Annotated in this window: 100 protein-coding genes, 1 tRNA gene and 2 pseudogenes; 57 read left to right on the top strand and 46 right to left on the bottom strand. The window is 61.2% G+C overall.

What is annotated here, in order from left to right; genetic code table 11:
• Positions 1 to 229: 229 nt before the first annotated feature.
• From ACI2KG_RS07900 to ACI2KG_RS07890, 3 genes are all read right to left on the bottom strand, one after another.
• Positions 230 to 2650: a TonB-dependent siderophore receptor gene (locus ACI2KG_RS07900; protein WP_404661481.1), complete on the bottom strand. Its 2421-nt coding sequence runs from the start codon at positions 2648 to 2650 to the stop codon at positions 230 to 232.
• Between the two features lie 121 nt (positions 2651 to 2771).
• A complete protein-coding gene (locus tag ACI2KG_RS07895; protein ID WP_404661480.1) occupies positions 2772 to 3740 on the bottom strand; it encodes a FecR family protein in 969 nt (322 codons plus the stop codon).
• Positions 3741 to 3795: 55 nt separating this feature from the next.
• A complete protein-coding gene (locus ACI2KG_RS07890) occupies positions 3796 to 4293 on the bottom strand; it encodes an RNA polymerase sigma factor (RefSeq protein WP_404661479.1) in 498 nt (165 codons plus the stop codon).
• A gap of 644 nt (positions 4294 to 4937) precedes the next feature.
• Here ACI2KG_RS07890 and kdpF point away from each other — a divergent pair.
• From kdpF to ACI2KG_RS07860, 6 genes are all read left to right on the top strand, one after another.
• Complete coding sequence (gene kdpF / locus ACI2KG_RS07885; RefSeq protein ID WP_003251485.1) at positions 4938 to 5027, top strand: K(+)-transporting ATPase subunit F; 90 nt, start codon at positions 4938 to 4940, stop codon at positions 5025 to 5027.
• A 9-nt stretch (positions 5028 to 5036) separates the two neighbouring features.
• Positions 5037 to 6731: a potassium-transporting ATPase subunit KdpA gene (gene kdpA, locus ACI2KG_RS07880; RefSeq protein WP_404661478.1), complete on the top strand. Its 1695-nt coding sequence runs from the start codon at positions 5037 to 5039 to the stop codon at positions 6729 to 6731.
• A gap of 9 nt (positions 6732 to 6740) precedes the next feature.
• Positions 6741 to 8795 (top strand): potassium-transporting ATPase subunit KdpB, encoded by a 2055-nt coding sequence (kdpB, locus tag ACI2KG_RS07875; RefSeq protein ID WP_404661477.1) that lies wholly within the window; start codon positions 6741 to 6743, stop codon positions 8793 to 8795.
• A gap of 10 nt (positions 8796 to 8805) precedes the next feature.
• Positions 8806 to 9363 (top strand): potassium-transporting ATPase subunit KdpC, encoded by a 558-nt coding sequence (gene kdpC, locus ACI2KG_RS07870; RefSeq protein WP_404661476.1) that lies wholly within the window; start codon positions 8806 to 8808, stop codon positions 9361 to 9363.
• A gap of 163 nt (positions 9364 to 9526) precedes the next feature.
• Complete coding sequence (locus tag ACI2KG_RS07865; RefSeq protein ID WP_404661475.1) at positions 9527 to 12181, top strand: DUF4118 domain-containing protein; 2655 nt, start codon at positions 9527 to 9529, stop codon at positions 12179 to 12181.
• The gene (locus tag ACI2KG_RS07860; RefSeq protein ID WP_404661474.1) at positions 12178 to 12873 is read left to right on the top strand and encodes a response regulator; all 696 of its coding nucleotides are present in this window, start codon (positions 12178 to 12180) and stop codon (positions 12871 to 12873) included. Before ACI2KG_RS07865 ends, ACI2KG_RS07860 begins: the two co-directional genes overlap by 4 nt.
• 186 nt (positions 12874 to 13059) lie before the next feature.
• Here ACI2KG_RS07860 and ACI2KG_RS07855 read toward each other — a convergent pair whose 3' ends face one another.
• The 5 genes from ACI2KG_RS07855 to ACI2KG_RS07835 all read right to left on the bottom strand — a co-directional run bounded on the left by ACI2KG_RS07855 (position 13060) and on the right by ACI2KG_RS07835 (position 22314).
• A complete protein-coding gene (locus tag ACI2KG_RS07855) occupies positions 13060 to 13830 on the bottom strand; it encodes a DUF6708 domain-containing protein (RefSeq protein WP_404661473.1) in 771 nt (256 codons plus the stop codon).
• On the bottom strand, positions 13827 to 17012 hold the full coding sequence (locus tag ACI2KG_RS07850) for a T6SS effector BTH_I2691 family protein (protein ID WP_404661471.1): 3186 nt from the start codon (positions 17010 to 17012) through the stop codon (positions 13827 to 13829). Before ACI2KG_RS07850 ends, ACI2KG_RS07855 begins: the two co-directional genes overlap by 4 nt.
• Positions 17009 to 17968 (bottom strand): hypothetical protein, encoded by a 960-nt coding sequence (locus tag ACI2KG_RS07845; protein ID WP_404661470.1) that lies wholly within the window; start codon positions 17966 to 17968, stop codon positions 17009 to 17011. Before ACI2KG_RS07845 ends, ACI2KG_RS07850 begins: the two co-directional genes overlap by 4 nt.
• Before the next feature lie 115 nt (positions 17969 to 18083).
• On the bottom strand, positions 18084 to 18989 hold the full coding sequence (locus ACI2KG_RS07840) for a LysR family transcriptional regulator (protein ID WP_404661469.1): 906 nt from the start codon (positions 18987 to 18989) through the stop codon (positions 18084 to 18086).
• Between the two features lie 397 nt (positions 18990 to 19386).
• Positions 19387 to 22314 (bottom strand): aminotransferase, encoded by a 2928-nt coding sequence (locus ACI2KG_RS07835; protein ID WP_404661468.1) that lies wholly within the window; start codon positions 22312 to 22314, stop codon positions 19387 to 19389.
• A gap of 177 nt (positions 22315 to 22491) precedes the next feature.
• Here ACI2KG_RS07835 and ACI2KG_RS07830 point away from each other — a divergent pair, with 177 nt between their 5' ends.
• The gene (locus tag ACI2KG_RS07830) at positions 22492 to 23655 is read left to right on the top strand and encodes an ATP-binding protein (RefSeq protein WP_404661467.1); all 1164 of its coding nucleotides are present in this window, start codon (positions 22492 to 22494) and stop codon (positions 23653 to 23655) included.
• 149 nt (positions 23656 to 23804) lie between these two features.
• Here the strand turns inward: ACI2KG_RS07830 and ACI2KG_RS07825 are convergent, their stop codons facing one another.
• The 9 genes and pseudogenes from ACI2KG_RS07825 to gloB form a co-directional block, all read right to left on the bottom strand.
• Positions 23805 to 24014, bottom strand: a complete 210-nt coding sequence (locus ACI2KG_RS07825; RefSeq protein ID WP_404661466.1) for a hypothetical protein — start codon at positions 24012 to 24014, stop codon at positions 23805 to 23807.
• A 133-nt stretch (positions 24015 to 24147) separates the two neighbouring features.
• Positions 24148 to 24324 (bottom strand): annotated as a pseudogene (locus ACI2KG_RS07820) (DUF3077 domain-containing protein); the annotation flags it as partial.
• Positions 24325 to 25173: 849 nt separating this feature from the next.
• Positions 25174 to 26781 (bottom strand): ABC transporter ATP-binding protein, encoded by a 1608-nt coding sequence (locus tag ACI2KG_RS07815; protein WP_404661465.1) that lies wholly within the window; start codon positions 26779 to 26781, stop codon positions 25174 to 25176.
• Between the two features lies 1 nt (position 26782).
• Positions 26783 to 27802, bottom strand: coding sequence for an ABC transporter permease (locus ACI2KG_RS07810; RefSeq protein ID WP_404661463.1), 1020 nt, complete (start codon positions 27800 to 27802; stop codon positions 26783 to 26785).
• A 1-nt stretch (position 27803) separates the two neighbouring features.
• Positions 27804 to 28877 carry a microcin C ABC transporter permease YejB gene (locus ACI2KG_RS07805; RefSeq protein WP_404661462.1) on the bottom strand — a complete coding sequence of 358 codons (1074 nt, stop codon included), beginning with the start codon at positions 28875 to 28877 and terminating at the stop codon, positions 27804 to 27806.
• Between the two features lies 1 nt (position 28878).
• Positions 28879 to 30714: an extracellular solute-binding protein gene (locus ACI2KG_RS07800; RefSeq protein ID WP_404661461.1), complete on the bottom strand. Its 1836-nt coding sequence runs from the start codon at positions 30712 to 30714 to the stop codon at positions 28879 to 28881.
• Positions 30711 to 32540 (bottom strand): extracellular solute-binding protein, encoded by a 1830-nt coding sequence (locus ACI2KG_RS07795; RefSeq protein ID WP_404661459.1) that lies wholly within the window; start codon positions 32538 to 32540, stop codon positions 30711 to 30713. Before ACI2KG_RS07795 ends, ACI2KG_RS07800 begins: the two co-directional genes overlap by 4 nt.
• A gap of 219 nt (positions 32541 to 32759) precedes the next feature.
• Positions 32760 to 34193, bottom strand: a complete 1434-nt coding sequence (locus tag ACI2KG_RS07790; RefSeq protein ID WP_400619876.1) for a transglycosylase SLT domain-containing protein — start codon at positions 34191 to 34193, stop codon at positions 32760 to 32762.
• Positions 34194 to 34293: 100 nt separating this feature from the next.
• Positions 34294 to 35073, bottom strand: a complete 780-nt coding sequence (gene gloB, locus ACI2KG_RS07785; protein WP_404661458.1) for a hydroxyacylglutathione hydrolase — start codon at positions 35071 to 35073, stop codon at positions 34294 to 34296.
• Between the two features lie 85 nt (positions 35074 to 35158).
• Here gloB and ACI2KG_RS07780 point away from each other — a divergent pair, with 85 nt between their 5' ends.
• From ACI2KG_RS07780 to ACI2KG_RS07765, 4 genes are all read left to right on the top strand, one after another.
• Positions 35159 to 35932: a class I SAM-dependent methyltransferase gene (locus ACI2KG_RS07780; RefSeq protein WP_400619882.1), complete on the top strand. Its 774-nt coding sequence runs from the start codon at positions 35159 to 35161 to the stop codon at positions 35930 to 35932.
• Positions 35933 to 35947: 15 nt separating this feature from the next.
• The gene (rnhA, locus tag ACI2KG_RS07775; RefSeq protein ID WP_400619885.1) at positions 35948 to 36394 is read left to right on the top strand and encodes a ribonuclease HI; all 447 of its coding nucleotides are present in this window, start codon (positions 35948 to 35950) and stop codon (positions 36392 to 36394) included.
• Positions 36395 to 36537: 143 nt separating this feature from the next.
• A complete protein-coding gene (dnaQ, locus tag ACI2KG_RS07770; protein WP_404661457.1) occupies positions 36538 to 37296 on the top strand; it encodes a DNA polymerase III subunit epsilon in 759 nt (252 codons plus the stop codon).
• Between the two features lie 174 nt (positions 37297 to 37470).
• A complete protein-coding gene (locus tag ACI2KG_RS07765) occupies positions 37471 to 39720 on the top strand; it encodes an Orn/Lys/Arg decarboxylase N-terminal domain-containing protein (RefSeq protein ID WP_404661530.1) in 2250 nt (749 codons plus the stop codon).
• On the opposite strand, the gene ACI2KG_RS07760 is transcribed toward ACI2KG_RS07765, so the two are convergent.
• Complete coding sequence (locus tag ACI2KG_RS07760) at positions 39704 to 39922, bottom strand: hypothetical protein (protein WP_003251457.1); 219 nt, start codon at positions 39920 to 39922, stop codon at positions 39704 to 39706. The genes ACI2KG_RS07765 and ACI2KG_RS07760 overlap by 17 nt on opposite strands.
• 157 nt (positions 39923 to 40079) lie before the next feature.
• Here ACI2KG_RS07760 and chrR point away from each other — a divergent pair, with 157 nt between their 5' ends.
• Positions 40080 to 40640 (top strand): class I chromate reductase ChrR, encoded by a 561-nt coding sequence (gene chrR, locus ACI2KG_RS07755; RefSeq protein ID WP_400619892.1) that lies wholly within the window; start codon positions 40080 to 40082, stop codon positions 40638 to 40640.
• A 181-nt stretch (positions 40641 to 40821) separates the two neighbouring features.
• On the opposite strand, the gene ACI2KG_RS07750 is transcribed toward chrR, so the two are convergent.
• Positions 40822 to 42894: a TonB-dependent receptor family protein gene (locus tag ACI2KG_RS07750; protein ID WP_404661456.1), complete on the bottom strand. Its 2073-nt coding sequence runs from the start codon at positions 42892 to 42894 to the stop codon at positions 40822 to 40824.
• Between the two features lie 220 nt (positions 42895 to 43114).
• Between ACI2KG_RS07750 and ACI2KG_RS07745 the strand changes: the two genes are divergently transcribed.
• From ACI2KG_RS07745 to ACI2KG_RS07735, 3 genes are read left to right on the top strand one after another with little or no spacing between them, the layout of a single operon-like run.
• Positions 43115 to 43363 (top strand): helix-turn-helix transcriptional regulator, encoded by a 249-nt coding sequence (locus ACI2KG_RS07745; protein ID WP_346643309.1) that lies wholly within the window; start codon positions 43115 to 43117, stop codon positions 43361 to 43363.
• 11 nt (positions 43364 to 43374) lie between these two features.
• On the top strand, positions 43375 to 43722 hold the full coding sequence (locus ACI2KG_RS07740) for a head completion/stabilization protein (RefSeq protein ID WP_404661455.1): 348 nt from the start codon (positions 43375 to 43377) through the stop codon (positions 43720 to 43722).
• The gene (locus ACI2KG_RS07735; RefSeq protein ID WP_404661454.1) at positions 43715 to 44077 is read left to right on the top strand and encodes a hypothetical protein; all 363 of its coding nucleotides are present in this window, start codon (positions 43715 to 43717) and stop codon (positions 44075 to 44077) included. Before ACI2KG_RS07740 ends, ACI2KG_RS07735 begins: the two co-directional genes overlap by 8 nt.
• On the opposite strand, the gene ACI2KG_RS07730 is transcribed toward ACI2KG_RS07735, so the two are convergent.
• Positions 44074 to 44454 (bottom strand): helix-turn-helix domain-containing protein, encoded by a 381-nt coding sequence (locus tag ACI2KG_RS07730; protein WP_404661453.1) that lies wholly within the window; start codon positions 44452 to 44454, stop codon positions 44074 to 44076. The genes ACI2KG_RS07735 and ACI2KG_RS07730 overlap by 4 nt on opposite strands.
• Before the next feature lie 200 nt (positions 44455 to 44654).
• On the opposite strand from ACI2KG_RS07730, the gene ACI2KG_RS07725 reads away from it, so the two are divergent.
• Positions 44655 to 44906, top strand: coding sequence for an ogr/Delta-like zinc finger family protein (locus ACI2KG_RS07725; RefSeq protein WP_404661452.1), 252 nt, complete (start codon positions 44655 to 44657; stop codon positions 44904 to 44906).
• Between the two features lie 92 nt (positions 44907 to 44998).
• Here the strand turns inward: ACI2KG_RS07725 and nuoN are convergent, their stop codons facing one another.
• The 16 genes from nuoN to ACI2KG_RS07645 all read right to left on the bottom strand — a co-directional run bounded on the left by nuoN (position 44999) and on the right by ACI2KG_RS07645 (position 64793).
• Positions 44999 to 46468, bottom strand: a complete 1470-nt coding sequence (nuoN, locus tag ACI2KG_RS07720; protein ID WP_400619910.1) for an NADH-quinone oxidoreductase subunit NuoN — start codon at positions 46466 to 46468, stop codon at positions 44999 to 45001.
• 7 nt (positions 46469 to 46475) lie between these two features.
• A complete protein-coding gene (nuoM, locus tag ACI2KG_RS07715; protein WP_404661450.1) occupies positions 46476 to 48008 on the bottom strand; it encodes an NADH-quinone oxidoreductase subunit M in 1533 nt (510 codons plus the stop codon).
• Positions 48009 to 48048: 40 nt separating this feature from the next.
• Positions 48049 to 49902, bottom strand: coding sequence for an NADH-quinone oxidoreductase subunit L (nuoL, locus tag ACI2KG_RS07710; RefSeq protein ID WP_201199667.1), 1854 nt, complete (start codon positions 49900 to 49902; stop codon positions 48049 to 48051).
• A complete protein-coding gene (gene nuoK / locus ACI2KG_RS07705) occupies positions 49899 to 50207 on the bottom strand; it encodes an NADH-quinone oxidoreductase subunit NuoK (RefSeq protein WP_003251446.1) in 309 nt (102 codons plus the stop codon). Before nuoK ends, nuoL begins: the two co-directional genes overlap by 4 nt.
• A gap of 3 nt (positions 50208 to 50210) precedes the next feature.
• Positions 50211 to 50711 (bottom strand): NADH-quinone oxidoreductase subunit J, encoded by a 501-nt coding sequence (nuoJ, locus tag ACI2KG_RS07700; RefSeq protein ID WP_012273298.1) that lies wholly within the window; start codon positions 50709 to 50711, stop codon positions 50211 to 50213.
• A 10-nt stretch (positions 50712 to 50721) separates the two neighbouring features.
• Positions 50722 to 51270, bottom strand: coding sequence for an NADH-quinone oxidoreductase subunit NuoI (nuoI, locus tag ACI2KG_RS07695; protein WP_003251442.1), 549 nt, complete (start codon positions 51268 to 51270; stop codon positions 50722 to 50724).
• A gap of 11 nt (positions 51271 to 51281) precedes the next feature.
• Positions 51282 to 52289 carry an NADH-quinone oxidoreductase subunit NuoH gene (nuoH, locus tag ACI2KG_RS07690; RefSeq protein WP_016488222.1) on the bottom strand — a complete coding sequence of 336 codons (1008 nt, stop codon included), beginning with the start codon at positions 52287 to 52289 and terminating at the stop codon, positions 51282 to 51284.
• Entirely contained in the window at positions 52286 to 55000 is a 2715-nt protein-coding gene (gene nuoG, locus ACI2KG_RS07685; RefSeq protein ID WP_404661449.1) for an NADH-quinone oxidoreductase subunit NuoG, read from the bottom strand. The genes nuoH and nuoG overlap by 4 nt, the downstream gene beginning before the upstream one ends.
• Before the next feature lie 132 nt (positions 55001 to 55132).
• The gene (gene nuoF, locus ACI2KG_RS07680) at positions 55133 to 56497 is read right to left on the bottom strand and encodes an NADH-quinone oxidoreductase subunit NuoF (protein ID WP_400619925.1); all 1365 of its coding nucleotides are present in this window, start codon (positions 56495 to 56497) and stop codon (positions 55133 to 55135) included.
• Entirely contained in the window at positions 56494 to 56991 is a 498-nt protein-coding gene (gene nuoE, locus ACI2KG_RS07675; RefSeq protein ID WP_027592810.1) for an NADH-quinone oxidoreductase subunit NuoE, read from the bottom strand. The genes nuoF and nuoE overlap by 4 nt, the downstream gene beginning before the upstream one ends.
• A 2-nt stretch (positions 56992 to 56993) precedes the next feature.
• Complete coding sequence (gene nuoC / locus ACI2KG_RS07670; protein ID WP_201199662.1) at positions 56994 to 58775, bottom strand: NADH-quinone oxidoreductase subunit C/D; 1782 nt, start codon at positions 58773 to 58775, stop codon at positions 56994 to 56996.
• Between the two features lie 79 nt (positions 58776 to 58854).
• Entirely contained in the window at positions 58855 to 59532 is a 678-nt protein-coding gene (locus ACI2KG_RS07665; protein WP_008096180.1) for an NADH-quinone oxidoreductase subunit B family protein, read from the bottom strand.
• A 9-nt stretch (positions 59533 to 59541) separates the two neighbouring features.
• Positions 59542 to 59955 carry an NADH-quinone oxidoreductase subunit A gene (locus tag ACI2KG_RS07660; protein WP_404661448.1) on the bottom strand — a complete coding sequence of 138 codons (414 nt, stop codon included), beginning with the start codon at positions 59953 to 59955 and terminating at the stop codon, positions 59542 to 59544.
• Positions 59956 to 60339: 384 nt separating this feature from the next.
• Positions 60340 to 60999 carry a lysoplasmalogenase gene (locus ACI2KG_RS07655; protein ID WP_404661447.1) on the bottom strand — a complete coding sequence of 220 codons (660 nt, stop codon included), beginning with the start codon at positions 60997 to 60999 and terminating at the stop codon, positions 60340 to 60342.
• A 1212-nt stretch (positions 61000 to 62211) separates the two neighbouring features.
• Positions 62212 to 63537 (bottom strand): isocitrate lyase, encoded by a 1326-nt coding sequence (gene aceA, locus ACI2KG_RS07650; protein WP_176512818.1) that lies wholly within the window; start codon positions 63535 to 63537, stop codon positions 62212 to 62214.
• A 491-nt stretch (positions 63538 to 64028) separates the two neighbouring features.
• Complete coding sequence (locus ACI2KG_RS07645) at positions 64029 to 64793, bottom strand: secretin N-terminal domain-containing protein (RefSeq protein WP_404661529.1); 765 nt, start codon at positions 64791 to 64793, stop codon at positions 64029 to 64031.
• Positions 64794 to 64920: 127 nt separating this feature from the next.
• Between ACI2KG_RS07645 and ACI2KG_RS07640 the strand changes: the two are divergent.
• The 3 genes and pseudogenes from ACI2KG_RS07640 to ACI2KG_RS07630 all read left to right on the top strand — a co-directional run bounded on the left by ACI2KG_RS07640 (position 64921) and on the right by ACI2KG_RS07630 (position 68791).
• A pseudogene (locus ACI2KG_RS07640) lies at positions 64921 to 65499 on the top strand (hypothetical protein).
• A gap of 54 nt (positions 65500 to 65553) precedes the next feature.
• Entirely contained in the window at positions 65554 to 67263 is a 1710-nt protein-coding gene (locus ACI2KG_RS07635; protein WP_404661446.1) for a S8/S53 family peptidase, read from the top strand.
• 85 nt (positions 67264 to 67348) lie between these two features.
• The gene (locus ACI2KG_RS07630; protein ID WP_404661445.1) at positions 67349 to 68791 is read left to right on the top strand and encodes a SulP family inorganic anion transporter; all 1443 of its coding nucleotides are present in this window, start codon (positions 67349 to 67351) and stop codon (positions 68789 to 68791) included.
• A gap of 130 nt (positions 68792 to 68921) precedes the next feature.
• On the opposite strand, the gene fusA is transcribed toward ACI2KG_RS07630, so the two are convergent.
• Together fusA and ACI2KG_RS07620 are read right to left on the bottom strand one after the other, a co-directional pair.
• Positions 68922 to 71033, bottom strand: a complete 2112-nt coding sequence (gene fusA / locus ACI2KG_RS07625; RefSeq protein WP_404661444.1) for an elongation factor G — start codon at positions 71031 to 71033, stop codon at positions 68922 to 68924.
• A 73-nt stretch (positions 71034 to 71106) separates the two neighbouring features.
• Entirely contained in the window at positions 71107 to 71532 is a 426-nt protein-coding gene (locus ACI2KG_RS07620; protein WP_404661443.1) for a hypothetical protein, read from the bottom strand.
• Positions 71533 to 71777: 245 nt separating this feature from the next.
• On the opposite strand from ACI2KG_RS07620, the gene ACI2KG_RS07615 reads away from it, so the two are divergent.
• The gene (locus ACI2KG_RS07615; RefSeq protein WP_201199645.1) at positions 71778 to 72080 is read left to right on the top strand and encodes a hypothetical protein; all 303 of its coding nucleotides are present in this window, start codon (positions 71778 to 71780) and stop codon (positions 72078 to 72080) included.
• Positions 72081 to 72083: 3 nt separating this feature from the next.
• Here the strand turns inward: ACI2KG_RS07615 and ACI2KG_RS07610 are convergent, their stop codons facing one another.
• Both ACI2KG_RS07610 and gcvA read right to left on the bottom strand, forming a co-directional pair.
• Entirely contained in the window at positions 72084 to 73334 is a 1251-nt protein-coding gene (locus ACI2KG_RS07610) for an aspartate aminotransferase family protein (protein WP_404661442.1), read from the bottom strand.
• A 235-nt stretch (positions 73335 to 73569) separates the two neighbouring features.
• The gene (gcvA, locus tag ACI2KG_RS07605; protein ID WP_404661441.1) at positions 73570 to 74466 is read right to left on the bottom strand and encodes a transcriptional regulator GcvA; all 897 of its coding nucleotides are present in this window, start codon (positions 74464 to 74466) and stop codon (positions 73570 to 73572) included.
• A 255-nt stretch (positions 74467 to 74721) separates the two neighbouring features.
• On the opposite strand from gcvA, the gene ACI2KG_RS07600 reads away from it, so the two are divergent.
• From ACI2KG_RS07600 to ACI2KG_RS07590, 3 genes are all read left to right on the top strand, one after another.
• Positions 74722 to 76104 carry an amino acid permease gene (locus ACI2KG_RS07600; RefSeq protein ID WP_400619954.1) on the top strand — a complete coding sequence of 461 codons (1383 nt, stop codon included), beginning with the start codon at positions 74722 to 74724 and terminating at the stop codon, positions 76102 to 76104.
• A 58-nt stretch (positions 76105 to 76162) separates the two neighbouring features.
• On the top strand, positions 76163 to 76660 hold the full coding sequence (locus tag ACI2KG_RS07595; RefSeq protein ID WP_404661440.1) for a PaaI family thioesterase: 498 nt from the start codon (positions 76163 to 76165) through the stop codon (positions 76658 to 76660).
• Positions 76661 to 76747: 87 nt separating this feature from the next.
• Positions 76748 to 77443 (top strand): glutathione S-transferase N-terminal domain-containing protein, encoded by a 696-nt coding sequence (locus ACI2KG_RS07590; RefSeq protein WP_404661439.1) that lies wholly within the window; start codon positions 76748 to 76750, stop codon positions 77441 to 77443.
• Between the two features lie 204 nt (positions 77444 to 77647).
• Here the strand turns inward: ACI2KG_RS07590 and ACI2KG_RS07585 are convergent, their stop codons facing one another.
• Positions 77648 to 79264, bottom strand: coding sequence for an inorganic phosphate transporter (locus ACI2KG_RS07585; RefSeq protein ID WP_404661438.1), 1617 nt, complete (start codon positions 79262 to 79264; stop codon positions 77648 to 77650).
• Between the two features lie 128 nt (positions 79265 to 79392).
• Here ACI2KG_RS07585 and ACI2KG_RS07580 point away from each other — a divergent pair, with 128 nt between their 5' ends.
• From ACI2KG_RS07580 to ACI2KG_RS07425, 32 genes are all read left to right on the top strand, one after another.
• Complete coding sequence (locus ACI2KG_RS07580) at positions 79393 to 79779, top strand: DUF488 domain-containing protein (protein ID WP_404661437.1); 387 nt, start codon at positions 79393 to 79395, stop codon at positions 79777 to 79779.
• 141 nt (positions 79780 to 79920) lie between these two features.
• Positions 79921 to 80352: a GNAT family N-acetyltransferase gene (locus ACI2KG_RS07575; RefSeq protein WP_404661436.1), complete on the top strand. Its 432-nt coding sequence runs from the start codon at positions 79921 to 79923 to the stop codon at positions 80350 to 80352.
• A 108-nt stretch (positions 80353 to 80460) separates the two neighbouring features.
• Complete coding sequence (locus ACI2KG_RS07570; protein WP_404661435.1) at positions 80461 to 80850, top strand: helix-turn-helix domain-containing protein; 390 nt, start codon at positions 80461 to 80463, stop codon at positions 80848 to 80850.
• A gap of 63 nt (positions 80851 to 80913) precedes the next feature.
• The gene (gene uvrY / locus ACI2KG_RS07565) at positions 80914 to 81552 is read left to right on the top strand and encodes a UvrY/SirA/GacA family response regulator transcription factor (protein WP_003251380.1); all 639 of its coding nucleotides are present in this window, start codon (positions 80914 to 80916) and stop codon (positions 81550 to 81552) included.
• A 6-nt stretch (positions 81553 to 81558) separates the two neighbouring features.
• Entirely contained in the window at positions 81559 to 83382 is a 1824-nt protein-coding gene (uvrC, locus tag ACI2KG_RS07560; RefSeq protein ID WP_404661434.1) for an excinuclease ABC subunit UvrC, read from the top strand.
• Positions 83383 to 83415: 33 nt separating this feature from the next.
• Positions 83416 to 83976, top strand: coding sequence for a CDP-diacylglycerol--glycerol-3-phosphate 3-phosphatidyltransferase (gene pgsA / locus ACI2KG_RS07555; RefSeq protein WP_016711578.1), 561 nt, complete (start codon positions 83416 to 83418; stop codon positions 83974 to 83976).
• A gap of 63 nt (positions 83977 to 84039) precedes the next feature.
• Positions 84040 to 84115: transfer RNA gene (locus tag ACI2KG_RS07550), tRNA-Gly, on the top strand.
• 267 nt (positions 84116 to 84382) lie between these two features.
• A complete protein-coding gene (locus ACI2KG_RS07545; protein ID WP_404661433.1) occupies positions 84383 to 85153 on the top strand; it encodes a helix-turn-helix domain-containing protein in 771 nt (256 codons plus the stop codon).
• Positions 85154 to 85157: 4 nt separating this feature from the next.
• The gene (sctC, locus tag ACI2KG_RS07540; RefSeq protein ID WP_404661432.1) at positions 85158 to 86819 is read left to right on the top strand and encodes a type III secretion system outer membrane ring subunit SctC; all 1662 of its coding nucleotides are present in this window, start codon (positions 85158 to 85160) and stop codon (positions 86817 to 86819) included.
• A 1-nt stretch (position 86820) separates the two neighbouring features.
• Entirely contained in the window at positions 86821 to 87924 is a 1104-nt protein-coding gene (sctW, locus tag ACI2KG_RS07535) for a type III secretion system gatekeeper subunit SctW (RefSeq protein ID WP_404661431.1), read from the top strand.
• 20 nt (positions 87925 to 87944) lie between these two features.
• Positions 87945 to 89996: an EscV/YscV/HrcV family type III secretion system export apparatus protein gene (locus ACI2KG_RS07530; protein ID WP_404661430.1), complete on the top strand. Its 2052-nt coding sequence runs from the start codon at positions 87945 to 87947 to the stop codon at positions 89994 to 89996.
• An 11-nt stretch (positions 89997 to 90007) separates the two neighbouring features.
• Complete coding sequence (sctN, locus tag ACI2KG_RS07525; RefSeq protein WP_404661429.1) at positions 90008 to 91294, top strand: type III secretion system ATPase SctN; 1287 nt, start codon at positions 90008 to 90010, stop codon at positions 91292 to 91294.
• On the top strand, positions 91278 to 91733 hold the full coding sequence (locus ACI2KG_RS07520) for a hypothetical protein (protein WP_404661428.1): 456 nt from the start codon (positions 91278 to 91280) through the stop codon (positions 91731 to 91733). The genes sctN and ACI2KG_RS07520 overlap by 17 nt, the downstream gene beginning before the upstream one ends.
• A gap of 134 nt (positions 91734 to 91867) precedes the next feature.
• A complete protein-coding gene (locus ACI2KG_RS07515) occupies positions 91868 to 92713 on the top strand; it encodes a hypothetical protein (RefSeq protein ID WP_404661427.1) in 846 nt (281 codons plus the stop codon).
• Positions 92714 to 92877: 164 nt separating this feature from the next.
• On the top strand, positions 92878 to 93618 hold the full coding sequence (locus ACI2KG_RS07510) for a FliM/FliN family flagellar motor switch protein (protein WP_404661426.1): 741 nt from the start codon (positions 92878 to 92880) through the stop codon (positions 93616 to 93618).
• Complete coding sequence (locus ACI2KG_RS07505) at positions 93611 to 94273, top strand: EscR/YscR/HrcR family type III secretion system export apparatus protein (RefSeq protein WP_404661425.1); 663 nt, start codon at positions 93611 to 93613, stop codon at positions 94271 to 94273. The genes ACI2KG_RS07510 and ACI2KG_RS07505 overlap by 8 nt, the downstream gene beginning before the upstream one ends.
• A 9-nt stretch (positions 94274 to 94282) precedes the next feature.
• Positions 94283 to 94537 (top strand): EscS/YscS/HrcS family type III secretion system export apparatus protein, encoded by a 255-nt coding sequence (locus tag ACI2KG_RS07500; RefSeq protein WP_085621873.1) that lies wholly within the window; start codon positions 94283 to 94285, stop codon positions 94535 to 94537.
• A gap of 6 nt (positions 94538 to 94543) precedes the next feature.
• Positions 94544 to 95323 (top strand): type III secretion system export apparatus subunit SctT, encoded by a 780-nt coding sequence (gene sctT, locus ACI2KG_RS07495; protein ID WP_404661424.1) that lies wholly within the window; start codon positions 94544 to 94546, stop codon positions 95321 to 95323.
• A gap of 1 nt (position 95324) precedes the next feature.
• Positions 95325 to 96356, top strand: coding sequence for an EscU/YscU/HrcU family type III secretion system export apparatus switch protein (locus tag ACI2KG_RS07490; RefSeq protein ID WP_404661528.1), 1032 nt, complete (start codon positions 95325 to 95327; stop codon positions 96354 to 96356).
• Between the two features lie 129 nt (positions 96357 to 96485).
• Positions 96486 to 96983 carry a type III secretion system translocator chaperone SicA gene (sicA, locus tag ACI2KG_RS07485; RefSeq protein WP_404661423.1) on the top strand — a complete coding sequence of 166 codons (498 nt, stop codon included), beginning with the start codon at positions 96486 to 96488 and terminating at the stop codon, positions 96981 to 96983.
• Positions 96983 to 98740, top strand: coding sequence for a type III secretion system translocon subunit SctE (gene sctE, locus ACI2KG_RS07480; RefSeq protein ID WP_404661422.1), 1758 nt, complete (start codon positions 96983 to 96985; stop codon positions 98738 to 98740). Before sicA ends, sctE begins: the two co-directional genes overlap by 1 nt.
• A gap of 24 nt (positions 98741 to 98764) precedes the next feature.
• Positions 98765 to 99796, top strand: a complete 1032-nt coding sequence (locus ACI2KG_RS07475) for an IpaC/SipC family type III secretion system effector (RefSeq protein ID WP_404661421.1) — start codon at positions 98765 to 98767, stop codon at positions 99794 to 99796.
• Between the two features lie 14 nt (positions 99797 to 99810).
• Positions 99811 to 100827 carry an IpaD/SipD/SspD family type III secretion system needle tip protein gene (locus ACI2KG_RS07470; RefSeq protein WP_404661420.1) on the top strand — a complete coding sequence of 339 codons (1017 nt, stop codon included), beginning with the start codon at positions 99811 to 99813 and terminating at the stop codon, positions 100825 to 100827.
• A gap of 73 nt (positions 100828 to 100900) precedes the next feature.
• On the top strand, positions 100901 to 101155 hold the full coding sequence (locus ACI2KG_RS07465) for an acyl carrier protein (protein ID WP_404661419.1): 255 nt from the start codon (positions 100901 to 100903) through the stop codon (positions 101153 to 101155).
• 213 nt (positions 101156 to 101368) lie between these two features.
• Positions 101369 to 102103 (top strand): winged helix-turn-helix domain-containing protein, encoded by a 735-nt coding sequence (locus tag ACI2KG_RS07460; RefSeq protein WP_404661418.1) that lies wholly within the window; start codon positions 101369 to 101371, stop codon positions 102101 to 102103.
• Positions 102104 to 102261: 158 nt separating this feature from the next.
• Positions 102262 to 103425, top strand: a complete 1164-nt coding sequence (locus tag ACI2KG_RS07455; protein ID WP_404661527.1) for a PrgH/EprH family type III secretion apparatus protein — start codon at positions 102262 to 102264, stop codon at positions 103423 to 103425.
• 17 nt (positions 103426 to 103442) lie between these two features.
• Complete coding sequence (locus tag ACI2KG_RS07450) at positions 103443 to 103703, top strand: EscF/YscF/HrpA family type III secretion system needle major subunit (RefSeq protein WP_404661417.1); 261 nt, start codon at positions 103443 to 103445, stop codon at positions 103701 to 103703.
• 65 nt (positions 103704 to 103768) lie between these two features.
• Complete coding sequence (gene sctI, locus ACI2KG_RS07445) at positions 103769 to 104077, top strand: type III secretion system inner rod subunit SctI (RefSeq protein WP_404661416.1); 309 nt, start codon at positions 103769 to 103771, stop codon at positions 104075 to 104077.
• Positions 104074 to 104796, top strand: coding sequence for an EscJ/YscJ/HrcJ family type III secretion inner membrane ring protein (locus ACI2KG_RS07440; RefSeq protein WP_404661415.1), 723 nt, complete (start codon positions 104074 to 104076; stop codon positions 104794 to 104796). Before sctI ends, ACI2KG_RS07440 begins: the two co-directional genes overlap by 4 nt.
• Positions 104780 to 105352, top strand: a complete 573-nt coding sequence (locus ACI2KG_RS07435; protein WP_404661414.1) for a hypothetical protein — start codon at positions 104780 to 104782, stop codon at positions 105350 to 105352. The genes ACI2KG_RS07440 and ACI2KG_RS07435 overlap by 17 nt, the downstream gene beginning before the upstream one ends.
• Complete coding sequence (locus tag ACI2KG_RS07430; RefSeq protein WP_404661413.1) at positions 105324 to 106043, top strand: oxygen-regulated invasion protein OrgB; 720 nt, start codon at positions 105324 to 105326, stop codon at positions 106041 to 106043. Before ACI2KG_RS07435 ends, ACI2KG_RS07430 begins: the two co-directional genes overlap by 29 nt.
• Entirely contained in the window at positions 106033 to 106479 is a 447-nt protein-coding gene (locus ACI2KG_RS07425; protein ID WP_404661412.1) for a hypothetical protein, read from the top strand. Before ACI2KG_RS07430 ends, ACI2KG_RS07425 begins: the two co-directional genes overlap by 11 nt.
• Before the next feature lie 81 nt (positions 106480 to 106560).
• Here the strand turns inward: ACI2KG_RS07425 and ACI2KG_RS07420 are convergent, their stop codons facing one another.
• From ACI2KG_RS07420 to ACI2KG_RS07400, 5 genes are all read right to left on the bottom strand, one after another.
• On the bottom strand, positions 106561 to 107901 hold the full coding sequence (locus tag ACI2KG_RS07420; protein WP_404661411.1) for a hypothetical protein: 1341 nt from the start codon (positions 107899 to 107901) through the stop codon (positions 106561 to 106563).
• A 45-nt stretch (positions 107902 to 107946) separates the two neighbouring features.
• Positions 107947 to 108351, bottom strand: coding sequence for a hypothetical protein (locus tag ACI2KG_RS07415; protein ID WP_404661410.1), 405 nt, complete (start codon positions 108349 to 108351; stop codon positions 107947 to 107949).
• 376 nt (positions 108352 to 108727) lie between these two features.
• Complete coding sequence (locus ACI2KG_RS07410) at positions 108728 to 109954, bottom strand: hypothetical protein (RefSeq protein WP_404661409.1); 1227 nt, start codon at positions 109952 to 109954, stop codon at positions 108728 to 108730.
• A 377-nt stretch (positions 109955 to 110331) separates the two neighbouring features.
• Positions 110332 to 110847, bottom strand: coding sequence for a DUF4880 domain-containing protein (locus ACI2KG_RS07405; protein WP_404661408.1), 516 nt, complete (start codon positions 110845 to 110847; stop codon positions 110332 to 110334).
• 434 nt (positions 110848 to 111281) lie between these two features.
• The gene (locus ACI2KG_RS07400) at positions 111282 to 111593 is read right to left on the bottom strand and encodes a DUF6124 family protein (protein ID WP_400620318.1); all 312 of its coding nucleotides are present in this window, start codon (positions 111591 to 111593) and stop codon (positions 111282 to 111284) included.
• A gap of 131 nt (positions 111594 to 111724) precedes the next feature.
• Here ACI2KG_RS07400 and ACI2KG_RS07395 point away from each other — a divergent pair, with 131 nt between their 5' ends.
• The gene (locus tag ACI2KG_RS07395; RefSeq protein ID WP_404661407.1) at positions 111725 to 112390 is read left to right on the top strand and encodes a S24 family peptidase; all 666 of its coding nucleotides are present in this window, start codon (positions 111725 to 111727) and stop codon (positions 112388 to 112390) included.
• Positions 112391 to 112491: 101 nt separating this feature from the next.
• On the top strand, positions 112492 to 113106 hold the full coding sequence (locus ACI2KG_RS07390; protein ID WP_404661406.1) for a LexA family protein: 615 nt from the start codon (positions 112492 to 112494) through the stop codon (positions 113104 to 113106).
• The last annotated feature ends 203 nt before the right edge of the window (positions 113107 to 113309 follow it).

The following is a 113309-nucleotide window of genomic DNA, read 5'->3' as shown; positions in this document are numbered from 1 at the left end:
TTGTTCCATTCAATATCGGCTGTGCCACTGCTCTTCATCCATCTCCAGCCATGCACCTAGGGTGCGCGCGCCAAAGGCACAGGAATAATTGGCCCGAAACAAATGTGGGAGCGGGCTTGCCCCGCGAAGCGCCGCGCGGGCGGCGCTCGATCTCGCAGGCCCTCAAAATCTCAAGGCAAGCACCTGTCGGCCCATTACTGATTAACCAACTGGAATTAGGGCACCCCGCTCAGTACTTCCAGGTTACCGATGCAGTGAGGTTACGGGGCGCACCGTAGTTGGTGGAGCCTGCCGACTGGTACAGCGATAGCAGGTACTTGCGGTCGAACACGTTGTTCAGGTTCAACGACGCACTCCAGTGCTCATCAAAGTCGTAGCTACCCATCAGGTCCACCAGCGCGTAGGCCTGCTGGCGCACACGGCTGTTACCATCGGCCTGTGTCGCACTTTGCCATTGCACGCGTGTACCGATCCGGGCTTGTGGCTGGCTCGGCAGGCGATAGGTGACACTGCCACGCAGGCTGTGGCTCGGCACATAGCGGCGGGTCTTGTCGCCCGTGTCATCCTCGATATGCACATAGGTGTAACCGGCGGCCAGGTCCAGGCCAGGCATCGCCTCGCCCGAGGCTTCCAGTTCCACACCCTGGCTGTCGTTATCTTCGCCACGGTAGGTGTACTGGCCATTGACGATTTCGCCAGTGGTCACCGCCACGTTCTGCTGTTCGGTCTTGAACAGGGCGGCGCTGACGGTCAGGCGGTCTTGCAGCAGGCTACCTTTTACGCCCAACTCGGTGCTTTTACCTTCCAGCGGTTCGATCACGCCGCCGGCGCTGCTGCGCAGATACTGCGGTTTGAAGATCTCGGTCCAGCTGGCATAAAGGCTCCATTGCGCGTTCAGGTCGTAGACCAGCCCGGTGTAGGGCGTGACCTTGCCGTGCACCCGGGTATCGTGTGCTGCGCCATAACCCATGCCATCGCCATCGGCACTGAGCATACGGGCGCCGGCAATCCAGTGCAGGTCATCGGCCAGGCTGAAACGTGCGCCGGCATACAGGCTTTTCTGGCGGTCGGTGAAGTGCTGGGTGTTGAGTTCGTCCGTGTAGATCAGCGGTGGTTTCACCACGGCGCCAGCCAGTGCATCGGCCAGGCTGACAATTTCGTTTCCGGAACTGTTGCGGTAATAACCGCGCTCATCGTGGCGGCTACGGCCGTAATTGGCGCCTAGCGTCAGCTCGTGTTGGCGCCCTAACAGGGCAAAGGGGCCTGACAACTGCGCTTCGCCAATGAGCTGGTGTTCGGTACTGGTGGTGCGGTTGATATAGGCGAAGACGTCATCGGCGGTGAAAGGGATGGCGTATAGCATCTGGGTATCCTGATGCTGGTTTACTCCGGTCAGCGTAACTTTGCCTTGCCAGCCCTCGCCAAAGTCATGCGCCAGTTCCGCAAAGGCCCGTTGCGTATGGATATTCCAGTAGGTCCACGGTTGGCCAATACTCGAACTGCGGCTGGTGTAGTGAATCGGGTTGCCCTGGTAGTCGGCCATCGGCAGTGCGCCCCAGGTGCTGCCGTTGGCGTCGCTTTTCTGTTCGGAAAACCCCACGGTCAAGGTGTCTGCTTCGCTCAGGTCGAAGTCCAGCAGGCCCGCCGTGACATTCAGTTCGTGGCTGTAGCGGTCCAGATATGAGTTGCCCTTGTCGTGGGCGTAGATGAAGCGCCCGCGCACGTTGCCGCTGTCGGTCAAGGGGCCGCTCACATCCAGGTCTGCGCGGCGGTTGTCCCAGGCGCCGATGCTGGCGCCAATCCTAGCCTGGAAGGTGTCGGTCGGCCTTTTACGCACGAAGTTGACTGTGGCCGATGGATTCCCGGCCCCGCTCATCAGGCCGTTGGCACCGTGCAACACATCGATCTGCTCGAACTCGGCCAGGTCCTGGTCGCCCAGCAGTACACCGGACGAGAAGGGCATGCCCATACCGTCGTATTCGAAGTTATCGATGGTGAAGCCGCGCGAGGTGAACGCCGTGCGGTCGGTTTCGAACTGCTCGACGGTGACGGTGGGGGCGTTGCGCAGCGCGTCCTTCACGCTGTTGAGCTTGAAGTCGTCGAGTTGTTCGCGGGTGACGCTGGACACTGCCTGGGGCGTTTCCCGATTGCTCAGGCCCAGGCGTGTGGTACTGGTGGCGGGCCTGGCCTGGTAGCCGCGGCTCTGGCCATTACTTTGGGCCTGCAGGTACTGCACCTGCGTCGGGGCCAAGGTCACCTGGTTGCCGGCGCCTTGGCGCTCGCCAGGCAGCAGATACAGGGTTGCGGCGTCGGTACGTGCGAAGTTGTAACCACTGCCTTGCAGCAACCTCGCCAGGCCGTCATCGGCCGAGTAGCTGCCGACCACCGCCGTGCTGCGCAGGCTGGCATCGACATTGCCGTCGAGCAGCACGTTTTGCCCGGATTGCTGGCTGAACACCAGCAACGCCTGGCGCAGCGGCTGGGCCGGGATGTTCAGCGACAGTTTATGTGGCGCGCTTGCCGCCGGCGTGCCGGGGGCCGAGTGCGCCTGGGGGACGCCGGCCAGCATGGCACAGGCCATTGCTGCGCAGAGCACGCTGCGCTGCCAGCGTGGGTGGGTCAAGAGGTTGCGGTCGTGTTGCGTGGCCATTCGGGGCGCCCCATGCAAATGCAAATATGCGAATAACTCTCAGTGCCGTTAAGACGCATGAGGCATTTGAATGTCTGATGGGACTTTGAAGTTTTTTAACAAAGCCGCGCCTGCTTTGCGGTCAGGCGGGGTAGAGCAGGGTAACGAGGTCGGTATAGCGTGCCGTGCGCACCGCCAACGCGCGGGACAGCACATCGAGCATTTGCCCAGGTTGCTCCAGGTTGAGGATCAGGCTTACCCGCCGGGCCGCCAGTTGCTTGTCCATGATGAAGATACGCCCCTCGCGCCAGCGCTGCAGTTCATCGACCACCGTCTGCAACGGCTGGTTGAAGAACACCAGGCGCCCGCTGCGCCAGGCCAGTACCTGCTCCAGCTCGGCGCGCTGTATATCGCCGGTCGAGCGTGGGCTGAAACGCAGCGCCAGGCCTTCGTCCAGCTCAGTCTGCTGGGTGGCCGCCAGCACCTGAACGCGATGTCGGTGCACCGCCACCTGCGCTGTATCCGCGTGGCAGGACAAGGAGAACTCGGCCTCACTGCAGCGCAATTCACCGGCCTTGCTGACAACGGTGAATGGGCCTGCGCTGCTCGGCCGTGCCATGAAGAACGCCTGCCCATGCAGCATTTCGACTACACGACGGGTTGGCGAAAAATCCAGGTTCATGGCTGTATGCCCGGCCATCTCCACGGCCGAGCCATCCGGCAGGCGGGCGATTCGTCGCTCTCCCACTGCGGTGCCCAGGTCGGCGAAGGGCGTGTCCATGCCCTTGAGCCAGAAAAGGCCGGCACTGGCACTGGCGGCTGCGGCGCTGGCGGCGATCCCCATGCCGATGAAGCGGCGGCGAGAGACGCGTGCTGGGGGCGCTTGCCTGGCCACAGGCGGCTGCAACAGCTGCGCCGAGGCGGCCCAAAGATTCTCCAGTTCCGCATAGGCCAGGGCATGGCGTGCGTCCGCCGCCATCCACGCAGCCCAAGCCTCGCGTTGTGCCGGGCTGGGCGTGCCGCCATGGAACAACGCGAACCAGGCGTTGGCCTGCTGACCGATGTCGTCGGCGGGCGAGGCGGGGTCGGTAAACGGCGGTTCGCGGTTCATGGGTTCAACGCTTCACAGGCAATAGCAGGGTGGGTGCATTGTGGCAGGCCTTGCATTACCGGGACATGCCTTGTTTCAACAGTTCCAGGGCCTTGACCATGCGGCTGTAGGCCGTCTTGGGGGAAATACCCAGGCGGGCGCCGATGTCGACATAGGTCATGCCTTCGACCCGCACCATCAGAAAGACCTCGCGGCAGGGCTCGGGCATGTTCTGGATCACGCTGTTCAATGCGGCCAGTTGCTGATTGGCGATGGCGGCCTGTTCCAGGTTTGCGCAGGGCTGGGCCACTGCGTTGGCCTCGGGCGAGTCCAGTGGTTCGCTCTTGCGGTGCTGCTGGCGACGGGTATGGTCGATGAACAGGTTGCGCGCGCTGGAGAACAGGTAGGCGCGGAAGTTCTCGATGCGGCTGCGGCCCATCTGTTCAGAGAGGCGAATGAAGGTGTCCTGGGTCAGGTCGGCTGCGGTTTCCTTGCAGCGCAGGCGGCGGTCCAGATACGCCTCAATCTCTTCGCGATGGGCGAGATAGAGTGCCTTCAGATCTGAACCGGACATGGGCCACCTTGGCGGACGAGCAAGCGAGGGCGGCAAAATACCACAAATGAGAATTGTTTTGATTGGTGTTTGTGCATGTTTATGTGCCGGTTCCTTCGCGGGCTTGCCCTAATGCCAGTCAGTAAGCGGTATGGGCTGACAGGCGCATGCCTTGAGATGTTGGTTGCCGGTGAGATCGAGCGCCGCCCGCGCGGCGCTTCGCGGCACAAGGCCGCTCCCACATCTGTTTTGGGCCAATCAGTCCCGTGAGGTCACCTCTGTCCGCCTTGTTTGTTCCCTTCGATATTGCCAATGCGCCGCTGCTCATCATCAATCTCCAGCCATGCACCCAGGGTGCGCGTGCGCAGGTGGCAGGAATAACTGGCCCGAAACAGATGTGGGAGCGGCCTTGCGCCGCGAAGCGCCGCGCGGGCGGCGCCCGATCTCACCGGCAACCAACATCTCAAGGTATGCGCCTGTCAGCCCATACCGCTTACTGACTGACATTAGCGCAAGCCCGCGAAGAGGCCGGCACAAACCATTCAAAACGCTGATCTTTACGCATTTTTTATTCCCACCCCCACCCCTCGATCTCGCCCCTTTACGCCCCTCCCTCGGACAATTCCCCCAAAGCGGCCCAAGCCGCAACACGGGGAGAACCACTTATGAACATGCTTGACGGGCTGTCACTGCTGCTGGCAGTGGCCTTGGCGTTTTATCTGCTGGTGGCGCTGCTGCGCGCCGATCGCAGCTAGGGAGCGGCCATGCACAGTTACGATTACGCCTTGCTCCTGGCATTCTTCGCCCTCGTGCTGCTACCGGCACCCTGGCTCGGGCGGTTCTACCACAAGGTCATGGAAGGCCAGCGCACCTGGCTGTCGCCGCTGCTGGGCCCGGTCGAGCACGCCTGCTACCGGCTGGCCGGGGTAAACGCCAGCCAGGAGCAGAACTGGCGGCAGTACACCCTGGCCCTGCTGACGTTCAACCTGGCCGGTTTCCTGCTGTTGTTTGCGGTGCTGCTGTTGCAGGGCCACCTGCCGCTCAACCCGCAGCACGTGCCGGGCCAGGAGTGGTCGCTGGCGTTCAATACCGCCGTCAGCTTCGTCACCAACACCAACTGGCAGGCCTACAGCGGCGAGGCGTCGGTCAGCTACCTGAGCCAGATGTTGGGCCTGACTGTGCAGAACTTTGTCAGCGCCGCCACCGGCCTGGCCGTGCTGGTTGCCCTGTGCCGGGGTATTGCCCGGCGCAGTACTTCGACGCTGGGCAACTTCTGGGTCGACATGACCCGCGCCACCCTCTACGGCCTGCTGCCGCTGTGCCTGCTGCTGGCATTGCTGCTGGTATGGCAGGGCGTACCGCAGACCTTTGCCGACTATGCACACGCGCTGACGTTGCAGGGTGCTGACCAGACCATCCCGCTGGGCCCGGCCGCCAGCCAGATCGCCATCAAGCAACTGGGCACCAACGGTGGCGGGTTCTTCGGCGTCAACTCGGCGCACCCGTTCGAGAACCCCACGGCCTGGAGCAACCTGTTCGAGGTGGCGTCGATCATCCTTATTCCGGTGGCCCTGGTATTTACCTTCGGCCATTACGTGAAGGACCTGCGACAGAGCCGCGCGATCCTGGCCTGCATGCTGGCCCTGTTCCTGATCGGCGGCAGCACGGCGTTGTGGTCCGAGCACCAGCCCAACCCGGCCCTGGAAAGCGCGCAGGTACAGCAAAGCGCACCCATGGAGGGCAAGGAAAGCCGCTTCGGCACCACCGGTTCGGTGCTCTGGACAGTGACCACCACCGCCGCTTCCAACGGCTCGGTCAACGCCATGCACGACAGCCTCAACCCGCTGACCGGCATGGTGGCGATGGTCAACATGATGGTTGGCGAGGTGATTTTCGGCGGCGTCGGTGCCGGGCTGTACGGCATGTTGCTGTTCGTGCTGATCGCCGTATTCCTGGCCGGCTTGATGATTGGCCGCACCCCGGAGTACCTGGGCAAGAAGCTGCAGGCGCGTGAAGTGCAACTGCTGGTGGCGACCTTGCTGGTGATGCCCGTTGGCGTGCTGGTGCTGGGGGCGATAGCTGCCAGCCTGCCAGGCCCGGCGGGGGCGGTCAGCAACCCGGGGGCGCACGGTTTCAGCCAGTTGCTGTACGCCTACACCTCGGGCACGGCCAACAACGGCTCGGCCTTTGCCGGCTTTGGCGCCAACACGGTGTACCACAACCTGATGATCGGGCTGGCGATGCTCATCGGCCGCTTCGGCTACATCCTGCCGATCCTGGCGCTGGCCGGCAGCCTGGCAGCGAAGAAAAGCGCGCCCCAGGGGCTGAACAGTTTCCCCACCCATGGCCCGCTGTTCACCGGCCTGCTGCTGGTGACCATCCTGCTGGTCGGCGGCCTGACCTTCCTGCCGACCCTGGCCCTTGGGCCAATTGCTGAACACCTGAGCTTGGGTTTCTGAGGACTGACCATGAACATGCCCATTCCTGAAGTACAAGCCCGTCACAGTGCCAAGGACCAGACGCGGCTCGCCGCGCTGTGGCGGCCGGCACTGGTGCAGGCATTCGTCAAACTCGACCCGCGTCAGCTCAAGCGCTCGCCGGTCATGCTGGTGGTGGCCCTTACCGCCGTGCTGACAACCGTACTGTGTTTTGCTCCCGGCAGCGGCGTCAGCACCGGCGTGGCCCTGCAAATTGCCCTGTGGCTGTGGTTTACGGTGCTGTTTGCCAACTTCGCCGAAGCCCTCGCCGAGGGCCGGGGCAAGGCACGCGCCGACAGCCTCAAGGCGGGTAGCCAGGGCCTCACCGCCCAGCGTCGCCAGCGTGATGGCAGCTACGAGACCGTTGCCGCCAGCGCGCTGCGCAAGGACGACGTGGTCCGTGTGGTGGCCGGCGAAATGATCCCTGGTGACGGCGAGGTGCTCGAAGGTATCGCTGCAGTCAACGAGGCTGCGATTACCGGCGAATCCGCGCCAGTGATCCGCGAATCCGGTGGCGACCGCTCCGCCGTGACCGGCAACACGCGGCTGGTTTCCGATTGGCTGCTGATCCGCATCACCAGCAACCCGGGCGAGTCGACCCTGGACCGGATGATTGCCCTGGTCGAAGGCGCCAAGCGGCAGAAAACCCCGAACGAGATCGCCCTCGACATCCTGCTGATCGGCCTGACCCTGATCTTCCTGGTCGTCGTGGTGACCTTGCAGCCGTTCGCCCACTTTGTCGGCGGCAGCCTGCCGCTGATCTTCCTCGCCGCCTTGCTGGTGACGCTGATCCCTACCACCATCGGCGGCCTGCTGTCGGCCATCGGTATTGCCGGCATGGACCGGCTGGTGCGGCTGAACGTGATTGCCCGCTCGGGCCGAGCTGTAGAGGCAGCCGGTGACGTGCACACGCTGATGCTCGACAAGACCGGCACCATCACCTTCGGCAACCGCCGCTGCAGTGCGCTGCATGCTGCGCCGGGCGTCACCGCCCGTGAACTGGGGGAGGGCGCCTTGCTGGCTTCGCTGGCCGACGACACTGCCGAAGGCAAGTCGATTGTCGAATACCTGCGCCAGCTGCATGACTTTGTCGAACCGCCTGCCGGGCAGTACCAGGCCGTGGCCTTCAGTGCCGAAACACGGCTGTCGGGTATCGACTTCCAGCAGCGCCGCTACCGCAAGGGCGCCGTCGACGCGGTGCTGGCTTTCGTCGGCATCCAGCGCCTGGCAATGCCACCGGCGCTGGCCCGTGAAGTGGAGCGCATTGCCCAGAGCGGCGGCACACCGCTGCTGGTGTGCCTGGACAAGCGCCTGCTGGGGGTGATCCACCTCAAGGACGTGGTCAAGCCGGGCATCCGCGAGCGCTTCGCCGAGTTGCGCAAGCTGGGCATCCGCACGGTGATGGTAACTGGCGACAACCCGCTGACCGCTGCTGCCATTGCCGCTGAAGCGGGGGTGGATGATGTACTCGCCGAAGCCACGCCGGAAAAGAAACTGGCGCGCATTCGCCAGGAGCAGAACGACGGCCGCCTGGTGGCGATGTGCGGTGACGGTGCCAACGACGCCCCGGCACTGGCCCAGGCTGACGTGGGCATGGCCATGAACGACGGTACCCAGGCAGCGCGCGAGGCGGCCAACATGGTCGACCTCGACAGCGACCCGACCAAGCTGCTGGACGTGGTGCAGGTCGGCAAGGAGCTACTGGTTACCCGTGGTGCGCTGACCACGTTCTCCATCGCCAACGACGTGGCCAAGTACTTTGCCATCCTGCCGGCGCTGTTCGCCGCCATCTACCCGCAGCTGGGCGTGCTCAACCTGATGCAGCTGGCCAGCCCGCAGAGCGCGATTCTGTCGGCCATCGTGTTCAACGCACTGATCATCATCGTGCTGATCCCGCTGGCGCTGCGAGGCGTGCGGGTGCAGGCGGCCAGTGCGGCGCACCTGTTGCGGCGTAACCTGCTGGTCTACGGGCTGGGCGGTATTGTCGTGCCGTTTGCCGGGATCAAGCTGATCGATCTGTTGCTCAATGCCCTGCACCTGGTCTGAGGAGGCCACCATGAATGCATATGTACGCCCGGCATTGAGCCTGGCTTTGTTGATGACGCTGGTGACGGGGGCGCTCTACCCGCTGGCGGTGACCGGTATTGCCCAGGTGGCCTTCCCGAACCAGGCCAACGGCAGCCTGGTGCGCGATGAGCAGGGCAAGGTGCGCGGTTCGGCGCTGATCGCCCAGGACTTCCAGGCCGATGGCTGGTTCCATTCGCGGCCTTCGGCAGGTGCCTACGCTACCGTGGCCAGCAGTGCCAGCAACCTGGCACCGAGCAACCCGGCGCTGGTGGAACGGGTCAAGGCTGATGCGGCTGCGCTGTATCAGGCGCAGCAGGGGCCGGTGCCACAGGCATTGCTGACGACATCGGGCAGCGGCCTTGATCCGCACTTGTCGCCGGAGGCAGTGGCTTACCAGATTCCGCGGGTGGCAGCGGCGCGGCAGTTGCCGGTGGAGCGCTTGCAAGCCTTGCAGGAAGAGGCCACCCTCCACCCATTGATGGGGCCGCCGGTGGTCAATGTGCTGGCGTTGAACCAGGCGTTGGAAAAACTCGCCACTTTTAGATGATCTGAAAGGGCTAGCAGGGATCCTGTGGGAGCGGGTTCACCCGCGAAGAAGGCGACTCGGTGCATGGCACCGGCTTCGCCGGTGTTCGCGGGTGAACCCGCTCCCACAGGTGTGGTGTTTATCCCTGAATCGGCTGAATGCTGGAAATCGCAAAGGATGAAACATGAGTGATTCCGCCCGCGCAGACGCGCTGTTGGCTACTCTCCCGCGAACCGGCCGGGGCCGGCTGAAGGTGTTTCTCGGCGCCGCCCCCGGTGTCGGCAAGACGTTCGCCATGCTCCAGGCCGCCCACGCCCAGCAACGCCAAGGCGTACAGGTGCTGGCCGGCGTCGTCGAAACCCACGGGCGCAGCGAAACCGAGGCGCTGCTTGCCGGTCTGCAACAGCAGCCCATGCTGCGTAGCCAGTACCGTGGCGTCACCCTGGAGGAAATGGACCTCGACGGCCTGCTGCAGGCCGCGCCCACCCTGGCGCTGGTCGATGAGCTGGCCCACACCAACGCCCCCGGCAGCCGCCACGCCAAACGCTGGCAAGACGTGCAGGAACTGCTGGCTGCAGGCATCGACGTGTACACCACGGTCAACGTCCAGCACCTGGAAAGCCTTAACGACAAAATTCGTGACATCACCGGTGTGCAAGTGCGCGAAACCCTGCCGGACTGGGTGCTGCAGGAAGCCTTCGAGCTGGTGCTGATCGACCTGCCGCCGCGCGAGCTGCTCGAACGCCTGCGCGAAGGCAAGGTGTACGTGCCTGAGCAGGCGCGGGCGGCGATCGATGCGTTCTTCTCGCAAACCAACCTCACCGCCCTGCGCGAACTGGCCATGCAGACGGCCGCCGCACAGGTCGATGCCGACCTGGCCCACGGTTATCGCCAGCGCGGCCAGGAAGCCCCGGCCTTGCGCGGGCGCTTGCTGGTCGGTGTGGACGGTGACGACCAGGCCGAGCGCCTGGTGCGCCACGCCAGCCGCGTAGCCCAGCGCCGCCACCTGCCGTGGAGCCTGGTGCATGTGGATAACGGCCGCTTGCGTGACGAAACTGCGCGGCACCGCCTGCAGGCCGCCCAGCAGCTGGCCGAGCGCCTGGGCGGGGAAGTGGTATTACTGCGCGCTGGCGAAGTGGCGCGCACGCTCATCCAGCATGCGGCCGAACGGCGTGCGAGCCTGGTGCTGGTCGGGCAGTCCCGCGATCGGCTATACCGGCGGCTGTTCGGGGCCGGTGTTGCTGCGCGGCTGCTGCGCGAAAGCCATGGCCTGGAAATCAACGTGCTGGACCGCGATGTTCAGCCTGCGGCGCCACGCTCGGCGGTGCGTCGGGTGTGGGTATGGCGGCATTACCTGTTGGCCTTGCTGGCGACCGTGATGGCTGCGGGCCTGGCCTGGGCGGTGTCGAGCGTGCTGGCGCTGCCGAATATCTCGCTGGTGTTCCTCGCTGCGGTGCTGCTGGTGGCGGTACGCAGCAGCCTGGGGCCTGCGCTGGCCTGTGCCGCGCTGTCGTTCCTCACCTACGACTTTTTGTTTATCCCGCCCAATTTTTCGTTCAGCATTCAGCGCGAAGAAGACGTGCTGACCTTGGTGTTCTTCCTCCTGATGGCCGCGCTTACCGGCAACCTGGCTGCCCGCCAGCGCCGCCAGTTGCAGGCGCTGCGCGAAACCCAGGCGCAGACCAGCCAGTTGCTCGACCTGTCGCGCCGGTTGACGGTGGCCACCGATCGCCAGGCTGTGTTCAACGCCGCCGGGCAGCACCTTGATGGCTGGCAGGACATGCAGGTGTGCCTGCTGGAGCGCAACGCCGAAGGCCAACTGCAGGTGGCCAGCGGCGCAGCCCACGCCTTCAGCGATACCGAACGCGCCGCCGCCGATTGGGCCTGGCAGCACGGCCAGGCCGCTGGTCACGGCAGTGACACCCTGCCCAATGGCCGTTGGTGGTGGTGGCCGTTGGCGGTGGACGAGCAGCCGCTGGCGCTGCTGGGCGTGCGCCCGCGCTCCGCTCAGCCGTTGAGCGACCCGCGCCGCCGCCTGCTTGTCGCCCTTGGCCAGCCGTTGGCCCAGGCCTTGGCCCGCGCCCGCCTGGCCGAACAGCTGGAGGCCGCGCGCCTGCATGGCGAAACCGAGCAGTTGCGCAGCGCCTTGCTGGCCTCTGTATCCCATGATTTGCGCACACCGTTGACCGCCATGCGCGGCAGCATCGACAGCCTGCTGGCGCTGGGCGAGGTGATCCCCGCCGAAGACCGCCGCGAGCTGCTGGAAGGCACCCGCAACGAGGCCGAGCGCCTCGACCGCTACATCCAGAACCTGCTGGACATGACCCGCCTGGGCCATGGTGGCCTCAAGCTCTCCCGCGACTGGGTAGCCCCGGCGGACATTGTCGGCAGTGCGCTCAACCGCCTGCGCGTGGTATTGGCGCCGCTGCGCGTGCACACCGACGTGCCGGCCGAGCTACCGTTGCTGTTCGTGCATGCCGCGCTGATCGAACAGGCGCTGGTCAATGTACTGGAGAACGCCGCACGCTTCTCGCCGGCGAATGGGCGGCTGGAGTTGCAAGTGGCGGTGCAGGATGAGCAGTTGCGCATTACCGTCAGCGACCAGGGCCCCGGTATCCCGGTAGCCGACCGCGAGAAGATCTTCGACATGTTCTACACCGCCGCCCGTGGCGATCGCGGCGGGCAGGGCACCGGCCTCGGCCTGGCGATCTGCCAGGGCATGATCGGCGCCCATGGCGGGCAGATCATGGTGGCTGAAGGCATCGATGGCCAGGGCACCGGCATCACTCTATGCTTGCCGCTGCCCCCTCAACCTGAAGCCGAAAGCGAACGCCCATGAGCCAGTCCGCCACCCTGTTGGTCATTGACGATGAACCGCAGATTCGCAAGTTCCTGCGCATCAGCCTGGCCTCGCAAGGCTACAAGGTGCTCGAGGCAGCGACCGGCGCCGAAGGCCTTACTCAGGCGGCCCTGGGCAAGCCGGACCTGGTGGTGCTCGACCTGGGCCTGCCGGACATGGACGGCCAGCAGGTGCTGCGGGAGCTGCGCGAATGGAGCGCGGTGCCGGTGATGGTACTGTCGGTGCGCGCCAGTGAAGTGCAGAAGGTCGATGCGCTGGATGGCGGCGCCAATGACTATGTGACCAAGCCGTTCGGCATCCAGGAGTTTCTCGCCCGGGTGCGTGCCTTACTGCGCCAGGTACCGCAGGCCGGTGGTTCGGAGGTGGCGGCCAGCTTTGGGCCATTGACCGTGGATTTTGCCTTTCGCCGGGTGACCCTGGACGGTGTGGAAGTGGCGCTGACGCGCAAGGAGTATGCGCTGCTGGCGCTGTTGGCCGGACACCCGGGGCGGGTGATTACCCAGCAGCAACTGCTCAAGGAAATCTGGGGGCCTAGCCATGTGGAGGACACCCACTATTTGAGGATCGTGGTGGGGCATCTGCGGCAGAAGCTGGGCGATGATCCCACGGCACCGCGGTTCATCATTACCGAGGCAGGGGTGGGGTACAGGTTGGTGGTGCCTGTCGCTTGATCCGGGTTCACCCCGTGTGAGTGGGTGATCTATGGTTTCAGCAAGCCGATTTCCCCACACGAGGCCCACCTGGCTTGCATCACCTGCAAGGCAGCTCCTACAAGGGCCAGTGCCGGCCAGACGAACCATGCAAGACAGATCTCACAGGAGAAGTCTGATGAACCCCACAGGAAAAATCTCTCTGGCTCAGGGGGCTGTTCTTGACTCCAAATCCATCTCGGCTGGCCACTCCACTTTTGGGGCCAGGCGCAGGGCAACTTCACACCAGAGCACATCGTTGTGGTCCTTGGGTTCCCCTGGTGGAGGCAAGGCTGAGGGGCCTTCCTGCATGTAGGTGCAGATGTAGGCCCAGACGTGCTCGCTTGCGCCCATTGTGACCAGAGGAAAACGGTCGATGACATTGTGAGTGCCTGGTGCGACGACGGAGAGTGTGACACCCCACTTGAAAATGAATCCGCCGTTTGGCAATGAAGCGTTCTGTGACCAGCGCTCGGCGCGGACTTGTGACCAGTCGTAACTGACAGGAACGACCTTGCCTTTGTCGAAGGGGTTCCACCATTGGTGCCTGAAGTTGTAGGCGTAGATTTTGCCGCGGGCGCGGTTGAAGCGAATGGGCAGGTCTCGGGGAGGCGCCAGATCTGCCCGGAATAGTATAATGATGCTCCATGAGAATATTGGATACATGATGATGGGTAGGAGGACGCTTTCAATATCTGTTAGATCCGTATTAATGATCATCCAAGGAAGATCAACCAAGATCGAAATCATAAAGAGTAGTGCTAGTGCGGAAACAACACCACGCCATGCCATTGCTGAGCGAGAGATTTCTAGGACAATATCATCTTGATAGTTCGGCGTCTGAGTGCCTAAGTGTGGTTCCAAACACGGTGCATCGAAGGGCGACGGCAAGTCTTCTTTCCAACCGGTGCAGGGCGGGATCAGCGTCGGGCCGCTCATTGGCTGAAGCCCTTGTTGGTATTGATCTCATTCTCCTTGAAAACGATTTGAGCGCAAGCGGTTTGGTCATGTCTGTTGGGCCAGTAGCTTAAGGTGAGCTCGATGGCCTGGAGGCTATGATAGTTGGACAATGGCAGCGATCCTTGAATGCTGAGGGCTGCAGTTACTTCGTCAAGTTTTATAACTGGTTGCATAGTAGGTGCACTTGAGAAGAGGTTCTTAGGCTCTTTGTCTTGAGCGTGCAATGTTAGCGGCGACGAACTATCGGCTGAAAAAATAGCTACTTCACGTCCCCTGGCTCCGTGGTTCAGGCTGAGGTTCCACTGATAATGCGAGAGCTGTTGATTGAAATTTGGAATGCGGATGAAGTAATCGAGACTGAAACTTGCCGGTACCGCATTTCCATCGCTGGTAAACATCGTTGGTGCAACTTCGCGTTGAGTGGCGTGGCTGATATCGAACTGGATCTGGATCGAGACCTCTACATGCAAACCGATGATAGCCGCGTTGAGGGCACCAATGGCCGTGTCCAAATCATTATCGGCTACCCATTGGCGACGAGATTGAGGTAGTCCCCACCTGGCACTACGGGCCCAAAGCTCCGTTGCTGATGATTCTCTCCGCTTGGCTGAAGTCGCTAGCAGATAAGCTGCCATGCCAAAAGAAATGCTTAGGCCTAATGGACCAAGTAAAGCGCCGTAGCCAAAAGCGGCCCAGACTCCAAATGCTGCTGCACCAAATGAAGCGGCACTCGCGAGCTGGTACGCCTGAACTGCAGCGGCATCTCCTTTTATCTTGGATCTTTGGCTTGCATAGCTGTACTGCGCCCCATCCATGACGCCAGCAATCGCCGCAATGCCAGCGCCGAATCTGGCAATACCGGTCCCCAGTGAAATCGTGGTTACCGGCCCAGGCCACGGTATCTGCGGACGCACCAGTCCAACAACGAGCCCTGCCGCTTCGACGCTAGTACCCAACAATCCAAGCGATGAAGACCAGACCCCCGCAAGCGCCTCCGGGTTGTTCTGATGCGTTTCCTGCAACGCCCGATAGTTCCTGCCCAGGCTGTCCTGAAGAAACCACAGTCCGCCCAAGGCAAGCAGAAATCTCGCGTTTGCGCCGTTGGCGGCGCCATCCCGTAAGCCGCGCAAGGCATCACTCGCCACACTTTGCGCGGCTATCGAACTGACCTTCAGCCCGCCGCTAACCCGAGCACCCAGGGTACCTGCACCAATCGCGACACTGCGTACCAGAGCCCCGATTCCGCCGGCCGCACCTTCGCGTAACTGCACCAGCCGCGCCTGCAAACTCTCGGCACTTTCAAACGCCCACAGCACCACGTCGATCATCTGGTTGCGATTGCCCGCTGCCGCCATATTGATCGCCCCACTGAGCACCATGGCCCGCACCTTGCGCCCCACGGGGTCTCGGAACTGCTTGTCGATCTGCTGCAGAAACGCATCGGTCCGCACCTGCAAGGCCTCATCGAGCATGCTCATGTATTCGCCCACTGTCAGCGACACCCGCAGCGGGGTCGCCTGCTGCCCGGCGAACAGGGCGAATGCCGAACGATGCACATGGCCAATCAGCGTTTTAGACCGTTCACTGATGTGCTGGCTGAGTGCATTCCCTGCGCTGTTGGTCGCGGCCAACAACTGGCCGATGGCATCCTGGATTGGCTTGATCATCAACAACTGGCCTTCGGCAGTACCGGCAATGCCTTTGATGATGTCGTACACCTTGCCGAAGTCGTCCTCGGCCAGTGCGACGATCACCTTCTGCATCAGCGTCTGATTCCTGGCCAGCAGCGCCTGGTACAGCAGGCTGTGTTCATCCTCCAGCAACTGCTGCCAGATATGCTGGGTCATCCCGAGCGGCTGGCCCTGCTGGGGCAGGGATTCAGTAGGGCCACCCGCCAGGCAGGCGGCCATCATCTGGATGAAGTATTCGACCGAAACAGGGTCTGTCGCGTCATAGTCGAAGTAACCGACCTGCTGAAACGCGCGCTTGGCATAGTGGTGGGCATACAGGTCGCCCACCTGGTCGATCATTGACTGCCAGTTTTTCAGTTCGCGGTCGTAATCGGCCTGGAAGGCCGCGCGGGCGGGCTCGTCGTAGCGCTTTTCCAGCCGCTCACGGGCTTCCTGCTGTTTGCGTGCGGTGTTGCGCGCGCTCTGCGCCTTGATGTCCACCGCGGGTAGATAGGTTTTGACTGCGAGAGGGGTCTTGTTCCACTGCTCGACCTGCCGGGCCTCACGTTCAGCGTCCTCGGCCCCCTGCGCGGCGGCGGTGGCGGCGTGTAATTGCTTGATGCCCAACAGCGCCTGCGAGGTGAAGTACTCGAAGTGCCGCTGCGGTTGCGCCCGCCATTCCTGCATGGCTCGCACCCAACCCGTGCGTTGCGCGTTCAGTTCCATCACCAGGCCGACCGGGTCGGGTAGCGTCAGTGCCAGCACGCCGTTGGGCAGTTGCTCTTGCGCGATGAGCCTGCGCACATGGTTGTTGGTTTCAGTCCACCGGCCGAAACGGCTGTAAAAGCCGTGTGCGCTGGAAAACCTGGTAGAGGAAAACGTAGAGAACTCCAAGACATTTTCCATGCCGAAGCGAAAACTGTCGGTCATGGCAATGCCGATGCTGGCAGGGTCGTTGCGCGCAGTCTCCAGGTCTACCTCGACGAAGCGGCCGAGGGTGCCCGGGTCACCGCCGGCAACACCTTTGCGATAACGGTCAAGTACGGCAAGGGGCCATGGGTCGTTGGCGAAGGCGACCCAGGCTTTGCTGTAGAGCGAGGTATTGATGTTGATGAATGAGGCAATCACATCGTGGCCTTCGGTGGTGCACACCTTGGGCAATGACCTGGGCGGCCCCAAGGGCATCTGCGACACAGGGAAGCGCTGCAAGGTGCCTTCTGCCGCTACTGCGTAGGCCTGCCAGATTTCCCGGTCGAGCAGCACGTAGACATAACCCTGGCGCAGCAGGCGCAACTGGTCGGTATGCATCGGGTGGAAGATTATTTCGCTGTCTTCTGCCAGGCGATAGGGAAGCCCTGTATCAGGGCGTGGGGCGTAGGCCCCGCGCAGCAGCATGATCGGCAGGCCGGAGCGCTCGCAGGCATTACAGCTGCCATCCGTGTTGGGTATCTCTTCCTGCATGGCGATGCGGACGGATTTACTGATGCTCATGAGTAATTCCTTGCTTGCGGCAGGGCCGCCACGATTTGCGACCAGGCGCGGTCGTCGTAGCGGGCAAAACGGGATGCCAGGCGCTGTGCGCCAGCCGCTGCCTGTGCCACGTCGTGCTGGATGGTGGGGTGCTGAAGCAGCAGTGGGTGGACCATGACCATGTGCAGGCACAGACACTGGATATCGGCACGGTCGCGCAGGCCGTGCCTGAAGGCCTTGAGGATCAGGTTCATGGCATGAACGGGCGCGTTTTCCGGCAACCCTGATGGGCCTGTGAATTGCCAGGGTGCGTAGGGGTGTTGCATGGCATTCAAGCGACGCCAGGCACCGAGCAGTTGAATGATCTGCGGCGCGACGTGCTGGGTAGCCCTTGCCGCGTCGGGGACGACCAGTTCGCCAGCCAGCGGTTGCCGTTCGAGCACCGCGCAACGGCCACAACCATCCGGGTGCAGCCAGCTCCGAATCGGGCCAAGCAGCTGGGCCGCATTGCGCATGGTCGCGCGCAGCAATACCAAGCGTACCGGCTCGAACCAGGCTGTGATGCCGTGCGGTAGCGGTTGGTGCAGCACATGGCATTGCTGGCTGATGTGTCGGGCGATGAGCTCAATCGGTTGCTCGCTGAGCAGCCAGCCGCACAAATAGTGCCAGGTGGCCGTTGCCTCACGTGCGGCGCAGGTTGCGCTGAGTGCCGCAAGGGTTTTGGGCGCTGCGCCGGGTTTGGCGATCTGCACCAGGGCTGGCCAGTCGTGCGGGTCTTGGACCAGCCCGTGGCTATCGACGCGCACTACGGCGTCGCTACCCAGCGTTTCTGTGAGCGATGCAATGTTTAACGGGTGCTCTGGCGTGCAGCCGGCAAATGGGTCCAGCAGAAGATAGAGGGCTTCTTCGGGTTGGCGCAGTTGGGTCGCGAAGCGATCGACCCACTGCAGGTAGCCCTGCGCGGACTGGCTCGGCATGAGAAGTTCCTTTGTCTTCTTGATGGCGAGCAGAAATCTAACGAGGAACCGATTCTGTAGGGAGTTATCGGCGTCCTAACGTGCTGTAGGACTTTTCGTTTTCGGATGGGGCTGCTCAGGACCTCGGCGACTCTGTCTCAAAGCATTGGCGCATCACGTCCAGGTAACGCCGGGCGCCGAGGCCCAGTGGCCGCGACTTGATCCAGATGATGTCCACCCACAAGCGCAGGCGGCTGGCCATGTTGTCGAAACGCACCTCGGCCAGTGCGCCTGAGGCAATCAGTGGTTCAACCAGCGGCTGCGGCAGGTAGGCCCAGCCCAGCCCGGATTGCACCAGATCGAGCGTGGCCAGGTAGCTGTCGGTCAGCCAGATGCGCCGCGACAGCACCATGCGCGGGTCCGATCCGGTGGCCTTGCCGGAGGCAACAATGATCTGCCGTTGTTCAGCGAAGGCTTCTTCTGGCAACGGTGTGCCGCTGTTCTGCCCGGCCGGATGGCGTGGTGAGGCGACGGCCACCAGCAACTGGCTGCCGGCCTCAAGGAATGACTCGCGTTCATCGATGCCGGGGCGTTCGAACACCAGCGCCAGTTGCACACTGCCGTCGTGCAGCAGGCGAATGGCTTCGGTCTGGGTGGCCGAGCGCACTTCGATTTCCAGGCTTGGAAATTCCTGGGCGAGGACTTCCAGGGGCTGGCTCCAGCGGCCGGTCTGCAGCTCGGGGGCCATGGCGATGGTCAGGCGTTTTTCCAGGCCCTGGTGCAGTTGCAGGGCCTGGGCGTCGAGCAGGTTGAGCTGGCAGATCACCTGCCTGGCCTGGGGCTCCAGGGCCAGGGCGGCGCTGGTGGGCAGCGCCTTGCGTGTGGCGCGGTCGAACAGCGGCAGGTCCAGTTCGGCTTCCAGCTGGGCGATTGCCATGCTCACGGCAGAAGGCACACGGCCCAGCTTGCGGGCTGCGGCGGAGAATGAACCGGCGTCCAGCACAGCGAGGAAGATTGCCAGGGAGTCGCTGGAGAAGGCCATGATGGGTGAACCTGATGTTGGGGGTGGGTGTGAAGGGTAATGGATTGGATTTTGAGATGTCTCGGGGCTGCCTTGAGATTTTCGGCGCCTGTGAGATCGAGCGCCGCCCGCGCGGCGCTTCGCGGCGCAAGGCCGCTCCCACATCTGTTTCGGGCCAGTTAATCCTGTGCCACAGGCGCGCGCGCCCTTGGTGCATGACAGGAAATTGTAGAAGAGCAGGTGTGCAACCCTCGATATCGAAGGGAACTAACAAGGCGGACAGAGGTGAAGGCTCAGGAGAGATTGGCCCGAAACAGATGTGGGAGCGGCCTTGCGCCGCGAAGCGCCGCGCGGGCGGCGCTCGATCTCACAGGCGCTGAAAATCTAAAGCCCAACACCTCCAGCCCCACCCCAATCCCTACAGCCCTTCGCCAAGCACCCGATCAATACTGTCGACAAAATAATCCACACTGGCCCGGCTGGTACACATCGGTGGCTTGATCTTGAGAATGTTCAGGTAATCTCCCGTCGGCTGCATGAAAATACCCAGCTCCCGCAGCCGGTCACACAGCAACAGGGTCTCTTCGGTCGCCGGCTCCAGCGTTTCACGGTCACGCACCAGTTCCAGCCCCAGGTAGAAACCCGACCCATGTGCCGCGCCCGCCAGCGGGTGCTTGTCTACCACTGCCTGCAACCGCGCCTTGAAGTAGCGCCCGGTGTCGCGGGCGTTGTCCCACAGGCCTTCCTCCTGCATCACGTCCAGCACGGCCATGCCGATGCGGCAGCTGACCGGGCTGCCTCCGGCCGAGGAAAAGAAGTAGCCCTCGGCCTCCAGCGCTTCGGCAATTTCGCGGCGGGTGATGACCACGCCCAGTGGTTGGCCATTGCCCATGCCCTTGGCCATGGTAATGATGTCGGGCACCACGCCTTGTTCCTCGAAGCCCCAGAAGTATTCGCCGAGGCGACCATAACCGACCTGCACTTCGTCGGCGATGCACACGCCGCCGCGGGCACGAACCTTGGCATAGGCCTCGCGCAGGTAGCCCGCGGGCAGCGAGATGCCGCCGGCATTGCCGTATACCGGTTCGCAGATGATGCCGGCCAGCTGGCGGCCACGGGCATCAAGATCAGCCAGCCTGGCGTCGACATCGCGCAAGTAGTCGGCAGCGCTGTCGGCCCCGCGGAAGCGGCCGCGGAAGGTGTTCGGTGCTTCAACCGGGTGTACCCAGTCCGGGCGGGTGTCGAGGGCCTGCGGGTTGTCGGCGATCGAGGTAGAGATGGCATCGGTGGCCACTGACCAGCCGTGGTAGGCCTCCAGCACGCTGAGCAGGTCGCGCCCGCCGCTGTAGGCCCAGGCCAGGCGAATTGCCAGGTCGTTGGCTTCGGTGCCGCTGTTGACCATGAACACCCGGTCGAAGCCATCCGGTGCCAGGTCGAGCAGGCGCTCGGAGAATTCGGTGATGGCGGCGTAGTGGAAGCGCGAGTTGGTGTTCAGCAGCGACCACTGCCGCGCCGATTCGGCGACCATGCGTGGGTGGCCATGGCCCAGCACCGCGACGTTGTTGAGCATGTCGAGGTACGAGCGGCCCTGCATGTCGATCAGGTAGTTGCGCCAGCCGCGTTCGATGTGTGGCGGTTGTGCGTAGTAGTGCTTTTGCGAGCGGGCGAAGCTGGCATCGCGGCGGGCCAGCAGGGCCTGTGGGTCTGGCAGCGGGTCGGCATCGCAATCGAAGCCCAGCAGCGCGGCCGGTGACGGGCACAGGGCCAGCCAGGCAGCAGCCTGCGAGGGGGCGGCGAAGAACGGCGGCCGGATACTGTTGTCCAGGCACAACTGCACACTGAGGAAGCCACAGCTGCTGCCCAGCGACTGACCCTGTTCCAAGACCTGGCCATCTGCCGGGGCACCTTCCAGCCCGTGCAGCCACAATGCCCAGTTCGCACTGCGCAGGCAGCCACGGCCATCGCCATGGCGCTGCCAGGTGCCGGCTGCTGGTGCTTGTACCAGGCTGCCGTTGGGCACATGCAACTCAACGCCAAGGGCGCAGGTGGCCGGCTCTTCGGGGCGGTCGATATGGGTTTGCGACAGGCGATACTGCCCGTGCAGGCTGCAGGCCGGGGCGGGTTGCGCGCTCAGCAGGTGCTGGTCGAAGCCGGCTTGCTCCCAGTTGCCTGCTTCACAATGCAGGCTGAGCACGCCGAGGTCGAGGCGGCTCACGGCCTGCCCCTGCAGCTCGGGGAGCAGCAGGGCACAACCGCTCAGGCCCGGCGCGGCGGGTTGCAGGCCGGCAGCCTGCAGGATGGCCGCCTCCATCAGCGCAAACGGCACGGAGGTGGCGGTGTCGAAGATTTCCCATTCATGGGCGACGTTGTCGCGGGTGTACTGGTTACCCGGGTCAACGGCCAGTTGCTGCGCACTGCTCAGCACCAGGACCGCGGCGCGGTTAAGCACCAGTGGCCACAGGGCGCGTACTTCGGCTTCGGTCAGCGGGTTGAGCGCCTGATAAGCGCTGATCGCCGGCAGGATCCGCAGCGGGTTGCCTTCGGCATGGTGCAACAGCGCAGCACAGGTCACCGACAGGTCGGCGATGCGCCAGGTACGCAGCAGGTCGCCAAAGTCGATCACCCCTTGCAGTTGCCACTGGCGCTCGCCGTCACGGGCCCACACGGTGTTGTCGTCGGTGATGTCCAGGTGCACGGCCTGGCTGGGCAGGCGATCTACCAGCGGCGCCAGGTGTTCGGCGGCCACACGGGTAGCCTGTTCGATGCGGTTGCGCTGGTCGGCGTTCTGCAACACGGGCAGCAGGTGCTGGATCAGCGCCTGGGCATGTTGCGGGTCCCATTGCAGGGTGCGCGCAAGGCCGGGGTGGTCGAAGCCGGCCAGGGCACTGTCGAGCCGTGCACAGAGCCTGCCCAGTTCGGCCATCAGCTGCGCCGGCATATGCTTGAGGCGGGTCAGCGATTGGCCGTCGATGTAATCGAGCAGGCGTACCCGCAATGGCTGGCCTTCGATGTCCACGGCCAGCAAGGTTTCGCCGCTGTGCGCCGCGCGCACGGTGGGCACCGGCAGGCCATGCTCACGCAGGTAGGCGAGGGCGGCATGCTGCGCCTCAAGTTCGACCTCGGCGTAACTGCCATGGCAGGCCTTGAGCACGAACTGCCCCTGTGCCGAGTCGACGCGCAAGTTCAGGTCCTGCTGGCTGCCCAGCGCCGACAACTCGCCAGCCACGCCGTAATGCACCTTCAGCAAGGCGTGCGCCTGGGCTTCGCTGAGCGCCGGGCCGGACAGGCTGGAGCGCTGAATCAGCACGTCGAGGGCTGGGGAGGCGGTTTGTTGTGAGCTGGACATGGACGCTACCGTGGGTACAGGGAGTTGACGGGAGAGAATTTATGTCCGATTCGGCTGATGATCAAAGACAATTGTCGTCAAAAAAATTGATGATCGAGAGACGGACTACCTTCCTGTCTTTACATGAAATTATTATGGGCTAATAATTATTGGTATTTAATAATTAAGGATAAAGCCATGAGCGATATCTTTCCGCGCCGCGAACTGGCTGCCGACATGGCCAGGCAGCTCTTGAAGCCGTCTGCCCTGGATATTGGCCTGCGCTCAGGGTTGTTTTTTTCCGGATTACGCCGGACCGGGAAAACGACGTTCTTGAAAAATGACTTGATTCCTGCCCTGGAAGAAATGGGCGCGCTGGTCATCTATGTCGATCTCTGGAGTGATACCCAGACCAGTCCGGTAGTGCTTGTCCTCGCCGCCGTGCGTAAAGCCCTTGTCGATCTGCAGAAGCCTACCTCGGCTTTTTTGCAGAGGCTGAAAACCGTGCGTGGTGCAGCAGTAGAAGTGGCCGGGCTGAAGTTCGGGTTCAACCTGGATACATTGGGCGCAGCAGGTGGAGTCACGCTGGCGGAAGCATTGGCCGAGGTTGTGGACCAGGCCGGGACCGACGTCGTGCTGATTGTCGACGAGGTCCAACAGGCGATCACCACCGAGGACGGGCAACAGATGATGTTGGCGTTGAAGGCTGCACGGGATGCCATCAATCCACGGCCGAACACACCTGGGCATTTCCTGTTTATCGGTACCGGCTCTCACCGGGCGATGGTCAACGAGCTGACCGCACGACGTAATCAGGCCTTTGCCGGAGCCACCAATGTGCCGTTTCCGGTACTGGGCAGTGACTATGTCGGGTTCTGGCTAAAGCGGCTCGCAAATGATGGCTTGACTCATCTCCCATCGCAGGATGTGGCTGCCCAGGCATTCAAGACCCTGGGCAGCAGGCCCGAGGAATTCATTCGTGCACTTCGGCAGCTCATTCACTCGTCTGCTTCGGGTGTGGGGCCTGACGAGTTGCTGCCGGTGATTGCATCCACATTGCGTTCGGCGGCTGCTGATCTGGAGCTGATGAAGGTGGAAGAACTGGGAGTTCTTGCTGAGGCAGTTTTTGCCCGGATAGCGTCGGTCGAGGGCGATGCGCGTGGGGTGTTCTCCAATGAAGCGGCAGCTGAGTATTCGAAGTTCGTGGGGCGCGAAGTGCGTGTAGAAGAGATACAGCCGGTAGCCAACGAACTGCTGGCCGCAAACCTGATCATGCGTCGGGGGCATGGGCTGTATGGGGTGACCGATCCCTTCGTGCAGGAGATCTGGCGCGAGCGGCAGGAGTTGTTGGGGCGGCTTTGAGCGGGATGTAGCAATATCGCCCGCAACTGCTGCAACTCGGCGACCCGCTGCTCCACCATCACCCAGCTGGCGCCAATCTCACGGGCGTGCGCAACCGGTGTAGGAGCGGCTTTTGTGTCGCGATGGGACCGCGTAGCGGCCCCTGGATCTCAGCTCACATACAAATTGCCGGGGCCGCTGCGCAGCCCATCCGACCGGTCCGGCGCCCCGGCAAGGCCGCTCAATGACCGTATCAGCTGTTTGGGCATTTCGTATCCCATCTGTAACTCCTGGGCTTGGGCTGTCAGCGCGTCCATCGCTGAACGACTGATTCCGTCGCGCTTACTCTGGTCGGTTGCTTCTTTGTTGGTCAGATGCAATTGCTCTGGCCTGGATTGGCAAGTGTCTGTTCTTTCCACGACCCTCTCCAAAAACAATGTTGATCGTGGGGCGATTTCTGCAACGGATACGCCCCACATGCTTCCAGCCTCAGCGCATCATGCCCAGTTCGGCGTCATCCATCAGGCCGGTGATGGTCAGTTCGCGTACGTAGCCCATCAACTCCGAGGATTGCTCGCGGGCGTCGCGGCAAGGGATGCCTGGCTCGATGCGGAACAGTGGGTGGGTGTTGTTTTCGCCTTGGTAGAAGGTGGTCTTGCCTACGGTGAATTGGGTGTCTTCTGTGGTCATTGTTTTATCCCCCTGAAAATTCTCGGCTGCCTGGGCGGGCCTATTCGCGGGTGAACCCGCTCCTACATGGGACAACTATCGTTGTAGGAGCGGGTTTACCCGCGAATAGGCCAGCCCAGACAACACATCACTCAAGCCTCAGCGCAAAGTCCGAAGTTCGGTGGGCATCGCTGCGCATAGAGGGGGTGGGTGTGGGGGGGGGATCGGGGACAATCTTCAACATCGCATAGTACCTTTGGTGAGGCTACTACCTGGCTGCTGTCAAACAGTTGGGTGGCAGCTGGACATGGGTTGACAGACCGGCGGACTATGCAAGTTCCGGCGCACGCGAACGTGCCCCACGTACAGCTGCCATAAAGGCGAGCCATATACATAATACCGTTGCGGCCTGTCAAAGCCGTGTCGTTGATGAGCAACGACATGCCGAGACTAGAGCGCTGCCAGAGCAGCCGCAACGGAAAACACGCGGCAGGAGTATGTTTGGGAAATGGCCTACAGGGAAGGGGTTAAATCTGACATGCAGGGCATTCCGCGCCCGATTGCATCAGGGCCGCGAGGTGCCTGCCTTTAGTTCTTGCGGTGTTGCGTAGACCGAGCGCCGCCCGCGCGGCGCTTCGCGGGACAAGCCCGCTCCCACATCTGTTTCGGGCCAATTAATCCTGTGGCATCTTCGCGCGCCCCTTGGCGCATGGCTCGATATCGAGTCGTAAAAACAAGGGGCGCGCGCCAAAGGCACAGGCATTACTGGCCCGAAACAGATGTGGGAGCGGGCTTGTCCCGCGAAGCGCCGCGCGGGCGGCGCTCGATCTCAAAGGCGCTGAAAGGCTCAAGGCAAGCACTTGGCTACCCTTACAAAGCCTCAACCTCCAAAAACGCCGCCTCCAGCAACTGCCGGGTATACGGATGCTGCGGCGCATGAAAAATCGCCTGCGCATCCCCTTGCTCCACCACATGCCCATGCTTGATCACCATCAGCTGGTGGCTCAACGCCTTGACCACCGCCAGGTCATGGCTGATGAACAGGTAGGTCAGGTTGTACTTCTGCTGCAGATTACGCAGCAGTTCCACCACCTGCCGCTGCACGGTGCGGTCCAGTGCCGAGGTGGGTTCATCCAGCAATATCAGCGCCGGCTTCAACACCAGCGCCCGGGCAATCGCAATACGCTGGCGCTGCCCGCCGGAAAATTCATGCGGGTAGCGATGCCGCGTGCGTGGGTCCAGCCCCACCTCTTCCAGCGCGGCGATGATCGCCGCTTCCTGTTCCTGCGCGTTGCCAATGCCGTGAATGCGCAACCCTTCACCGACAATGTCCGCCACGCACATGCGTGGGCTGAGGCTGCCAAACGGGTCCTGGAACACCACCTGCATCTCGCGCCGTAACGGCCGCACGGCTTTCTGGTTCAAGCCTTCAAGGTTCTGCCCGTGGAAGCGAATACCGCCCTGGCTGGAGATCAACCGCAAGATCGCCAGGCCCAAGGTCGACTTGCCCGAACCGGACTCGCCAACAATCCCCAGCGTCTGCCCCTGCGGCAAGCTGAAGTTGACACCGTCCACGGCCTTTACATGGTCGACCGTACGCCGCAGGAAGCCCTTCTTGATCGGGAACCACACCTTGAGGTCGTCCACCTCCAGCAATGGCGCGCCGACCGGGTTGTGCGCCGGCAACCCGCTGGGCTCGGCATTGATCAGCATCTGCGTGTAGTGGTGCTGTGGGGCGCTGAACAGCGTGGCGCAGTCAGCCTGCTCGACAATCTGCCCGCGCTGCATCACGCACACGCGGTGGGCGATGCGCCGCACCAGGTTCAAGTCATGGCTGATCAGCAGCAGGGCCATGCCCAAACGCGCCTGCAGTTCCTTGAGCAGGTCGAGAATTTTCAACTGCACGGTCACGTCCAGCGCCGTGGTGGGTTCGTCGGCAATCAGCAGCTCCGGCTCGTTGGCCAAGGCCATGGCGATCATCACCCGCTGGCGCTGGCCGCCGGACAGTTCGTGGGGCAGGGCCTTGAGGCGTTTGCGCGGCTCGGGGATGCCGACCATTTCCAGCAGTTCCAGCGTGCGCGCAGTGGCTTCCTTGCCAGTCAGGCCCTTGTGCAGCAGGAGGATTTCGTTGATCTGCTTCTCGATGCAATGCAGCGGGTTCAGCGAGGTCATCGGCTCCTGGAAGATCATCGCAATGCGGTTGCCGCGAATGCGTTGCAAGGTTTTTTCGTTCTGCTGCAGCAGGTCCTTGCCCTCAAAGCGGATGCTACCGCTGGGGTGGCGAGCCAGAGGGTAGGGCAGCAGGCGCAGGATCGAATGCGCGGTCACCGACTTGCCCGAACCGCTCTCGCCGACCAGGGCCAGTGTCTCGCCCTTGCGGATGTCGAAGCTGATGCCGTCCACCACCCGGTTAACCTGGTCGCCGGTGACAAACTCCACCGCCAGGTCGCGCACTTCGATCAGGTTCTGTTCACTCATGTCACTTCCTCGGGTCGAAGGCATCGCGGGCGGATTCGCCAATGAACACCAGCAGGCTCAGCATCAAGGCCAGCACGGCAAATGCGCTGATGCCCAGCCACGGTGCCTGCAGGTTGGATTTGCCCTGGGCCACCAGCTCGCCCAGCGAGGGCGAACCGGCAGGCAGGCCGAAGCCGAGGAAATCCAGCGCGGTGAGGGTGCCGATGGCACCGGTGAGAATGAACGGCATGAACGTCATGGTCGAGATCATGGCGTTGGGCAGGATGTGCCGGTACATGATTGCGCCGTTGCGCATGCCCAGGGCCCGCGCAGCGCGGACGTACTCCAGGTTGCGCCCGCGCAGGAACTCGGCGCGCACCACGTCTACCAGGCTCATCCACGAGAACAGCAGCATGATGCCCAGCAGCCACCAGAAGTTCGGCTGCACGAAGCTGGCCAGGATGATCAGCAGGTACAGCACCGGCAGCCCTGACCAGATTTCCAGAAAGCGCTGCCCGGCCAGGTCGACCCAGCCGCCATAGAAGCCCTGCAAGGCGCCGGCGATGACGCCGACGATGGAGCTGGCCACAGTCAGGGTGAGGGCAAACAAGACCGAAATGCGGAAGCCGTAGATCACCCGTGCCAGTACGTCACGGCCCTGGTCATCGGTGCCCAGCCAGTTGTCTGCCGATGGCGGCGCCGGGGCGGGCACGCGCAGGTCGTAGTTGATGCTCTGGTAGCTGAACGGGATGGGTGCCCACAGCACGAAGCTGTCTTTTTTCGCCAGCAGCTCGCGGATGTACGCGCTCTTGTAGTTGGCTTCCAGCGGGAATTCGCCGCCGAAGGTGGTTTCCGGGTAGCGCTTGAACGCCGGGAAGTACCACTCGCCGTCGTAGCGCACGGCAATCGGCTTGTCGTTGGCGATCAGTTCGGCGCCCAGGCTCAGGCCGAACAGGATCAGGAACAGCCACAGCGACCACCAGCCACGGCGGTTGGCCTTGAAACGCTCGAAGCGCCGGCGGTTGAGGGGGGACAAGGCCATGTCAATGCTCCCGGCTGGCGAAGTCGATGCGTGGATCGACCAGGGTGTAGGTCAGGTCGCCGATCAGCTTCACCACCAGCCCCAGCAGGGTGAAGATGAACAGGGTGCCGAAGACCACCGGGTAGTCGCGGTTGATGGCCGCTTCGAAACTCATCAGGCCCAGGCCGTCGAGGCTGAAGATCACCTCGATCAGCAAGGAGCCGGTAAAGAAGATGCCGATGAACGCCGAGGGGAAGCCGGCGATCACCAAGAGCATGGCGTTGCGGAATACATGGCCGTACAGCACCCGTGGCCGGCTCAGGCCCTTGGCCTTGGCGGTGACCACGTACTGCTTGTTGATCTCGTCGAGGAAGCTGTTCTTGGTCAGCAGGGTCATGGTGGCGAAGTTGCCGATGACCAACGCAGTGATCGGCAGCACCAGGTGCCAGAAGTAGTCCAGCACCTTGCCGGTGGTGCTCAGCTCGTCGAAGTTGTTGGAGGTGAGGCCGCGCAGCGGGAACCAGTCGAAGTAGCTGCCGCCGGCGAACAGCACGATCAGCAGGATGGCGAACAGGAACGCCGGAATGGCATAGCCGACGATGATCGCCGAGCTGGTCCAGACGTCGAAGTGGCTGCCGTGGCGCACCGCCTTGGCGATGCCCAGCGGAATCGACACCAGGTACATGATCAGCGTGCTCCACAACCCCAGCGAGATCGACACCGGCATCTTCTCGATGATCAGGTCGATGACCTTGGCATCGCGGAAGAAGCTGTCGCCGAAGTCCAGTTGGGCGTAGTTCTTGATCATGATCCACAAGCGTTCGGGCGGCGACTTGTCGAAGCCGTACATGCGCTCGATTTCGGCGATCAGCGCCGGGTCCAGGCCCTGGGCGCCGCGGTAGTTGGAGCCGGCCACGGACACTTCGGCGCCGCCGCCGGCAATGCGGCTGGTGGCGCCTTCGAAGCCCTCGAGCTTGGCGATCATCTGCTCGACCGGGCCGCCGGGGGCAGCCTGGACGATGATGAAGTTGATGACCAGGATGCCGAACAGGGTGGGGATGATCAGCAGCAGGCGCCGCAGGATATAGGCCAGCATGTCAGTTGGCCTCGTCCGCAGGGGTTTCGCTGACCGCCGGGGTTACCCCGGGCTTGATCCACCAGGTGTCGATACCGATGTCGTACTTGGGCGACACCTTGGGGTGGCCGATGTGGTTCCAGTAGGCCACGCGCCAGGTCTTGATGTGCCAGTTGGGGATCACGTAATAACCCCACAGCAGCACGCGGTCGAGTGCACGGCAGTGGTCGACCAGGCTTTGCCGCGAGTCGGCGTTGATCAACTGGTCCACCAATTGGTCGATGGCCGGGTCGCGCAGGCCGATGAAGTTGCGGCTGCCGGGGTTGTCGGCGGCGGCGCTGGACCAGAACTCGCGCTGCTCGTTGCCCGGCGAGTTGGACTGCGGGTAGCCGCCGACAATCATGTCGTAGTCGCGTGAGCGCAGGCGGGTGATGTATTGCGACACGTCGACCCGGCGGATGTTCAGCTCGATCCCAAGGTCGGCGAGGTTGCGTTTGAATGGCAGCAGAATGCGCTCGAACTCAGTCTGCGCCAGCAGGAACTCGATGCTCACCGGCTTGCCCTGGGCATCGACCATCTTGTCCTCGACGATTTTCCAGCCGGCTTCCTGCAGCAGTTTGTAGGCCTGGCGCTGTTGCTCGCGGATCATGCCGCTGCCGTCGCTGACCGGGTTGTGGAAGGCTTCGGTGAATACCTGGTCAGGGATTTTGCCGCGCAGCGGTTCCAGAATCTTCAGCTCGCCAGGGCCGGGCGGGCCATGCGCGGCCATTTCCGAGTTGTCGAAGTAGCTGCCGGTGCGGGTGTAGGCGCCGTTGAACAGCTGCTTGTTGGTCCACTCGTAATCCAGCAGCAGGCTCAAAGCCTGACGTACGCGCACATCCTGAAACACCGGGCGGCGGATGTTGAAGATGAAGCCCTGCATGCCGGTGGGGTTGCCGTTGGGCAGCTCTTCCTTGATCAGCCGGCCATCGCGCACGGCGGGCACGTTGTAGGCGGTGGCCCAGTTTTTCGCGCTCACTTCCAGGCCATAGTCGAACGCCCCGGCCTTGAGTGCCTCCAGGGCGACGGTGGTGTCACGGTAGGAGTCGAACGTCATGACGTCAAAGTTGTAGAAACCACGGTTGATCGGCAGGTCCTTGGCCCAGTAGTCCTTGACCCGCTCGTAGCGCACCGAGCGCCCGGCCTTGACCTCGGCGACCTTGTACGGGCCGCTGCCCAGCGGGATTTCAAGGTTGCCGCGGTTGAAATCGCGGTTTTCGTACCAGTGCTTGGGCAGTACCGGCAACTGGCCAAGAATCAGCGGCAGCTCGCGGTTGTTCTGGTGCTTGAACTTGAACAATACCTTCAGCGGGTCTTCGGCGACCACTTCGGCGACGTCGGCGTAATACTGGCGGTACAGCGGCGCGCCGTCCTTGATCAAGGCGTTGAAGGTGAATACCACATCTTCAGCGCGCATCGGGTGGCCATCGTGGAAGCGTGCTTCCGGGCGCAGATAGAAACGCACCCAGCTGTTGTCCGGGGCTTTTTCGATCTTGCCGGCGACCAGGCCGTATTCGGTGAACGGCTCGTCCTGGCTCTGGCGCATCAGGGTGTCGTAGATGCTGCCGATGTTCTCGGCCGACACGCCTTTGTTGATGAACGGGTTGAGGCTGTCGAAGCCGCCGAAGCTGGACTGGCGGAAGGTGCCGCCCTTGGGCGCATCGGGGTTGACGTAGTCGAAGTGCTTGAAGTCGGCGGGGTACTTGGGCGCCTCGTCGTACAGGGTCAGTGCGTGTTGCGGTGCGGCCAGGGCGGGAAGGCTCAGGCAGGCAAGCAACAGGCTGCCTGCCAGCCGGCGCAGACGGTGCGTTGGCGTCATTGGGCTTTCTCCGAAGTCTTGATCCACCAGCTGTTCAGCCCGAGGGTGTAGGGCGGCGTGGTGACGAAGGCGAACCGGTTGCGGTAGGCCAGGCGATGGTTGTCGAGGTACCAGTTGGGGATCATGTAGTACTGCCATGAAAGTACGCGGTCCAGGGCGCGGGCGGCGGCAACCTGGTCGTCGCGGGTGCGTGCGGCCAGCAGCGTGTCGAGCAAGTGGTCGACCACCGGGTCCCTGACCCCAGCATAGTTCTTGCTGCCCTTGGTCGCGGCCTGGCTGGAATGGAAGTACAACCACTGTTCAAGGCCGGGGCTCAGGGTCTGGTTGAGGGTCATCAGAATCATGTCGAAATCGAACTGGTCCAGGCGTTGTTTGTACTGGGCACGGTCCACGGTGCGCAAGCGCGCATCGATGCCGATGCTGGACAGGTTTTCGACATAAGGTTGCAGGATGCGTTCAAGGTTGGGGTTTACCAGCAGCAGCTCCAGGCGCAACTGCTGGCCCTTGCTGTCGACCAGGCGCTGGCCGTTCAGTTTCCAGCCGGCCTCGGCGAGCAGGCCCAGGGCCTGGCGCAGGGTCTGGCGGCTGACCCCGCGGCCGTCGGTGTGGCTGACCTTGAACGGTTCGCTGAACAGCTTGGCTGGCAGTTGCTCGCGAAACGGCGCCAGCAGCAGCCATTCCTTGCCGGTGGGCACGCCGCTGGCGGCGAACTCGCTGTTGGGGTAGTAGCTGGTCGAGCGGCGGTAGGCGCTGCTGAACAGTGCGCGGTTGGTCCACTCGAAATCAAGCATCAACCCCAGCGCCTGGCGCACCCGTGGGTCGCTGAAGCTGGCCCGGCGGCTGTTCATGAACAGGCCTTGGGTTTGCGTGGGAATGCTGTGCGGGATCTGTGCCTTGATCACTTCGCCACGGCGCACGGCGGGGAAGTTGTAGCCGTTGGCCCAGTTCTTGGCCTGGTGCTCGATATAGATGTCGAACTCCCCAGCCTTGAAGGCTTCGAAAGCCACCGTGGCGTCGCGGTAGAACTCGTACTCCACTCGCTTGAAGTTGTACTTGCCACGGTTGACCGCCAGGTCTTTGCCCCAGTAGTTCTTCACCCGCTCGAACACCAGCCGGCGCCCGGGCTGCACCTCGCTGATGCGGTACGGCCCGCTGCCCAGTGGCGGCTCGAAGGTGGTGGCCTTGAAGTCGCGTTTTTGCCAGTAGTGCTTGGGCAGCACCGGCATTTCGCCCAGGCGCAGGATCAGCAACGGGTTGCCGGCGCGCTTGAACACGAAGCGGATGCGCAGCGGGCCGAGGATGTCTACCCGTTGCACTTCCTGCAGGTTGGTGCGGTAGATCGGGTGGCCGTCCTTGAGCAGCGTGCGATACGAGAAAGCCACGTCTGCCGAGGTGATTGGCTTGCCGTCATGCCAGCGGGCTTCCGGGCGCAGGTTGAACACTACCCAGCTGCGGTCCTCGCTGTATTCCACCGAGCGGGCGATCAGGCCGTAGCTGGAAGTGGGCTCGTCCCCGGACGGGTCGTACTGGCCGGTACCGACCATCAGCGGCTCGTTCAGCTCACTGATGCCGTATTGCTGGAAATTGGGCGTGGTAATCGGGCTCGACCCCTTGAAGGTATAGGGGTTGAGCGTGTCGAAGGTGCCAAAAGCCATGGCCCGCAACGTACCGCCCTTGGGCGCTTGCGGGTTGACCCAGTCGAAGTGGGTGAAGGTGGCTGGGTACTTGAGCGTGCCGAACTGCGCGTATCCGTGGCTTTCGCTCACCATCGCGACTGCGGGAAAGCTCAAGGCCAGGCTGATTGACAGCAGGAGGGGACGTATCAAGTCGGCATCCGATCCAGGGGCGTTGGGCTTTGATCGGGTACAGTAACAGCTTGGTGGGGTTGGAAAAAGAGTGTGGTTCAGAGGGATTGCAAGGGGCTGCTTTGCAGCCCATCGCCGGCAAGCCAGCTCCCACAGGGACCGCGCTGGGCTTGAGGTCAATGCGGTCGGTGTGGGAGCTGGCTTGCCGGCGATGGGGCGCGAAGCGGCCCCGGCATTAAATCAATGCCCGAGGTAGACGGTCAGGGTCTGGCCTGGCTTGAGGGCGTGGCCGCTGCGTGGGTTCCAGCGCTTGAGGTGCTTCATTTCCACGTTGAAGCGCTTGGCCACCAGGTACAGCGAATCACCTTTGCGAACCTTGTATTGGGTGGTGCGCTGCGCCGAGGCGGCTACCCGGTTGCCGGCGGCGCTTGGCGCATTGCCACCGCGCAGGGCCAGTACCTGGCCGGCGCGCAGGCTGTTGCCGGACAGGCGGTTCCAGCGCTTGATGTCCTTGACCGACACGCGGTTGGCCTTGGCGATGGCGCCCAGGTTGTCGCCACGCTTTACCCGGTAGCTGCGCGCGGCCACCGGTGCCTTCGCTTCGGCCACGGCGCGGGCGAATGCGGCTTTCGGCGGTTGCAGGCTGACCAGTTGCTCCGGGTTGAGGTTGGACAGGCTGGCACTGAGCAGCTGTGCCTTGGCGGTCGGCACCAGCAGCTGTTTCGGGCCATCGACGGTCATGCGCTTCTTGAACGCCGGGTTGAGCTGGATCAGCTCGTCTTCGTCGATGTTGGCGAAGGCGGCAACCCGGGTCAGGTCCAGGCGTTCGTTGATCGCCACCGCTTCGAAGTACGGTTCGTTGGCGATCGGGGTGAGATTGACGCCATAGGCTTCAGGCGTGGACACCACCTGCGACAGCGCCAGCAGCTTGGGCACGTAGTCACGGGTTTCCTGCGGCAGTGGCAGGTTCCAGTAGTCGGTCGGCAGGCCGAGCTTTTCGTTGCGTTCAATGGCCCGGCTGACGGTGCCTTCGCCGGCATTGTAGGCCGCCAGGGCCAGCAGCCAGTCGCCGTTGAACATGTCGTGCAGGCGGGTCAGGTAGTCCAGCGCTGCGTTGGTCGACGCGGTGACATCGCGGCGGCCGTCGTAGAAGTTGGTCTGGCGCAGATTGAAGTGGCGACCGGTAGCCGGCATGAACTGCCACATGCCGGCAGCGCTGGCACGCGAGTAGGCCATCGGGTTGTAGGCGCTTTCGATGGCCGGCAGCAGGGCCAGCTCCAGCGGCATGTCGCGTTCTTCGAGGCGCTCGACAATGTAGTGCAGGTACAGGCTGCCACGCTCGCCGGCGCTTTCGATGAACGTCGGGTTGCTGGCGAACCACAGGCGCTGTTGCTCGATGCGCGGGTTGACGTCGATGTAGTCCTGAAGCACGAAACCCTGGCGCATGCGCTCCCAGACATCCTGGGGCGGCGCCTGCTCGGCCGGTTTGGCCAGCAGCGGCGAGGGCTTGTGCTTGATCCGCGCCTGGTAGCTGTGAGCGCGAACGCTATCGGATTCGTCGAGCTGACGGGTGCTCTGGCAGCCCACCAACGTGGCGGCCAGAGCCAGCGCACTGATTTGGGCCAGGCGCGTCAGGGCGACGGAATGAGAGGTTCTGCGGCTACGAGAAGACATCGGCTGAGACGGGTATCCGGGCGAAAAAGTTCGGCGATTCTAGAAACCGCTCCGGGCCCGGTCAACCTTTGACCGTCGCTTGCGATATATCTTGCGGTTATCAGAAGGTGTCCTTCCAAGACCTCAAGGCAGCAAAAACAGCGACATGCGTGGGGTTTGAATGTCCCTTCCATTCGTCTGCTTTTTGTTTAACTAATGTTTCAGAGGTACGCAAGAAGGGGTTGGTCAGGCGTTCCAGGCCAATCGTTGATGGCAAACTGATGCGATTGTCGGCGCGCAAACGGGTAACGTCCTCGAACCGTTGCAGAACGTGCGGATTGGTCGGCTCCACCACCTTGGCAAATCGCAAGTTGCTGAGGGTGTATTCATGGGCGCAGTACACCTCGGTCTGCGCTGGCAGGGCGGCCAGGCGGGCAAGGGCAGGCTGCATCTGCTCGGCGGTGCCTTCGAACATGCGCCCGCAGCCGGCGGCAAACAGGGTGTCGCCACTGAACAGCAGAGGTGTTGCCGGCTGGTCGCTGAAGAACGCGATATGCCCCAGCGTGTGGCCGGGCACCGCCAGCACCTGGAAGGTCACGCCCAGCACGTCCAGCTGGTCGCCTTCGCCCAGCGCGAGGTCACGGCAAGGTATACGCTCATTGGCCGGGCCGCACACCCGTGCGCCGGTCAGCTGCTTTAGCCGTTCCACACCGCCGACGTGGTCGTTATGGTGGTGGGTGATGAGGATATCGCTCAATACCCACTCGGGGTTGGCTGCCAGCCAGCGCTCCACTGGGCCGGCATCACCGGGGTCGACCACCGCACAACGGCGTTTGGCAGTATCCTGTAACAACCAGATGTAGTTGTCGGAGAAAGCGGGGAGAGCATCGATCTGTATCATGGTGCGGATCCGATTCGCCTAGCGTGGCACATGAGGGCATCTTAGCCGCGATGGCGCGGTGGGAGAACCTTCGAGGGAGAGCGCAATGACCGACCAAGCCTTTGCCCAGGCCGACCCGGACTGGGTCGAGCTGATCAGCCTGGCCCGTGAGTGGTTCAACGGCCCACTCGGCCGACTGATGCTCAAGGAAGAGGAAAAGCTGCTGGAAGAAGAGCTGGGGCGCTTCTTTGGCGGTTACCTCGTGCACTACGGCCCCTGCGCAGAGCCGCCGCCCAGCGCCCCTCAGGTGCAGCGCAACGTGCGCCTTGGCGCACCGTTGCCTGGGGTGGAGATTGTTTGCGAAGAGCAGGCCTGGCCACTGAGCGAGCATGCCGCCGACGTGGTGGTGCTGCAGCATGGCCTGGACTTTTGCCTGTCGCCGCATGGTCTGCTGCGCGAGGCGGCCAGTGCGGTGCGCCCGGGCGGGCACCTGCTCATCGTCGGGATCAACCCGTGGAGCAGCTGGGGCATGCGCCACTTCTTCAGCCATGGTGCGCTGCGCAAGGCGCGCTGCATCTCGCCTTCGCGGGTGGGCGACTGGCTCAACCTGCTGGGCTTCGCGCTGGAGAAACGCCGCTTCGGGTGCTATCGTCCGCCGCTTGCCTCACCGGCCTGGCAGCAACGGCTGGAAGGCTGGGAGCGGCTGGCCGGCGGCTGGCAGGGCTCCGGTGGCGGGGTGTACCTGCTGGTAGCGCGCAAGATGGTGGTGGGCCTGCGGCCGTTGCGCCAGGCGCGCCGCGAGCCGATGGGCAAGTTGCTGCCGTTGCCGCTGGCCAAGGTCAACCGCACGGCGGCCAACCCCGAAACTGACAAGCACTGAATTCAAGAGTGGTACATGAGCGATAGCGTCGAGATGTTTACTGATGGTGCCTGCAAGGGCAACCCTGGCCCGGGTGGCTGGGGCGTGCTGATGATCTACAAGGGCGTCGAGAAGGAACTGTGGGGCGGCGAGCGTGAGACCACCAACAACCGCATGGAGCTGATGGCCGCGATCCAGGGCCTGATGTCGCTGAAGCGCGAATGCGACGTGGTGCTGACCACCGACTCGCAGTACGTGATGAAGGGCATCAACGAATGGATGGTCAACTGGAAGAAGCGCGGCTGGAAAACCGCAGCCAAGGAGCCGGTGAAGAACGCCGACCTGTGGCAGCAGCTGGATGAACAGGTCAACCGCCACAAGGTGACCTGGAAGTGGGTGCGCGGCCATATTGGCCACGCCGGCAACGAGCGCGCAGACCAGTTGGCCAACCGTGGGGTCGATGAGGTGCGCGCCCAGCGGTGAAGGCAGCTGCAAGCGACAAGCTTCAAGCTGCAAGAGGCCGTGGTAAGGGCCTGGCTTGCTTTTTCTTGGAGCTTGAAGCTTGAGGCTTGGCGCTTGAGTTATACTCGCGGCCTTTGTAACTGATGCAAGTTGGAGCGCCCCGCGTGGAGCAGCAGCAAGATAAACGGTTCGTCATTCTCGATACCGAAACCACGGGCATGCCGGTTGGCGAAGGCCACCGCATCATCGAGATCGGCTGTGTCGAAGTGATCGGCCGGCGCCTGACCGGGCGGCACTTCCACGTCTACCTGCAGCCGGACCGCGAAAGTGACGAGGGCGCGATCAACGTCCACGGCATCACCGATGCGTTCCTGGTCGGCAAGCCACGCTTTGGCGATGTTGCCGAGGAGTTCTTCGACTTCATCCAGGGCGCCACGCTGGTCATCCACAACGCAGCGTTCGACGTTGGTTTCATCAACAACGAATTCGCCTTGCTCGGCCAGCAGCATCGCGCGGACGCTTCGCAGTACTGCACCATCCTCGATACCCTGCTGCTGGCGCGCTCGCGTCACCCGGGGCAGCGCAACAGCCTCGATGCGCTGTGCAAACGCTACGACATCGACAACTCGGGCCGTGAACTGCACGGCGCATTGCTCGACTCGGAGTTGCTGGCTGACGTCTACCTGGCGATGACCGGTGGCCAGACCAGCCTGTCGCTGGCTGGGCATGGCGCAGACGCCGAGGGTGACGGGCAGGGTATGGGTGGTAGCGAGATCCGCCGGATTACCGGGCGGGCGCCGGGGCGGGTGATCATGGCCAGTGCCGAAGAGCTGGAGGCGCATGCCGAGCGGTTGGCGGCGGTGGCCAAGTCGGCGGGCGGGCCGTCGATGTGGCAGGTTTTGACCGAGACACCGGCTGGGTGATTAGTAGTTTGTGCTGGCCCTATCGCCGGCAAGCCAGCTCCCACAGGTGAAGCACTAGCCTTCCGGGCGGCGCGGTCCTGTGGGAGCTGGCTTGCCGGCGATAGGTCCAGTACAGGCAATACAAGGCTCAACTACCCTGAAATGGATGCCATGTCCTTCGGAGGTAGCCAGCGGATGTACAAGGACCTCAAGTTCCCCATCCTCATCGTCCACCGCGCCATCAAGGCCGACAGTGTCGCCGGCGAGCGGGTGCGGGGTATCGCCGACGAGCTGACCCAGGACGGATTCACCGTCATCAAGGCCGCCGACCACGCCGAAGCCCGCCTGGTCGCCGCCACCCACCATGGCCTGGCTTGTATGCTGATCGCCGCCGAAGGTGTTGGCGAGAACACCCACCTGCTGCAGAACATGGCCGAGCTGATCCGCCTGGCTCGCCTGCGTGCACCGAACCTGCCGATCTTCGCCCTGGGCGAGCAGGTCACCCTGGAAAACGCCCCTGCCGAGGCCATGAGCGAGCTCAACCAGCTGCGCGGCATTCTCTACCTGTTCGAAGACACCGTGCCATTTCTCGCCCGCCAGGTGGCGCGCGCTGCACATACGTACCTCGACGGCCTGCTGCCGCCGTTCTTCAAGGCGCTGGTGCAGCACACGGCGCAGTCCAACTATTCCTGGCACACCCCTGGGCACGGTGGCGGCGTGGCCTACCACAAAAGCCCTGTTGGCCAGGCCTTTCACCAGTTTTTCGGGGAGAACACCCTGCGTTCGGACTTGTCCGTTTCCGTGCCGGAACTGGGCTCGCTGCTCGACCATACCGGCCCGCTGGCCGAAGCCGAAGCCCGGGCGGCGCGCAACTTTGGCGCCGACCACACCTTCTTCGTCATCAATGGCACCTCCACCGCCAACAAGATCGTATGGCACGCCATGGTCGGCCGTGACGACCTGGTGCTGGTGGACCGCAACTGCCACAAGTCGGTGGTGCATGCGATCATCATGACCGGCGCCATCCCCCTGTACCTGTGCCCCGAGCGTAACGAACTGGGCATCATCGGGCCTATCCCGCCCAGCGAGTTCAGCGCCGAGGCGATTGCGGCGAAAATCCAGGCCAACCCGCTTGCCCGCGATCGCGGGCAGCGCATCAAGCTGGCGGTGGTCACCAACTGCACCTACGACGGCCTGTGCTACCACGCCGGGATGATCAAGCAGGCTTTGGGCGCCAGCGTTGAAGTGCTGCATTTTGATGAGGCGTGGTTCGCCTATGCGGCGTTCCATGAGTTCTTCACCGGGCGTTATGCCATGGGCACCGCCTGCGCCGCTGACAGCCCGTTGGTGTTCAGCACGCATTCCACCCACAAACTGCTGGCGGCGTTCAGCCAGGCCTCGATGATCCATGTGCAGGAGGGGGCCAGGCGCGAGCTGGACCGTGACCGGTTCAACGAAGCCTTCATGATGCACATTTCGACTTCGCCGCAGTACAGCATCCTGGCCTCGCTGGATGTGGCCTCGACCATGATGGAGGGGCCGGCCGGGCGCTCGCTGCTGCAGGAGATGTTCGACGAGGCACTGAGCTTTCGGCGTGCGTTGGCCAACCTGCGCGAACACATCGCTGCCGATGACTGGTGGTTCAGCATCTGGCAGCCGCCCACTGCCGAAGGCATCTACCGCCTGGCGGCACAGGACTGGCTGCTGCAGCCGGGGGCGGATTGGCATGGTTTCGGTGAGGTGGCCGATGACTACGTGCTGCTTGACCCGCTGAAAGTGACCTTGGTAATGCCGGGCTTGAGCGCGGGCGGTGTGCTGGGCGAGCACGGCATCCCGGCGGCGGTCGTCAGCAAGTTTCTCTGGGAGCGTGGGCTGGTAGTGGAAAAAACCGGCCTGTACAGTTTCCTGGTGCTGTTCTCCATGGGCATCACCAAGGGCAAGTGGAGCACCTTGCTCACCGAGCTGCTGGAGTTCAAGCGCCACTATGATGGCAACTCCCTGCTGAACAGTTGCCTGCCCAGTGTGCTGGCCGCCGATGCCTCACGCTACCAGGGCATGGGCCTGCGCGACCTGTGCGACCAGTTGCATGACTGCTACCGCGCCAACGCCACCGCCAAGCAGCTGAAGCGGCTGTTCACGCGTTTGCCGGAAGTGGCCGTGAGCCCGGCCCGGGCCTATGACCAGATGGTGCGCGGCGAGGTGGAGGCGGTGCCGATCGAGGCGCTGCTGGGGCGTGTGGCGGCAGTGATGCTGGTGCCGTACCCGCCCGGCATTCCGTTGATCATGCCGGGGGAGCGGTTTACCGAGGCAACCCGCTCGATCCTTGACTACCTGGCTTTCGCCCGGGCGTTCAACCAGGGCTTCCCGGGTTTTGTCGCCGACGTGCATGGCCTGCAGAGCGAAAGCGGCAGCTATACGGTGGATTGCATCAAGGAATGCGGGTGATTTCGACGCCGCTGCGGGCCAGCTCGAAGCGGTTGTCACCCAGGTGATTGACCTTGTCGCCGATGGCCAGGCGGTAGGTGGTGATAGGGGCGCCCAGCGTGCTGCCGTCGAGTTGCAGGGTCGACTCCTGGAACTCGTGCACGGGGTAGATGCGGCCTTCGGCGTCACGGGCGTGGAATTGGCCGACCATTACTGCTGCCATTTGGGTGGAAACCTCTGAATTACGTAGAAATTGTCTGAACCCATAGACCGTGGAACAGGCCCGGAAGTTTTCGCAGCACGGAAAAAAAACCAAGGTGCCGAGGAATGGTCATCTATAACTACAACGTCCCTTTACCCAGCAAAGGTTGGAAATTGCCATGAGCCAGGTGTATTCGGTAGCGGTTGTCGTCGGTAGCTTGCGCAAGGACTCCTACAACCGCAAGGTCGCCCGCGCCCTTTCGGAGCTGGCACCGTCCAGCCTTGCCCTGAAGATCGTCGAGATTGGCGACCTGCCGTTGTATAACGAGGATGTGGAAGCCGATGGGGCGCCGGAGGCCTGGAAGCGTTTTCGCGAGGAGATTCGTCGCAGCGATGCGGTGCTGTTCGTTACCCCCGAATACAACCGCTCGGTGCCGGGTTGCTTGAAGAATGCCATTGATGTCGGCTCGCGGCCGTACGGGCAAAGCGCCTGGAGTGGCAAGCCGACGGCGGTGGTGAGTGTGTCACCCGGGGCCATTGGTGGCTTTGGCGCCAACCATGCCGTGCGCCAGTCGCTGGTGTTCCTGGACATGCCGTGCATGCAGATGCCTGAGGCTTACATTGGCGGCGCGGCGAACCTGTTCGAGGGCTCGGGCAAGCTCAACGACAAGACCCGGCCGTTCTTGCAGGCGTTTGTCGACAAGTTTGCGTCGTGGGTAAAACTGAACCGGGCGGTCTGACCTGCCTTGGGCAAACATCGCTGAGCGCACGATCCCTGTAGGAGCGGCCTTGTGTCGCGAAAGGGCCGCAACGCGGCCCCAGCAATTTTTGCATTGACGCTGAAACCCTGGGGCTGCTTTGCAGCCCTTTCGCGACACAAGGCCGCTCCTACAAAAAGCGCTCATGGCGGCCAACCGCGTCTTAGCGGAAACTGTAGGAAACCCCGGCATACACACCAAACCCTTCACCCGGCGTCGAGCGGGCATTGTCGTTGCCAGCATCGTTATAGGCCGGTGTCACCGTCGCGGCATACCGCTTGTTGGTCAGGTTGCGCAGGTCCAACCAGGTCTGCCAGTCCTGTTTCGGTGAGTCCCAGCCAACGCGTGCGCCGAGCAAGGCATATTCATCGGCGTGGTAGCTGTTGGCATAGTCTACCTGCACCTTCGACGCCATCTGCGTATTCACCCCGGCATAAAAACCGCTCGGCCAGTCGTAGCGCAGTTCGGCCTGGTAGTAGTGCATGGGGATGCCGGGGAGGCGGTTGTCGCCAAACGTGTCGTCATCCCGGTAATGGAAGTCGCTGAAGGTGTAGGCCTGACGCAGGCTGAGCTTGCCGGTACCGGCGCGCTCCCACAGGGTGCTGTCGAGGCCAGCTTCCACGCCTTGGTGCACGGTGGCGCTGGCGTTGAACTCCGAGGTGAAGTTTGGCACCACTTCCACGGCGAGCAGTTCGTGGCGCACCTGCGAGTAGTACCAGGCCAGGTCCCAGCGGCCCAGCACCGAGTCGCCGCGCGCACCCAGCTCCAGAGTGGTGGCGGTCTGGTTCTGCATTTCGATCGGCTGGATCTGCTTGCCGCCGGTGCTCGGCGCGCTCCAGATCAACGACCATGGGTGGGGCGGCTCGACCGAGCGGCTAAGGTTGCCGTACACCTGCAGGTCCGGGCGGATGTCGTAGCGCAGCCCCACGCGTGGCGCGTAGTCCCAGTCGTGCATGCTCACCTTGCCGCCTTCGGCGGGGTAGGTGACGTCACTTTCCCGGCGGGTGTAGATCATTGCCAGGCCGGTGGTCAGCCACAGGTTGGGCACCAGTTCCAGGTCGTTACCGACATGCAGCACGGTGTCCGAACCCTGATAGGTGAAATCGCGGGTACGTGCACCAATCATGTCGCCATTACGCGCGAACTGTGAAGCACCGCTGTTGGGCAGGTGCTTGGTGGTACGCCAGCCGACAGTGGTCTTGCTTTCGTGGCCGAACAGGGTATCGCGGCGGAAATAGTTGAGCGTGCCGCTGACGTCGGTGTAGGCCACTTTCAGGCGCATCGGCCCTTCGCGCAGGTCCATCGGGTAATCGTGGTAGACCAGGCCTGCTTCCAGGCGCGCGTCATCGTCGAGGTAGAAGGTGGTCTTGTTGCCGACCCAGGTGCTACCCGGCTGTGGGCGGCTGTCGTCGCGGGCCAGGTAGGCCGGGTTGGCCGCCCGGGGATGGTGCTTGATCTGGTCCTTGGTCAGGCGTCCGGCCAGTTCGTTTTCGGTTTCCCGGTAGCGCAGGTAGAAACGGGTTTCCAGATTCGGGTTGAAGCGGTAGCCGACATTGGCGGCAATGCCTTTGGCGCTGCCGCTGCTGTGATCCTGGTAGCCGTCATATTCCGAGTCGGTCAGCGCCACGTAGTAGTCGAGGTTACCCAGCACCTGGCCTGAGCTGATATGCCGGTGCTGGTAGCCGCGGCTGCCAATTTCATAGCGTACCTGCAGGGGCGCGGCGTCGTAACCGGTGTGGGTGACGTAGTTGATCGCACCGCCCAGGGCCAGCGAGCCCTGATCAAAGCCATTGGCACCGCGCAACACCTCGGCTCGGCTCAGCCACAGCGGTTCGAACAACTCGTAAGGGGTACCCCCTGGGCCGGTCAGCGGCAGGCCGTCGAACATCGTGTACACCCCAGAGCCGTGCGCCCCCGGCGCACGGTTGATGCCCGAGCCACGGATCGACAACTTGATGCCGTCATTGCCTGCCGATTGCGCGAACACACCGGGTTGGTAGGCCAGCACATCCTGGTTGCTGGCCACCCGGCCTTGCCCTACTCGCTGCATGTCCACCAGGTTGCTGGCGCCTGGTATTTCGCGCAGGCGCTCCCTGGCGGCCGTCAGTTCGTTCTGCTCCTCATCGGTGATCAGCACCTGGCCCAACTCGACCGAAGATGCCGCCAGGGCGGGCTGGGCGGTGCCGATAGCAGCCAGCAGGCCGAGGCAGGATGACAGGGGCAAAACGCAACGCATTGTACGACTCCAGGCGAAAGGCGAATGGACAACGGCGTTGAGACGAGCGAAATGCCGCTTGGAGCACGAAGAAAATGGGCAATTTTCGTGCGGTCTTCGTCAGACGCTTTTGTACGAAAGTTCTTTACAAGCCCTGGCGATGGAGGCGAACGGGCTGTGCTCCGTAAGGTGACTGCAGACCGGCAGCAATGCCTCGCTCAATCACCCGTGGAGTTGAAACATGACCGACAACGCTCGACACTCGCAGCAACCCCCGGCGGACGCCCCGGTTCGCCTGACCCCACGTGAACAGCAGGTGCTGTTGTGGTGCGCCTACGGCAAGAGTTCGTGGGAGATCGGCCAGATCCTGGCATGCAAGGAATCGACCGTGAACTTCCACGTGTCCAACATTCTGCGCAAATTCGATGTGCCCACCCGGGTGGCGGCGGTAATCAAGGCCATTCGCTACGGCATGCTGGCCGAGCAGTGAGGGGGTGATGCATGAGTAACGATCCTCGGCTGCCGCGCTTTGCCGATTGCCATGACCCGTTCTGGCCACGGGTGGACCTGGGCAGCCTGCGTGAACGCCTGAACCTGCAGCGGCCTGTCAGTGACGCTGCGCTGGAGGTGGCTGCCCGCTGCGCCGCCATTGATGCCGCACGCGAATTCGCCCGTTGGCGCGCGGCGCTGCGTGAGCGGGGCTACAAACGCCTCGAGGATGTGGCCGGGCATGACCAGGGGCGTGCCCTGCGGGTGTGCTACATCCTTTATGTCGAAGCGGCGGTCATGCATAGCCTGGGTTCGACCGCCTACCTGAGGGGTTCGCGACGAGGGCTGAGCCATGCCTGAGCAATCAGTTCTCGACAACCTGGCACCGGCCGTGATGGAGCTGCTGGGTGTGGATGGCAATGTACTGTTCGCAGCGTTGTTGGGGGCGCTGCTGGTAAGTGCCGCGCGTGACCGGTTGATCACCAATACCGCCAGGCGACTGACGCTGGGCAAGAAATTGCTGCTGGTGTTCGTGGCTGTGGGGGTGGGCCATGTGTTCGAGCCACTGGTTTCGTCATTGGTGCCCTTGTTGACCCGAGGCATGGCGGCGTTCGTGGCTGCCGTGGTGGTCATCCCCATCAGCCTCAAGGTCATGGTCCTGGTGGATACGCTGGACCCGCGTGAGCTGATTCAGCGCTGGCGCCGCCGAGGTTAGCCATTGGCCACGCCGCCGAGCTCGCTCAACTGCTGTTCCAACTGCTGGATGCGTTGCTTGTCCTTGATGAACAGCAGGATGGACTGGCGGTCACTGGGCGATAGCGTACGCAGGCGCTCGAGCATGTCGCACTCCCAGCCTGCCTGATCGGTGCCTGCCGGGTTATGTTCGGCCTGCCCCAGCAACAGCCAGTCCAGCGAGCAAGCATGTTGCCGGGCGATGTCTATGCAAAGTGAGTAGGGGATGCTATCGCGCACTTTCCAACTGCTCAGTGTCTGCGGGCTAATGGAGAGCGCACGGGAAAGCTCGGCATCGGACTGCGCACCGGTCAGCAGCTTGAGGCGGGTGAGCACCGCAGCAAGTACGTGAGTACTCATAACAAATATCCATGACTGGTTTATTGATATTCCATGGGCTTAAACTACTCGTTATGAATACAGCCCTGCGTTTTAAGGAGCATTTCTGCAATGAGAAACATCAAACTGAAGAATAGTCCTGTCTTTTCAGTTAATACTGACACAGCCAAACGAGCATTCTCACAGAAGTTGGAACTGAACAATGCTTGCAGGTACGTGTCGTGAGTACTTACAAGCTGGTTTGCCCGCATTGCCACAGCCGGATGCGCATACGCACCAGCGAAGGGCGACATATTTTCCTGCGCATCGCTTATTTGCAATGCACAACGGAGGCATGTGGCTGGTCAGTGCGCGCCGAATTTGAGATGACCCATGAACTCTCGCCCAGCGGCATGCCCAACCCGGAAGTCTACCTGCCTTCGGCCAATGGTGATTTGCGCAGGGCAGCGCTGCCGGGAACAGGGCAGGGGTAACGCTGGCGAATGAGCCAATATGGCCACCGATGGAAAACGCGCAGATAAAAAAACACCCCGCATGAGCGGGGTGTCTTGTTTTGCCGTGGGTATCAGCCGATCAGTTGAAGACCCGCTTGCTGGACCATTTCCAGCAGCGGTTGCGGGTAGACACCCAGCACGAAGGCGAGAATGGCGATGGCCAGCAGCATGACGCCACCGGTGCGCTGTTCCCACTTCAGCGGGGCGTCGTGGCGACGCAGGTTCGGCTCGACCAGATACAGGGTGACCATGACGCGCAGGTAGTAGTACACGCCGATGGCGCTGCCGATTACCAGGGCGCCGACCAGCCACCACAAGTGCGACTCGACGCCGGTGGCGATGATGTAGAACTTGCCGATGAAGCCGGCAGTCAGCGGGATACCCGCCAGCGACAGCATCATCACGGTCAGTACCGCGGTCAGGTACGGACGGCGCCAGAACAGGCCGCGGTACTCGTACAGCGCATCGGCGTCACGGCCGCCGTAAGGCGAGGACATCAGGGTGATGACACCGAACGCGCCAAGGCTGGTGATCACATAGGTGACCAGGTACACGCCCATGGCTTCCAGGGCCAGGCCTTTGCTGGCGACCAGGGCGATGACCAGGTAACCGAAGTGGGCGATGGACGAGTAACCCAGCAGGCGCTTGAGGTTGCTCTGGGTCAGCGCCAGCAGGTTACCGACCAGGATCGAGGCGACGGCGATGACTGCCAGTACGGTGCTCAGCGCGCCGCTGCTGGCAGCAGGGGAGAGCATGAACAGGCGTACCACCACGGCGAACACCGCGACCTTGCTGGCGGTGGCCAGGAATGCGGCGACCGGCGCCGGGGCGCCTTCGTACACGTCCGGGGTCCACAGGTGGAACGGCACCAGCGACAGCTTGAAGGCCAGGCCGACCAGCATCATGCCCAGGCCCAGTTGGGCCACCAGGCTTGGCATGTTGGTGGCAGCCAGGGCCTTGCCGATCTGGTCGAAGCTCAGGCTGCCGGCGTCGGCGTACAGCAAGGCCATGCCGAATAGCAGGAAGGCGGAGCCGGCGGCCGACAGCACCATGTACTTGATGCCGGCTTCCAGTGAGCGCTTGTTGAAGAACGCATACGCCACCAGGCCGTAGACCGGTACCGACAGCAGCTCCAGGCCGATGAACAGGCCGGCCAGGTGGTTGGCGCTGACCAGCACCAGGCCGCCGAGGGCCGACATCAGTAGCAGTAGGTAGAGCTCTTCTCGGTTGCCCGGGAAGCCCTTGGAGCCTTCGCCGAGGTAGGCGTGGGCGAGGGTGACGCAGGCCAGCGTTGCCACCAGGATGATCGCCATGTACAGGCAGGCGAACTTGTCGAGGGTGATCAGCGGGGTGACCGCCAGCGGCGCAACCTTCAGCGCCGGCAGGATCGACAGCAGGGCCAGGTTAAGGCCCACGGTGGACAGCAGGAAGGTTTGCGAGTGGTTGCGCTTCCAGGCGATCGCCAGCATCACCACCACCGTGGTGATGGTGGTGATCAGCATCGGCGCCAATGCGATGAAGTGTTGAGTGGTGAATTCCATAGCGCTCTTACCGGGCCGAAGCGAGTTGAGTGAAAGCGGAACCGAGCCACTGCTGCACACCACTCATGGTGGCGGCAGAGGTGTCGAGGAACGGCTGCGGATACACGCCCAGCAGGATCAGCAGTACCGCCAGACCCAGCACCATGATCAGCTCGCGACCGTCCATGCCGGCCAGCACGGTGTCGGTCTTGGCCGGGCCGAAGTAGGCGCGGTGGATCATGATCAGCGAGTACACCGAACCGAATACCAGGCCGGTGGTGGCAATCACGGTGATCCACGGTACATGCACGAAGCTGCCGAGCAGGATCAGGAACTCGCCGACGAAGTTGCCGGTGCCTGGCAGGCCCAGCGACGCGGCGGCGAAGAACAGGCTGATGGCTGGCAGATAGGCGATGCGGTGCCACAGACCGCCCATCTGGCGCATGTCACGGGTGTGCAGGCGCTCGTACAGCTGGCCGGACAGGATGAACAGCGCGGCAGCCGACAGGCCGTGGGCCAGCATCTGGATCACCGCGCCTTGCAGGGCCTGCTGACTGCCGGAGTAGATACCGATCAGCACGAAGCCCATATGCGAAACGCTGGAGAAGGCGATCAGGCGCTTGATGTCGGTTTGCGCGAAGGCCAGGAAGGCACCGTAGAAGATACCGATCAGGCCCAGGGTCATGGCGATCGGCGCGAACTCGGCCGAGGCATTCGGGAACAGCGGCAGGGCAAAGCGCAGCAGGCCGTAGGCCGCCGTCTTCAGCAGGATACCAGCCAGGTCCACGGAACCTGCGGTGGGTGCCTGGGCGTGAGCGTCAGGCAGCCAGGAGTGGAATGGCACCACCGGCAGCTTCACCGCGAAGGCGATGAAGAAGCCCAGCATCAGCACGTATTCCACGCCCGCTGGCAGTTCGGCCTTGAGCAGGTCGCTGTAGTTGAAGGTGAGTACGCCGGTGGCGTTGTAGTTGACCAGCACCAGGCCCAGGATCGCCACCAGCATGATCAGGCCGCTGGCCTGGGTGAAGATGAAGAACTTGGTCGCCGCGTAGATCCGGGTCTTCTTGCCGTCTGCCGAGCTGTGACCCCAGAGCGCGATGAGGAAGTACATCGGCACCAGCATCATTTCCCAGAAGAAGAAGAACAGAAACAGGTCCAGGGCCAGGAACACACCGACCACGCCGCCGAGGATCCACATCAGGTTGAGGTGGAAGAAGCCGACGTGGCGCTGGATTTCTTTCCAGGAGCACAGTACCGACAGCACACCAAGCAGGCCGGTGAGCAGGATCATCAGCAGCGACAGGCCGTCGAGGGCCAGGTGGATGCTGATGCCGAAGCGCTTGATCCACTCGACTTTGTATTCGAGTGCCCAAGCAGGTTCGGCGCCTGGAGCAGGCGCGAGGGTGTAGTCGCCGTTAGCCCACAGCCACAGGCCGATGCCGAGCAGCAGGGACATGGTCAGCAGCGCGATCCAGCGCGGCAGGGTAGAGCCGAAGCGCTCACCCAGCCAGCACAGGAAGCCGCCGATGAAGGGGATCAGGATCAGCCAAGGCAAAATCATGACGGGTTGGTTTCCTTTGGCAAAGTCGCAAGATTCATAGTCATACCGCAGCCACTACCACGGCACCGAGCACCAGCACGGCACCCACGGCGATCGAGGCGGTGTACCAGCGCAGCTGGCCAGTCTCGGTCTTGCTCATGGCGACGTGGCCGCCACGCGCCATCCGCGGAATCAGGCCGATGGTGCGGTCAACCGGGTCCTTGCGCAGGATGTGGCTGATCAGCAGGTACGGTTTGACGAAAAGCTTGTCGTAGATCCAGTCGAAGCCCCAGGCAGCGAACCACCAGGCCGACAGGACACGGCCGATGCTGCTGTTGGCGACGGCGCTGACGAAGCTGCGCTTGCCCAGGAACAGCAGGGCCGACAGCAGGATACCGGCGATGGCAATGGCACCCGAGGTGATTTCCAGCGCGTGCTTGGCTTCGCCACCGGCGTGGCCAGCGCTTTCAGGCAGCACGCCTGCCAGCGGCGGGGTGATCCAGGCGCCGACGAAGGTCGACAGCACGATCAGCACGCCCAGCGGCAGCCAGTGGCTGATGCCGTGGCCAGCGTGGGCTTCGGTCTTGGCTTCGCCGTGGAAGGCGATGAAGATCAGACGGAAGGTGTACAGCGAGGTCATGAATGCACCGACCAGGCCGGCGTACAGCAGGCCGGTATTGCCGCTGGCGAAGGCTTCCCAGAGGATCTCGTCCTTGGAGTAGAAGCCCACGGTCACGATCGGCAGTGCAGCCAGGGCCGCGCCACCGACCACGAAACTGGCGTAGGCCAGCGGCAGTTTCTTCCACAGCCCGCCCATCTTGAAGATGTTCTGCTCGTGGTGGCAGGCAACGATCACCGCACCGGACGCAAGGAACAGCAGGGCCTTGAAGAAGGCGTGGGTCATCAGGTGGAAGATCGCCGCGTCCCAGGCGCCAACGCCCAAGGCCAGGAACATGTAGCCGATCTGGCTCATGGTCGAGTAGGCGAGGATACGCTTGATGTCGGTCTGCACCAGCGCGGCAAAGCCGGCCAGTACCAGGGTCACGCCACCGACAACACCGACCAGGTGCAGGATGTCTGGTGCCAGCAGGAACAGGCCGTTGGTACGGGCAATCAGGTACACGCCTGCGGTCACCATGGTGGCGGCGTGGATCAGTGCCGAAACCGGAGTCGGGCCAGCCATTGCGTCCGCCAGCCAGGTCTGCAGTGGCAGCTGGGCCGATTTACCGACCGCACCACCCAGCAGCATCAGCGTAGCCAGCACCATCCAGGTGTCGCCCGCCTGGAACTTCTGCGGTGCCAGCACCAGCAATTCCTGCACGTTCAGGGTACCCAGCTGGGCGAACAGGATGAACAGGCCGATGGCCATGAACACGTCGCCGATACGGGTGACGATGAATGCCTTGAGCGCTGCGTTACCGTTGTTGCGGTTGCTGTAGTAGAAACCGATCAGCAGGTACGAGCACAGGCCAACGCCTTCCCAGCCAAAGTAGATGAACAGCAGGTTATCGCCCAGGATCAGGAACAGCATGCTGGCGATGAACAGGTTGGTGTACGAGAAGAAGCGCGAGTAGCCGGCTTCGCCACGCATGTACCAGGAAGCGAACAGGTGGATCAGGAAGCCGACGCCGGTGACCACGCCCAGCATGGTGACGGACAGGCCGTCGACATACAGGGTGAAGTTGGGCGCAAAGCCATCTACCGACATCCACTGCCACAGCAGCTGGCTGTACGCGCCGCCCTCGGGCGGGGCGACGTTGAATTGCCAGATGACGTAGGCGGCAACGGCGGCCGACAGGCCTACCGAACCGACGCCGATCAGCGCGGACAGGTTCTCCGAGAACCGACCACGCGAGAACGACAGCAGCAGGAAGCCGATGAGGGGGAAGACGAAAGTCAGGAAGATAAGGTTCATCCGCGCATCTCACTGGCAGCATCGATGTCGAGAGTGTGGAAGCGGCGATACAGTTGCAGCAGGATAGCCAGGCCAATGCTGGCTTCGGCGGCTGCCAGGCTGATCACCAGAATGAACATCACCTGGCCGTCGGGCTGGACCCAACGGGCACCGGCGACGACGAACGCCAGGGCAGAGGCGTTCATCATGACTTCCAGGCTCATGAGCACGAAGAGGATGTTGCGGCGGACCATCAGGCCAACCAGACCTAAGCAGAACAGGATGCCGGCAACTGCCAGACCATGCTCGAGAGGGATAGCACCCATGATTTACTCCTTCGCCTCGTTGCGGCCCAGGTGGAAGGCGGTGACCGCTGCAGCCAGCAGCAGCATCGATGCCAGTTCAACCACCAGCAGGTACGGGCCGAACAGGCTGATACCTACCTCTTTCGGGCCCACGGTGGTACCGCTGATGCCAGCGCCGCTCGGGGTGACGAACAGCACGTACAGCAGCTCTGCCAGCAGCAGCGTGCCGAGGATGACCGGCCCTGCCCAGATGCCGGGCTTGAGCCAGCCGCGTTCCTGGGCGACCGAGGCCGGCCCCAGGTTGAGCATCATCACCACGAACACGAACAGCACCATGATGGCGCCGGCGTAGGCGATCACTTCCAGGGCACCGGCGAACGGCGCACCCAGGGAGAAGAAGATCATGGCCACGGAAATCAGCGAAATGATCAGGTAAAGCAAGGCGTGCACGGGGTTGGTACCGGTCACCACCCGAAGGGTGGAGACCACGGCGATCCCGGATGCGAAGTAGAAAGCGAATTCCATCTTTCTGTCCTTATGGGAGCAAGCTCTTCACGTTGATCGGCTCGGCTTCGTTCTGCGCAGAGCCCTTCGGCTTGCCAGCGATTGCCATACCCGCAACACGGTAGAAGTTGTAGTCAGGGTTCTTGCCGGGGCCGGAGATCAGCAGATCTTCTTTCTCGTACACCAGGTCCTGACGTTTGAACTCGGCCATTTCGAAATCCGGCGTCAGCTGGATCGCGGTGGTCGGGCACGCTTCTTCACACAGGCCGCAGAAAATGCAACGCGAGAAGTTGATGCGGAAGAACTCGGGGTACCAGCGGCCGTCCTCGGTCTCGGCCTTCTGCAGCGAGATGCAGCCAACCGGGCAGGCCACCGCGCAGAGGTTGCACGCTACGCAGCGTTCCTCGCCGTCCGGGTCGCGGGTGAGGACGATACGGCCGCGGTAGCGTGGCGGCAGGTACACGGGTTCTTCGGGGTACTGCAGGGTGTCGCGCTTGCGAAACCCGTGGGAGAACACCATTGCCAGGCTGCGCAGCTGAGTGCCGGTGCCCTTAACGATGTCGCCGATATACTTGAACATGGGTCAAATCCTCACTGGGCCGCGACGGCTGGCGTGTTGTAGAGCACGATCGCAGCGGTCACCAGCAAATTGATCAGGGTCAGCGGCAGGCAGAACTTCCAGCTGAAGTCCATCACCTGGTCATAGCGCGGGCGCGGGATCGAGGCGCGCAGCAGGATGAACAGCATGATGAAGAACGCGGTCTTCAATGCGAACCACAGGAACGGCAGCTGCGGCAGGATGCCGAACGGGCCGTGCCAGCCGCCGAAGAACAGGGTTACCAGCAGCGCCGAGATGAGGATGATGCCGATGTACTCACCCACGAAGAACATGCCCCACTTCATGCCGGCATACTCGATGTGGTAGCCGTCGGCCAGTTCCTGTTCCGCTTCTGGCTGGTCGAACGGGTGACGGTGAGTCACGGCGACGCCAGCGATGAAGAAGGTGCAGAAGCCGAAGAACTGCGGAATGATGAACCACAGGTTCTGCGCCTGGTACTCGACGATGTCGCGCATGTTGAACGAGCCCACCTGCACTACCACGCCCATCAGCGCCAGGCCCAGGAACACTTCGTATGACACGGTCTGTGCCGACGCACGCAAGCTGCCCAGCAGGGCGTACTTGTTGTTCGACGACCAGCCGGCGAACAGCACCGCGTAGACCGACAGGCCGGCCATGGCGAAGAAGAACAGCAGGCCGATGTTCAGGTCGGCAACGCCCCAGCCCGGTGTGATCGGGATGATCGAGAAGCCGATCAGCAGTGCGCTCATGGCCACGACCGGCGCCAGGGTGAAGATCATCTTGTCGACGAAGGGCGGGTTCCAGTCTTCCTTGAAGAACATCTTCAGCATGTCGGCGGCGATCTGGAACATGCCGAACGGGCCGACACGGTTCGGACCGTAGCGGTCCTGCCACCAGCCCAGCAGGCGGCGTTCGACGAAGCTGAGCAGGGCGCCGCAGACCACCACGGCCAGCAGCACCACGATAGCCTTGACGACCTGGATGATCACATCGATCACTTCGGGGGTGAACCAGCTCATTGTGCTGCCTCCTGCAGACCTTCGACGGATGCACCGAAGATGGCAGGCGGGATACCGGCCAGGCCTTTCGGCAACGCGACCAGGCCAGCGCCCAGCTCTTCATTGATACGCAGCGGCAGGCGCAGGGCCACACCGGCGACGTTCAGGCTCAGCAGGGCACCGTCGTTGACACCCAGGCGGTCGGCTTCGGACTTGGCCAGGGCGACGTAGGCAGCCGGAATACGCTGCTGCACCGGAGCGGCGCGCGAGGAGCTTTCTTCGCTGCCGAACAGGTGGAAGAACGGCACGGCAGTCCAGGTACCACGGGCCGGGTTGAAGGCACCCGGAATGGCGTTGAACCAGTTCAGGCGGTCGCCTTGCGATTCGATCAGGCGCACGCCCGGGTCACCGGCACGCAGGTGGCCACCGACCTCATCCTGAAACTTGTTCCAGGCTTGGGGCGAGTTCCAGCCCGGCGACCAGGCGAACGGCACCTGCTGGCGCGGTTCGGCCGAACCCGAGTAGCCTTCCATGGAGAAGGCGAACGCGGTGTCCTTGTCTTGCGGGGTACGTGGCTCGTGCACGCTGATGTTGGCGCGCATGGCGGTACGGCCGGAGTAGCGCAGCGGCTCACGGGCCAGCTTCATGCCCTTGATGCGGAACGCGGCGCTTGGTGCGGCGTTGACGATGCCGGCCAGTTGCGGGGCGGCTTGGGCGCAGGCGCTGGTCACGTGGTCCAGCTGGGTCCAGTCGACCGGCTTGTTCAGCAGGGTGGCACGCAGGGCGTGCATCCAGCGCCAGCCTTCGTGGATCTGGATGCTGCTGTCCAGGTATTGCGGATCGAACACCTGGAAGAAGCGTTGGGCACGGCCTTCCTGGCTGACCAGGGTTCCGTCGCCTTCGGCGAACGAGGCGGCTGGCAGCACCAGGTGGGCGCGGTCGACCGTCGGGGTTTTCGAGTGGTCGGCAACGATTACCACCTTGGCCGCAGCCAGGGCTGCGTCGACCTTGGCGGCCGGTACGCGGGCGTACAGGTCGTTTTCCAGCACGACGATGGCGTCGGCCTTGCCGCTGATGACCGCGTCCAGCGCGGCATCGACGGATTCCCCACCGAGCATGGCCAGGCCGATGCTGTTGGCTTCAGGCACCACCAGGCTCAGCGAGCCGTTCTTCTCGCGCAGCTTCAGGGCCTTGGCGATGTTGGCGGCGGCTTCGATCAGTGCTGGGTCGGCCAGCGAAGTACCGGCAACCACCAGTGGGCGCTTGGCGGCGACCAGGGCGTCGGCGATGCGCTGGGCCAGGGCCTTGGCTTCGTCGTCCAGGCCGGCAACGGCGGGTGCGCTCGGGTCGATGGCGTGGGCCACGGCGAAACCGATGCGGGCCAGGTCGGCCGGGGCGGCGTGTACGCATTCTTCGGCAACGTCGTCCAGCTTGGTTTTAGCCAGCGAGGCGATGAACAGCGGGTACAGCGCGTGCTGGCCGATGTTTTTCACAGCGGCGTCGAGCCATGGCTGCACTTTCATCGCTTCGGCCATGGCCTCGGCCTTGCCCTTGGTGGCCTGGCGCACGGCCAGGGCGACACGGGCAGCGGTCTGGGTCAGGTCTTCGCCGAGCACGAACACGGCGTCGTGGTCTTCGATGTCGCGCAGGGTCGGCACCGGCAGCGGGCTGTTGTTCAGCACGTTCAGTGCCAGGCGTACGCGGGCCAGTTCGCCAGCTTCCATGCCGGAGTAGAAATACTCGGCACCGACCAGCTCACGCAGGCCATAGTTGCTTTCGAGGCTGGCGCGTGGCGAGCCGATACCGACGATGGTGCGGCCGCGCAGCAGGTCGGCGGCCTTGTCCAGGGCAGCATCCAGGCCCAGCTTGGAACCGTCGGCCAGGTGTGGCTGGCGTGGGCGGTCCTTGCGGTTGACGTAGCCGTAGCCGAAACGGCCACGGTCGCACAGGAAGTACTGGTTGACCGAGCCGTTGAAGCGGTTCTCGATGCGGCGCAGTTCGCCGTAACGCTCACCCGGGCTGATGTTGCAGCCGCTGGAGCAGCCGTGGCAGATGCTTGGGGCGAACTGCATGTCCCACTTGCGGTTGTAGCGCTCGGAGTGGGTCTTGTCGGTGAATACGCCGGTAGGGCAGACCTCGGTCAGGTTGCCGGAGAATTCGCTTTCGAGCACGCCGTCTTCGACGCGGCCGAAGTACACGTTGTCGTGGGCGCCGTACACGCCCAGGTCGGTACCACCGGCGTAGTCCTTGTAGTAGCGCACGCAGCGGTAGCAGGCGATGCAGCGGTTCATTTCATGGGCGATGAACGGGCCGAGGTCCTGGTTCTGGTGGGTACGCTTGGTGAAACGGTAGCGGCGCTCATTGTGGCCGGTCATTACCGTCATGTCCTGCAGGTGGCAGTGACCGCCTTCCTCGCACACCGGGCAGTCGTGCGGGTGGTTGGTCATCAGCCATTCGACGACGCTGGCGCGGAACGCCTTGGACTCTTCGTCTTCGATGGAGATCCAGGTGCCGTCGGAGGCAGGGGTCATGCAGGACATGACGATACGACCACGGGTGTCGTTTTCGTCGGTGTACTGCTTGACCGCGCACTGCCGGCAGGCGCCAACGCTACCAAGCGCCGGGTGCCAGCAGAAATAAGGGATGTCGAGGCCGAGTGACAGACACGCCTGTAACAGGTTGTCTGCACCGTTGACTTCGAGCGCTTTGCCGTCTACGTGGATAGTGGCCATTGTTCAAAGTTCTTCGTTGGCCCGCGTGAGCGGGCGTGGCTAATGGAAATCGGTGAGCTTGCGACACGCCTCGATCGCTCGGGCCTGCCGGCAAGCTGGCGAGTGGCACGGACCACCCGCCTAATCATCTTGTTATGCGCCGACCACGATCGGTTTGGCCAGGTCAGGGCGCAGGGTGTCACCAGCGGATGCTGGAGCGACACCGGCCTCGAACTCGGACCGGAAGTATTTGATGGCACTGCCCAATGGCTCGACGGCACCCGGTGCGTGAGCACAGAAGGTACGGCCTGGGCCGAGGAAGTTGACCAGCCCCAGCAGCGTCTCGATGTCTTCGGCGCGGCCCTGGCCATTTTCCAGTGCGCGCAGCATCTTCACGCTCCATGGCAGGCCGTCACGGCATGGGGTGCACCAGCCGCACGACTCGCGGGCGAAGAACTCTTCCATGTTGCGCAGCAGCGAAACCATGTTGACGCTGTCGTCCACTGCCATGGCCAGGCCGGTGCCCATACGGGTGCCAACCTTGGCGATGCCACCGGCGTACATCTGCGCGTCGAGGTGCTCGGGTAGCAGGAAGCCGGTACCGGCGCCGCCTGGCTGCCAGCACTTGAGCTTGAAACCGTCGCGCATGCCACCGGCGTAGTCTTCGAACAACTCGCGGGCGGTAACGCCGAACGGCAGTTCCCACAGGCCCGGGTTCTTCACCTTGCCGGAGAAGCCCATCAGCTTGGTGCCGTGGTCTTCGCTGCCTTCACGGGCCAGCGACTTGTACCAGTCGTTGCCGTTGGCGACGATGGCCGGCACGTTGCACAGGGTTTCGACGTTGTTCACGCACGTCGGCTTGCCCCACACGCCAACGGCGGCAGGGAAGGGCGGCTTGGAGCGCGGGTTGGCGCGGCGGCCTTCCAGCGAGTTGATCAGTGCGGTTTCTTCACCGCAGATGTAGCGGCCGGCACCGGTGTGCACGAACAGCTCGAAATCGAAACCGCTGCCGAGGATGTTCTTGCCCAGCAGGCCGGCGGCCTTGGCTTCGTCGATGGCGCGGTTGAGGTTTTTCGCTGCGGTGGTGTATTCGCCACGCAGGAAGATGTAGCCACGGTAGGCCTTCAGGGCGCGGGCGCTGATCAGCATGCCCTCGACCAGCAGATGGGGCTGTTGCTCCATCAGCATGCGGTCCTTCCAGGTGTTCGGCTCCATTTCGTCCGCGTTGCACAGCAGGTAGCGGATGTTCATGGATTCGTCTTTGGGCATCAGGCCCCACTTCACGCCAGTGGGGAAGCCCGCGCCACCACGGCCCTTGAGACCGGAGTCCTTGACCGCCTGCACGATATCGTCCTGCGACATTTGCGCCAGTGCCTTGCGGGCAGCGGCGTAGCCGTTTTTCGATTCGTACTCGGCCAGCCATACCGGTTCGCCGTCATCACGCAGGCGCCAGGTCAGCGGGTGGGTTTCGGCGGTGCGCGCAATGCGGTTGGCCGGGCCGAAGGAAGTAATGGTCATACGTAACCCTCCAGCAGTTTGGAAACGCCAGTCGGTTGCACGTCGCCAAAGGTGTCGTCGTCGATCATCAGCGCCGGGGCCTTGTCGCAGTTGCCCAGGCAGCACACCGGCAGCAGGGTGAAACGCCCGTCTGCAGTGGTTTGGCCCAGGCCGATGCCCAGTTCGCTCTGGATCTGGCTGACCACCGACTCATGGCCGCCGATGTAGCAGACCATGCTGTCGCACACGCGAATGATGTGGCGGCCGACCGGCTGACGGAAGATCTGGCTGTAGAAGGTGGCGACACCCTCGACGTCGCTGGCCGGGATGCCCAGCACTTCGCCGATGGCGTGGATGGCGCCGTCCGGCACCCAGCCACGTTCCTTCTGGACAATCTTCAGGGCTTCGATGGACGCCGCGCGCGGATCCTCGTAGTGATGCATTTCATGCTCGATGGCCGAGCGCTCGGTTTCGCTCAGGGCGAAACGGTCTGTCTGGATAAGCGTGCTGTTCATGCTTAGCGGTCCACGTCAGCCATAACGAAGTCGATACTGCCCAGGTACGCAATGAGGTCGGCGACCATGCTGCCTTTGATCACCGAAGGGATCTGCTGCAGGTGCGGGTAGCTCGGGGTACGGATCCGGGTGCGGTAGCTCATGGTGCCGCCATCGCTCGTCAGGTAGTAACTGTTGATGCCCTTGGTCGCCTCGATCATCTGGAACGACTCGTTGGCCGGCATGACCGGGCCCCACGAGACTTGCAGGAAGTGCGTGATCAGGGTTTCGATGTGCTGCAGGGTGCGCTCTTTCGGCGGCGGCGTGGTCAGCGGGTGGTCCGCCTTGTACGGGCCTTCCGGCATGTTGCGCAGGCACTGGTCGATGATGCGGATACTCTGGCGCATCTCCTCGACACGGACCATGCAGCGATCGTAGGCATCGCCGTTGTGGGCCAGCGGTACTTCGAACTCGAAGTTCTCGTAGCCGGAGTAAGGGCGGGCTTTACGCAGGTCGAAATCGCAGCCAGTGGAACGCAGGCCGGCACCGGTGGTACCCCATTCCAGCGCTTCCTTTGTGTTGTACGCGGCAACGCCGATGGTACGGCCCTTGAGGATGCTGTTCTGCAGGGCAGCCTTGGTGTATTCGTCGAGGCGCTTGGGCAGCCATTCGACGAAGTCCTTGACCAGCTTGTCCCAGCCGCGCGGCAGGTCGTGGGCAACACCACCGATGCGGTACCAGGCCGGGTGCAGGCGGAAACCGGTGATCGCTTCGATCACGGTGTAGGCGCGCTGGCGGTCTGTGAAGGTGAAGAACACCGGGGTCATGGCGCCGACGTCCTGGATATAGGTACCCAGGAACAGCAGGTGGCTGGTGATGCGGAAGAATTCGGCCAGCATGATACGGATCACGTCGACCTTCTGCGGCACCTGGATGCCGGCCAGCTTCTCGACCGCGAGCACGTACGGCAGGTTGTTCATCACCCCGCCGAGGTAGTCGATACGGTCGGTGTAGGGGATGAAGCTGTGCCAGGACTGGCGCTCGGCCATCTTCTCGGCGCCACGGTGGTGGTAGCCGATGTCCGGTACGCAGTCGACGATCTCTTCACCATCCAGCTGCAGGACGATACGGAACGCACCGTGGGCCGAAGGGTGGTTGGGGCCGAGGTTGAGGAACATGTAGTCCTCGTTGGCGCCCTGACGCTTCATGCCCCAGGCTTCCGGGTTGAAACGCGCCGATTCCTCTTCAAGCTGCTGCTTGGCCAGGGTCAGGCTGTACGGGTCGAACTCGGTGGCACGGGCCGGGTAGTCCTTGCGCAGCGGGTGACCTTCCCAGGTGGGCGGCATCATGATGCGGCTGAGGTGCGGGTGGCCGGCAAAGTCGATGCCGAACATGTCCCAGACTTCGCGCTCGTACCAGTTGGCGTTCGGCCAGATACCGGTGACGGTCGGCAGGTTCAGGTCGCCTTCGCTGAGCGACACCTTGATCATCACGTCGCTGTTACGCTCGACCGACAGCAGGTGGTAGAACACGCTGAAGTCGGCGGCAGGCAGGCCGCGGCGCTGGGTGCGCAGGCGTTCGTCGACGCCGTGCAGGTCGTACAGCATGCTGTACGGCTTGGCCACGCCACGCAGGAAGCTGAGCACCTCTTTGAGCTGCGCGCGCTTGACCCACAGCACGGGCATGCCGGTGCGGGTTTCCTGGGCGACGAATGCTTCGGCGCCAAAACGGTTGTGCAGTTCGACGACCACATCCTGGTCGTCAGCCTTGTAGGGCGGAATGAAAATAGCGTTGTCCGCTGTCATGGTCTCGGTCGCTTTGGGTCAACGTTAAGAATGAAGCCAGGCCGCCGGCTCCTTCGGGAGCGGGCGGCAGGTCGCTGGATCAGACTTCGTCGGGGCTGCGCAGGTTGGTTACGGCAATGCGCTGCTCACGACGCAGGTCTTTCTGGGCTGGCATCTCGGCACGGTAAATACCTTGATCACCAACAACCCAGGAAAGCGGGCGTCGTTCTTGGCCGATCGACTCCTGCAGCAGCATCAAGCCTTGCAGGAAAGCCTCAGGGCGTGGCGGGCAGCCAGGCACATAGACGTCCACGGGGAGGAACTTGTCGACCCCCTGAACGACCGAGTAGATGTCGTACATGCCACCGGAGTTGGCGCACGAACCCATGGAGATGACCCATTTTGGTTCGAGCATCTGCTCGTAGAGGCGCTGAATGATCGGCGCCATCTTCACGAAGCAGGTACCGGCGATGACCATGAAGTCGGCCTGACGCGGCGAGGCCCGGATGACTTCGGCGCCGAAGCGGGCGATGTCGTGGGGAGCCGTGAAGGCCGTGGTCATTTCCACGTAGCAGCAGGACAGGCCGAAGTTGTACGGCCAGAGGGAGTTCTTGCGACCCCAGTTGACCGCGCCACGCAGCACATCTTCGAGTTTCCCCATGTAGATGTTCTTGTGGACCTGGTCCTCTAGCAGCTGATCGGTGACGGTTTCCCGTTCACCGACCGGGTACTGCTCGTTGGGCGCATCCGGATCGATTCTGGTGAGATTGTATTGCATGCCAAAGCCTCATTGTTTCAGCTTCGCTTGCCGCTTGCGGCGACCTTCGGGAGCCCAATCAAGTGCCCCGACGCGCCAAAGGTAGACAAGACCTGCCAACAGAATTGCTATGAAAACGAGCGCTTCGATGAACCCGGTCCAGCCGCTTTCGCGGACAGACACAGACCATGCAAAGAGAAAGAGGGCTTCGATATCGAAGATCACGAACAGCATCGCGACCAGATAGAATTTGGCGGACAGGCGCAGGCGGGCGCTGCCGGTGGGCAGCATGCCGGATTCGAAGGGTTCGTTCTTGGCGCGGCCCCAGGCCTTGCTACCAAGCAGGCTGGACAGGCCGAGCATGAAGGCACACAGGCCGACGACACCCAGGAGGAAGATGGCAAAGCCCCAGTTGTGGGCGATGAGTCCTGCCGAAACGGACATGCTAAAAATCCTTATACAGAGACCCAGCTCTGCAGTCTGAAATAAGTAAAGCGGCGACGTGGTGTCGCAGGTGCAGTGACCAAATGTCGCAGCTGAGTCAATCGCGCTGATTTTATGGGTAAACCCGGTGCAAGTAAAATTTCTGTAGCAAATTTATTCGTAGCATTAAGTACAAAAGCCGCTTGTAACTGGCTGAAAGCCTTGAAATTCGGGCATTGCGTGCGCTTTTGTTAATTATGTTTCTTGCGACTGGTAACGAATTACAAGTTTCGTAATGATAATTAATATCATTTGACCTGATGCCATGTAATTGGGCTGTTCTGCACCTTGTAAAGTTCATCTGGCGATTCCCCCTACTTGTAAATGCGAAAGGCTCGTGTTCTATCAGCTTCCAGCGCCGCTTGCACCGCTCTGGGTCAATACTTTATCGGTTGAGCGATGACCGACTGATGAAGCGATGGCCCATTGGCCGAGCCAGTAGGCGAGGATGATCAGGTACGGTGCGGCGGCAAAGGGGCTGACGAAACGTTCGATGCCGATCAGGCTGTCGGAGAATACGAACAGGCCGGCACCGAGTGCGGCCAGGCCACCGCAGGCCAGGGCGCGCCAGAGCATGGCGCTGATCGCCAGGGCGTACACTGCAACCGGGATCAGCAGCGGGCCGAGGCCGTGGCTGGCGAGTACGCTGAACAGGGTGATGCCGGTGAGGGCGCTGAGGAATAAAGCGGGCAGGGCCGGGCGCAGCGTTTTGCTGCAATAGGCGCGCAGGTAGGCCAGGTGGGCAAAGAGGAATGCGACCAAGCCGAACACGAACAGGTCGGCAGGGATGGCCAGCAGGGTGTCGCCGAGTACCGAGAAGGCCAGGCCGACGGAGATCCAGTTGCGATAGGGCGAGGCTGGGGTGCTGCGCAGCCAGGCGATCAGGGCCAGCACCGGGATGGGTTTGGCCAGCAGGGCAAGCAGGCTGTTGTCGCTGGCCAGTGCATATAGATAGATGGCAGCGGCGGCCAGGGCGATTATGGTCAGGTGGCTTGGACGAGGCATGGGCGGTCCTTGCTGCTGGGCTGCCACAAGCATAGACCTGATTGTGGGGTTTGTTGGTGATGCCTTTGGATTGTGTGAGGGCTGGCATGGGTATGGCGAGAGGAATTCTGCGCCTGTGAGATCGAGCGCCGCCCGCGCGGCGCTTCGCGGGGCAAGCCCGCTCCCACATTTGTTTCGGGCCAGTTACTCCTGTTCCCTTCGTGCGCGCACCCTGGGTGCATGGCTGCAGATTGATGAAGAGCAGGGCGTCCCCTTTAATATCGAATGGAATAAACAGGCGGACAACCGAGACCTCACGGGACGGACTGGCCCGAAACAGATGTGGGAGCGGGCTTGTCCCGCGAAGCGCCGCGCGGGCGGCGCTCGATTTGAGCAACACCGCAAAAGCCAAGGCAGGCACCTCGCCGCCCTGACGCAATCTGGCGCAGAACACCTGACATGTCGGATTTAACCCCTTCCCTGTAGGCCATTTCCCAAACATACTCCTGCCGCCTGTTTTCCATTGCGGCTGCTCTAGCAGGACTCTAGTCTCGACCTGTCGTTGCACATCAACGACACGGCTTTGACAGGCCGGAATTGAAAGAAGGTGCACTCGCTTTGCCTCAATGGCGGCTGTGCGTGTGGGCACGTTCGCGTGCGCCGGTCTTTCTTTCCACCGGTCTGTCAACCCGCGCATAGCTGCCACCCAACCGTTTGACAGCGGACGGATGGCGGCCAAACAGGAAAGAAAGGAGCGAGTCATGCTGAAAGTTGTCCCCGATCCACCCCGTCCCCTCGAAGAAATCCTGATCACCACAACCCTCAGGGTTTACGCAGCACCTGTGGGGGCGGGCGCGCCCGCGAAGAGGCCAGCCCAGGCAGTCGAGAATTCTCAGGGGATACAACGATGACCACAGAAGACACCCAATTCACCGTCGGCAAGACCACCTTCTACCAAGGCGAAAACGGCACCCGAGCTGGGCATGAAGCACTGAAGTACCACAGGACTGCACGATCACCCCTGTAGGAGCGGCCTTGTGTCGCGAAAGGGCTGCGCAGCAGCCCCAGCAATTTGTGCGTCTTCGCCGAAATCCTGGGGCTGCTTTGCAGCCGTTTCGCGACGCAAGGCCGCTCCTACATGTTCCGTGTACTCCTGGTGGGTTTGGTGCAGGCAAAAAACAAAGGCCCAGGGCTTTCACAAGCCCCGGGCCTTCCTTCAACCGCAACCCACTATCAGTGGAACTGCTCTTCCTCGGTCGAACCGGTCAGCGCAGTCACCGACGAAGCCCCGCCCTGAATAACAGTGGTCATGTCATCGAAGTAGCCAGTGCCCACTTCCTGCTGGTGCGCCACGAAGGTGTAGCCCTTGCTGGCGTCAGCGAATTCCTGTTCCTGCAGTTTCACGTAGGCGGTCATGTCGTTGCGGGCGTAGTCGTGCGCCAGGTTGAACATGCCGTGCCACATGTTGTGGATGCCGGCCAGGGTGATGAACTGGTGCTTGTAGCCCATGGCCGACAGCTCGCGCTGGAACTTGGCGATGGTGGCGTCGTCCAGGTTCTTCTTCCAGTTGAAGGAAGGCGAGCAGTTGTACGACAGGATCTGGTCCGGGTACTCCTTCTTGATCGCTTCGGCGAAGCGGCGGGCTTCGTCCAGGTCCGGCTTGGCGGTTTCGCACCAGATCAGGTCGGCGTACGGGGCATAGGCCAGGCCGCGGGCGATGGCCTGGTCGAGGCCGGCGCGTACCTTGTAGAAGCCTTCACGGGTGCGCTCGCCAATCACGAACGGCTGGTCGTACGGGTCGCAGTCGCTGGTCAGCAGGTCGGCGGCGTTGGCGTCGGTACGGGCCAGGATGATGGTCGGTACGCCCGATACGTCAGCAGCCAGGCGCGCAGCCACCAGCTTTTGTACGGCTTCCTGGGTCGGTACCAGTACCTTGCCACCCATGTGGCCGCATTTTTTCACCGAGGCCAGCTGGTCTTCGAAGTGCACGCCGGCAGCGCCTGCCTCGATCATGTTCTTCATCAGCTCGTAGGCGTTCAGAACGCCGCCGAAACCGGCTTCGGCGTCAGCCACGATCGGTGCGAAGTAGTCGATGTAGCCTTCGTCGCCCGGGTTCTTGCCGGCTTTCCACTGGATTTGGTCGGCGCGGCGGAACGAGTTGTTGATGCGCTTTACCACGGTCGGTACCGAGTCGACCGGGTACAGCGACTGGTCAGGGTACATGGACTCGGCCGAGTTGTTGTCGGCGGCAACCTGCCAGCCGGACAGGTAGATGGCCTGGATGCCGGCTTTAACCTGCTGCACTGCCTGGCCGCCGGTCAGGGCGCCCATGCAGTTGACGAAATCTTTTTCTGGGCGGAAGGACGGGTGGGCACCTTGGGTGACCAGCTTCCACAGTTTTTCTGCGCCTTGGCGAGCCAGGGTGTGCTCAGGCTGCAGGGAGCCACGCAGGCGAACGACATCGGCGGCGGTGTAGGTACGGGTCACGCCTTTCCAGCGCGGGTTCTCGGCCCAATCTTTCTCGAGGGCTGCAATTTGCTGTTCGCGTGTCAGTGCCATGGAAATAAACCTCGTCGCATCGATCTTGGGTTAATTGTGCTGATGCTCGGGGCAGATCAGGGACCTGGCGGCTGTCCTGTCCGGGGGCGTGCGACGACGAACGCGAAGGCTCGAAGGGGAAGGGTGTGGCAGGCCAGGCGAAGGTGTGCTCCGGCAGGTCGGCTCGTGGTTGCCTTGCTGCGGTGCTACGCGATTGCCAGTACTGCGGTGATGCGCTTCCGTCCCTCGGGACAACTTCTTCGTTGCAGTCGCAATCCCGTCGAACCGCCTTGTGGGCCGTATAGACACGAGGCGCCTCCAGGGGTGGGAGGAGCACGCCTCGAAGGCCCTTGCCAGGGCCCCTGATTAGCGGGAGCGAGGCCATCATGCCCTTGGGAAAAAGACCCTGTCAAATGTTTTGTAGTGGATTTTTTCACTTACTACATCTTTGGTCTAATGCGACTTGGCAGTCAGTTTCAAGGCCTTTGGTCGAGGCCTTGAAACGCCTGGGATCAGTCGAGAAGGTCGACTTTGACACGCAAAGTCATGTTTTCACCGCGTTGAGTGCTGTAACTGCGGCTTGACGTGCTGCGATCGGCTTGGCTCTGCTGGTTGTAACCCGCCAGGGTGATCCACTCGCCAAGCTTGCCGGTGATGGTTGTGTCGGTGCTTTGTACTTTCACTACATCAGCGCGTTCGTTGCTGATGCGGTCATTATTGGTGCTTATCTGCAGACGAACCGTATCACCGCTCAAACTCGGGGTGACGAAGAAACCCTGGGTCACATTGCGGTATTCGGTATTGCTCTGGAGGCGCCCGTAACCGTCGGTGCTGGTGCTGGTAATCGGGATGCTCTGGCCGACCTGGATCAGGGCAGGCTGGCCTTCGCTGGCCTGTACCTGCTGCATGCCACCTTCGCGGTTGCTGGTGCCGTAGTGGATGACCCGCGCGTTGCCACGGTTGTCCTGGAAGTTGCTGTCGTTGTTGTCGACGCTGATCAGCAGGCGCTTGGGCGCGGTGTCCAGCTGTTGCAGCAAGGCGCGCAGGTCATCGATGCGCTCGGGGCTGGCGTTGACGATCAGCTTGTTCTCGAAGGCGCTGACCGAGCCGTCGTTGCCGATAAACGCCTGCACGGCGGGCATAAGTTCGGCGCTGCTGCGGTGCTGTAGCGGCAGTACCTCTGTGGCGGCCTGGGCCGTAAGGCTGGCGACCACCAGCAGGGCAGCGAGTAGGGGGCGTAGCGGCATGTCCATGATCTCCGCAGGTCGAATCAACATGATGGCAAATTTACTGACTTCCTGCTGGACCTGGATCACGTCGGCGGTGTGGCGTGACAGGGTCATTTATCGGGTATTATCTTGCAGGGTATAAATTATAGTCAGCAAGATAATTGAGGATAATTGCATGTCACCCATTCGCCCGCTTCTGCGTCGCGATCAATTGGCCAAGGCCTTGGGTCAAGACCTGGCCGGCGAGTCGCTGGTTGATTACAGCTCGGGCATGTTCCTTGCCGCGCCCTGACGCACGGGCAAGAGCACCTTCCTCAACAACGACTTCATCCCGGAATGCATACGGCGCGGCTGGCTACCGGTTTACGTCGAACTGTGGTCGGACCGCGACGCCGCGCCGGCAGAACTCATCAGTGGCGCCATCGGTGCTGCGCTGGGCAGCTTTGAAGGGGCCCTGGCCAAGGCTGCGAAAAAGGCCGAACTGCTGCGCAGCGGGGCATTCAATCATCAGGCCGGCGTGTGGAGCGACTACGAAAGCGCCTGGAACGAACTTTCGTCCCTGCAGCAGGCAGTGCTTGAGGTAATGGCCGAACGCACGCTGCGCCGCCAGCCGTTTTCGCCGTTTACCGAGCAAACCCTGGCCGATGTCAGCCGCAAGCTGGAACTGCCCCAGGCCGTGGCCAATGCCAGTACGCCCAACGTACAAAAGGCCCTTGATGCATTGCGCGACAAGACAGTGACCGGCCGCAGCTGAACCTTTGATCTGCCCCGCCAGTCGCACGCACATGGCGTAAGTGGGGCTTATTGCATGAAGCGTTGCCTGATCCTGTCGTTGTGGCTATGCAGCCTGGGTGCCCAGGCTGCAGCTGATTCGTTGCGCATCAAGCAACTGCAGCGTTGTGGTGAGTTGCTCGGTGAAGGCGGGCAACAATGGTGTCTGCGCGCCGAGGGGCTCGGGGGCGGTCTGCCGACGGTCTGGCTCGGCGGTGCAAAGCTGCCGCCAGCCAGTATCGAGTGGCAAGATGACCGTCTGACGCTGAAACTGACCCACCAGGCCCGTGGCAGCGCACCGCTGTGGCTGGAGGACGGCGGCGGCAGCAGTAACCCGGTCTGGCTGACAAGCCAACGCAGCCATGTTGTTGCAGCAGCCTCTGACGAGGTGGCGAAGAATATGGATGGCCTCACCACCTATGTCGACTTGGTCAGTCTTTTGATCGAAGAAAAACACGATGGCCTCCGCGAAGCCCGACGGATCGCCGACAAATTCGGCGCCCGGGTCGTGGGTGCCATACCGCCGCTGAATGTCTACCAGCTGCGCTTGCCGGTAAACGACCTGGAACAGCGCGACGCGATGATCCTGCGCATGGGCAGTGAAGTCAGCGTGGATGCCGTGATTATCGAGGAGTCTGCCCCCGAGCGTGGTGAGGAAGGCAGTGGGCGCGACCCTGGGGACATCGACCAGGGCGAGGAATGGGCCGCCAATCGCTTCATGGACGCACTGTATTACTACCAGCGGCGAATTGCCGCTTCGCGTATACCGGTGCAGCCGGTGCGGGTAGGGGTAATCGAGCGTGAAGTGGACTTTGACGCGCCAGGTTTCAGCGATTACCGAGGTGGCTGCAACCACGCCCAGACGTGTCTGTACGCGCGTGACGGCAATCGCCCGAGCAGTCACGGCACCCATGTCGCCGGCATTATTGCCGCGCAGGATCAGGGATTTTTGCCAGGCCTGGGCAAACAGAGCCCTGGCTTCGAGGTGATTGTCGAGCGCAACTCGGATGCGGGCATCACCGCCAACATTGCTGCGTCAGTGAACCTGGTGGAGGACGGCGTGCGGGTGTTGAACTGGAGTTGGGGCATTCACCGGATCGGGGCACGCGACGTCAAGGGCGAGCGGGTGGATTCGCTGGTGCGTTCCGGGTTGGCCATGAGTGGCTACGAGGAGCTGCTTGAAGAATTCTTCCTCTGGCTGCGCGCCGAGCACCCCGATGTAGTTGTCGTGAATTCGGCGGGCAATGGGGCGTCCTGGTCGGGGGCCGACGAATATCGACTGCCATCGTCCTTCATCACCGAACAACTGCTGGTCGTGGGCGGGCACCAGCGCAGTGACAACACGGTGGCTGTCGAAGACCCGCAGCACGTGCGCAAACGCCACAGTTCCAACATCGACATGCGTGTGGATGTCAGTGCGGCGGCCTGCATTCACCCGGTGGCCGGCGCGCTGGCGCATTGCGGAACGTCGTACGCAACGCCGCTGGTTACTGCCACCGTGGCGGCGATGCTGTCGATCAACCCGGCCCTGACCCCGCAGCAGCTGCGCATGTTGCTGCGGCGCAGCGCCTTGACCTTGGGCACCGAGCAGGATTTCGAAGCCATGGACGCCGAGGACCTGACGGCGCCGATCCTGCCATCGGAGCGTGGCGGTCAGCTGAACCACCCCGACCTTGGGCGCTCGGCGCGGCTGGACATGCAGCGCGCGCTGGACCTGGCGGTACAAAGCCGCGAACGCGTGCGTTGAACGGTGGCCGCTGTCAGACAAAATCCGTAACATCGCGCCCCTTGTTTTTTGTACCGTCCGCCCCGGACCGCCTCACAGGATGCCCATGAAACCCGCCCGACTACGCGCCGACCTGCTTGCCGGCCTGACCACCTCGTTCGCCCTGGTGCCCGAGTGCATCGCCTTTGCCCTGGTGGCCCACCTCAACCCGCTGATGGGCCTGTATGGCGCGTTCATCATCTGCACCCTGACGGCGCTGTTCGGCGGCCGGCCGGGGATGATCTCTGGCGCTGCCGGTTCGATGGCGGTGGTGATCGTTGCACTGGTGGTACAGCACGGTGCGCAGTATCTGCTGGCGACGGTGCTGCTCGGCGGGGTGGTAATGATCCTGTTCGGCCTGCTGCGCCTGGGCAAGCTGGTGCGCCTGGTGCCGTACCCGGTCATGCTTGGCTTCGTCAACGGCCTGGCCATTGTCATTGCCATGGCCCAGCTGGAGCATTTCAAGGAGGGCGAGCACTGGCTGAGCGGTGCGCCGCTGTACCTGATGATTGGCCTGGTGGCGCTGACCATGGCGGTGGTCTACGTGCTGCCGAAGCTGACCCGTGCGGTGCCGCCGGCGCTGGTGGCGATTCTGGGTGTTGGCCTGCTGGTGTACCTGCTCGGCTTGCCCACCCGCACCCTGGGTGACATGGCGCATATCGCTGGCGGCCTGCCGGTGCTGGCGCTGCCGAATGTGCCATGGAACCTCGAAACCCTCAAGATCATCGCCCCCTACGCGGTGCTGATGGCCATGGTCGGCCTGCTGGAAACCCTGCTGACGCTGAACCTGACCGATGAAATCACCGAAAGCCGGGGCTACCCGGACCGCGAATGCGTGGCCTTGGGCGCGGCGAACATGGTTTCCGGTTTGTGCGGTGGCATGGGCGGTTGCGCGATGATCGGTCAGACGGTGATCAACCTCAGCTCCAATGGCCGAGGCCGGCTGTCGGGGGTGGTGGCCGGGGTGATGATTCTGCTGTTCGTGTTGTTCCTGTCGCCGCTGATCGAGCGAATTCCGCTGGCGGCCCTGGTCGGGGTTATGTTTGTGGTGGCGCAGCAGACCTTTGCCTGGGCCTCGTTGCGGGTGCTGCACAAGGTGCCGGTGAATGATGTGCTGGCGATCATTGCGGTGACGGTGGTGACGGTGTTGACCGACCTGGCCACCGCCGTGCTGTTTGGTATCGTCATCGCAGCGGTGAACTTTGCCTGGCAGCATGCGCGTGAGCTGTATGCCGATAGCTATGTGGACGAGGAGGGGGGCAAGCACTACCAGGTGCATGGCACGTTGTTCTTTGCCTCGACTACCCCGTTCCTCAACCAATTTGACCCGGCCAATGACCCGGGCAAAGTTACCCTGGATTGCCAGCACTTGAGCTTTGTCGATTACTCGGCGATTGCGGCGTTGAAGACCCTGCGCGAGCGCTATGCCAAGGCGGGCAAGCATTTGCGCGTGGTGCATTTGTCGGAGCGGTGCAAGAAGCTGCTGAAGCGGGCGGGGGAGCAGCACTGAGCATGGTGGTTGTCTGTGCTGGCCTCTTCGCGGCTAAAGCCGCTCTTACAGGTATTTCACCGGAGTCGAAAACGGTGGGGTCCCTGTAGGAGCGGCTTTAGCCGCGAAGAGGCCGGCACTGGCGAATGAATTACTCCCCGCGGTTCTTCTTGACGATGCCATCGGCAATGCTCGCCGGGGCTTCTGCATAGCGGGTGAACTCCATCGAGAAGCTGGCCCGGCCCTGGGTCATCGAGCGCATCGAGGTGGCGTAGCCGAACATCTCGCCCAGCGGCACCTCGGCGCGGATCACCTTGCCCGCCGGTGTCTCGTCACCGTCCTGGATCATGCCGCGGCGCCGGCTCAGGTCGCCAAGGATATCGCCTTGGTATTCCTCGGGCGTGACAACCTCAACCTTCATCACCGGCTCCAGCAGCACCGCACCGCCTTTCTGCGACAGCTGCTTGGTGGCCATCGACGCAGCGATCTTGTAGGCCATTTCGTTGGAGTCGACGTCGTGGTACGAGCCGTCGAAGACCGCCGCCTTGAGGTTGATCAGCGGGTAGCCGGCGAGCACGCCGTTCTTCATCTGCTCCTCGATACCCTTCTGGATCGCCGGGATGTACTCGCGCGGTACCACGCCGCCGACGATCTCGTTGATGAACTCCAGGCCTTCCTTGCCTTCGTCGCCTGGGGCAAAGCGGATCCAGCAATGGCCATACTGGCCACGGCCACCGGACTGGCGGACGAAGCGGCCTTCGATTTCGCAGGTGTTGCGGATTTTTTCGCGGTAGGCCACCTGTGGCTTGCCGATGTTGGCCTCGACATTGAATTCGCGGCGCATGCGGTCGACGATGATGTCCAGGTGCAGCTCGCCCATGCCAGAGATGATGGTCTGGCCGGTCTCTTCATCGGTGCGCACGCGAAATGACGGGTCTTCCTGGGCCAGCTTGCCCAGGGCGATGCCCATTTTTTCCTGGTCGGCCTTGGTCCTCGGCTCCACCGCTACGGAAATCACCGGGTCAGGGAAGTCCATGCGTTCGAGGATGATCGGCTTGTCCATGTCGCACAGGGTGTCGCCGGTGGTCACGTCCTTCATGCCGATCAGCGCGGCGATGTCGCCGGCGCATACGTCCTTGATTTCGGCGCGCTGGTTGGCGTGCATCTGCACCATGCGGCCGATGCGTTCCTTTTTGCCTTTGACCGAGTTCAGTACCGCATTGCCGGAACTGAGCACGCCGGAATACACCCGGGCGAAGGTGAGGGTGCCGACGAAGGGGTCGGTGGCGATCTTGAAGGCCAGGGCCGAGAACGGTTCCTTGTCGTCGGCGTGGCGCTCCAGGTGCTTGTTTTCGTCGTCGGGGTCGGTGCCCTTGATTGCCGGGATTTCCGACGGGGCGGGCAGGTAGTCGATGACCGCGTCGAGCATCAGCGGTACGCCCTTGTTCTTGAACGACGAGCCAAGGATGGTTGGCACGATCTCGTTGGCGATGGTGCGCTGGCGCAGCGCGGCCTTGATCTCGTCGATGCTCAGTTCCTCGCCTTCGAGAAACTTGGTGGTCAGCTCGTCGTTGGCCTCGGCGGCAGCCTCGACCATGTGCGCCCGCCATTCGTCGGCCAGCGCCTGCAATTCGGCGGGGATGTCTTCTTCGCGGTAGCTGGTGCCGTTGTCGGCATCGTTCCAGTAGATGGCCTTCATCTTCACCAGGTCGATCTGGCCGATGAAGTTTTCTTCGCTGCCGATTGCCAGCTGAATCGGCACCGGGTGGTGGCCCAGGCGCTGGTCGATCTGTTTGACCACCCGCAGGAAGTCGGCGCCCTGGCGGTCCATCTTGTTGATGTAGGCCAAGCGAGGCACGTGGTATTTGTTGGCCTGCCGCCAGACCGTCTCGGACTGCGGTTCTACGCCGTCAGCGCCGCTGAAGACCACGACGGCGCCATCGAGCACGCGCAGCGAGCGCTCCACCTCGATGGTGAAGTCGACGTGGCCGGGGGTGTCGATGATGTTGAAGCGGTACTTGTCGGCGAACTGCTTGGTCGAGCCCTGCCAGAACGCCGTGGTCGCCGCCGAGGTAATGGTGATGCCGCGCTCCTGCTCCTGGGCCATCCAGTCCATGGTCGCGGCGCCATCGTGCACCTCGCCCATCTTGTGGTTGACCCCGGTATAGAACAGGATCCGCTCGGTGGTGGTGGTCTTGCCGGCGTCTACGTGGGCGACGATGCCGATATTGCGGTACAGCTCGATGGGCGTTGTGCGGGCCATGGCGGACTACCTGCGGCTGGGCGGATTCCACCACGTTAGCAGACCGGTGGAATCCTGCCGTGCCGCCGGGCCGTCAGTCGGCCTGGGCTTGCAGCATCCACTGGCCATCCACTTCATGGGCCAGGCCGCTGGCCGGCAGCAGGGCCAGCAGGCGCGGGTGCAGGGTGGCTTCGGTGAAGGTCTTGAGGGTGGTCAGGTCCAGCGCGCCGATCAGGGTCAGGTCGGCCTTGGTGTACGACAGCCAGGCCTTTTTCAGCACCTGGGCGACGTCGCTGCCGGCGGTGCTGGCGAAGCGGCGGTGCCACTGTCGGCCTTCGAAGCTGAAGTTGTGCGCGTGGCTGTAGGTGCTCTGGTCTGCGCCTTCCAGGCAGCGGTGGCAGCGGCATGGGCCTTCGCCGAAGGCGTTGCGCAGGTAGCTGTTGAAGTCCACGACGGGCTTGAGGGACAGGCGTTTGTCGACATCGAACAGGTCGGCGATCAGGGGTTCTTCGGCGCTCACTCGGGATCCTCGTGTGGTGTGGCGTGCATCGGCGGGCACCCTAACAGATCGGGGCCTGCAGATCACCTTTTGCAGGCTCGGCCTCATCGCCGGCAAGCCAGCTCCCACAGGGACCCCACATTGCCCAGGGAGATGCAGTACCTGTGGGAGCTGGCTTGCCGGCGATGAGGCCGGTAGAGACAACCGAGACCGCCTGCCGTACTCTACGCGCCCATACGCCTTCCCACCCACTGAGGTAACCCCGCTTGAGCACCAAGTACCCGTACATCGCCACCGTCACCATCAGCGCCGAAGACCGCGGGGGTGATACCGAGGCCTCGGAAAACCCCAACATGCGTGTTGGCCTGGAGGCGGTGACCGAGACCCTGAAAAAGGTGCATTTCGTCGGTACGCTCGCGGCCCCCGAAAAGAATGCCACGCACATCTGCGTGACCCTGGAGAACGGCCTGACCTACTACGGCCCGATTGTCAACGGCCACGCCGAACTTGAAGGCGGCTGGATCGCCTTCGAGTCCGACATGCTTACCCCGGCTGAACTGGGCCTGTAAAACTCAGTTCAATTCCGCCAGGCACTGCTCGAGGATATCCAGGCCTTCTTCGAGCACCTCGGCCTCGATGGTCAGCGGTGCCAGCAGGCGAATGATGTGCCGTGCCTTACCGCTCGGCATCAGCAGCAGGCCTTTGGCCCGCGCCGCTTCCATCACCTTGGCCAGCTGCGCCGGGGCTGGGCTGCCATCGGCATTGACGAATTCGATGCCACGCATGGCGCCCACGCCGGTCAGGCGGCCGATGAACGGGCTAAGGCCTGAGGCCTTCCAGCGCTGGTGGCGACTGACGATGGCCTGCTCCTGGCGTTCACCCCAGGTGGCCACGTTCTCGTCGGTCATCTGCGCCAGGCTGGCCAGCGCCGCCGCGCAGGCAATCGGGTTGCCCGAGTAGGTGCCACCCAGGCCGCCCTTGGGCAGCGACGCCATCACGTCCTTGCGCCCGACCACCGCACCCAGCGGCATGCCCCCGGCAATGCTCTTGGCCAGCAGCAGCAGGTCGGGCTCGATCCCTAAGCGCGAGAAGGCGAAGCGCTGGCCGGTGCGGCCAAAGCCCGACTGGATCTCGTCGATGATGATCAGGATGTCGCGTTCGTCGCAGAAGCGGCGCAGGGCCTGGGCGAAGGCCGGGTCTAGGGCCAGGAAGCCACCTTCGCCCTGCACCGGTTCAAGAATGAACGCCGCCACATCTTCCACCGCCAGCTCGACGCTGAACAGACGGTCCATGGCTTTGAGCGCCTGTTCGCAGGTTACCCCGGTATCGGCGCTGGGGTAGGGCAGGTGGTACACCGGCCCAGGCAGTTCGCCGACCCGTTGCTTGTAGGGGGCGACCTTGCCGTTGAGGTTCAGGGTGGCCAGGGTGCGGCCGTGGAAGCCGCCGTCGAAGGCGATGATGGCGCGCTTGCCGGTGGCGCCACGGGCCACTTTCAGGGCGTTTTCCGCGGCTTCCGCGCCGCTGTTGGTGAGCATGCCGGCCAGCGGGTAGCTGACCGGTACGAACTGGCTCAGCTGCTCCATCAGGGCCAGGTACGGGCCATGGGGTGCGGCGTTGAAGGCGTAGTGAGTCAGGCGGGTGGCCTGGGCCTGGATCGCTTCGACCACGGCCGGGTTGCAGTGGCCCAGGTTGAGCACACCGATACCGCCGACGAAGTCGATGTAACGTTTGCCGTCAGTGTCCCAGACTTCGGCATTGCGGCCATGGGAAAGTGTGATCGGGTGAACGATGGCAATGGATTGGCTGATACTTTCCTGGTTCATGGGGCACGCGGACCTTGTTCGAGTTTCTTATTATCCAAGCGTGTTGGCGGGTTATTCCGCAAACGAATTATTCGATTGCGGTCATTCCATGGATTCGTGATCTGGCCGGTTTTTGTGTCTGCCATTCCGGCCCTATCGCCGGCAAGCCAGCTCCCACAGGTACGGCACAGGTCTTGAAGGCTGTGGGGTACTTGTGGGAGCTGGCTTGCCGGCGATAGGGCCAGTGCAGGCGTAATCAATCCCCCTCAGCCACCCGCTCCCGAATCCACTGCACAAAGGCCCGAATCTTGGGCACTTCGGCGGCATGTTCGGCATGCGCAATGAAGTGCCGGCCATTGCTCGCTACTGGGTGGTCCCAGGCCACCACCAGCTTGCCCTCGCTGAGTTCTTCAGCCACCAGATACCGCGGAATCAGGGCAATGCCGCAACCGGCAATGGCTGCGCGAATGCACAGGTAGAACGTGTCGAAGCGCGGCCCGTGGTAGCTGTTCTGGCTGTGCAGCCCCAAGCCCAGAAACCACTCATGCCAGGCCTCCGGCCGCGATACGCATTGCAACAGGCGGTGCTCGGTCAGCGCCTGGGCGCTGTCGAAACGGTGGTTGGCCAGCAGCTGCGGGCTGCACACAGGCACTACCTCTTCGCTGAACAGCTCGATGCAGGTTGCCCCGGGCCAAGTGCCCTGGCCGAAGAAAAACGCGACATCGGCCTTGGCCTGCACCAGGTCAAACGGCTCCAGCTCGTTGCGCACGTCCAGGTGAATGCGTGGGTATCGGTCGCCGAAACCCTTGAGCTTGGGCACCAGCCAGCGCGCGCCGAAGGTGGGCTGGGTAGCGATACGCAGTACTTCGGTTTCGTCGCCGTAGCTGAGGATGTAGCGGCTGGAAATGTCGATCTGGGTGAGGATCTTGTTCACTTCGGTGAGGTACAGCGCGCCGGCCGGTGTCAGGTGCAGGCGCCGGCGAATGCGCTGGAACAGCGAGTGCGAAAGCATGTCCTCAAGCTGCGCCACCTGCTTGCTGACGGCGCTCTGGGTCAGGTGCAGTTCCTGCGCCGCACGGGTGAAGCTGAGGTGGCGGGCGGCCGCTTCGAAGCACTGAAGGGCGGTGGTCGAAGGCATCAGGCGTTTGGACATGACGGGCAAATACCGAGCAAAAAAGGAAGAAGTTCATTCCAAAGCGGAATCATGTGGTTCGAAAAGGTCGTTTGTTGACCCCGGCCTATAGATTAATACTGACCTGGATCAACGATTACAACCGGTCATGCGAAGAGGAGGTCAGTACCCGCATTCGGCATCTGCAAAACAACAACAACGACTATCAGACATTTACAAGAATTCTGCTCCGACCTTCAGCCGCCACGCCGCGGCCGACCCATTCGAGGGTTCTTCATGGCTTCGCAAGACAATAAGAAACAGCGTTCGCTGCAACACGGCCTGACCTCGCGTCAGGTGTCCATGATCTCCATCGCCGGCATCATCGGTGCCGGCCTGTTCATCGGCTCGTCCAACGCCATCGCCACCGCCGGCCCGGCCATCCTCATCTCCTATGCCATGACCGGCCTGCTGGTGTTGCTGGTGATGCGCATGCTCGGTGAAATGGCCATCGCCAACCCCAACAGCGGCTCGTTCTCCACCTATGCCTCCGAGGCCATCGGCCCGTGGGCCGGCTTTACCATCGGCTGGCTGTACTGGTGGTTCTGGGTGCTGATCATTCCGGTCGAGGCGATTGCCGGTGCCGATATCCTGCATGCCTACTTCCCCGGCGTACCGTCGTGGCTGTTCGCCTTCCTGATCATGCTGGTGCTGTCCGGCACCAACCTGGTCAGCGTGAAGAACTTCGGCGCCTTCGAATATTGGTTCGCGCTGGTCAAGGTGGTGGCGATCATTGGCTTCATCGGTGTCTGCACCCTGGCGGTGTTTGGCTTCTGGCCGCTGGCCGAGGTGTCCGGGGTTAGCCGGCTGTGGGACACCGGCGGCTTCATGCCCAATGGCTTCGGCACTGTGCTGGGTGGCGTGCTGATTACCATCTTCTCGTTCTTCGGCGCCGAGATCGTCACCATCGCCGCTGACGAAACCGCCAACCCGAAAGACAAGATCCGCCGCGCGACCAACCTGGTGGTGTACCGCATCGCGATCTTCTACCTGGCGTCGATCTTCCTGGTGGTGTCGCTGGTGGCCTGGAACGACCCGGCGTTGAAAGCGGTCGGTTCGTTCCAGCGGGTGCTGGAAGTGCTCAACGTGCCGGGTGCCAAGCTGCTGGTCGACCTGGTGGTGCTGGTGGCCGTGACCAGCTGCATGAACTCGGGCCTGTACACCGCTTCGCGCATGCTCTACTCGCTGGGTGCCCGTGGCCAGGCGCTGAGCGTGACCAAGCGCATCTCTGGCTCGGGCGTGCCGACTGTGGCGGTGATCTTCTCTACCCTGGCGGGCTTTGCCGGTTGCCTGGTCAATTATGTGTTCCCGGGCAAGGTATTCGGCTTCCTGTTGTCTACCACCGGTGCCATCGCCTTGCTGGTGTACCTGGTGATTGCCGTGTCGCAACTGCGCATGCGGGCCCGTGCCGAGCGCGAAGGGCGCCCGCTGGAGCTGAAAATGTGGCTATTCCCGTACCTGACCTGGCTGGTGATCGGCACCATTGCCCTGGTGCTGGGCTACATGCTGTTCAGCGATGCCTACCGCTATGAAACGCTGATGACCGCGGGTGTGACCGCATTCATCCTGCTGGTTTCGCTGACCCAGCGGCGCGCCAAGGTGGTTGCCCAGACCGCCTGATGTTTCTGCTTTAATGGGGGCGTTGCGCGCCCCCCCTATCTATAAGCACAGGAAGCGTATGAACGACCACACCCTTTCCCTGCAGGCCCTCGCAGCGCCTGAAGGTACCTGCTACGGCTGCGGCTGTTCTCACCCCAGCGGCCTGCACCTGCAAAGCCATTGGGACACCGACGGCATCCACCTGGTGTGCCGGCATGCACCTGACAGCACCTTTATTGGCTGGCCCGGCCTTGTGTATGGCGGCCTGCTGGCGATGCTGGTCGATTGCCATTCCAACTGGACGGCCATGGCTTACCACTACCGCCACGAAGGCCGCGAGCCGGGTAGCCTGCCGCGAATCGACTGCGTCACCGGCACGCTCAACCTGACGTACCTGAAACCTACGCCAATGGGTGTCGAGCTGTTGCTCAAGGCGCGCGTGGAGGGTGAAGTGGGGCGCAAGAGCCGGGTGATCTGCGAAGTGTGGGCCGACGATGTGCTGACCGTGACAGCCGACTCGGTGTTTGTCCGCGTCGATACCGAAAAGCTCAAGCTCAAGGCCCACGGCCAGGCCTGAGCTTCCAGCGCGGATAAGTGGTCGGTGATGGTCAGCGGCCGGGGATGTCTCTAGAGTGACAGGTTCATTCCCCAGGCAAGGTTGATCATGACCGATCTCAGTGCTTTCCCCATCACCCGCAAGTGGCCCGCCAAACACCCCGAACTGCTGCAGTTGTACTCGCTGCCAACGCCTAACGGCGTCAAGGTTTCAATCATGCTCGAAGAGATCGGCCTGGCCTACGAGCCGCACAAGGTCAGCTTCGACAATGACGACCAGCTCAGCCCAGAGTTCATCTCGTTGAGTGCCAACAACAAGATCCCGGCCATCCTCGACCCCAACGGGCCGGGCGGCCAGCCGTTGCCACTGTTCGAGTCGGGCGCGATCCTGCAGTACCTGGCGGAGAAGAGCGGGCAGTTGCTGAGCCAGGACCCGGCCCAGCGTTACCAGACCCTGCAGTGGTTGATGTTCCAGATGGGCGGCATCGGGCCGATGTTCGGCCAGGTCGGCTTCTTCCATTTCTTTGCTGGCAAGGAATATGAAGACAAGCGCCCGCGTGACCGTTATGTGAACGAGTCCAAGCGTTTGCTTGGCGTGCTGGACCGGCACTTGAAAGACCGGGAGTGGATGGTCGACGCGTACAGCATCGCCGATATCGCGATCTTCCCGTGGGTGCGTAACCTGGTGGAGCGGTACAATGCGCGTGAGTTGGTGGGCTTTGATCAGTTCAAGGAAGTGCAGCGGGTGCTGGCGAAGTTCCTCGAGCGGCCGGCGGTGCAGCGGGGCCTGAAAATTCCAGTTTGATGTTGGCTGTACTGGCCCTATCGCCGGCAAGCCAGCTCCCACAGGAACTGCACAGGGGCTGAGGCCTGTGCAGTACTTGTGGGAGATTTTATGGTTTCCAGCAAGCTGGCTTACATGTACTGCACAGATCTTCAGGCCTGTGGTGTACCTGTGGGAGCTGGCTTGCCGGCGATAGGGCCAGTAAATGCAACACAAGATTCGAAATCAGAAAATCTGATTCAGCAACCAGTACAAACTGCCGGCCAACAGCATTGCAGCCGGCAAGGTCAGTACCCAGGCCATCAGCAGGTTGACCAGCGTGCGCCTCTGAACGCCCGAACCATTGGCCACCATGGTCCCGGCCACGCCGGAACTCAGTACATGTGTCGTCGACACCGGCAACCCGAACATATCCGCCGCGCCAATGGTGCACATCGCCACCACTTCGGCCGAAGCGCCTTGTGCATAGCTGAGGTGCGTCTTGCCAATCTTCTCGCCCACTGTCACCACGATGCGCCGCCATCCCACCAGGGTACCCAGCCCCAACGCGATGGCCACGGCAACCTTTATCCACAGCGGGATGTAGCGCGTGGCGTCATCCAGTTGGGTCTTGAACAGTTGCAATTGGCCGCGGGTGTCGGCATCGAACGCGACCAGCCGGTTTTTTTCGATCAGGCGGATGGCTTCGCTGGTCAGGTACATGTCATTGCGCACGTTGGCCATGGCTTCGGCTGGCACGCGCTTGATCGAACCATAGCCTTTGACCTGTTCGCCGATCACCCCGGTCAACGCTGCCAGCGCCGGTACCAGTTGCGGGCTGACCTTGGGGGCGGCGATGAACAGCGTCAGTACCTGGCGCGGGTCGGCCGGTGCCGGATGCGGGTCGCTGCGTACCAGCGCCTGGCGGGTCACCTCGGCGACGGCGGAAAACTGCAGGGCCTGCTCGTTGGGCATGGTCTTGTTCAGTGCATACGCCATGGGCAGGGTGCCGACCAGGATCAGCATGATCAGGCCCATGCCTTTCTGGCCGTCGTTGGAACCGTGGGCAAACGACACCCCGGTGCAAGTCAGGATCAACACAGAGCGGATCCACCATGGCGGCGGGGTCCGGCCTTCCGGCGCCTGGTACAGCGCCTTGCGCTTGACCAGCGCGCGCAGGGCCAGCAGCAGCAGGGCAGCGCAGGCAAACCCGATCAGTGGGGAGAACAACAGGGCATAACCGACCTTGCTGGCCTGGCTCCAGTCCACGCCGCTGGTGCCGTCACGCCCGTGCATCAGTGCATTGGCCACGCCCACGCCGATGATCGAACCGATCAGGGTGTGCGAGGATGATGCCGGCAGGCCCAGCCACCAGGTGCCGAGGTTCCAGATAATCGCCGCCAGCAACAGGGCGAAGACCATGGCAAACCCGGCGGATGAGCCAACCTGCAGAATCAGCTCGACCGGCAACAGCGCGATGATGCCGAACGCCACTGCGCCGCTGGAAAGCAGCACCCCGAGGAAGTTGCACAGCCCGGACCACACCACGGCCACCGGCGCCGGCAACGAATGGGTGTAGATCACCGTGGCAACCGCATTAGCGGTGTCATGAAAGCCATTGACGAATTCAAAGCCCAGGGCAATCAGCAGCGCCAGGCCCAATAGCAGGAAGGGTGTGACCGTGGTGATTACTGTGCCGCTGGCGGTCACGTCTTGCTTGAGGCTCCAGGCGGTGTAGGCAATGCCGGCCAGTAGCAGGCCGAAGAACAGCAACAAGGTGGCGCGCCCGGGCTTCTGGCCAAGTTGTGGGCGTGAATCGCATTGGGCCAGTTGCGCCTGGCTGGCCAGTGACGGGGTTGCCATGGGGGCTCCGGTCGGCGTTGGGCGAAAGTGCCGAAGGCCTTGAGCATAGAAACAATTGGTAACCCGACCGTGACCTCGATCAATGAATTATCTAGGCTCAAGACAGGCGGTAAGGGCAGGAGATAGTCATGATTTGCTGCAAGCGCGTCTATGACGCGGCGGCGAAGGAGGATGGCCAGCGCGTGCTGGTCGATCGCCTGTGGCCGCGCAACAAGCGCAAGGAAGACCTGCACGGGCAGTGGTTGCGAGAAGTGGCACCTTCGGCGCAATTGCGTAAGGCGTTTCACCAGGGCGAGGTCGATTTTGCCGGTTTTACCCAGCACTACCGGCAGGAGCTGGCCGCTCATCCGGAGTATTGGTATCCACTGCTGGACATGGCGGGGAAGGGGAGGCTGACCCTGCTCTATGCTGGCAAGGATACCGAGCACAACAATGCGCGGGTACTGGCTGACTGGTTGGAAGACGAGCTGGACAGGCGTGGGCCTGGAAGTTCGCCGGTGTGTTATGCCCGGTGAGTGATTTTTGTTGCACTGGCCCTATCGCCGGCAAGCCAGCTCCCACAGGTACGGCAAGGCCGTCGAGACTACCGCTGTACCTGTGGGAGCTGGCTTGCCGGCGATAGGGCCGGACCTGCCAAACCCGAGAGCACAGGTGTGATGTCACTAAAGCTAACCCCCGCCGCCGCCTGCCACTGCACCTTCGCCCGCAACCTCACCCGCCGGGCCATGCTGCCGTACTACCGCGAGTTCGACCTGCTGTGGATCGAGGAAGCCTTTGACGAGGCGTGGGGCTGGCGCGAGCAGTGGTTGGTGACTGAGGACGACACCATGCTGGGCTTCTGTAGCCTCAGCCAGGACCGCCAGGCATTGTTCATCCGCGAGTTGCACCTGTTACCCGAGCACCGTGGGCGCGGGGTTGGCAGCTGGGTGCTGGAACAGTTGGCGCTATGGGCCAGGCAGAGGCGCTTGCCGTTGTTGCGCCTGATGGTGTTCCGCAGCAACCCGGCCCGCTTGTTGTACCAGCGCCATGGCTTCGTCGAAATGGGTGAAGACGATTGCTTCGTGCGGATGCAGCGAGCAATCAGCTAATAGCGAAATGATGGCTTGTCGCGGTCAAAGCGCATGGGCATAGTGGATCCAAACATTTAAGACCACTTTCGGTCGTGCATGAACAATGTCAGGGAAGAAAAGCAGCCCATGAGTGGAATCGGTCCGCGATTGCGAGAAGAACGTGAGCGACTGGGCATGACCCAGCGCGTATTTGGTGATATTGGCGGGGTCGAACCCAACGCCCAGGGCAAGTACGAAAGCGGCGAACGTACGCCCCGGATCGATTATCTGGCAGCGTTGGCGGCCAAGGGCGTGGATGCGCTGTACGTGCTCAGTGGCATTCGCACACCGGCACCGCTCGAGGGTTTGAGTGCGGACGAGTCCGGTTTGCTGGGGGCTTTCCGGCAGTTGTCGTTCGACGATCAGGCGGCGCTCTGGCACCTGCTCGGGCGCCTGGTTAGCCAGGATAAAGCCCAACAAAAAGTGCGGCCTCTCACACTTGAGCGTCAGACGCTTCTTACAGAGGTAATGCGTTAGGCCCACCGTGAAAAATTTTGTTAAGGTGGCGGGATCCAATCGCCCTGTTGACGAGGTGTGTGCTTGATTAGGGTCTTAGTGGTCGATGATCACGATCTGGTACGAACCGGTATTACACGCATGCTGGCCGACATCGATGGCCTGCAGGTGGTGGGTGAGGGCGATTCGGGGGAGTCGGCGCTCAAGCTGGCCCGTGAGCTGAAACCGGACGTGGTGCTGATGGATGTGAAAATGCCCGGCATCGGCGGCCTGGAGGCTACCCGTAAACTGCTGCGCAGCCACCCGGACATCAAGGTGGTTGCCGTGACCGTGTGCGAGGAAGACCCGTTCCCCACGCGCTTGTTGCAAGCCGGCGCTGCTGGCTACCTGACCAAGGGCGCAGGCCTTGATGAAATGGTCCAGGCGATCCGCCTGGCGTTTGCCGGCCAGCGCTACATCAGCCCGCAGATTGCCCAGCAACTGGCGCTGAAACCGTTCCAGCCGCAGGGCTCGCCGTTCGACGCGTTGTCCGAGCGGGAAATCCAGATTGCCCTGATGATTGTCGGCTGCCAGAAAGTGCAGATCATCTCCGACAAGTTGTGCCTCTCGCCCAAGACCGTCAATACTTACCGGTATCGGATCTTTGAAAAACTCTCGGTCACCAGCGACGTCGAACTGACCTTGCTGGCCGTTCGCCACGGTATGGTTGACGCAAGCCTGTAAAACCTCATGTCCCAAGTCTTTGATGCCAGCGCATTCCTGGCGACCTGCAGCGGTCGCCCGGGCGTTTACCGGATGTTCGACGGCGAAGCCCGGCTGCTTTACGTGGGCAAGGCCAAGAACCTGAAGAAGCGGCTTGCCAGCTATTTCCGCAAGACCGGCCTGGCGCCCAAGACTGCCGCGCTGGTTGCGCGCATCGCCCAGGTCGAAACCACCATCACCGCCAACGAAACCGAGGCGTTGTTGCTGGAGCAGAACCTGATCAAGGAATGGCGCCCGCCGTACAACATCCTGTTGCGCGACGATAAGTCCTACCCTTACGTGTTCTTGTCCGACGGTGAGTTCCCGCGTCTGGGCATCCACCGTGGGGCGAAAAAGGCCAAGGGCCGCTATTTCGGCCCATACCCCAGCGCCGGTGCCATTCGCGAAAGCCTCAGCCTGCTGCAAAAGGCTTTTTCCGTACGCCAGTGCGAGGACAGCTACTACGCCAACCGTACCCGGCCGTGCCTGCAATACCAGATAAAACGCTGCAAAGGGCCCTGCACCGACCTGGTCAGTGCCGAGGAATACGCCGAGGACGTGCGCCACTCGGTCATGTTCCTGGAAGGCCGCAGCCAGCAACTGGGCAACGAGCTGAATGCCGAGATGGAAAAGGCCGCCATGGCCCTCGATTTCGAAAAGGCTGCCGAGTTGCGCGACCAGATTGCCCTGCTGCGCCGTGTGCAGGACCAGCAATACATCGAAGGTGGCAGCGGCGATGTCGACGTCATTGCGGCTTTCGTCAACCCGGGTGGCGCCTGCGTGCACCTGATCAGCGTGCGCGGCGGGCGGGTACTGGGTAGCAAGAACTTCTTCCCGCAGGTCGGCATCGAGGAGGAGGTGGCCGAGGTCATGGCCGCGTTCCTCTCGCAGTACTACCTGGGCAACGCCGAACGCGAACTGCCTGGCGAGCTGATCGTCAACGTGGTGCACGAAGACTTTGACGCCATCAGCGAGGCACTGCACACCCTGCGTGGCCGCGAACTGACTATCAGCCACCGGGTACGCGGCACCCGCGCCCGCTGGCAGCAGTTGGCCGTAACCAATGCCGAGCAGGCACTGAATGCGCGCCTGGCCAACCGCCAGCACATGGCTGCGCGTTTCGAGGCGCTGGCCGAAGTGCTGGGCCTGGACGAAGTGCCGCAACGCCTGGAATGCTACGACATCAGCCATTCCAGCGGCGAAGCCACCGTGGCCAGCTGCGTGGTGTTCGGCCCCGAAGGCCCGCTGAAGTCAGACTACCGGCGCTTCAACATCGAAGGCGTCACTGCCGGTGACGACTATGCCGCCATGCACCAAGCGCTGACCCGCCGTTACGGGCGCATCAAGGACGGTGAAGGAAAGCTGCCCGACGTGCTGCTGGTGGACGGTGGCAAGGGCCAGTTGAACATGGCCCGCGACGTGATGCAGGAGCTGGGTTTCACCGACCTTACGCTGCTCGGGGTAGCCAAGGGCGTCACGCGCAAGGCCGGTTTCGAAACCCTGTACCTGAACGACGTGCACCACGAATTTACCCTCAAGGGCGATTCTGCAGCCTTGCACCTGATCCAGCAGATCCGCGACGAAGCACACCGTTTTGCCATCACCGGCCACCGCGCCCGCCGTGGTAAGGCCCGCCGGGTGTCGAGCCTGGAGGATGTGGCCGGGGTAGGGCCGAAGCGCCGGCGCGACCTGCTGAAACATTTCGGCGGTTTGCAGGAGCTCAACCGCGCCAGTATCGATGAGATCGCCAAAGCCCCCGGCATCAGTAAAAAGCTTGCCGAATCAATTTATGCCAGCCTGCATAGCGAGTAGAATGCCGGGCTCAACTTGCGGCCAGTCGTACCGATGAATATTCCAAACCTGCTCACCGTTCTACGCGTCCTGCTCATCCCGATTTTCATTCTGCTGTTCTACATGCCGTATCACTGGAGCTACATGGCCGCCAGCAGTGTGTTCGCCGTTGCTGCCGCCACCGACTGGCTGGACGGCTACCTGGCGCGTCGCCTGCAGCAGAGCACGCCGTTCGGCGCCTTCCTCGATCCGGTGGCGGACAAGCTGATGGTGGCGGTGGCCCTGGTGCTGCTGGTGCAGACCCACGCCAACTTCTGGCTGACCCTGCCGGCGGCGGTAATCATCGGCCGCGAGATCGTGGTGTCGGCGTTGCGCGAGTGGATGGCCGAGCTGGGCGCGCGGGCGCATGTGGCGGTGTCCAACCTGGGCAAATGGAAAACCGCGGCGCAAATGCTGGCGCTGGTGATTCTGCTGGCCAACCCGCCGGCGGTGACGTTCTGGGTAATCCTCGGTTATGGCTTGCTGCTGGTGGCAGCGGGGCTGACCCTGTGGTCGATGGTGCACTACCTGCTGGCCGCCTGGCCGCACCTGCGCGAAGGCTCGGAACAGAAATAAAAGTTTTTTGAATCAAGGGGTTGACTCGGTTTCGGAAATCGCTAGAATGGCACCCATCACGACGCGGGAATAGCTCAGTTGGTAGAGCACGACCTTGCCAAGGTCGGGGTCGCGAGTTCGAGTCTCGTTTCCCGCTCCAAATTCGATCCCGGCTGCGTCGCCGGGATCAAAAAAAGAGGCCTCAGGGCCTCTTTTTTTATGCCTGAAATTTACCTCTCTCCCTGATCATCGGTGCAGGCTGGCGTTTGACCTACGCCTTCAAAAAGTATCTTCAACCGTCCTGTATCAGGTTCCAAGCCTGATAGGTGCGCGTGCCCATCGTTTCGGCACTTGCCATCAGCTTCTCATCAAGATTGCCCTGTGAAACTTCCTCATAGTGCCCGGGAATGCATTCCGGGTGATTGTGATGGCGGTAGCTGACGTGGGCGCGTGCGAAAGACCGGACTCGGCTGTAACCCTGGGGCATTGGTGTGCCCTTGCGAAGTCGGGTGAGCACGTTCTTCGTATTCGCAATGGTCGCGACATTTTGTGCCTGGCGCACCGCGAGCGTTCAGCCTTGTTGTGCCTGGAGCCTGGGTGGCAGGGCTTAATGGTTTTACGCCCGGGGTTGCAGGTGCTCAGTGGCAGTGCCTGGGTGCTGCCTTTGTCGCAAATGAGCCTTTTCAAATTGCAGTTTTTTATCGATCAGGGGGGCGTGCCTGGGAGGCAACCTGCCCGGAGCGAGCCCTGGGCCGTACTGAGCGAAGGTGATAGTCAGGGGCGAGCAGCCGCCGGGCTGGAGCCCTGGTACCTCACCCTGGCGTTGCAAGGTGATGCGGCCTACCGAGCTTTCGCCAGTCATTTGCGCAGCAGTGAGAGTTACCAGCTGCTCGGTTTTTTGTTGGAGCAAGGTTCAGGCAGGGAAAAGCTCCAGGACCTTGCTGGCCGGTATGGCGTGTCGGTCTCGCACTTCAGAAGGCTTTGCCGTCAAGCGCTGGGTGGTGCAGCCAAGCCCGAGTTGCGTGGGTGGCGAACCGCCCGAGCGCTCCTGAGCATGGCGGAAGGTGCTGCGTCCCTGACGGACGTTGCCCTGGAGTTTGGCTATGCCTCCTCCTCGCATTTTTCCAAAGAGATTCGAGAGTTGGTCGGCGTTGCGCCGAGCAGTTTGATCGATATCACCCGCCTTTCGAGCGAATGAAGTGATGATGGTGAAACGTATTTGGCCGCGAGCGGCCTTGCTAGCGCTTTGTTGTGTATTGCCGACGGCTCCGGTGGCTGCGTCTGTGCATACTGGAGAGGGCTATGTGGCGCGTCAGGAGAGCCTGCGTGCGTTCTTCGATGCACTGTCAGCGTCTTTGGATAAACCGATCATTCTCAGCAAAGCAGCCGCTCGGCGCACCATCAGTGGCGATTTTTCGCTGGTCGCACCACAGCAGACGCTGGAGCGTGTTGTTCGGCAAATGGCGCTGATCTGGTACAGCGATGGCCAGACGTTATATGTCTATGAGGCGGCCGAAGCGAAAAGCGCTGTTATTTCGCTCAATACCATTACTGTGCAGAAGCTGGACGCCTTCCTGCGCAGCTCCGGTTTGCGCGATGCCCGATACCCTCTGCGTCACGATGGCTTGCGGACCTTTTACATTTCTGGTCCGCCGATCTATGTCGACCTGGTGGCGCAGGCCGCGCAGTTCATGGACAACCAAAGTGCCGGCCTGCAACTCGGGCAACAGCGCATTGGCGTTATCAACCTGCGCAATACCTTCGTTGCAGATCGCAAGTACGAGCTGCGCGACCAAAGCATCACGGTACCGGGCATTGCGACGGCTATCGAGACGCTGCTCAAGAGCGAAAGCCGTGGTGTCGACGCAGTGGTCAACAAGAACGGCGAAGGGCGCCCGAATGGCATGCCGAACGTTCCGTTAGAGGCGTTGGGGGCCCTCGAATCCGCATCTACCGACAAGACGGCGCCACGGATCATCGCTCGCGATCTGGCTGCCGGCAATATCCGCGTAGTGGCCTACCCCGATACCAACAGCCTGTTGGTCAAGGGGCTCCCGGAACAGGTGCACTTTATCGAGAATCTGGTCGCTGCGCTCGATGAGCCAAAGCGTCATGTCGAGCTCTCCCTGTGGATCATCGATCTGCATAAAGACGATCTCAATGAGTTGGGCGTCGACTGGAAGGGATCGTTCAAGGTCGGCTCGAAGGTGGCGGCATCGCTCAATGGCGGCTCGCTGAGCACGCTGGATAGCGCTTCGTTCATGGCTGCCATTTCAGCGCTGGAGACCGACAACCGCGCACGGGTGGTCTCGCGGCCGGTTGTGCTGACTCAAGAAAACGTTCCGGCGATTTTTGACAATAACCGCACGTTCTATGCGCGACTGATCGGTGAGCGCAGCGTTGAGCTTGAACACGTCACTTACGGTACTTTGGTCAGCGTCTTGCCCCGGATTTCAGCGTCCGGAGAAGTCGAGATGGCACTTAACATCGAGGACGGCAGTGTAGTGGAGTCGGCCAACGAGCAGTCGTCAGGGACCGACGCGCTGCCGACGGTTGGCCGAACGCGTATCAGTACAGTGGCTCGGGTGCCACGGGGTAAAAGCCTGCTGGTAGGCGGCTTCACCCGTGACGAGAGTGGAGAGGTGATCAAGCGTATTCCGGTGTTGGGGCACATTCCTTATCTGGGGCGGATGTTCAGCTATAGGCAGACCCGTCAATCCAACACGGTTCGGGTATTCCTGATTCAACCCAAAGAGCTCGATAGCCCGTTGGAGCCAAGCGCCATGCAGATTGGTTCGCAGGTGATCGGCACTGTGCCACGAGACCCGGCCGACCACGCGGTGCTTCGCGTGCTGGAGCGCTGATATGGCCGCTGTTGGCCAGGTGCCGTTGCGCATGCAGATATCGCGCCCGCTTCAGAGTAACGAGCCCCAGGCAAAGGTCACTGAAGCGCCAGACGACGATGCTACTCCGGCAGCCAACGTCCAGCGATTTGTCGAGAACAGCGATGAGATGGCAGCTTCTCTGCGTTCGCAGTTTCGCCGTAGAGGTGATTTCGGCAGCAAGTTCGAAGGCTTGGCGGAGAGCTTCGAGCGGGTTCTGGATGAAGATGTGATTCCCAAGGCTCGGCAGGTCCAGTCACTGGCCAAGCTTGCCGAGCGCAGCATCGAATGGTTGCTGGCGCAGGCCCGGGGGTTGTTCCCCGACGACAGCGATCTGGTGCTGGTACTGCGCGAACTGTTGCGTGAAAAAGGCATGGCTGAGGCGACTCGCCTGCGTCTTGAAACGTTACTGCAACAGGTGCTCGTGCAGTCGCCGCCCAAGCGCTTGAAGGCCGGTATCAACGCTGCACTCAAAGCCAAGATGTTCGGCAAGGCATTGGCATTGCGAGCGGCCTTGCTGCGTGACACCTATCGTTCGTTCCTGGAGTTTGAGGGCGGCCCGGTCGAGTCGTATGAGGACTGGGTAGCCATCTACGGCTATCAGCATCGAGGCTCGGTGCTGGAATTCATCGAGGCTGCGCTACTGACGGACATCGATGCCCAGGACCCCAGCTGTTCACGCGACGAGTTTGGGCAGTTGCTAAAAAAACTGGGTGATATCAAGCGTCTGCGATCGGTCGATATCGTGTTCATTCGGGGGGCGCTCGCAGACCAGCTGGTTTGCCGGCATAACGCCAGCGAGCCGGATTGGTTGGTGTTCCTGTTGGGGCTGTTGCAGTTTCCCGACGAGCTCGACCAGTTGCTGTCGGGGCTTTTGGGGGAGCGATTATTGCTGACTGCGCACCACGAGCGCGCGCAGCTGCTGCAACTGTTGCGGCTGATGTGCCTGGCGTTGCCGCTGGAACTGTTTGGCGATGACGAGGCATTGCAGCGGATCGCCGAGCAATTCACGCACTTGGCCGATCGGTTGTTTGCCCATGAAAGCGTTGGCCGGCATGCCGCGCTGGTGGCTCGCTGCACCTCTTAGTTTGAAGGTCTGTACTTATCATGTTCGACAAGTTCTTGCGCAGTGTCATTTCTCGGCCCGAGCTGCTGATCCTCACGCTGATGGTGATGATCATCGCCATGCTGATCATTCCATTGCCAACGCCGCTGGTGGATTTCCTGATCGGTCTGAACATCGTCATTGCGATTCTGGTCTTCATGGGCTCGTTCTACATCGAACGGATCCTGAGTTTTTCCACCTTTCCGGCACTGTTGTTGATTACCACACTGTTCCGCCTGGCGTTATCGATCAGTACCAGCCGGCTGATCCTAGTGCAGGCTGATGCCGGCGACATCATCGCGTCTTTCGGTGAGTTCGTGATTGGCGACAGCCTGGTGGTGGGTTTCGTGATCTTCGCGATCGTCACCATCGTGCAGTTCATAGTCATTACCAAGGGGTCCGAGCGCGTTGCGGAAGTGGCTGCGCGGTTCTCCCTCGATGGCATGCCCGGTAAGCAAATGAGTATCGATGGTGATCTGAAGGCCGGTGTCATCGATGCCAAGGAGGCGCGTGAGCGGCGCAGTACGCTAGAGCGCGAAAGCCAATTGTATGGATCCTTCGATGGCGCCATGAAGTTCATCAAGGGCGACGCGATTGCCGGGATCATCATTATTTTCGTCAACTTTCTCGGCGGGATCGCGATCGGTGTCGGGCAACTGGGCATGGACATGTCCGAGGCGCTGTCGACCTACACGTTGCTGACTATCGGTGACGGCCTGGTGGCGCAAATTCCGGCGTTGTTGATCGCCATCGGTGCGGGCTTCATCGTGACCCGGGTCAACGGCGACGAGGCCAACCTGGGGCGCAACATGATGACCCAACTGCTGGGGCATCCGTTTGTACTGGGTATCACTGCCTTGCTGGCCGTCGGTGTGGCGACGCTGCCAGGTTTCCCGGCTGCGGTGTTTCTGATCATCGCCAGTGCGCTGGTGGGGTTGTTGTTCTTTCGCTACCGGCTGGAGAAGAAAACTTCGGGAACTGCCTCCGTCACGTCTTTGGCGCGTGAAGCGGAACATACCGACAGTGGGTTGGGCCTGATCGAGAACGTCGACAACATGGCCACCGAAACCGTCGCCTTGATGCTGCTGGTGCCAAGCCCCCGCGTCGAAGAACTGCGCGCGGCTCAATTGTGTGAGCGCTTTCGTAGCCAGTTCTTTATCGATTACGGCATCCGCATCCCCGAACCCCGATTGCGTGGTGCCGACTCACTGCCGCCGGGGCAAGTCGCGGTGTTGATCAACGAGGTGCGTGCAGACCAGTTCGATATCCACTTCGATCTGCTACGTGTTGTCGATTACAAGCCGGAGCTTGAGCATCTGGGGCTGGATCTGACCACGGGTGTCGACAGCAATAGGCAAACCAGCGTCTGGGTACGCAGCAGCGAGCGGGAGAAGCTGCAAAACCTGGGGCATCAGTTACGTCCGGCTTACGACGAATTCTATCGCTGCCTGGTGGCCCTGCTGGCGCGCAATATTTCGGAGTTTTTCGGCGTGCAGGAGAGCAAAGTCCTGCTCGACGAGATGGAAGCGCGCTACCCGGACCTGGTCAAGGAGGTCTATCGCCATGCCTCGGTACAGAAGGTCGCGGAGCTGCTGCAGCGTCTGGTCGCCGAGCGTATCTCGGTGCGCAACATGAAACTGATTCTTGAAACGCTGGCTCACTGGGCCGTGCGCGAGAAGGACGTGATTGCCCTGGTCGAGCACGTGCGCGGCGGCCTGGCGCGTTACATCAGCAACAAGTTCGCCAACGGCAACGACCTGCGTGTGTTGCTGCTCTCGCCGGAGTTCGAGGACGTGGTGCGCAAGGGCATACGCCAGACCTCTGGCGGCAGCTTCCTCAACCTGGAGCCCTCGGCCTGCGAAGACCTCATGGACCGGCTAGCCGTCGGGCTCGATAGCCTGCACATCCCTCAGAAAGACATGGTCATCCTGGCCTCAGTGGATGTGCGGCGCTACATCAAGAAACTGATTGAAGGCCGTTTTCGGGAGCTGGACGTGGTGTCGTTTGGCGAGATTTCCGACGCCATTTCAGTGAAAGTGATCAAGACCCTTTAGGAGGGTGCGCTATGCAACACTCGCTGGAACGCCGTGCTGCCCACCCGCTGCGCTTGAACGGTCCACTGCTTGAAGCGGCACTGCACAACGTGGTTATCGGCGAAGTGTGCGAGGTGCGAGGCGACTGGCGTGACGCGGCGGTGAGCGCTCGGGCGCAAGTGATCGGCTTCAGCCCCGATGCGGTACTGCTCAGCTTGTTGGGGGATGCACGAGGGTTGTCCCGCGAGTCGCTGGTTGTACCGACCGGTGCCTTGCTCAGCCTGTATTGCAGCGCTGCCATGCTCGGTAGCGTGATCGACCCTCAGGGGCGGATAGTCGAACGTTTGGCCCCCGGCGATGCATTCGAGGGGCGCGACTGCCCGGTGGATGCTGCTCCACCAGCCTACCACCAGCGTCGCCCGGTGAGCCGGCCGATGGCCACCGGCGTGCGGGCGATCGATGGCCTGCTCACGTGTGGCATAGGCCAACGCATCGGCATTTTTGCCGCGGCGGGTTCAGGCAAGACTTCATTGATGAACATGCTGATCGCTCACAGCGAAGCGGATGTGTTCGTGATCGGGCTGATCGGTGAGCGGGGGCGGGAGGTCACCGAGTTTGTCGAGACGTTGCGTCATTCAGATAAATGCACGCGGTGCGTGGTGGTCTACGCGACCTCGGACTTCTCCTCGATTGACCGCTGCAACGCAGCGTTACAGGCAACGGCAATCGCTGAATATTTTCGTGATCAAGGCCGGCAGGTGGTGCTGATGCTTGACTCCATGAGCCGTTATGCCCGCGCTCGCCGCGACCTCGCGTTGGCGGCGGGGGAAGCACCGGCGCGGCGCGGTTATCCCGCTTCGGTGTTCGACGCCCTGCCGCGTTTGCTGGAACGTCCTGGCGTGACCGCTCACGGCAGCATTACCGCGTTCTACACCGTATTGATGGAAAGCGAAGACGAGCCTGACCCCATTGCCGAGGAAATTCGCTCCATTCTCGACGGGCATATCTACCTGAGCCGCACGTTGGCCGCCAGCGGTCATTTCCCGGCAATCGATGTGCTCCGTAGCGCCAGCCGGGTGGCGCATCAGGTCACCGGGCACGATGTTAAGCAACTGGCGGCCAGTACCCGCAAGGTATTGGCGCGTCTCGAGGCGCTGCAGGTATTGCTCGACCTGGGGGAATACCGACCCGGGGAAAATGCCGCTAACGATCAGGCCATGGCCTGTCGCGATGCGTTGATGGCGTGGCTTTGCCAGGATTTGAATGAGGGATGTGCACCTCAGGTCGCGCTGGAGAGCCTGCATGGTCTCCTTGGCTAACGTGCGGCGCCTGCTGGCGTTCAGTGATCGTCGGCAGCAGGCGTGTGAGCGCGGGCTGGATAAAGCCTTGCGTGCATTGGTGCCGCTACAGCGCGAGTTGCAGGCGATGGAGCAGCAGGTTCAGGGGCTAAATGAGCTCTTGGAAAGCCAGCGTCCCGAAAATCAGCGCTTGAGCCATGCGCAGTTGCTGGCGCTGTTGCGACGTCAGGCGGTTATTCGGCGGCAGATCGGTAACCTGACCTTGGAGCGCATCCGAGTAATGGACCAGCACCAGGAGGTGGCTCAAGGGGTCGAGCGTTTGCAACAGCATCGCAAGGCACTGCAGAAGAAGCATTTGAAGTACCGGAGGCTAGAGCAACGTTTGCTGAGCGAGCGTCGTTCACGTCGGTGCCGCGAGGAAGAAAATGACATTGATGAACTATTGGTGATTTGCAAATGAGCACAATGAGACCTCCTGCCGCGGCACTTTGTCTGGTCAAGGACCTTTTACCCAGCGTTGAGCCAGGCCATAAAGATCAACCGCAAGTACCTGAAGACCGCGGTGCACTGGACGAGTTGCCGCAGGGGGCGCTTATGTTGCTGCAGCAATTGCAACCAGTGCCCGAACGCCCGCTGAAGTTATCGCTGGCAGCGCTGAGCTTGGGGGCGGGAGTGGAGGCTGACGCCAGGTTGGCCAAAGTATCGGTGGATCAGCCGATGCATTTACCCATGAAGCAGCCGTCCGTGCCTTCAGCGCCGGCATTGGTCACTCGCTTGGCGCTGGCTGACCGCTTGCCGATCACCGCGCAGGTGCTTGTACAGGCGTCCGTTGCCAGTGTCCTCGCCATGCCCGGTCAGGTTGCCGTCGATGCCTTGGCCGAGCAGAAAGTGCCCTTGTCGCCTACCCGCGTACCACTCGCCATGCGAACGCAAGTTCCCGATCAGAGGGCGGTTGCCAGCGCGCTCTTGGCCGCCGATCAAGCTGCCGGCAATAGGCCGGTGAAGCAGGAAACCCATCAGGCATTGCCGGCGCAACCATTGCCTTTGCTGGAAAAGTCATGGCCTTTGACCCATGTAACCCGTGTAGCGGTGCCTGCCAAAGCGACCCCTGAAGCGAACTCGGCGCCTGCAGCCAGTATCGCCAGCCAGTCCAAGCACTACCTCCAGGTGCCCTTCAGCAAAGGTGACGCTGTTGGTCTGATCACGGTCAGCAAGGTGGGGGCCGAAAGCCCCGAACAGTTGTTGCTCAACCCAAACAGTGCCTTGGTTTTTAGCCATTTGAGCGAAACTCTGGCGCAGGCGCCGGATCCGCGCTGGCGATTGACCGATCAGGAGGGGCATGAATCCCGTCACGGTCATGAGCGACCGGATGAGGAGGGCGAAGAGCAGAACCGTCAAGCGCCTGGAGGTAGAAGTGGGCGGGGAGAGCAACAGGCGTGATATCCACTCTGTTGTTGCGCTGCGTTGCGCTGCCAGATTATGAGCGGCGCCAGGCGGTAGCTCGCTGGCAGCGCGAGGGGCACCCTGTACGGGTGAGCCAACCGTCGCCACAGACACGTTACATAGCCTTCCGGGCACAAGGTTGCCACGGTGTCTGGCAAGGCATGATCGGCGCATGCGAATGGGTGCAGGCCGTTGCGCCGCAATGGTCGCAATGGCTGTATCAGGCGAACGCGGGCCAAGAGGTTCTGGACCTGTTCTCGGCGGTGAGCCGGCCCGTCGAAATCGCGCCCGACCTGCTGGGCTATCAGCGCTTGTTCGAATTCAGGCTCATTCAGGGAGAGGCGCTGCAAGGGGCTGGCCTGCCCTGCATCAAAACGCCCCAAGGCGACTTGTGGGTCATGGAAGCCCCGAGCCGGCACAAGGCGCCGTCGCGCCCACTGCAGTCCTGGTTGCAGGCAGTGCCGCTGGCACTGCGAATCGTGCTCGGCACCAGCGAACTGCCTCGCTGGCCATCTCGGCCATTGGCGCGGGGCGATGTGCTGGTCATCGCCGAGCAAACCCGACAACTCTTTATGGCCGATCTGTGTATCGGCCAGTTCACCCTTGTGAAGGAAGGTCTGCACATGCAACTCACTCCCCCGGATAACCTGTCGTCGAGCACGCCCTGCGTGCTATCGGAGCTGCCGGTAAAACTTGAATTCGTACTGGGCGAACTCACCCTGAGCATGGCTACACTCAACGCGTTCATCGAGGGCCAGGTGCTGCCTCTGGAGGCTAGCGCCGTGAGCAACGTCGAGGTTCGTGTCGGTGGCCAGCGTATCGCCTTGGGTGAGCTGGTCCAGCTTGGCGATCGCCTGGGCGTGGAACTGCGTGAGGTGGGCCGGGGCCTGGGTAATGAATGACATTTCAATGATCGGGCTGTTGGCAGTGGCTTCGTTGCTGCCATTCCTGATTGCCGCGGGCACCTGTTACATCAAGTTCTCGATCGTCTTCGTTATCGTGCGTAACGCACTGGGCCTGCAGCAGGTGCCATCGAACATGACCCTCAACGCCGTTGCGCTGTTGCTGGCCATGTTTGTCATGAGCCCCGTGGTGCAGCAAGGCTATGACTATTACAAGGAAAACCGTGTGGACTTCAACCGCATCGATGCGGTGGTGGCGTTTGTCGATAACGGTCTAGGCGGTTATCGCGAATACCTGGCCAAGTACACCGACCCGGACCTGGCCCAGTTCTTCGAGCGGGCACAGATCGCGCGCGAAGACCCAAGCGCCGTCGATGTCGAGTTTGAAGAAACGCTGGAACCCTCGTTGTTCGCGCTGCTGCCAGCCTATGCGCTGAGCGAAATCAAAGCCGCTTTCAAGATCGGTTTCTACCTGTATCTGCCTTTCGTCATCGTCGATCTGGTGGTCTCCAGCATCTTGCTCGCCCTGGGCATGATGATGATGAGCCCGGTGATCATCTCCGTACCTATCAAACTGGTGCTGTTCGTTGCGCTGGATGGCTGGTCGCTGCTTTCTACCGGACTGGTAGGGCAATACCTGTCCCTGGCTCAATGAGGCGGCGCGATGAATGACCTGGTGTTTGCCGGCAACAAAACCTTGTACCTGATATTGATCCTGGTCGCCTGGCCGATCATCGTCGCCACGCTGGTGGGCTTACTCATCGGTCTGTTCCAGACCGTGACCCAGCTTCAGGAGCAAACCTTGCCCTTCGGCTTCAAACTGCTGGCGGTGTCGGTCTGCCTGTTTCTGCTTTCTGGCTGGTATGGCGAGACATTGCTGAGCTTCAGTCGGGAAGTCATGCGCCTGGCCCTGAAGTAAATTTAGATGGACATAAGCCTTTTTGTTGACCTGCATGGCTGGTTGGCCGGTGCGTTGATTTGCTTCGCTCGCCTGGCGCCGGTGTTTTTCATGTTGCCGTTTCTGAACAGCCGCGCGCTCACCGGCGCACCGCGAAACGCCGTGATTGTCCTGGTTGGCATGGCGCTGTGGCCTTATACCTCCGGCACGTTGCCTCGTCTGGACTCGCTTGGCTTCTACGGATTATTGCTGCGAGAGGCCGGAGTGGGTGTGATTCTCGGCTGCCTGTTGGCCTGGCCGTTCTGGGTGTTGCATGCCATGGGCAACCTGATCGATAACCAGCGCGGCGCAATGCTCAGTAGCACGGTCGACCCGGCCAACGGTGACGACACCTCGGAATTGGCCAATTTTCTCCAACTGTTCGCGGCAGTGATCTACCTGGAGGGCGGCGGTATGAGGTTGCTGGTGGAAACCTTGAGCCGCAGCTACCAACTCTGTTCACCGGTACTCGGGTGCGAATTGCGGATCCAGCCATTGCTGGGGCTGCTCGATCCGTTGATCAGCAAAACGTTGATCATCAGCGCACCGGTCGTGGCGACCTTGTTGCTCGCCGAGGCGCTGCTTGGCCTGCTGGCGCGTTTTGCGCCGCAAATGAACGCGTTTTCGGTGTCGCTCACGGTCAAGGGCACCATCGCGTTACTGGTGTTGATTCTGTATTTCAGTGCACACCTGCCTGACGAAATACTGCGCATGGCCACCAAGCCGGACCAGCTGGCGGACTGGACTGAGCTACTGGAGGCCCGCTGATATGTCCGGCGCCTCGAAAACCGAAAAACCCACGGCCAAGAAGCGTCGTGACGCAGCGAAAAAGGGCCAGACCTTCAAGGCCAAGGATCTCTCCAGTTCCTGCCTGATGCTCTGCGCAATTCTCTATCTGACGAACACCGGTAGCTTGCTGGAGGTGATGGAGAGTTATCGACGGATCATCGCTTTGGGCTTCGCCGCCGATCAACAGCGTTATGCCGCCGAACTCGGAGTGTTGATGCTTAAGGTCGTGGCGCCGCTGATCGTCGTGTGCTTTCTCGCCAGCGCCTTGCCCACGTTGTTGCAGACCGGCCTGGCTATTGCCAGCGAGGCCCTGAAGCTGAACTTCGGCGCACTGAACCCAATAAACGGTTTTAAAAAGCTGTTCAGTCTCAGAACACTGAAGGATGCCGTTAAAGCCCTGTTGTACCTGGGGAGTTTCGTGATCGCATTCTGGATGGTCTGGCTGACTCAGCGGCATTTACTGTTTGCACAACTCTATGCGCAACCTGTCGACCTGTTCCCGATCTGGGCGCATTTGTTGCGGGTGCTGGTGCTGGCTTTTCTGGGCTGCATATTGCTGGTCGTCCTGCTCGATGCACTGTGTGAGTACTGGCTGTACATCAAGGACTTGAAGATGGACAAGCAGTCGGTCAAGCGCGAGCACAAGGAGCAGGAGGGCAACCCTGAAATCAAGGGGCGGCGGCGCGAGTTGCATCAGGAGCTGTTATCCGAACAGGTCAAGTCTGACATTCGTGGTTCGCGCGTGATTGTCGCCAACCCCACGCATATCGCCGTAGGGATCTACTTCCGACCGGAAGTCACCGTGATGCCGTTTATCTCACTGATGGAAACCAACCAGCGCGCATTGGCCGTGCGCAAATACGCAGCTGAAGTAGGCGTGCCGGTGATCAATGACATTGCACTGGCCAGACGCATCTTCAAGACCCATCAGCGCTACACCTTTATCCAGATGCAGGAAATCGAAAGCGTTCTGCGGCTGCTGGTCTGGCTCGAGCAGGTCGAGCAGGCCTGATGGGCGCCCTGTGAATCGCATGCAGGTATGAGCGGCGCACGATGAGCGTTTTGTGACGGCGCCCCTCGCCCTCAACTGGCTCAATAGCCTTGTCAGCACCGCTGAAGAAACATTCAGGAGTAACCAGGCATGAGCAGTCGAAAACACACAGAGCAGGAAGAAGACCGGATTGCCGAGCAGGTGATGCAGGCCGTACTTGATGGTGCATCGCTCAAGGACCTGCACGGGGTCAGTACCGAGCAGATGGATGGCCTCTACGCCTTTGCCTATGAATTCTATGAGCAGGGGCGGCTGGACGATGCGGAAAAGTTTTTCCATTTCCTCTGTATCTACGACTTCTATAACGCGCAGTACTGGATGGGTTTAGCGGCGGTGCATCAGCTCAAGCAGAACTTCCAGAAAGCGGTTGATCTGTATGCCGTGGCGTTTGCCCAGGGCAAGCATGATTACCGGCCAATGCTCTATACCGGCCAATGCCAGCTGGCGCTGGGCAAAGTCGGTAAGGCCAAGTTGTGTTTCGAGTATGTCATCGAGCGCGTGCAGGAGCCGGGTATGCGGGAGCAGGCCCAGGCATACCTGGATGCGTTGAGCAACGTAGACGCTGACCATTCGGAGGAACAGTTTTAATGGATTTCAGGGCTTTGTACTCACGCCTATCTCCAGAAACGCAGGCCCGTCAGGCCAGCAGGGAACGCTACGCCGAAGCGGCGAGTAGTGCGGCCAACACCAGGGCCTATCAGCGCGCTGCCGATACGGCGCTGGCCAACCTGCAAAGTGTGAACTACACCGCTCAGGCGCAAGGTGGTAATGCTGCTGCGTTGGGTAGGCCGATTCTGGCTTTGCCAGCGGCAGGTGCTGAGCGTGCGGAAATGGGGCCTGAAAACAGGTTCACCCAGTTAATGGCCTCGATCATCAGCTTGTTGGGTAACGTCAGCATGGAGTCGATCAAGTCGCGCTTGGAAGTCCTCAAGTCGATAGCCAAGGCCAGCGCTGATGGCAACAAGGCGTTGTCAGACAATTATCTTAAGGCGGTGGCGGAATTAGAAGCGGCTGTCGCCTCTGCGAGCAAATCCGTGGAAGAGCTCGCGAAGGCCAAGGCTAATGTCGACAGCGCGCAAAGGGCGCTGGCCGATGCCGAATCGGCTCTGGGGCAGACCGAGCCGGGTACTCCCGAGCATGCTAAAGCCCTGGCGGCCCGCGATCTGGCTCAAGGCAAGCTGGCCGGTGCTCAACAGCAACTGAGCAAGGTTAAGACGGAGTATCTGGCCGCAGTCATGGTGGTGGGTGAGGCTGCAATAAAGGCTGAGGCTCTGGCCGGGTTGTTGGAAGACGCGGGGCTGGTCGACACGGCGGTACTCGATGGCATGAAGAGACAGCTAAACGCGGCTGCGACCATGGTGCTGTTGATGGCAAGTGTTGCAGTGTGGCTGGGCGAAAGCGCGGAAACCAAGATTGAAGCGGAGCAGGAGCTGTTCCGCAGTATGCAGGCGGCGCGTCAGGCGTTCATGGAGAAGGAGTCAGAAAAGCACCTGGAACAAGTGCGTAAAGCCGAAGCTGCCAGCAAGACGGCTGGGTGTATCGGCAAGATTCTGGGCGCAGTGCTGACCGTAGTCAGTGTCGTCGGGGCTGCCTTCACGGGCGGCGCCAGTCTGGCTCTGGCAGCTGTCGGCGTTGGTTTGATGGCGGCAGATATGCTGGTGAAGGAGCTGACCGGGGTGTCGTTCATGGAGAAGGCCATGAAGCCTCTGATGGACAATATACTCGGCCCGATGATTCAGGCCATCGGCAAAGGGATTGCGGACCTTCTGAAAAAGGCCGGCATCGATGCGGCTTCTGCCGAGATGGCCGGGATGATCATGGGCGCGATCATTGGCGCCGTGGCCATGGTCGCAGTACTGGTGGTGGTCGCGGTCGTTGGCAAGTCCGCTGCCGGGCGGGTCGCCAGTGCGATGGGCAATATGTTCGGCAAATTGGCCAACAAGATGGCGCCAGATATGCTCAAGCAGGCCGCACGGGCGGTCAGCAATGGTTTTTCCAGTGTCATGACCAAGGCTCGGGCCAGCATTGGTCTCAAGTCGGATCCTAACTCCCTGGGTATGTATGCATCACGCCTGGCTGCTTCGGTGGCAGTCGTAGAGACGGGCGGTATCGCCGCCCAGTCTGCGTTGGAAATCAAGTCCGGCATTCACCAGCGCAACGCGGCGCAACACCTCGCTGAACTTGAGTTCGCCAAGGTCATCTCTGAGGAGCTGAAACACTACCTGAACGACATGGTTCAACTCTTCGATCAGTCCATGAAGGCCAAGGATGACGCCATCAAGAAAGCCTTCAGCATTCAGGACAGTATCAATAGCACCAGCCTGAGCATGGCGCGCAACATCTAGTTCAATTCAACAGGGTTGGCACTCATGGGTTTATCAATCAATAACGGCTCCACTTCGGTGATCAGCCGTCAGGTTACAGAGTCGGTCGGTAAGGGTATCGTCGATCAAAAGCAGTCGTTATCGATGAGCAGTATCAGTGGGCGGCTCGATGAGCAGGTGTTGACGTCTCGTGTTACACAGGCTGTCCAGTCGATGCTGCCTCAGCAGTTGAACGCGTACTTGGACACCTCAGGATTCAGCGAGAGCGAAAGCCAGGCGATGATGGCCTTGTTTATGGCCGCTGTGGTCCACCAGGAAAGAGAGGCGCCCGCTGGCGCTGAAAAAGATCCGGTGATTGCCCTGATGTCGTTCGATCCTGGTGCGTGGGAAAAGCATGTCGGCGTGTTGGTGGCGGCAATAGTCGCTGTAAACATCGCACGCAAATCCAGTGCTGAACTGAGCGGCCACTTCACCCAGATGGCCTATGAAGCGGCCATTGCGCAAGGCGTTGCGATCATGGCGGGGGGGGAGGCCACCATGTGGTCCGCGGTCACTGGCGCGGTGGTTGCCGCCACCATGTCCGCCGCTGGTGCCGCGATGTCCCTGCGCGGACACAGCCAGAAACACACCGATATCAAGACCAACCAGACGGATGCAGCGAAGTTCGATGCACAGGCCCAGCAGATGCGCGTTGACCTGAAAGCACGACCAGGCGAGCGGGCGGCCCTTGAATTGAACATCCGTGATGCAGTTGTCCAGGCCAAGCAAGCGCGCATTAAAAGTGCCCTGCAGGCGAAAACCTACGAGCGCAATCTGACGGTTGGTGGCGCTATCAGCTCCTTGGCGATGATGACCAGCTCCGGGGTGTCCGCCATCCTGCGTTTACAAGAGTATTCACAGCGCCAGAACGAGGTGCTGCATCAGTCCGAGCAGAGCCTGAACAAGGCGGTCAGTGATGTCGCCAACCAACGTGTTAATGAAGATATGGCGCTGGTCAGCAAGATGCTCGACGCCATCCAGCAGTTGGTCGATAGCCGTGGGTCCACCATGAACGCCATTGCCTCTGTGCGTGCCTGATCAGGAGTTGAGTCATGAATATTGATACACGTATCAGGCTCACCACTGCGCCGCGTGTTGATCAGCTGGCGAATGAACAGGCTTGCGCTAACGAGCCCCAGCGTCGTCCACTGCCGTCGATGGCTGAACGCTTGACGCAGTCGATGGTTTCCCGGTTAGGCGGCCTGATTGCCCGCCTTGATGATACAAGTATCGCGGCTAAGTCATTTTGCCTACCTCCTGATGGCAGTCCAGCTGATCCCGCGGTCGGTAAAATTCAGGCGCGCATGCTGGACGCCGAATCATGCAAGTGGACAGCCCTTGCCCAGCCTTTTAGCCCCAGCATGCGACAGTGGAAGGATGAAACGCTCAAGAAGCTAGGCGATTTGCCGCATGCGCCAGAAGCTAATCGGAATGCGTTGAACGTACTCAGTGGCAGCGCCGACTTTTTTGAGCAATTGCTGGCGATGATCGGTTTCATCAAGGGCGAATACCTGGCGATCTACGAGGCGCTGCTGACCAAGTATTCGGCCTTTTACAAGGAATTCAACGAAACCATCATGGCGAAGATGGGGGACTGGATAAAAGGCAAGTCGGACGGTAAGGAAGTCGAAATCAGCGGGCAATTGTCCGCTGCGCTGGAAGCCTTGCGCAGTAAGTACCAGCAAGCCCCGGAGGGCGTCCTTTTTCCAGTCGATGGGGGATCTGCGACCGAGGCAGAGGCAAGGAAGTGGGCCAAGGCCATGGGGGTGCCTGATTCATGTGTGCAGCCTGACGGCAAGGGTGGCTATCGAGTGATGATGGACGTGTCACCGCTGGATGCAATGATTGCAGCGGCCCCCAAGGGTACTGTGACGTGGGATACCGCGAAGTTTCAAGCCTGGCAAACCGGCTTCAACAGCCAGGAAGGTGATTTGAAGAACCAGTTGCAGTTATTTACCACCAAGTACGGTAACGCCAACGCGTACCACGAAAACTTCAACAAGATTCTCTCCTCGCAATTGAGCCAGTATGCAGAAATGCTCAAGGCCCTCGCGAGCGGAATTGGCTGACCCGTGGTTTTAAGGGCGATTTGTTAGCAGTAATGCAAGGTGTAACAGGCTATGGAAATTCGAAGCGAACCGAATGATGAAGTGTGAGATAGAGGCCATCATCATCGCGATTCTCGTCGACACACTCGTGGTTGATGTCGAGGTCGTTATCCCAAGCGCCCGCCTGGTGGAGGACTTAGGTGCGGATTCGTTGAATTTTCTGGAGGTCGCGCTGGAGATCAACCACGTGCTGGATATTGAACTGCCTCCAGAGGGGTTGGCCGGTACGCGTAAAGTTGAGGATCTTCATCGCTTGGTTCATCAAACGCTCACCCAGGCGCCCATCTGATTAGTTCCCAGCGTGTTGTAGAGAAGTCGCAGATATCGTAACAATCTTTTTCCCTATAGTTGATCCTTCAAGCCGGGGCGCAGATTCACTGAGCCAATAGCACGGGCTATCCATCGCGTTGGGGAAAGGAGGAAGTACGTTATGCAACGGGGCGCTGATCAGTGGCCAAGTCGGTCGTTTGTTTTTGGCCGGTGGGTATTGCAGGGAGATGGATTGCTTCTGCATGGCGGCAACGAGCTACATCTTCCGCCCAAGGAGTTGCATGTACTTCGGCTCTTGCTGGGGGCTGCGGGCTCGCTGGTTCCCAAGGGCCGACTGCTGGACCAGGTGTGGCCCAACTGCGACGTGGCCGAGGAATCCCTTACCCGCTGCATTTATGCGCTGCGCAAGTTACTGGGGCGTGAGAACGACTATATCAAGACGGTCTATGGCAAAGGTTATCGCTTTGCAGGGGAGGTCGTGGAACGAGCTGCCCTGAGCCCTTCGCCGTCATCGGTGCCCTCGTTATTGGTCTTGCCGGTGCTGACAAAAGTTGAGGCGTGTGGCCTGGAAATGCAGCGCGAAGTGGTCCACCAACTGGCCGCTGCGTTCGGTGAACGTCTTTGTGTGATGCCGGCGGGGCTGACGGCTTTTGCACACGCTTCAGATGATTGCCTGTCCATAGTTGAAAGAATGATGCCTGATTATTATCTCTGCGTGCGTTGTATCGCGCAGGGGGGCTGCTGGGCCTTGGCTGTCGAGTTGGCGCGTGGTCGCAATCACGCGCTGCTGCACAGTGAAACGCTGTTACCGAGCGGGGGGCGAGAACAAGCATTGCAGCGCCTGATCGCTCTGGTGGCAGAGCGTCTACCCGGGTTGTGCCCATCGAATTGGCAGGGCGGCTCCTATTCCTTGGCGCAGTCCAACCTAAGCGGCTTGCTTGTCGTGCCCCAAAACGGGTGCAACTGATCATGGCGCTGGCTAACGAGTTTGGCGGTTGGTTTTAATCATAATTGCGGCGTGTTTCCTAATGGTTTGATCAGGATTATCTGCCTTTCATTCCCTATCATGGGTTTCACGTCGAAGCGTTAAGTGTTTTTATATTGATAGACCGGGTGGTGAACAACATGCAGGACTCCCCTGCAACGCAATGCGTCCTGAGGGTGTTCAATGGCCCGCTGCAGGGTTGCGAATTTGACCTGGCGGAGCAGCGTACTCTTTTTGTCGTAGGTTCCGAGGCAAGGTTTTGCTCACTCGAGCACCCACCGAGTGTTCCGGAAGATGCGTACTACATTCCGCTGGAGTCCGGTGGTTGTAACTTTGAGGTGTTGATTGGCGACAATGACGGCTCGGGATGTGTCGTGCGTATCCTGGACGAAGATGTGGTTGAGCGCCACACGCCATTCCAGTCGCTAGAGAAAATATCGGAGTTGCTGATTGCCGTGCGCCCGCAGGATGAGCCGTGGCGGAGCGAGTTGCTGATACGAGGGGCGGCTGTGCTGGCAGAACCTGAGCCGGCTCGGGGCCCCAATATCGTCTTGCGGCGAGCGGCTATTGGCGCTGCGCTGATGTTGATGGTTGGGTTGGCGATTTTCGGTTGGTACGCTTCGCGTCCCTCGCCTGTGTCGAATGTCGAGGCGCTTGTTGCCGGGGGCAACAACAGCATGGTCGTAGTGTATGGGCACGACCAGGCCATTTACGTCTTCGCCGACTCAGAGCGGGATGCCGGGTGGGGCAGGCAGGTATTGGTGCGCAATGGCTACTCGGCGACTCAGGTGATGACCACATACGATGAGCGCCGGCGTCTGGAGAGTCTGGTAACCAGCCTTGCACCGCAACTCGCCTACCACCGTATGGATCTCAGTGATCCGGTCGTTCCGCGATTGTTGGTCAGTCGTCAACGCAGCCGGCTGACACCCGAATTGCAGGCGCGTCTGGAGCGTGCTCTGGCCGCAGTCGCGCCTTACGCTCGCGAAATAATGATCGTACAGCGTGACGACGACGAACTCTTGCATCTGGCCGAGCAAGGTTTGCAACGCTTGGCACTGCGCTTTACTCGGCATGCGCGTGCGGACGGCGTGACCTTTAAGGTCAACGGCACGCTTGAGGACGCTGAATTGCAAGCCCTGGGTGACTTTGTAGCGGATTTCGGCCGGCAATGGGGTGAGCGATACGTTCATTTCGCAATCGAGCTCAAAGATGATGGGCTCAAGGGCAAGTCGTTCCAGTATGGCCCTCAGGGCTACATCAAGATGACGCCGTCATCCTGGTACTTTCCTAAATCCCTTTGATAATTGACGGGTGAATTATGAGTGGTGTTTCAACTCCCATTGAGTTTCATGATGATTTTTTGGGTCGGCAGGCTCAGGGCTTCGAGGACGGCGCTACCGATCTCAAAACCAAACTCGATGAGGCACTGGCCGCATTGCATAAAGATGCGTCGGACCCCACCCTATTGGCGGCCTATCAGGCTGCATTTTCCTCCTACAATGTTTTCCGTAACGTGGCGACCAATACGATCAAAGGCTTCAAGGAAATTGATACCGCGATAGTTTCCGCTGCGCGTTAAGTCTGAGGTCCCTCTCGGCTGGCTGTGATTCTGTAGCCTGCCGAGTCTCTTTTGCGAGTGTTGCCATGTCTGTTTCTTCTTTGAGTACAGTGAACCTGAGTTCGCTGCGGATGGTTGAGTTGGCGCGCCCCGAGCCTGGCTCGGTGGTTTCCCTGGAGGGGCGTTTGATCGAGAGTTTCGCCAGCTCCGCTGTGGCTACCGAGCGTGAACATGCCAGGATCAATGCCATGTTGAAGCGCCCGGATATTACCAACCCGGAAGTATTGAGCGAGTTGCAGCTACTCACTGCGCAGTACAACATTGACGTCTCTTTACTCAACGTCCTGGTCCGTAAAACGGTAACCACGGCCGAAACCCTGTTACGTTCGTCATGAAGTGCTATGGCTTTCTCGTGCTGCTTTGCCTGATGCTGGTTGGTTGTCGCCAGCCGAGTTTGCTTTCGGGCCTTGACCAGCAGCAGGTCAACGAAGTGATTTCGGTGCTGCAGCGCAATAACATTACCGCGACCAAGGTGGACAACGGCAAGACCGGATACTCGGTGCATATCGAGCAAGCGGATTTCGCAGCGGCGGTCGACCTGCTGGCCCTGTATTCGTTGCCCTCCAGGCCGCGCATTGAAATCGCCCAGATGTTTCCTGCCGACTCACTGGTCGCTTCGCCGCGCGCCGAAAAGGCGCGCCTCTACAGTGCGCTGGAGCAACGCCTGGAGCAGTCGTTGAACACCCTAGAGGGCGTGGTTTCGGCGCGGGTGCATGTGAGCTACGACCTGGAAACCGGCGAAAGCGGTCGCAAGGTTGCACCGATACATCTGTCGGCGTTGGTGGTCTATGAGCGTGATAGCGAGCCGCAGCGACTGGTCAACGATATCAAGCGTTTTCTCAAGAACAGTTTCTCGGCCGTGGATTACGACCACATTTCGGTGGTGTTGTCCAAGCGGGCGGCAATACAGCATGCCGCTCCCTTCCTGGAGCCTCGCGCCTATGCGCCTACCTGGCTCTATGGGATTTTCGTCTTGGGCATTCTGGCTGCGGTGGCATACCTGGTCCTGCAGTACCGACAGTCGAAAGAGGTCGAACATGCTCCGCGCAACTGAGGCGCTGCGCGCCATCCTGCAGCAGCCGCTGGACTATCTGCATCCGCATCGGGGTGTTGTACCAGCGCTGTTTGACGAGCCGGCCGCCCGGACGTTGCTCAATCAATCGTTGCTAAGGGGGTTGCAACTCAGCTGTCCCGACCCGCAGCAGCTCAAGCGCACGCCATGGACTGATTGCTGGGTCGCACATTGGCAGCACCTGCCTGCAGTCGCCCGTCTCATGGGGGCGCACTTGATGTGGCCGCAACTGGCTCGCGGGGCGCGGATGCGTGAGCTCAATGTGCCGACACGAGCGTTCGCGCGTATCGATCTGGGCAAGCGGCCAACGGTCGCGGTCAGCGAAGCGGATGGCCTTGAGCAGTCGCTTGCTGCTCTGGGGCTTGCTGGCTTGGCAGCGTGGCATCAGCACATCCCGGAGGCGCTCATGCAGCGCCTGTTTTTGCAGTTCTCGCCACCCGTGGTCGAGTTGCAGCAAATGTTGCCGCTACTGGCGCCGAACCCATCACTTCTCATTCTGGCGGTACAGCATGCTCGAATCCATCAGAACGCTTGTTGATATGCCGGCGACGGATGCGCTCCTGCTGCGGCATGAAGAGCGGGCGGCTGCGAGCAGTCGCCGGTTGTTGATGCAGCAAGCCCGCGAGCGCGCCAAGTCCTGTATCGCAGAAGCGCAACAAGAGGCAGACAGGGTTCGTGCGAAAGCCTTTCAGGACGGTTATGCCCAAGGGATGCTACGAGCCGCTGGTGACCTGAGCGGGCTTCTGCTGCAATCGCGGCGGATGGCGAGTGCGCTACAAGCTGAACTGGCACAGGCCGCCCGGTCATTGCTGGGGGAGTTGCTGATGGATCAACGGCTGCTTGATGCGCTGCTGCAGCGCTGGCAGCAGGGGTGGGTAGGGCAAGGTCGGGAGCCGCTGCAGATTATCCTGCCACTGCGGTGCAAAGCCCAACAGCTGGCGCTGAAAAACAGGTTGAAGGACTTGGGAATCGAGCGTGTGGAAATCCGTTTCCATGATCAGGAGCGTTATCTATTTCGCCTGTCGGATCAAGTGGTCGAGCTCGACATCGGTGCCACCCAAGAGCGCCTGTCGCCGCGCCTGATCGCCCAGCTAAAGCAGTTGCCGGAGAGTGTGCGCGAGCTCGATGAAGCGTCGAGGCGCTTGCTTGTCAGTTGGGCCGCCGACCTGAATACAGAGGGGGAAAGTCGTAATCACATTTTTCAATCGGGTGAAAGTGATGACCATTGATATCTATTCGGTCGAAGGCCCCGGCCAAGCCGTGCCACGAGGCACCGAGATGATAGTGCCCTTGGACCAGCGCATAGGTAGTCAGGGCGGGGAAACCCGTTCTGATCCGGATCCTGAGTTTGGTCAGTTCTACGATGAGTTCATGAAGTGGATAGCGTCCACGACACCCTCGCCGGGTAGCATTCAGGGGTATTTGAAGCAATACGTGAATACAGGTGGCGAGCTGTCTTATAAAACGACCCAGAAGCAAATGGACGCGTTGACGCAGGTGATGGTGCGGATGAAAGAGCAAGGCTTGGAAGAAAGCGAGACTTATAAGGAGATAAGAAGTGCGTTGGTATCGGTTTCATCGGCCAACATGTTCGTCAAGGAGTTTATGCAGGAGGTGTTCAAGCCCTCTGAGGATGAAGATAGTCGCGAGAATATCAATTGGTAGTGCATCGGTATTTGAAAATCCATTGAGCGGCTATTTGTGAGACTGGAGGAGCGCCGCCGCTCGGCAATTTCACACAGGACATCAGGGTGCAGTATTGGTTCTGAATAACTCGGTTATGAGATCCGTCGCTGCTCCGTGCCCAAACACATGGGCGGCATCTCGTTGTGATGGAGACAGCGTGCCTTCTGTCCTGATGGTTTGCCCCGTATAGACGAGGATGCCCTCAAGCACTTCGACGGCACTATGGTAACCTAGCCCAACTAATAGAGCACTGGCACCTGCTGCGCGAGCGTAGCGCTGTGCTTGCTCGGCCGGTGTCAAGCCAGATAGAGGGTGAAGGAACTTCTCGCCCTCCTGGCGAGTAGAGCTGCGAATCAGGGCTCCCACATATTGCTCATGGCCTGTTACCCCACATAACATGTCCCAAGTCTGCAGGATCTCGGCCGGCGAACCCGACATGTGTCCGACAAGCGGCTCAGTAGTTGCCTTGATGCGGGGCGTGCTGAGGTGGTAGACCGGCCAACGGTTATTTGGAATACGCTTTTGTTTAGCGATACCTAGTCCCTTATCTGCTTCCAGCCCTGTATTATGAATGCCAGCTCGGAATGGGATATCTGTAGGAGGGTCAAACGAAGCGATTTTTCGCTCCGCTTTTTTATCGGGTCCTACACTCGGAGAGCCGCCTGTCTTACGCATGATTGTCATTTCCGACTCAACGGGTACATGCAGGCCAGCTGCTGTCAGCTGCCTGTTTAGTTCGGTAATCAGTTCCACTTTTGCGTCAGCAGGGCGGGAATAAAATACGCCGATATCTCCCATTAGCGCAACAACCGCAGCTCTGTCTGTAGCACTGGCAGCTATGGCACGGGGTGAATCATTTTTCGTACTGACTCGCTGTAGAGTAGCGAGCAAATCTGCAATGGTTTTTCCGTCGAGTAGACCTTCTTTGCCTAGTAAGCGAGCACCGATCATTCTTTGGTTGTCGGGGCTCAGTTTAGACACAATTTGGTGTAATACGCTGGCTGCGGTGCCCAATTCATTGAGAAGTACGTCGCCCGGGCTATAAAGAACTCTTCTTCCTTCAACTGTTTGTTTCATGGCGAGGTCCTTTGTTTCTATCGGGGTGTACGGGCCTGTCGGGTTGGTGTGGGTATTTTCATGATGAATAGCATCCTTGAGATTTTTTTGTGATTCGGTGTTTTCAGAGGACGAAACCTCGAAGTGGTTTATCCCGAGACTCAGCGCGCTATCCTTGGTGGACGCGTTCTCCGCAGGGCTGCGATCATTTGATGCAATCTCGGCGGAATTGTTCCTTGCGAAGTCAAAGCTGATGACAAAATCGACGTTCTTCGGGACATTGCTCGCGGTGTTATCTCTTACGCTGGCTGGAGGTATTCGTGGTACGTTGTTATCAATCGGCATATTTTATTATCTTTGATAGGCAGTTGAGTTTTTTGTGGCGGTCGTTCAGTGATTAAGCTTGTTTTGGATTGATAATATCAGGTTGAAAAACGCATCCAGTGCCACGCGTAGCTGGTCAGGTGTTTTGATGCATTCGTCGGTAAGCAATGCTTTTATTTCGTAGCAGTCATTTGCTTTTCCCAGTACCGCTTGTCCCGTCAAAACGCCTGGCAAAGCGTGTTGTAGTAAATCGAGTAGATATTCAGCATGAAGATTAATGTTGAAGCTATTCAAGCCTTCCAGTTCGGTCCACATCCAAGTCATATTGTTTTTTATTGAAACATTGATTGGGGTGATGGTTTTGAAATTTAGCTCTATGGATGAGTGGTGATCAAAGGCGCCGATCCTTTCCGGAGGAAGTCCGAGACTTATCAATGTCGTGCGTAAGATTTGCGAAATATCAAGGTTCATTGTGTTCAGTCTCTCGAGGTTGCTGCATAGAGCGTTCTGACGTGATTTTGCATAATGTTCGTCATTGTGATCCATGGAGTATGGGTTTTCTTGCAGCCTAGATTTCGAAAATGGAGATGGCTTTCAAAAAACGCTCAAATATTTGCGGGACTGAAAACATTTTAAGGGGGTGTGGGCGCTTTTTAGAATTCAGCGGGTAGCCCTGTGCGGCTGTGCAGCAGGGCGATATTTCCTCCTTTATTCTGTGCTCGTAAGTAGGGTCGAGTTTTCGGAGGCGTCGGGGTAATGCATAGAGGTGCAGCGTCGGACATTCCCTGTCCTAAGCCACTTAGCTGGCTGGCGATAGCCCCTTAAGGCTGATTTTTACTGGACTTGATCAGTGCATTACAGTGGCTTGACTGGCGCGTTCACCCAATTGTTTAGCCAATTCAGGGTCATCGACTTCGATGGTGAGTTGCTGGTCCCAGAGGTCGAGTTGGTTATTTGAGATCAGTCTCGCTAGGGCGTCGGGATCCATTTCTTTCAGTGCAATTTCAATCAACTCTACTGTGTCTTCGGAAAACTCACTGGGTACCATGCCGTGAGTAGTTTCCATTTGATAAATGGCAAGTGCTGGTAGGAATGAGGTTTCGACATAGTTTGGCTCTTTGTAGTCGGCCAGATGTTTCTCCTCACCGGCTGTCAGTGAAGATCTCTGTTCAAATTTTTCCATCAGTGAAGCGTTTAGGTCGTCGCTTAATATAAGCACCTGTAGATGAGTTATTTGCATTTGAAGCATGGCCTCGAATTCATCGTTGCTTTCGATTTTTTTCTCTGAAATCGCTTCAATATTATTGGATCTTTTGAACGAGATCGAACTTTCGAGAGCCGGCTTGCTCGTATGCGCAAGGGTCAGTGTAGTTCCCATAACGCCTGAGTGGGCTTCCACGCTGTGAGGTGTGGCTAGGGGGAAGTGTTCAAGGCCACCTTGCGCGTACAACGTTTTATCTTTGACTTTCATCTCTGCTTCTGAGATGTACCTGGCCTCACGGGTCCCGGCGTTTGTTTGCGATTTTGAAGCGCTGAGTTCATATTTGGAAAATGCATCTTTCAGTGGGGTTGAATCTGTTTTCGGTCCTTCTTGGTAGTTGACGTTTAGGTAGCCTCCCGACAATATTTTTGAAGCCAATGTCCAGCGATGATAGTGAGGGCTATCCTCTTCTCCGAGACCGCTGCCTCTGACACTAAAATTGTGAAGACGAAGATTCCAGCCCTGATCCGGGTTGGACATCAGGTAGAACTTGTTGAAAAAAGCAGCTTTCGCTGATTTATCCTTGCAGCCTTTGAATAGCGTGTCGTCGGTCTTGATGTGTTCCAGTATGGAAACAAGGTCCTGTTTGGAAATGGGTTCGATATCTGCGGTCACACCAGGACGTTGCTGAAAGCCGAGCTCCGTAGTCGGGTTAAAAGCTCGATATCGATCAGTGATCATTGTGAATGTATCGTGAAAGACTTTTTCGTTGTGTGCCACTTTTGTTTCGGGATCAGTAACGGTGCGGGCGGGAGCGTTATCAGCTGAGGAAATTAACGCCAATGGCTGAGAGGTAGTAGTCGAGATATGCATGCTCAGGTCCGTTCGCAATAGGGAAGTAGGGCTCCGCATGAAAAGCCTCGAAACTCGGTGATGCTGCGTTGAGAGCAGCCTCTGAGCGTTCATTGACAACCCGTAAACTCGGAGGCGACCCCGACCCTTCCTTGGCCGTTTTCGCCTCACCTAACCTTCATTTCAAGACATTTCACGCAGGGCTTAAGATGCATCGAAGCCGAACGCCCCGCTTTCACAAAAGGCTCATGGCTGTACTGTCTCAGCGAGCGCGCGTTTGGTTGAAAAATAACCGTCGCATCGTGACAAGCTTGCGAAAAGCTATGAGGCCATGGTCTCGCTGACTTGCTCCATGCAGTGTTGCGACGTTTGTTTTGGTACAGCGCCCATGGGGGTGATCAGGCCCACAACCCAAACACCACCAACGCCGCCACACCCAGCCCGACCGCAACCGAACAACCGCCCAGCGACAACGCCGCCCGACCTTGCCGATACCAGCCGTCATGGCCAAGCTGCCGAGCCGGTGCCAGCAGGCTGCGCCAACGCAATTCCGTCTCATGAAACGCCTGCAAGTTCGCCTGGTCCGCATCCAGCCAGCGGCGGAAGTCGATACGCTCGCACGCGGTCACCTGTGGGCTTTGCAAACGCACGTACCATTGCCCGGCAACACTCGCCAGCACATCCCGGCGCGAGCGGCCGACCTGCAGGGCCTGGTCCATGTTCCGCTCGACACTGGCCAATGGCAGGTCCAGGCGCGCAGCGATGGTGGCGAAGTCCAATTGGTCGAGGCGGTTGAGCAGGAACACTTGCTGTACGCGCCGTGGCAGCCGCTTCAGGGCATGCAGCAGGGCGTCGTCGGCATGGTGTTCGGCAACAGCGGTTGGGTGCTCAAGGGGCAGCAGCAGACGGGCCATGGACAGCTCCTTGCTCTAGATGGGGGAGGGATGGGGGCATCTTCCTTGATGCGTGGTCAGCGTAGAATAAACGAGAATGATTCGCAAGTGCTGATTCCGCAAAGTTTTGTAACGAGCGTTCACGCCCTGAAATACCTTTGCTATCATGCGCGCCATCACGATCTTCATTAGCCTGAAGAGCCAAAAAAAGACCCGGCAAAAAGCCGGGTCAAAAACCGTGATTAGCCTGATGAGGAGATAATCTGAGAGCGACCTAAGCTTTCAGGTTATCCAGCAGATCTCGCGATCAGCTGAGTGCAATAATAATCGTTATCATTTGCCAGTCAAATGAATTTTTATCAATCCGGTAAAAAAGTTTTACCGTCGCGCTTCCTTGTCCCGGCAATCGGGGCCTTTGCCGGTACCCGGCCATCACGTTTTCTCCCTTCTTTTTCCTACAAACCCCGTTCCCCGGTGTGTTTGTGCTCCAGCAGTGCGCGGGCCATATCCATCATGTGCATCAGGGCGAAGGTCAGTTCGCGTTGGCTGCCGTGCTGGTGGCTGGCGGTTTCCTGTGCGGTGGCGGCGGCGCAGCGCAGCAGGGCGATGGCATGTTCCTGCGCCTGGTCGCCGGTTACGCCTTCGTGCAGTGTCCAGATCTTGTTGTCCAGGCTGGGGCGTGGCGGGTTGGGGTTGAGGTAGTAATCGAGGGCGCGGCGGGCGGCTTCGCTGTCGAGATCTGTTTCGTCGTTTTTCGATGGTTTCATCCTGATACCTGCTAAGAGCCAATCGGGAAAGGGGTCAGGTCGATACTAATACCTGTAGTATTTTTATGCTTGGAGATAAATAATACTGAATGTTTATTGAGCGCTAGAAGGCAGTCCGTATCGTGCCAGCGATGAATATGGATAAATGGATTGCCCTCGTCCGTGACCGGATGGAGGAGCTAGGGCTCACTCAAGAGCAGCTTGCCGAGCGCGTTGGCGTGTCTCAGGGCAGCGTCGGGCATTGGGTGAACAAGCGGCGTCAGCCGAAAATCGAGTCGATGAACCGTACGTTCGTCGAGATCGGCATGCCTCACTACAACGTCAGTTTGCAGCTGCGCATCCAGGGGCAGGTTGGCGAGGAGCGCGGCGTTTATGAGATGGATGACGACGACGATGAGCTGGACCTCATGCAATACATCGTATGTTTCCGCTACCCGGTGCTGAGGTGGAGCGAGTTAGGGGCAGCGGAGACTGAAGAGCCTGCGGTGTTCGAGCAGACCGACTACCTGGCGCAGGGCAAGGCGTTCTGGCTGACTGTGGAAAATGATGCCATGAGTGCCGTAAGTGGTCGCAGTGTGCCGCAGGGTATGCGGATGTTGGTAGACCCTGGAATAGAGGCTGAGCCGGGGCGTCTGGTTATTGCTCGTCAACCGGGCAAACCGGCGATTTTCCGTGAGCTGGCCGAGGAAGGCGGTGAGCGGTACCTTAAAGCATTGAACAGCAACTACCCGGCGCTACTTTGCGAAGAGGGTTGCGAGTTTTTGGGGGTAGTCGTGCGAGTGCATGGCGTTTTCTAGTTCGTCGGGGCTGCTGCGCAGCCCTATCCGACCGGTCCGACGCCTTGGCAAGGCCGCTCCCACAGGGATGGCGAAAATTATGGAACTGCGGTACCCCGCTCATGGAAGACTGGAACGTATTTCTCAAGCGCTACAAGCGCGAACATAACCTCAGCCAACTCAAGCTGGCCGAACGCCTGGGCATGACTCAAGGCGGTGTGGGGCATTGGCTGCGTGGCACGCGGCGGCCGACGCTGGAGACCATCAACGAAAAGCTTGAGATGTTAGGGCTGGTGTTTCTGCAGGCCCGGGTCATGGTGGTTGAGCGTGACGTCGTGACGGATGCCCCAGGGCGCAATGCCAGCTTTCGTTTCCCGGTGCTGGCTTGGGCTGACTTGCAGGGGCCATTGCCTGAAACGAGCAAGTCTCTTGAGCAGACGGACTACATGCCCGCCGGCAATGCGTTCTGGCTGGTCGTGGAAAACGACTCGATGAATGCGGCCAGTGGCAAGAGCGTGCCCGAGGGCATGCGGGTGCTGGTGGATGCCGGCCTGCTGGCAGAGCCAGGCAAGCTAGTGATTGCTCGGCAGCCTGGGCGGCCGGCAGTGTTGCGGCAATTGGTGGAGGAGGGCGGCGACAAGATGCTCAAGCCGCTGAATACGCGCTACCCGATGATATTGTGTGAAGACGGCTGTGAGTTTATGGGCGTAGTCGTGCGGATGCACGCGGCCTTGTAGATTGCCGGGGCTGCTGTGCAGCCCATCGCCGGCAAGCCAGCTCCCACTGGCCGCGTCGAATTCAAGCCATGCGCGATATCTGTGGGAGCCTGGCTTGCCAGCGATGGGGAGGGTGTCAGAAATTTTGTGTTCGGGCATAACATGAGTAAGAGGTGCATGTATGCCAACCAAAAAGAAAACCTTGCGTGACCTGCCCAAAATTC

Origin of the sequence: Pseudomonas sp. NPDC089407, from assembly GCF_044900445.1 — a bacterium.
Classification (GTDB): domain Bacteria; phylum Pseudomonadota; class Gammaproteobacteria; order Pseudomonadales; family Pseudomonadaceae; genus Aquipseudomonas.
This window is presented reverse-complemented; position numbering and strand designations above follow the sequence as displayed.

Excerpts from the sequence above, each read along its gene's own strand:
- uvrC (WP_404661434.1), top strand. The coding sequence starts at position 81,559 with ATGTCCCAAGTCTTTGATGCCAGCGCATTCCTGGCGACCTGCAGCGGT.
- ACI2KG_RS07790 (WP_400619876.1), bottom strand. The coding sequence starts at position 34,193 with ATGTCTTCTCGTAGCCGCAGAACCTCTCATTCCGTCGCCCTGACGCGC.
- pgsA (WP_016711578.1), top strand. The coding sequence starts at position 83,416 with ATGAATATTCCAAACCTGCTCACCGTTCTACGCGTCCTGCTCATCCCG.
- kdpF (WP_003251485.1), top strand. The coding sequence starts at position 4,938 with ATGAACATGCTTGACGGGCTGTCACTGCTGCTGGCAGTGGCCTTGGCG.
- sctT (WP_404661424.1), top strand. The coding sequence starts at position 94,544 with ATGGACATAAGCCTTTTTGTTGACCTGCATGGCTGGTTGGCCGGTGCG.
- sctE (WP_404661422.1), top strand. The coding sequence starts at position 96,983 with ATGGATTTCAGGGCTTTGTACTCACGCCTATCTCCAGAAACGCAGGCC.
- ACI2KG_RS07760 (WP_003251457.1), bottom strand. The coding sequence starts at position 39,922 with ATGGCAGCAGTAATGGTCGGCCAATTCCACGCCCGTGACGCCGAAGGC.
- sicA (WP_404661423.1), top strand. The coding sequence starts at position 96,486 with ATGAGCAGTCGAAAACACACAGAGCAGGAAGAAGACCGGATTGCCGAG.
- nuoE (WP_027592810.1), bottom strand. The coding sequence starts at position 56,991 with ATGAACAGCACGCTTATCCAGACAGACCGTTTCGCCCTGAGCGAAACC.
- ACI2KG_RS07585 (WP_404661438.1), bottom strand. The coding sequence starts at position 79,264 with ATGGCAACCCCGTCACTGGCCAGCCAGGCGCAACTGGCCCAATGCGAT.
- gcvA (WP_404661441.1), bottom strand. The coding sequence starts at position 74,466 with ATGTCCAAACGCCTGATGCCTTCGACCACCGCCCTTCAGTGCTTCGAA.
- ACI2KG_RS07730 (WP_404661453.1), bottom strand. The coding sequence starts at position 44,454 with ATGAGTACTCACGTACTTGCTGCGGTGCTCACCCGCCTCAAGCTGCTG.
- ACI2KG_RS07470 (WP_404661420.1), top strand. The coding sequence starts at position 99,811 with ATGAATATTGATACACGTATCAGGCTCACCACTGCGCCGCGTGTTGAT.
- sctC (WP_404661432.1), top strand. The coding sequence starts at position 85,158 with ATGATGGTGAAACGTATTTGGCCGCGAGCGGCCTTGCTAGCGCTTTGT.
- ACI2KG_RS07545 (WP_404661433.1), top strand. The coding sequence starts at position 84,383 with ATGGCGGTAGCTGACGTGGGCGCGTGCGAAAGACCGGACTCGGCTGTA.
- ACI2KG_RS07475 (WP_404661421.1), top strand. The coding sequence starts at position 98,765 with ATGGGTTTATCAATCAATAACGGCTCCACTTCGGTGATCAGCCGTCAG.
- nuoH (WP_016488222.1), bottom strand. The coding sequence starts at position 52,289 with ATGAGCTGGTTCACCCCCGAAGTGATCGATGTGATCATCCAGGTCGTC.
- ACI2KG_RS07765 (WP_404661530.1), top strand. The coding sequence starts at position 37,471 with ATGTACAAGGACCTCAAGTTCCCCATCCTCATCGTCCACCGCGCCATC.
- ACI2KG_RS07860 (WP_404661474.1), top strand. The coding sequence starts at position 12,178 with ATGAGCCAGTCCGCCACCCTGTTGGTCATTGACGATGAACCGCAGATT.
- ACI2KG_RS07630 (WP_404661445.1), top strand. The coding sequence starts at position 67,349 with ATGAAACCCGCCCGACTACGCGCCGACCTGCTTGCCGGCCTGACCACC.
- ACI2KG_RS07405 (WP_404661408.1), bottom strand. The coding sequence starts at position 110,847 with ATGGCCCGTCTGCTGCTGCCCCTTGAGCACCCAACCGCTGTTGCCGAA.
- ACI2KG_RS07515 (WP_404661427.1), top strand. The coding sequence starts at position 91,868 with ATGTTGCTGCAGCAATTGCAACCAGTGCCCGAACGCCCGCTGAAGTTA.
- ACI2KG_RS07415 (WP_404661410.1), bottom strand. The coding sequence starts at position 108,351 with ATGAACCTTGATATTTCGCAAATCTTACGCACGACATTGATAAGTCTC.
- sctN (WP_404661429.1), top strand. The coding sequence starts at position 90,008 with ATGCAACACTCGCTGGAACGCCGTGCTGCCCACCCGCTGCGCTTGAAC.
- ACI2KG_RS07665 (WP_008096180.1), bottom strand. The coding sequence starts at position 59,532 with ATGCAATACAATCTCACCAGAATCGATCCGGATGCGCCCAACGAGCAG.
- ACI2KG_RS07635 (WP_404661446.1), top strand. The coding sequence starts at position 65,554 with ATGAAGCGTTGCCTGATCCTGTCGTTGTGGCTATGCAGCCTGGGTGCC.
- ACI2KG_RS07390 (WP_404661406.1), top strand. The coding sequence starts at position 112,492 with ATGGAAGACTGGAACGTATTTCTCAAGCGCTACAAGCGCGAACATAAC.
- chrR (WP_400619892.1), top strand. The coding sequence starts at position 40,080 with ATGAGCCAGGTGTATTCGGTAGCGGTTGTCGTCGGTAGCTTGCGCAAG.
- ACI2KG_RS07865 (WP_404661475.1), top strand. The coding sequence starts at position 9,527 with ATGAGTGATTCCGCCCGCGCAGACGCGCTGTTGGCTACTCTCCCGCGA.
- ACI2KG_RS07510 (WP_404661426.1), top strand. The coding sequence starts at position 92,878 with ATGATCGGCGCATGCGAATGGGTGCAGGCCGTTGCGCCGCAATGGTCG.
- kdpC (WP_404661476.1), top strand. The coding sequence starts at position 8,806 with ATGAATGCATATGTACGCCCGGCATTGAGCCTGGCTTTGTTGATGACG.
- ACI2KG_RS07855 (WP_404661473.1), bottom strand. The coding sequence starts at position 13,830 with ATGAGCGGCCCGACGCTGATCCCGCCCTGCACCGGTTGGAAAGAAGAC.
- ACI2KG_RS07575 (WP_404661436.1), top strand. The coding sequence starts at position 79,921 with ATGTCACTAAAGCTAACCCCCGCCGCCGCCTGCCACTGCACCTTCGCC.
- ACI2KG_RS07805 (WP_404661462.1), bottom strand. The coding sequence starts at position 28,877 with ATGCTGGCCTATATCCTGCGGCGCCTGCTGCTGATCATCCCCACCCTG.
- nuoM (WP_404661450.1), bottom strand. The coding sequence starts at position 48,008 with ATGATTTTGCCTTGGCTGATCCTGATCCCCTTCATCGGCGGCTTCCTG.
- nuoK (WP_003251446.1), bottom strand. The coding sequence starts at position 50,207 with ATGGGTGCTATCCCTCTCGAGCATGGTCTGGCAGTTGCCGGCATCCTG.
- nuoI (WP_003251442.1), bottom strand. The coding sequence starts at position 51,270 with ATGTTCAAGTATATCGGCGACATCGTTAAGGGCACCGGCACTCAGCTG.
- ACI2KG_RS07645 (WP_404661529.1), bottom strand. The coding sequence starts at position 64,793 with ATGTTGATTCGACCTGCGGAGATCATGGACATGCCGCTACGCCCCCTA.
- ACI2KG_RS07845 (WP_404661470.1), bottom strand. The coding sequence starts at position 17,968 with ATGCCGAGCCAGTCCGCGCAGGGCTACCTGCAGTGGGTCGATCGCTTC.
- ACI2KG_RS07655 (WP_404661447.1), bottom strand. The coding sequence starts at position 60,999 with ATGCCTCGTCCAAGCCACCTGACCATAATCGCCCTGGCCGCCGCTGCC.
- ACI2KG_RS07745 (WP_346643309.1), top strand. The coding sequence starts at position 43,115 with ATGACCGACAACGCTCGACACTCGCAGCAACCCCCGGCGGACGCCCCG.
- sctI (WP_404661416.1), top strand. The coding sequence starts at position 103,769 with ATGTCTGTTTCTTCTTTGAGTACAGTGAACCTGAGTTCGCTGCGGATG.
- ACI2KG_RS07420 (WP_404661411.1), bottom strand. The coding sequence starts at position 107,901 with ATGCCGATTGATAACAACGTACCACGAATACCTCCAGCCAGCGTAAGA.
- fusA (WP_404661444.1), bottom strand. The coding sequence starts at position 71,033 with ATGGCCCGCACAACGCCCATCGAGCTGTACCGCAATATCGGCATCGTC.
- nuoF (WP_400619925.1), bottom strand. The coding sequence starts at position 56,497 with ATGACCATTACTTCCTTCGGCCCGGCCAACCGCATTGCGCGCACCGCC.
- ACI2KG_RS07520 (WP_404661428.1), top strand. The coding sequence starts at position 91,278 with ATGGTCTCCTTGGCTAACGTGCGGCGCCTGCTGGCGTTCAGTGATCGT.
- ACI2KG_RS07435 (WP_404661414.1), top strand. The coding sequence starts at position 104,780 with ATGCTCCGCGCAACTGAGGCGCTGCGCGCCATCCTGCAGCAGCCGCTG.
- ACI2KG_RS07440 (WP_404661415.1), top strand. The coding sequence starts at position 104,074 with ATGAAGTGCTATGGCTTTCTCGTGCTGCTTTGCCTGATGCTGGTTGGT.
- ACI2KG_RS07595 (WP_404661440.1), top strand. The coding sequence starts at position 76,163 with ATGAACGACCACACCCTTTCCCTGCAGGCCCTCGCAGCGCCTGAAGGT.
- ACI2KG_RS07590 (WP_404661439.1), top strand. The coding sequence starts at position 76,748 with ATGACCGATCTCAGTGCTTTCCCCATCACCCGCAAGTGGCCCGCCAAA.
- ACI2KG_RS07835 (WP_404661468.1), bottom strand. The coding sequence starts at position 22,314 with ATGTCCAGCTCACAACAAACCGCCTCCCCAGCCCTCGACGTGCTGATT.
- ACI2KG_RS07410 (WP_404661409.1), bottom strand. The coding sequence starts at position 109,954 with ATGCATATCTCGACTACTACCTCTCAGCCATTGGCGTTAATTTCCTCA.
- ACI2KG_RS07465 (WP_404661419.1), top strand. The coding sequence starts at position 100,901 with ATGATGAAGTGTGAGATAGAGGCCATCATCATCGCGATTCTCGTCGAC.
- ACI2KG_RS07840 (WP_404661469.1), bottom strand. The coding sequence starts at position 18,989 with ATGGCCTTCTCCAGCGACTCCCTGGCAATCTTCCTCGCTGTGCTGGAC.
- ACI2KG_RS07570 (WP_404661435.1), top strand. The coding sequence starts at position 80,461 with ATGAGTGGAATCGGTCCGCGATTGCGAGAAGAACGTGAGCGACTGGGC.
- ACI2KG_RS07450 (WP_404661417.1), top strand. The coding sequence starts at position 103,443 with ATGAGTGGTGTTTCAACTCCCATTGAGTTTCATGATGATTTTTTGGGT.
- ACI2KG_RS07735 (WP_404661454.1), top strand. The coding sequence starts at position 43,715 with ATGCCTGAGCAATCAGTTCTCGACAACCTGGCACCGGCCGTGATGGAG.
- ACI2KG_RS07890 (WP_404661479.1), bottom strand. The coding sequence starts at position 4,293 with ATGTCCGGTTCAGATCTGAAGGCACTCTATCTCGCCCATCGCGAAGAG.
- ACI2KG_RS07740 (WP_404661455.1), top strand. The coding sequence starts at position 43,375 with ATGAGTAACGATCCTCGGCTGCCGCGCTTTGCCGATTGCCATGACCCG.
- nuoJ (WP_012273298.1), bottom strand. The coding sequence starts at position 50,711 with ATGGAATTCGCTTTCTACTTCGCATCCGGGATCGCCGTGGTCTCCACC.
- ACI2KG_RS07505 (WP_404661425.1), top strand. The coding sequence starts at position 93,611 with ATGAATGACATTTCAATGATCGGGCTGTTGGCAGTGGCTTCGTTGCTG.
- kdpB (WP_404661477.1), top strand. The coding sequence starts at position 6,741 with ATGAACATGCCCATTCCTGAAGTACAAGCCCGTCACAGTGCCAAGGAC.
- ACI2KG_RS07490 (WP_404661528.1), top strand. The coding sequence starts at position 95,325 with ATGTCCGGCGCCTCGAAAACCGAAAAACCCACGGCCAAGAAGCGTCGT.
- aceA (WP_176512818.1), bottom strand. The coding sequence starts at position 63,537 with ATGGCACTGACACGCGAACAGCAAATTGCAGCCCTCGAGAAAGATTGG.
- ACI2KG_RS07530 (WP_404661430.1), top strand. The coding sequence starts at position 87,945 with ATGTTCGACAAGTTCTTGCGCAGTGTCATTTCTCGGCCCGAGCTGCTG.
- ACI2KG_RS07750 (WP_404661456.1), bottom strand. The coding sequence starts at position 42,894 with ATGCGTTGCGTTTTGCCCCTGTCATCCTGCCTCGGCCTGCTGGCTGCT.
- ACI2KG_RS07780 (WP_400619882.1), top strand. The coding sequence starts at position 35,159 with ATGACCGACCAAGCCTTTGCCCAGGCCGACCCGGACTGGGTCGAGCTG.
- ACI2KG_RS07455 (WP_404661527.1), top strand. The coding sequence starts at position 102,262 with ATGCAGGACTCCCCTGCAACGCAATGCGTCCTGAGGGTGTTCAATGGC.
- nuoL (WP_201199667.1), bottom strand. The coding sequence starts at position 49,902 with ATGAACCTTATCTTCCTGACTTTCGTCTTCCCCCTCATCGGCTTCCTG.
- ACI2KG_RS07400 (WP_400620318.1), bottom strand. The coding sequence starts at position 111,593 with ATGAAACCATCGAAAAACGACGAAACAGATCTCGACAGCGAAGCCGCC.
- ACI2KG_RS07800 (WP_404661461.1), bottom strand. The coding sequence starts at position 30,714 with ATGACGCCAACGCACCGTCTGCGCCGGCTGGCAGGCAGCCTGTTGCTT.
- ACI2KG_RS07425 (WP_404661412.1), top strand. The coding sequence starts at position 106,033 with ATGACCATTGATATCTATTCGGTCGAAGGCCCCGGCCAAGCCGTGCCA.
- ACI2KG_RS07430 (WP_404661413.1), top strand. The coding sequence starts at position 105,324 with ATGCTCGAATCCATCAGAACGCTTGTTGATATGCCGGCGACGGATGCG.
- ACI2KG_RS07810 (WP_404661463.1), bottom strand. The coding sequence starts at position 27,802 with ATGGCCTTGTCCCCCCTCAACCGCCGGCGCTTCGAGCGTTTCAAGGCC.
- ACI2KG_RS07830 (WP_404661467.1), top strand. The coding sequence starts at position 22,492 with ATGAGCGATATCTTTCCGCGCCGCGAACTGGCTGCCGACATGGCCAGG.
- ACI2KG_RS07815 (WP_404661465.1), bottom strand. The coding sequence starts at position 26,781 with ATGAGTGAACAGAACCTGATCGAAGTGCGCGACCTGGCGGTGGAGTTT.
- ACI2KG_RS07900 (WP_404661481.1), bottom strand. The coding sequence starts at position 2,650 with ATGGCCACGCAACACGACCGCAACCTCTTGACCCACCCACGCTGGCAG.
- ACI2KG_RS07580 (WP_404661437.1), top strand. The coding sequence starts at position 79,393 with ATGATTTGCTGCAAGCGCGTCTATGACGCGGCGGCGAAGGAGGATGGC.
- ACI2KG_RS07500 (WP_085621873.1), top strand. The coding sequence starts at position 94,283 with ATGAATGACCTGGTGTTTGCCGGCAACAAAACCTTGTACCTGATATTG.
- nuoN (WP_400619910.1), bottom strand. The coding sequence starts at position 46,468 with ATGGAATTCACCACTCAACACTTCATCGCATTGGCGCCGATGCTGATC.
- nuoG (WP_404661449.1), bottom strand. The coding sequence starts at position 55,000 with ATGGCCACTATCCACGTAGACGGCAAAGCGCTCGAAGTCAACGGTGCA.
- ACI2KG_RS07850 (WP_404661471.1), bottom strand. The coding sequence starts at position 17,012 with ATGAGCATCAGTAAATCCGTCCGCATCGCCATGCAGGAAGAGATACCC.
- sctW (WP_404661431.1), top strand. The coding sequence starts at position 86,821 with ATGGCCGCTGTTGGCCAGGTGCCGTTGCGCATGCAGATATCGCGCCCG.
- rnhA (WP_400619885.1), top strand. The coding sequence starts at position 35,948 with ATGAGCGATAGCGTCGAGATGTTTACTGATGGTGCCTGCAAGGGCAAC.
- ACI2KG_RS07395 (WP_404661407.1), top strand. The coding sequence starts at position 111,725 with ATGAATATGGATAAATGGATTGCCCTCGTCCGTGACCGGATGGAGGAG.
- gloB (WP_404661458.1), bottom strand. The coding sequence starts at position 35,073 with ATGATACAGATCGATGCTCTCCCCGCTTTCTCCGACAACTACATCTGG.
- ACI2KG_RS07600 (WP_400619954.1), top strand. The coding sequence starts at position 74,722 with ATGGCTTCGCAAGACAATAAGAAACAGCGTTCGCTGCAACACGGCCTG.
- ACI2KG_RS07610 (WP_404661442.1), bottom strand. The coding sequence starts at position 73,334 with ATGAACCAGGAAAGTATCAGCCAATCCATTGCCATCGTTCACCCGATC.
- ACI2KG_RS07895 (WP_404661480.1), bottom strand. The coding sequence starts at position 3,740 with ATGAACCGCGAACCGCCGTTTACCGACCCCGCCTCGCCCGCCGACGAC.
- ACI2KG_RS07660 (WP_404661448.1), bottom strand. The coding sequence starts at position 59,955 with ATGTCCGTTTCGGCAGGACTCATCGCCCACAACTGGGGCTTTGCCATC.
- kdpA (WP_404661478.1), top strand. The coding sequence starts at position 5,037 with ATGCACAGTTACGATTACGCCTTGCTCCTGGCATTCTTCGCCCTCGTG.
- nuoC (WP_201199662.1), bottom strand. The coding sequence starts at position 58,775 with ATGACAGCGGACAACGCTATTTTCATTCCGCCCTACAAGGCTGACGAC.